Consider the following 104,814-nt stretch of genomic DNA (forward strand, 5'->3'; position numbering starts at 1 on the left):
CAACACCCCCCGGACCATTGATGGCAGGGCAAGAAAGCCATGCCCACTCAAGCGACCAGACCTCCGACCACCGGAGGTTCAATAACGGTAACGGGTAAAGGCCAAACTTAATGTAGGGATGCCCAGACCGTGCCCAGCCGAACGCACGAAGGCCGTCCCCGGTTTCCCGGAAACGGCCTCTGACATGCTAATTACCTTGTGGAGCTAAGGGGAATCGAACCCCTGACCTTCTCGATGCGAACGAGACGCGCTACCAACTGCGCTATAGCCCCTCACCGCCCTCGCGGGCAGTGGGTCCACCCTTGCGGGCTGGAATGCGACCCTCTCGGGCAGCGTGGAACACCTTACCAGTACGCCCCGCCCACCAACCAAACCGGCAGGGCCGCCGGTCACCGAATGCCCGCCGCCGCGGCCGCCGCCTGCGGAACCTTGCCAGACCAGCAATATTTCTTGCAGGTCTCGCACGCCCGCCCGCAGACTGCACTCATGAGCGAAACCCGAGAGAGCAAGGACCGCGGTCGGCGCGACACCGACGACGCGGCCCAGCCGCCCGAAGACCCGACACACCAGAACGCCGCACACGGAGATCCATGGGACACGGTCATCATCGGCGGAGGTGCCGCCGGCCTGTCCGCGGCACTCATGCTGGGGCGCGCCCGCCGCCGCGTGCTCGTGGTGGACGCCGGCGAGCCCCGCAACCGCTTCGCCGCCCACATGCACGGCGTGCTCGGCGACGACGGCACCGACCCGGCCGAACTCCTCCGCCGTGGACGCTCGGAGGTGGCCGCGTACGACGTGACGATCCGTCCGGGCATGGTGACCGGCGTGGACGACAACGACCCCGACGACGACGAGGCCGGCCTCACCGTCCGGTTCGCGGACGCAGCGCCCGCATCCGCGCGTGCACTGATCCTCGCGACCGGGATGACCGACGGCCTGCCGGACATCCCCGGTATCCGGGAATTCTGGGGCACCAGCGTGCTGCACTGCCCCTACTGCCACGGCTGGGAGGTCCGCGGCCGCAGGCTGGCGGTTCTCGGCACGTCCGAGATGTCGCTGCACCAGGCCCAGCTGGTGCGCCAATGGAGTGACGACCTGATCTTTTTCACCGCGGCCGTGGGCGAGCTCGACCCGGACGTCGTGGCGCGGCTGCGCTCGCGTGGGGTGGAGCTCGTGGACACGCCCGTCGCTGCGGTCCTGTCCCGCGACGACGAACTGAGCGGCGTGCGTCTGGCCGACGGCAGCGAGGTGGAACTCGACGCGATCTTCGTGGCCTCGCAAGCCCTCCCCCACGACGACGTCGTGGCCCACTTCGAGCTGGAGCGGGCCACCAACCCGATCGGATCGTTCCTCGCCACGGATATGACGGGCAAGACGAGCCATCCTCGTATCTGGGCCGTTGGCAATGTGGCCAACCCCGGAGCGACCGTTCCGGTGGCGATGGCGGCGGGCGCGATGGCCGGCGGGATGGTCAACATGGCCCTCGTCACCGAAGAGTTCGACCGGGCGGTCCGGGCGGTGTCGGGCCTCGCCCCCGCCACGCCAGTTCACGCCACGCCCTCTCCCGCCGAGCACTGAGAGAGCCGCTATGCCGGGGGCGAGGTCCGCTGGCCGGGAGGTGTCAACGCCAGCACCGCCGCCGTGGTCAGCACACTCGAGGCCGGCGACGTCCTCGAGCTGGGATGCGGGGAGGGCGGCGACGCCGTCTGGCTCGCCGAGCAGGGGTGGCGGGTCACGGCCGTGGACATCTCTCCCACCGCCACCGCCCGCGGCGCCGAGGCCGCGGCCGCACGCGGGGTGTCGGCGAACATCGACTGGGTCGCGCACGACCTGTCCACGTGGGAAACAGAGCAGAGTTTCGACCTGGTGACGGCCAGCTTCCTCCACTCGGAGGTGGAGCTGCAGCGCATCGAGATTCTGCGCCGGTCCGCCGGGTATCTCCGGCCCGGTGGGCTCCTCCTGCTGGTGACGCACGTCTTCGAAAGCGAACACGACATCCCGCCGTGGGGGCGCGAGGCCTCGCGGGAGCGGGCTGACGCCGTCGGCCACGGGCACGGGCGCGGGCACGGGCACGGGCACGCTGTCCACACGATGCCCACGCCGGCCGAGGAACTCGAGGATCTCGCCCTGGACCCGGCGCTCTGGGACGTCGTCACCCAGGAGATCCGCCCGAGGGAGGTCATTTCTCCCGACGGCACTCAGGCGGCCACGATCAAGGACGGCGTGCTCCTGCTGCGGCGTCGCACCTGACGTCCGCGACCGAGACGACGACGCCGCGGCCCTCATTCGGGCCGCGGCGTCGAAGCTCGCAAAGGGGGGAGGGGCCGGGGTCAGCCCACCGCGCGGCGCAGCGGCTCGCGGTGCGTCGACCGGCGGTCGTGATGGTCCGGGCCGCTGTCGAGGTCGCGATCGTAGGTGTCCAGCACGTCGAACGCGGGGTCCTCGTCGTCGATCTCCAGGACCACGGCGCCCGGGCGGCGCAGCCGCGGCGGGACAACCGACAGCTCGTCGTCCTCACGCGACTCCACGCCCAGCCGCGCGCGGCGCATCCGCTCGACACGGCGGCGGCGCAGGCTCTCCTCGAGCCGGACCTGGCGGCGCAGGTACGTCAGGTAGGCGGCCAGCAGCAGCACCGCGCCGCCGGCGAACCACCACACGGCCGGGACGGTGAGCAGCGCCGCGATCACGGCGGCCACCGCCAACCCGACGAGCAACAGGGCTGTGCGCTGGCGCGCGTGCGCCCGCTGCTCGGCGGCCTGACGATCCGCCATCGGGTCGTAGGCCCCGCGCCCACGACGCCGCTCGGCGAAGTCCAGATCGGCATCGGTGAGCTCCACCTCGGGCTCGGCATGACGACGACGACCGCGATGCAGGTGGACGGCCTCGGCATCGATGCCCGCCGCGTCCTCGGCGTGATCCACGCGCCCCGCGGCCGAACGGGCGGCGGGGCGCTCGAGCAGCTCACCGTCGACGACCTCGGGCCGCACCGAGTCGGCGGCGGGCCGGTCCGCGACCGCGCGGGCGCCCCCGGCCCGGACGTCCGTGGTGCGGATGTCGGCGGACCGGACCTCGGCAGCGGTCCCAGCAGCCACGGCTGATGCGGTCCGCTCGTCGACGGAGGCGACGGCCTCTGCCGCCTCGTCGTCGTCGGACACGACGACCGCCGGGATCTCGGAGGTGATCTCCTCGGACAACTCGCCGCCACCCGTGGCGGCGTTGCGGCGTTCCTCCATCGCACGGCGGACGGCCTCGCCGCGCCGGCCCGCCGCCTCCCGGCGCAGGGTCTGCTCGAGCGTGTGCTCCCAGGTCTCGGTGTCGAGCAGTTCGGCGTCGGTGGCTCCGGCTCCGGTCGGCAGACCGAACCGCGACTCCTCGGGTTCGGCCTGCACCGGGTCCGCGGCGGCGGGCCCGCGACTGGGCACGAGTCGGCCCGAGCCGCCGGAGTACAGCGTTCGTGTCTGGGCCAGCGCGTCACCGGTGCGGCGGATGGGATTGCGCGACCGGATGAGCATCGGCGCGAGAACGAACAGCCAGACCACCACCAGCAGGATGATCAGCAGTGAGCTCGACATCGATCAGGCCTCCTCGAGCGTCTACCCCGACTCGGGACGTCGTGGTGAGGTCCCAACCGTAACGGCGGCCGAGCCCGGCTTTGTGGCGGCGCGCCGCAGGTCACGATGCTCAGGACATACTCAGACGCGCTGTGCGAATCCGGCGTCCACGAGCGCGGCCACGGCTCCCCTGCCGTGTTCCTCCCGGGTGCGCGCCACCAGCAGATGGTCCCGCCAGGCGCCGTCCACGTGGAGGTAGCGCCGTAGCACCCCCTCCTGCCGTAGACCGCAACGCTCGAGCACCACGCGGCTGGCCGCGTTCTCCGGGCGGACGGTGGCGTCGACGCGGTGCAGGGCGCCCGGCCCGAGCGCGTGATCCAGGCCCAGGGCCAGTGCCGCGGTGGCCACGCCCGTACCGACGAAGGGCCGGCCCACCCAGTAGCCGACCCAGCCCGAGTGCAGCGCGCCGCGCACGATCCCGCCCACGGTGAGCTGGCCGCAGAACGTGCCGTCCAGCTCGATGGCCGCGGGGATCGTGGCCCCCGCGCGGGCGTAGCGGCGCAGCTGCGAGTGGATTCCGGGCCAGGCGCGTGGGGTGTTGTTCTGACTCCAAGGGCCCTCGACCGTGGGTTCCCACGGTTCCAGGTACGCCCGCTCGCCCAGCCGCAGCGCCGACCATTCGCGCGCGTCCCTGCGGCGCACCGGACGCAGGGTCACGACCCCGCCGCGGACACGGAGCGGGCCGGCCTCGATCGGCCAGCCCGGATGGTGGGCGGTCTCGCCCGCCAACGCGCTCCACACGGTCGCGCCGCTCAGCCGCGCTGGGCGAGGAACATCACGTCGACCTCGTCGCCGGCCCGCACCGCGTCGACCTCGGGATCGATCACGACGAGGCAGTTCGCCTCGGCGAGCGAGGCCAGGAGGTGCGTGGAGGCGCCCTGCGCACCGCCGAGTGCCCGGACCAGGTACTCGCCGGTGTCGGTGTCGCGCATGAGCTGCCCGCGCAGGTAGCCGCGACGACCCTCGACCGAGGAGATGGGGGCGACGGTCCGGGCGCGGACCGTGCGGCGCATGGGCTGGCGTTTGCCGAGCGCGATGCGGATCAGCGGGCGCACCATGATCTCGAACACCACCAGCGCGCTGACCGGGTTCGACGGGAGCAGGAAGGTGGGCACCTCGTCGCGTCCGAGCCGGCCGAACCCCTGCACGGAACCCGGGTGCATCGCCACGCGGTTGACCTCGATCTCACCGAGCTCGGCCATCACCTGCCGGATGCGGGTGGTGGCCTCACCGCCCGCGGCGCCGGAGACCACCACGAGTTCGGAGCGCACGAGCTGCCCCTCGAGCACCTCGCGCAGGCGTCCGGGCTCGGTGCTGGCGATGCCCACCCGGTGCACGTCGGCGCCGGCGTCGCGGCCGGCGGCGGTGAGCGCGTAGGAGTTGACGTCGTAGACCTGCCCGGTGCCGGGGCGGGCGTCCACGTCGAGGAGCTCGTCGCCCACCGAGATGACGGACATCCGCGGCTTGGGGTGCACGAGCACCTTGGCCCGGCCGACGGACGCGAGCAGGCCCACCTGGGCGGGCCCGATGATGCTCCCGGCGCGCACCGCCACATCGCCCGGCTGCACGTCGTCGCCGATCCGCCTCACGTAGTCGCCGGTGCGGACGCCGCGGGTCGGGGTGATGTGCCGTCCCGACGCCTCGGCCCAGCCCACGGGCAGGACCGCGTCCGCGAGTGTCGGCAGGGGCGCTCCGGTGTCGACGCGGACCACCTGGCCCGGCTGCAGTCGCGTGGGCTGCCGGGAGCCGGCGGTGATCTGCCCGACCACCGGCAGCGTGGCGGGGCCGGACTGCTCGCCCTCGCCGCGGCCGTCTCCGGAGCCGCCGACCCGGACGTCGACGCTGCGCACCGCGTAGCCGTCGATGGCCGCCTGATCGAACGACGGGAGTGGTCGTTCAGCCACGACCTCCTCGGCACACAGCAGACCCTGTGCCTCGGAGATCGACACCCGAACCGGGCGCGGGGCGACCGCGGCCGCCGTCACCAGAGCCAGCTGTTCCTCGACAGAGCGCACCAGTGCCCCCTTCCCGTACCTGTTCCGGCCGAATCAGCCCGCGCCCGCGGGGCGGTGCTCGCCACCGCGCCGCGGAGCCGGGCCCCCGGGTCTCTGTGGGAGAGGGTAGCGGCCATATGCCCGACTTCCGCGGCGGCGCCGCCGAATCCGGGCGTGTTCGCAGCGCACGGGCGGGGTCTCGGCTACGCCCACCAGACCACGCCCGTTCCCCCCGGCGGCCGGTGCCGGCCTCAGGGGGCCGTTGTCGGCGCCGGGGCGGGTCGGTGTCAGGAACCGAGCCGGCCGGCGAGCCACTCGCGCAGGTCGTCCGCGTACGCCGGATTGCCCAGGGCGAAGTCCACGCACGCCTTGATGTAGCCACCGGGGTTGCCCAGGTCATGGCGGGCGCCGTCGTGCACCACCACGTGCACGGGGTGACCCTCGTCGATGAGCATGTCGATCGCATCGGTGAGCTGCAGCTCGCCACCGGCGCCGGGGGTGATCCGCCGCAGCGCGTCGAAGATCACCCGGTCCAGGACGTACCGTCCCGCCGCGGCGAGGTTCGACGGCGCGTCCTCGGCAGCCGGCTTCTCGACCATGCCGAGCACCTTCTTCACGGCCGGATCGTCGGTGTCCTCGACCTCGAACACGCCGTAGGAGGACACGTTCTCCGGATCCACCTCGAACGCGCACAGCACGCTGCCGCCACGCGCGGCCCGCACGTCCGACATCTGGCCGAGGATCCCGAACGGCAGAACCAGGTCGTCGGGCAGCAGCACGGCGATGGCCTGCTCGTCGGCGCCCAGCTCGGACTCGACCTGCGCGACCGCGTGCCCCAACCCGAGCGGTTCCTCCTGGCGCACGTCCACGACCTCGATCAGGCCGGGCGCGCGCCGCACCTTGTGCAGCAGCACGTCCTTGCCGCGGTCCTCGAGGGTGCCCTCGAGGACCGGGTCATCGGCGAAGTGCGCCATCACGCCGACCTTACGCTCGGAGGTGACGATCGCCAGGCGACCCGCGCCGGCCTCGGTGGCCTCCTCGGCGATGAGCTCGATACCGGGCGTGTCGACGACCGGCAGCAGCTCCTTGGGCACCGTCTTTGTGGCGGGCAGGAACCGGGTCCCGAGGCCTGCGGCGGGCACGACGGCGGTCCGGAACTGCGAGTCGGACGAAGCGGTGGACGTCATGGGCATCACTGTAGACGCAGGACCTGACTCCCCCACGCCACGCCTCGCCCCGAACCCGGCGCCTCTCCTATGAGACGGCGCCCCTCCGTCGCCAGGCAGACTGGGGCCATGGACAAGTCCGAACTGAGGCGGGTGGTGCGTGCCCGGCGCGCCGCGGTGCCGCCGTCGGTGCGCGCCGAGCGCGATGGCGCGATCCTGGTCGGACTGGGAGAGATCGTCTCCGCCGGGATGGTGGTCTGTGCCTATGTTCCCGACGACGACGAGGCCGGCGGCTCCGGACTCCTCTCACGTCTCGTCGACTCCGGCGCGCGTGTTCTTCTCCCCGTCTCCCCGGCGGTCGGCCCGTTGGGATGGGCGGAGTACGCCGGCCCCGCGGACCTGGCGCCGGGCCGTTTCGGCATCCCCGTCCCGTCGGCGCCACCGGAAGGTCCGGAGACGATCGCCGGGGCCGATCTCGTGCTGGTGCCGGCCGTGGCCGTGGACCGCCGGGGCAACCGACTCGGCCGGGGCGGCGGCTACTACGACCGTTCCCTTCAGTTCGCGGGGCCACGCACCCGCCTGCTGGCGCTACTGGATACCGAGAACGTGGTCGAGCGCGTCCCGGTCGAGGCCCACGACCGCGCGGTGGACGGCGTGATCACGGAGGAGGGGCTTCTCGACTTCGAAACCTGGCACTCAGCGGAGTAGAGTGCCAGGCGTTGTCCCTGCTCCCCGGGAGGCCCCATGCCCACCTATTCGTACCGCTGCCGCGACTGTGACGTCGCGTTCGACATCCAGCAGTCCTTCGACGAGGACTCGCTGACGGACTGTCCGCAGTGCGGGGGCGGCCTGCGCAAGCTGTTCAACACGGTGGGCGTCGTGTTCAAGGGCTCCGGCTTCTACCGCACCGACAGCCGCGCCGGCGCGGGCTCGTCCGGCGGCACCGGCTCGTCGGGCAACTCCTCCGGAGGCTCCTCGTCAGGTTCCTCCAGCGGTGGCTCTTCCAGCAGCGGGTCCTCGAGCAGCAGCCCGTCGAGCAGCTCGTCGGCTTCCAGCTCCTCCGGCTCGAGCTCGTCCGGCAGCTCGGGCACCACGTAGGCAGCACGTAGCCGCCGCCTCGGCGTCGTCGTCGCACCGAACGCCACCGCCTGCCGCAACCGGTTCTCCACAGGCCGCTCCCCCTCCACAGGCGCCGGCTCCCACGCCGTTTTCCTCGATTGGTCGGGGCCGACCGCCGGTACCGTCGGCCCCACACCGCCGCCCTAGGCGCCGACCGACGGGGGATCCACATGCGCGGGACCATCGCCACCGCGACCGCACCGGGTCGTTGGCGGCGCCGACGCGCCGCTCGAATCGCCCTCGCGGGTGCGCTCGTGCTGGCCGCGCCGTTCGCCGGCGGGGCCGACGACGCCGAGGACGCCACCGCCGGGGACCTCACCCCCGCTCACGGCGGCCTTCCCGGAAGCTCGGGAACCCTCTCGGACTTCTCCCCGCACCGCCGGTCGGCAGACGGCGAGGCCCTGCGGGTCGTTCCCATCCCGCTCGCCGACCCCGCGGTGGCCGACGTCCTCAGCCCCGGGGACCTCGTCGACCTCGTGGCCGTCGCCGCTGCGGGCGCAGAGGCAGCGAACACCGGCACCGCGCGCGCTGACGCCGCAGGCGCGAATGCGGAAGCGACCCCGGACCACGACGTGGCGACCAGGGGCGCGCCGGTTGTCGTGGCCCGGGCGGCCCGCGTCCGCGACGCTCCGCCCGCGCGCACGGGAGGCCGGTCGATCCTCGTCGAGGTCCCCGAATCCGCCGCGCCGGAGCTGGCCGCGACCGCCGCCGGGACGCCGCTCGCGGTGATCGTCCATGGATGAAAACTACTGTTGACAGTGCTTCGGATCCGGTCGGAGGTGTTGGTACTATCCGTCCGCACCACACACGAACGCACGGCCATTCACATGATGGACCGGGCACTGACAGGTAGGAGTGCGCGATGCTCAAGGGCTTCAAGGAATTCATCATGCAGGGCAACGTGATCGACCTCGCGGTCGCCGTTGTCATCGGTTCGGCGTTCGCCACCATCGTCGACGCCTTCACCACGGCGATCATCAATCCGCTCATCGCACTTCTCGGCGGCAACAAGGAGATCGGATTCGCGGTCCAGCTACTGCCGGACAATCCCGAGACCATCATGGACTTCGGGATGCTCGTGACCGCGATCATCAACTTCCTGCTGATCGCCGCGATCATCTACTTCGTCCTGGTGGCACCGATGAACTCGATGAAGGAGGCCGCCGCCAAGCGCAAGGGCGTCGAGGCCCCCGCGAGCGACAACGACCTCCTGGTCGAGATCCGCGACCTGCTCGCCGGCCGTCCCCTGACGCACCCCTCCGACCCGCAGAGCCCCTCCAGCAACCTGTGACCCGCAGCCTGCCAGCTCACCGGAACCGGGCGCGGGCGGGAGATCCGCACAGCAGAGAACCCCTGCTCCTCACCTGAAGGAGCAGGGGTTCTCTGCGTGGCCGACCGGGGACCGCGGTTCAACCGTGATGGGGTGGGCGCTGCTCGCGCCACCAGTCGTCGTCCAGGTGACCGTCCCGCCCGCGCCGCTCGTCGGAGGTGGTCACGGGCAGGGTCTCGCCGAACACGGCGTCGAGCCGGGCCTTGTCCGGGCGGGGTCTATCCGACCCGGCTGTGTCCGGCCGGGCCGTGCTCCGGTCGGTCACAACTCGTCGAGGTCCGACAGCTGCGCCACGACGTAGGAGACCAGCGGGCACAGGGTGGCCATGCCATCGCGGATCGCGGCCCGGCTCGGTGCCAGGTTGGCCACGACCGTGCTGCCGGAGACCCCCACGTAGCCGCGGGACACGATCGAGTCGACCGCACCGGCGGTCAGCCCGGACGAACGGACGGCCTCGGCGATACCCGGCAACCGCTGGTCGAGGATCTCCTCCGTCACCTCGGGCGTGATGTCGCGGGGCCCCACGCCCGTGCCGCCGATGGTGACCACGAAGTCGAAGCCACCGACGACCGCCGTCTCCAGCGCCTTACGCACCTCGGTCTCCTCGGCGGCGACCCCCACCACGCCGCCCACGAGGAAGCCCTCTTCCTCGAGCAGTTCGGTGACCAGCGGGCCGATGGTGTCCCCGTGTTCACCGGAGCGGTCGGTCACGAGCACCACCATGGCGCGGCCCGCGATGCGCGGCTCCACGGGCTCGGCCGCCTCCGGATCGAACTCCACCTCGGTGGGCAGCCTGCGGCCTCCGGGCAGTGCCCGCGGATCGAATCTGGTGCTCATCTCGCCTCTCCCAGTACAACGTCGACGGTGGTCGGCTGCTCGCCCTCACGTGCAGCATAGGTGACACTGATCGTCTCCCCGGGGGCGTGGGAGCGGATTGCCGCCACCAGTGCGTCGCCGTTCTCGATGATGCGCTCCCCGACGCGGCTGATGATCGCCCCGTCACGGATATCCGCCTCCGCCGCCGGCCCGCCGGCCTCGACCCCCCGGACGAGGGCGCCGTCACTCCCGGGCGCGTCACTGACCGAGACCCCGAGCATCGCCCGCGTGGCGAAACCCTGCTTGATCAGCTGATCGGCGATACGGCGGGCCTGATCCACGGGGATCGCGAACCCGAGGCCGATCGACCCGGAGTTCCCGGAGCCCAGGGAGGCGATAGCCGAGTTGATGCCCACCAGCTCACCGTTCATGTTGACCAGGGCGCCACCCGAATTGCCGGGGTTGACGGCGGCGTCGGTCTGGATGGCGTTGATCACCGTGCTCTGGTCGGACTGCGCGCCGCCGGCCCGCACCGGGCGATCCAGCGCGGAGACGATACCGGTGGTCACGGTCCCTGACAGCCCCAGTGGCGAACCGACCGCCGCGACCGCCTGGCCTTCCTTGAGGTTCGCCGACGTACCCAGGGAGACCGGCGTGAGCGCCTTGGACGTGTCCGCCTTGATGACGGCGATGTCGGTCGCCGGGTCGGTACCGATGATCCGGGCGGGCGCCTTGGATCCGTCATCGAAACGGACCTGGATTTCGCCGCCTGCAGCCGCCATACCGACCACGTGGTTGTTTGTGATGATCAAGCCGTCCTGGGTGAGGATCACGCCCGATCCTTCGCCACTCCCGGTCTGGCCGCGCACGGCGATCGAGACGACGCTCGGCAGGACCTTGTCCGCCACCGCCTCGGCGGTGCCGTCCGGCGCCTGACTCTCCGGCTGCGACATGCTGATCGGCGAGGAGAGCCCCCCACCGGAGCCTCCGGCGACACTCGCTCCGACCCAGCCACCCAGACCGCCCGAGACCAGCATCGCCGCGATGATCCCCGCGACGAGCAGTCCCCGGCCGGACTTCTTCTCCCGCGGAGCACCCGGCTCCGACGGGTCCATGGGCTGCGGCCCGGTAGCGGGAGGGAACACCGAGGTCGGCTGGGGGCCGCCGGGACCACCGGGAAAGGGCTGGGGACCGTCGGGACCGCCGGCAGTCGGCTGCGCGCCCCCACCGGTCCAGCTTCCGCCACCCGCGCCCTGCGCCTGTCCCTGTGACGGGCCGGCATACGGGTTCTGCGGGCCGTGAGGACCCTGTCCCCCATGCGGATACTGTCCCGCAGGTTGCCGACCGTGACCGCCCGCTCCCGTACCTGTTCCCGACGCCCATTCGTCGCCGGACCCGGATGTACCCGGGACTCGACCGTTCTCGTTCTCCATACCCGCCATCGTCCCCCACGGTGCTGTGTGTCCGCTGAAACGAGCCTGGAATCGCGCCACCAGTCGGTTCAGACGGAAGACTCCTCGCTACCCGGAAGAGTCACGCGTACTTCCGCGCCTCCCCCCTCGGCTTCGCCGACCTCGACGGTGCCCCCGTGCCGCGTAACGACCTGATGCACGATGGCCAGCCCGAGCCCGGACCCCGGCATGGCCCGCGCCTCGCGCGAGCGATGGAAACGCTCGAACACCAGCTGTCGGTCCGACTCGGGAATCCCCGGCCCCTGATCCGCGACGGTCAGCTCCATCACCGCCTCGGAGATCGGGCGCATGCGCACTGTGACGGTCCCGCCGCCGGGGCTCCACTTCGCGGCGTTGTCGCAGATGTTGAGCACGGCCCGCTCGATGCCGGCGGAGTCACCGAACGAGTACCAGGGAACGAGCTCGACCCGGAAGTCGACGTCGTGTCGCCGACGCCGGACGCGCTCGAGCGCACGCTCGACGGCCTCGGACACCGCGACCGGCTCCAGCTCGACCTCCCCGGAGTCCTCGCGAGCCAGCTCGACCAGATCGCCGACCAGCTGGCTCAGCTCGGAGATCTGCCCCACCACGTCGACCGCGAGTTCCCGACGATCGTCGTCCGGGATCGACGGCGCGCCCGGACGGCTTGCCGCGATGAGAAGCTCCACGTTGGTCCGCAAGCTGGTCAGAGGGGTCTTGAGTTCATGGCCGGCATCCGCGACGAGTCTCGCCTGCCGCTCCCGACTCTCACTGAGCGCGATCAGCATCTGGTTGAACCTGGTGGTCAGCCGTGCGATCTCGTCGTCCCCGGTGACCGGGATGGGCCGTAGGTCGTCGGTGCGCGCGATCCGCTCGACCGCTCTGGTGAGTTTGGCCACCGGCGCCAGGCCGGTCCGCCCCACCGCGGTGCCCGCGACCGCGGCCAAGGCTATCCCCGCCGCCCCGACCAGGGTGAGTACGATCGCGAGCCTGTTCAGCGTCGCCCGGGTGGGGCCGAGGTCCTGGGCCAAGATCAGGGTGGAGCCGTCGCGAACGCCGACGGCATAGATCTGTTTGCCCCCGGAGGCGCGCAGGCTCGACTCCGCCTCGCCCCGAACCACCCCGATCTCGGGTGCGCCGATCTGGAACGGCTCGCCGGTCGCGGTGCGACCGCCCGACGGGGCGATGATCTGCGCGTCGAGGTTGGGGTTGAATGCCCGGAGCGCGATGAGCGTACTTCTGGACTGCAGCGCGAACTCCGAGGCGAGCTGGCTGTTGACCAGCTGGTCCGCCTGCTGTTGGAGCCGCTCGTTGACGCCCTTGTACAGGGACCCGGACACGACGAAGTAGGCCGCGACGGCCATGAGAGCCACAGCGACCCCCACCGAGCTCGCCGCCAGCAGGGTGACCCGCTGGTGCAACGAGATCGGTGTGGAGTTCCTCCCGACCGTGCCGGCTGCCACCGCTACGGCGTCTCGCGCAGCACGTATCCGACACCACGGACGGTGTGGATGAGCCTGACCTCTCCCTCTCCCTCGGTCTTGCGCCTGAGATAACCGATGTAGACCTCGAGCGCGTTGCCGGAGGTCGGGAAGTCGTAGCCCCACACCTCTTCGAGGATGTGGCTGCGTGTCAGCACCCGTCGCGGGTGGTGCAGAAGCAGCTCGAGCAGCGAGAACTCGGTGCGGGTGAGCTGGATCCGTCGTTCGCCTCGCGTGACCTCCCGGGTCGCGAGATCCATGCGCAGATCCTCGAACTCCAACACCTCGTCGGCGTCCTCGGACTCGGGCCCCCGGCGGCGCAGCAGTGCCCGCAGACGCGCCAGCAGCTCCTCCAACGCGAACGGCTTGGGCAGGTAGTCGTCGGCGCCGGCGTCGAGCCCTGCCACCCGCTCGGACACCGCATCACGGGCGGTGAGCATCAACACCGGCAGGTCGTCGCCCCGGCTACGGAGGATCCGGCACACCTCGAGGCCGTCCCGACGGGGCATCATCACATCGAGGATCACGGCATCGGGACGGTCCTCGTCCACCATCTCGATGGCCTCGATCCCGTCACCGGCCAGGTCGACCTCGTATCCGTTGAACGTCAGCGAGCGTCGAAGCGATTCGCGCACCGCCTGGTCGTCGTCTACCACGAGGATCTTCATGACGCTCAGTCTCGCGCACGCGCCTGAACCCCTGCTGAGGAATCACAGAGTGACGCTGAAGACGGCCCCTCAGACGCCGACGAACCCGGTGGCTCCCTGAGGATCCACCGGGTTCGTGACGGGCGTGTGCGTGCGGCGCGCCGGGCACCGCCGTACTCGGCTGATCGGAATCAGCCGGAGGCGGTTCAGCGGTCGAGGTCGACCAGGCCGAGCTTCGCGGCCTTCACCAGACGACGGGGAAGGACGACGGCGCGGCCGTCGACCTTGGTCTCCTGGAGGGCGACGTTGTCAGCCTTCCACTGCGAACGACGGGAATGGGTGTTGGCGCGCGAGAGGCGGCGCTTGGGAACTGCCATGATGTGTGTCCTCGGGTTAAAAGGTGGATCGGGGCGCTGGCGCCCCGCGGCTCACTTTGCGCGGCGGGTGCGGTTGCCGTAGCGGCGCTGGAACTTCTCGACGCGGCCGGCGGTGTCCATGACACGCTGCGCGCCGGTCCAGAACGGGTGCGACTCGCTGGTCACGTCCACGACGATCAGCGGGTAGGACTGGCCGTCCTCCCACTCGACCGTGCGGTCGCTGGTGGCGGTGGAACGGGTGAGGAACTTGGTGCCCGTGCCCGAGTCCTGGAAGACCACCGGGTGGTAGTCGGGGTGGATATCGTTCTTCATAACTGGATCCCTCTAGCTCGGTAGAAGACTGTGGGTCTGGCGCTCGCCCCACGAGTGGGGCGCGCTGTGGCCAGTGGCCGAACCGGGGAGTCCGGTCTCAGCACACGCATCGGTAGATCGTACCCGTATGATGGCCGAGCACCCAATTCAAGCACGGACGCCCGCCGCCCGGCGCGGCGTGAGCGGCGGCGATACCACCACTGACGTGCCGATTACCGTTTCGGGCCACCGGCTGCGTAAACTAGACCATCGCTGTTGTCTGCACGTTTGCAATCGCCTCTCAAGGTGTTCGCGACGTGGCGATCCGCTCTTGCTCCGGCCCCGGCCGGAGGACGAGCGTTCCTCCGCCGCGCGCCACCGAGGACGGGGCGGAAGGAGAACCACGCCATGTCGGCGCATTGCCAGGTAACGGGACGGAAGCCGGGTTTCGGCAAGTCCGTCTCGCACTCACACCGCAGGACCAACCGTCGCTGGAACCCGAATGTCCAGCGTCGTAGCTACTTCCTGCCCTCCGAGGGTCGTCGCGTCACGCTGACGGTCTCGACGAAGGGCATCAAGACCATCGACCGCGACGGCATCGAGGCCGTGGTGGCCCGTATCCGTGCCCGTGGGGAGAAGATCTGAGATGGCCCGTAACGACATTCGTCCCATCATCAAGCTGAAGTCCACGGCCGGTACCGGGTTCACGTACGTGACCCGCAAGAACCGTCGTAACAACCCGGACCGCATCGTCCTCAAGAAGTTCGACCCGGTCGTCCGTAAGCACGTCGAATTCCGAGAGGAGCGCTGACCCGTGGCCAAGAAGTCCAAGATCGCGCGCAACGAGCAGCGCAAGGCTAAGGTCGCCCGGTTCGCCGAGCGCCGCGCCGAGCTCAAGGCAATCATCAAGAACCCCGAGAGCTCGGACGAGGCACGTATGGATGCCCAGACCGCGCTCAACAAGATGCCGCGTGACGCCTCGCCCGTGCGGGTGCGTAACCGCGACGTCGCCGATGGCCGCCCGCGCGGCTACCTCCGGAAGTTCGGCCTTTCCCGCGTTCGCATGCGCGAGATGGCCCACCGTGGCGAGCTGCCCGGTGTCACGAAGTCGAGTTGGTGAGTAGGTAATCATGGCTAAGGCACGTAGCACCCCGTCCAAGAAGGCCCGGGCCCAGGAGGGCCGCCGGCCCAAGAAGAACCCCTTGAAGGTCGCCGGCATCGAGACCGTCGACTACAAGGACGTCAACACCCTCCGCACGTTCATCTCCGATCGTGGCAAGATCCGTTCGCGCCGCGTCACCGGCCTGACCCCGCAGCAGCAGCGTCAGGTCGCCGTGGCGGTCAAGAACGCCCGCGAGATGGCTCTGCTGCCCTTCACCAGCCGCTGAGTCGCCGCTAGGCGCGGTCTCAGACAGCGCCCGCTCGTCCTGCGCGTGCCCACCGGGCCGCCGACTTAAGGCAACAGCAACCCGATCGGGGCTGTGCCTCCTGAACAAGGAGCGCACGGCCCCGATCGGCGTTACCGCTGGTCTCCCCCGCGCCCCCTCCCGCCGCCTGATCCGAGGAGCTCCCCACCGTGGCAGGTGTCCTGAACGGCTTCGCCGTGATCGTCGCACTCGTCGCCCTGGGCTGGTTCCTCGCCCGGACCGATGTCCTCGGCAGCGACGCCCGGCTGGTCCTCAACCGGCTGGTGTTCTTCGTCGCCACCCCGGCACTGCTGTTCGACGCGCTCGCCCGCACCACGCTCGACCAGGTCTTCACCGGCGTGTTCGTGGTGTCCGCGGTCTCCGCGATCATCATCGCGGTCCTCTACATGGCCATCGCCCGGATGTGGCTCCGACGACCCGCGTCCGACCTGGTGATCGGCGCGTTGTCCGCCGGGTACGTGAACTCGGCCAACCTCGGCATCCCCATCGCCCTGTATGTCCTGGGCGACCTCGGCTTCGTCATGCCACTGCTGTTGTTCCAGGTGGTCGTCCTCCAGCCGATCGCCATCGCGGTTCTCGAGCGCGCCCAGGCGCGGGATGCCGACCGGACGGACGGCACCCACGGGAACGGGGGCGCCCTCAGCGGTGCCCTGGGCGCACTCGTGCAGGCCATCCGCACCCCGATCGTCCTGGCGGCGCTCGCGGGGGTCGTGATGGCTGCCGTGCCGTGGACCCCGCCGGAGACACTGCTGGAGCCGGTGAAACTCATCGGCCAGATCTCCGTCCCCGGCGCGCTGTTGGTGTTCGGCATGTCGCTCTACGGCGTGAAGGTCCTCGAAGCCGGGGCGTCACCACGCCGCGAGATCTGGCTCGCGAGCGTTCTCAAGCTCATCGCGCACCCGCTCCTCGCCTACGCCCTCGGCGCCGGGCTGCTCGGGATGCAGGGCCACGAGCTGCTCACCGTGGTGGTGGCGGCCGCGCTGCCCACCGCACAGAACGTGCTCGTCGTGGCCACGCGCTACGGACACGGGATACTCCTCGCACGGGATTCGGCGGTCATCACCACGCTCGGTGCGTTGCCGGTCCTGCTGCTGGTCTCCGCGCTCCTCGCCTGAGGCCGGGCCCGGCCCGGTCCGGCCCGGTCCGGTCCGCGGTCAGAGTGCCCCGGCTCCGGCCACCACACCCGTGAACACGATCGCGTTGTTCACCCCGTGCAGCACGATCCCGGGCACGATCGACCGGTACCACTCGGCCATAGCGCACAACGCGATCCCCACCACCAGCAGGTACGGCAGCGCGGGCGGCACGAAGTGCACCGCCGCGAACACGCCTCCCGCGAGCGTGATGCCCACCGCGGCCCGGTACCTCGCCCGCAGGGCCGGCAGCACGATGCCTCGGAACACGATCTCCTCGACGACAGGTACGAGAACGGCCACGGTGACCAGGCCCAGCACGACGTAGGCCGGGCCGCCGGAGACGAGGTCGCCGAGCGCCTCCGAGACCGCGTCGTCCCCCGTCTCCCCGGCGGGGGCGAGCGGGAGTAGGACGAACATCGAGGCCACCATGCCCGTGCCCATCACCGCCGGGATCTGCCACAGCAGATGTAGAGGCGACCTATCCGGACGTCGCAGGCCGAGGTCCGCCCATCTCAGCCACCGTCGGCGCAGCAGGTGGGTCCGGACGGCGGCGAGCGCGGCCACCGCGGTGCCGGCCAACACGGCCAGGGCCAGCGGGGCGGCGGGTGGTCGTCCACTTCCCCACTCCCGCACCGCGAGCATCCCGAGAATGACGACGACGACGGCGCCGACGATGTAGACCAGCACCCAGCCGAGAGCAGCCACCGCGACCCGCCCCCGGATCGGTGTCGTCCAGAGTCCCGGGGCGCCGTGTGGTGCGCCGGTGGCCGGAAGCGGCTGTCGAGGCCCGGGGAGGTTGTTCACGGCCTCCAGTCTGCCCGGGCAGCCGGCCCCGGCCCGGAAGGGGTGCGGCCCGGAAAGGGAGCGACCCGGAATGGGTGCGGTTCGCCGATTCGCGGGCAGCACCACGCCGGCGCCCCGGCCGGCACGAGGGTGCCGACCGGGGTGCCGGTTCCGGGCCCGGCCGCCGCCGGGGTCGGTGTCACTTCAGGTGGTCGGCCACCTCGAAGGGTGCGTCCGTGGCGGCCGTGATCTGCTCGAGGGTGACGCCGTCGACCAGCTCGATCAGGGTCAGGCCGCCGGAGTCGCGGTCGAACACGCCGAGCTCGGTGATGATGCGGTTCACGCATCCCAGCCCGGTCAGCGGCAGGGTGATCTCGGAGACGATCTTGGACGAGCCGTCCTTGGCGACCTGGTCCATGACCACCACGATCCGACGAGCACCCACGACGAGGTCCATCGCCCCGCCCATGCCCTTGACCATGGCCCCGGGCACCATCCAGTTGGCGATATCGCCGGCGGGGTTGACCTGCATCGCGCCGAGGATCGCCACATCGATCTTGCCGGAGCGGATCATCCCGAAGCTGGTCGCCGAGTCGAAGATCGACGAGCCGGGCAACGTCGTCACCGTCTCCTTACCCGCATTGATCAGGTCCGGATTCACATCATCTGGGTGCGGGTACGGTCCGATGCCCAACAGGCCGTTCTCCGACTGCAGCGTCACCTCCACCCCGTCGGGGACGTAGTTGGGCACCAGGGTCGGCAGGCCGATCCCCAGGTTGACGTACTGCCCGTCGGACAACTCCAGGGCCGCGCGGGCGGCCATGGCCTGACGGTCGCGGCGGGCGGGCGTGGCGGTGTTGCTCATCAGCGCTGTCCTTCCGAGGGCGGGTTGGTGGTGGTCTTCTCGATCCACTTGGTCCCGGCGACCTGCTCGGCCGTCAGTTCCACCAGGCGGTGAACGAAGATGCCGGGCAGGTGGATGTCGTCCGGCGCGAGCTGGCCCACCTCGACGATCTTCTCCGCCTCCACGATGCACACGCGGCCGGCCATCGCGGCCAGCGGCGAGAAGTTCCGCGCGGTGAGGTTGAACCGCAGATTGCCGCTGCGGTCGGCCACCGCGGCCCGGATGATGGAGTAGTCCGCCTCGATGGCCTGCTCGAGTACGTAGGTCTCCCCGCGGATCTCACGGGTCTCCTTGGGCGGGGACTCCAAAGCCACGCCACCGTCGGAGTCGTACCTCCACGGCATCCCGCCGTCGGCGACGAAGGTGCCCACGCCGGTGCGGGTGAAAAACGCCCCGATCCCGGAACCGCCGGCGCGCATCCGCTCGGCCAACGTGCCCTGCGGGGTCAGTTCGACCTCCAACTCACCGGACAGGTACTGGCGGGCGAACTCCTTGTTCTCCCCCACATACGAGGCCACGATGCGGCGCAGCTTGCCGGTCTCGAGAAGGATCCCCAGGCCCTTGCCGTCGACACCGGCGTTGTTGGAGAACACCTCGAAGTCCCCCACCTCACGCGCGGCGAGCGCCTCGATGACGACCTGGGGGATCCCCACCAGTCCGAACCCACCCGCGGCGATCGACGCCCCGGCCGGGATATCCGCGACGGCCTCCGCCGCGGTCATGATCTTGCTGGACATACACTCACTCCTTGCTCAGGGGCGTCAAGAACGGGTGCGGGCCTGTCAGGCCAGCCCGAGGATCTCGATCGCGGTCTCACGCATGTCGACCTTGCGGACCTTGCCGGTGACCGTCATGGGGAACTCATCCACGACGTGGACGAACTTCGGGATCTTGTGGCGGGCGAGCTTGCCGGTGGCGAACTCACGGACCTCGTCTGCGGTCAGATCGTCCCGTCCCGGCTTGAGCCGGACCCACGCCATGAGCTCCTCGCCGTACTTGGGGTCGGGAACGCCGATCACCTGGGCGTCGAGGATGGCCGGGTGGGTGTAGAGGAACTCCTCCACCTCGCGCGGGTAGATGTTCTCGCCGCCGCGGATGACCATGTCCTTGATCCGGCCGGTGATCCTGACGTACCCGTCGTCGTCCATCTCCCCGATGTCGCCGGTGCGCATCCATCCGGCCTCGTCGATCGCCTCGGCGGTCTTGTCCGGTTGGTCCCAGTAGCCCAGCATGACGCTGTAGCCCTTGGTGCAGAACTCGCCGGCCTCGCCGCGCGGGAGGGTCTCGCCGGTGCCCGGATCGATGATCTTGATCTCCAGGTGCGGGCCGACCCGACCCACGGTGGAGACGCGGCGGTCGAGCGAGTCGTCGGACCGGGTCTGCGTCGAGACCGGCGAGGTCTCGGTCATGCCGTAGCAGATCGACACCTCCTCCATGTGCATCTTCTCGATCACCTGACGCATGGTCGACTCGGGGCACGGCGAGCCCGCCATGATCCCGGTCCGCAGCGTCGACAGGTCGTAGGAGTCGAAGTCCTCCAACGCGAGCTCGGCGATGAACATCGTCGGCACCCCGTAGAGGCTGGTGCACTTCTCCTCCACCACCGCGCGCAGCGACGCGACCGGGTCGAATGCCGGGCCGGGGATCACCATGGCGGAGCCGTGCGTGGTGCACGCCAGGTTGCCCATCACCATGCCGAAGCAGTGGTAGAAGGGCACCGGGATGCACACCCGGTCGACCTCCGAGTAGTTGACCAGCTCGCCCACGAAGAACCCGTTGTTGAGGATGTTCGAGTGCGAGAGCGTCGCGCCCTTGGGAAAGCCCGTGGTGCCCGAGGTGTACTGGATGTTGATCGGGTCCGACGACGACAACCCCGCCCGGATCTCCGCCAGCTCCTCGGTGTGGGTCGGCCCGGACATCATCGACTCCCACTCCTCGTCACCGAAGAGGACGACGAACTCCAGGTCCGGGCAGTTCGGCTGCACCTGGGCCAGCATGCCCGTGTAATCAGAGTCCTTGAACTGGGGCGCCGCGACGACGGCCTTGAGCCCCGCCTGCTTCAGCACGAACTCCAGTTCGTGGACCCGGTAGGACGGGTTGATGTTGACCAGCACGGCGCCGATCTCCGCGGTGGCGTACTGGATCATCACCCACTCCCAACGGTTGGGCGACCAGATACCCACGCGGTCGCCCGCCCGGATCCCCAGCCGGTGCAGGCCGGACGCCAGCCGGCGCACATCGGCGAGGAACTCGGCATAGGTCCACCGGCGTCCGGCCTGCACGTCGACCAGGGCGTCCCGATCCCCGAACCGCTCGACCGTGGCCGCGAGATTGTCGGGGATCGTCTGCGTGAGCAGAGGGATGTCTGTCTCCCCGCGCGTGTGGGACACCGCGGGATCGAGTGGTGTGGAATCGAGACTTGAGGTGGTCATCTCGGTGCTCCTCGGGGGCGGGGCCGGATCAGGCCCGGGGGGTTGTCACTTCGGTGGCGGCGGCCGCGCGACGCATCGTCGACTCGGCCTGGCGGAAGACCGGACCGTCGACCATGCGACCGTCCAGCTGGAACACGCCCTGGTTGTGTTCCGCAGCGGCGAGGACCTTGCGGGCCCAGGCCACCTCGTCGTCGTCGGGCGCATAGGCCTCACGCACCACCGCCACCTGGGACGGATGGATGCACGCCGTGCCCACATATCCCTGGGCGACGGCGTCGAGCGCCTCGGCGCGCTGACCTTCGACGTCGGCGATGTCGAGATGGACCGAGTCCACCGCCCACCGCCCGAACGCGGCCGCGGCGAGCGCGACCCGGGTGCGGGCGTGGCGTGGGACGTCACGGTACTCCCCCGCCACCCGCGGCCCGCCCTCCTCGGCGGCGGAGAACCGGCTGGTCGACCCGCCCATCGCGGCGAGCAGATCCTCGGCTCCCCACATCAACCCGGCGCAGCCCGGCGCGGAGGCGATCTCCTCCGCGCGGACCACGCCGAGCGGGGTCTCCACCAGCGCCAACACCGCGGCGCCGGTCGCCGAGTACAGGTCGGTGACCTGCGCGGCGGACTCGGCCTTCGCGAGCATCACGCACCGGTAGCCGGTGGCGGTGAAGGCCTCCAGGTCCTCGGCGTGGTCGGAGGTGTCGACCGGATTGACGCGCACGATCGTGCGGTCGGGATCCAGGTCCGAGGACCGCAGCGCATCACGCGCGGCGGCCCGCTTCGCCGGCGCGACGGCGTCCTCGAGGTCGACGATCACCACGTCCGCCCGCTCGGCGGCCTTGGCGTACCGCTCCGGGCGGTCCGCCGGGCAGAACAACAGCGCCGGGCCGGGCGGGATCCATGCGGGTGCGCCGCTCATGCCGATCCCTCTCCGGTGGGGCGCTTGCGGACCAGCGTCTTGCGGACCGCCTTGGCGACGATGTCGCCGTGCTGGTTGCGACCGATGTGCTCGAGGGTGACGATGCCCTCACCCGGCCGCGACTTCGACTCGCGCTTGTCGGTGCAGATGGTCTCCGCGTACAGCGTGTCGCCGTGTAGAACCGGCTTGGGGAAGTTGACCTCGGAGAACCCGAGATTCGCCACGATCGTGCCCTGCGTGAGCTGCGCGACCGACAGGCCGACCAGCGTGGACAGGGTGTGCATCGAGTTCATGAGACGCTCGCCGCCGAAGCCCGGCTGCTCGGCCGACCACGCCGCGTCCAGGTGCAGGGCCTGCGTGTTCATGGTGAGCGTGGTGAACAGGACGTTGTCCGCCTCGGTCATCGTCCGGCCGGGGCGGTGGAGGTACGCGGTGCCGACCTCGTACTCCTCGAACCACAGGCCGCGCTGGACGACCTCCTTGCGCTGCTGCGCACTGTTGTCCGACATGACTACAGCCCCAGTCCGCGCGCGATGAGCATGAGCTGCACCTCGGTCGTGCCCTCGCCGATCTCGAGGATCTTCGAGTCGCGGTAGTGGCGGGCGACCGGGTACTCGTTCATGAAGCCGTAGCCGCCGTGGACCTGCGTGGCGTCGCGGGCGTTGTCCATCGCGGCCTCGGAGGCGACCATCTTGGCGATCGCGGCCTCCTTCTTGAACGGCTTGCCGGCCAACATGAGTCGCGCGGCCTCGTAGTAGGCGCAACGCGCCGTGTGGGCGCGGGCCTCCATACGAGCGATCTTGAACGCGATCGACTGGAACGAGCCGATCTTCTGGCCCATGGATTCGCGCTCGCGCGCGTACTTGACCGACTCGTCCACGCAGCCCTGCGCGGCACCCGTGGCCACGGCGGCGATGGCGATCCGGCCCTCGTCGAGGATCGACAGGAAGTTCGCGTAGCCGCGCCCCTCCTCGCCCAGCAGGTTCTCTACCGGCACCCGCGCGTCGGCGAAGGTCAGCGGGTGGGTGTCGGACGAGTTCCAGCCGACCTTGTCGTACGCCGGCTCGGCCGTGAAACCGGGGGTGTCGGACGGGACGATGATCGTCGAGATGGCCTTCTTGCCGTTCTCGCGCGTCCCCGTGACGGCGGTGACGGTGACCAGCGAGGTGATGTCGGTGCCCGAGTTGGTGATGAACTGCTTGTTGCCGTTGATCACCCACTGGTCGCCCTCACGCTTGGCGGTGGTCTTGGTGGCACCGGCATCCGAACCCGCGCCGGGCTCGGTGAGGCCGAAGCCCGCGAGCTTCGTGCCCGCGGCCAGGTCCGGTAGCCACTTCTGCTTCTGCTCTTCGTTTCCGAAGTGGAAGATCGGCATCGCACCCAGGCCGACGCCGGCCTCGAGGGTCATCGCGGTGGACTGGTCGACACGACCGAGCTCCTCGAGTGCCAGCGAGAGGGCGAAGTAGTCGCCGCCCATGCCGCCGTACTCCTCCGGGAAGGGCAGGCCGAACAGGCCCATCTGACCCATCTGGGCCACGACCTCGTAGGGGAAGGTGTGATCGCGGTCGTGTTCCGCCGAGGCCGGGGCGACCACCTTGTCGGCGAAGTCGGCGACCGTCGACTTGAGATCTGCGTAGTGCTCTTCCAACTCAGGCATCGGATTCTCCTTCGGATTCCTCGGTGGAGGGGTGGGGCTCGACGGTCGCGAGCAGATGATCGGCGGGCACCTGCTCGCCTTGGCGGACGTGGACGCGGGCCACGCCGTCGATCGGCGCGGTGAGCGAGTGCTCCATCTTCATGGCCTCGACGGCCAGGATGTTCTGGCCGGCGGTGACCTCGGCCCCGTCCTCCACGAAGCAGGCGATCACCGAACCCGGCATGGGGCTGAGGATCTGACCGTCGGCGGCGCCGGCGTCGTGGATCCGGGAGTCGATGAGCGGCAGCAGGCGCAGGTCCCAGGTCCCGCCGTCGCCCGCCACCCAGTACGTGTCGGGGCTCTTGGGATCCGTGGACCGCACGATCGTCCAGCGCTGCTGGGTGCTGTCGACGGTGAGCCGGAGCGAGGCCCCGTCCCGGGCGACCCGCGCCCGGTGGCGCGACGAGACCGTCGGCTCCTCGGCGGAGCCGATCGTCGCGTCGGTGATGGTGACCTCGGCGTCGTCGGGCGTCCCCTTGAGTCCCACCGTGACCGGATCGGTCCCGGGCCCGGTGTCCAGCCGCGTCCACACCTCGGCGCGGCCTCCGACCCGCCAGCCGTTGGGCACGTCCCACGGCCCACGGCGGTCGGCGGGCACCCTGGCCCAGCGCTCCTCGGTGCGGTGCATGGCCACGGCCACCAGCGCGCCCTCCGGCGCGGGGGCGGCGGCGTAGTCGTCGACACTACGGTCGAGCAGCCCGGTGTCCAGGTCACCGGCCACGACCTCGGGGCGGGAGAGCAGGAAGCGGCAGAAGTCGACGTTGGTGCGCAGGCCCAGCACGTGGGTGCCGGCCAACGCCGCGTCGAGTCGTGCCAGCGCCTCGGCGCGGTCGGCGCCGTGGGCGATGACCTTGCCGAGCATGGGGTCGTAGTCACTGCCGACGACTGTTCCCACCCGCAGACCGGAGTCCACGCGGATCCCGCTGCCCGACGGCTCCTCGAGACCGAGCACCGTGCCGCCGGTGGGCAGGAAGCCCTTGGCCGGGTCCTCGGCGTAGACGCGGGCCTCGATCGCGTGGCCCGTGAGGGTGATGTCCTCCTGGCGCAGCGTCAGCTCCTCGCCCGCGGCGATGCGGACCTGCCAGTCGACCAGGTCTACGCCGGTGACCATCTCGGTGACCGGGTGCTCCACCTGCAGGCGGGTGTTCATCTCCATGAAGAAGAACTCGTCCGGGGAGTGTGCGGAGACAATGAACTCGACCGTCCCGGCGCCGACGTACCCGACCGAGCGGGCCGCGTCGCAGGCCGCCTGACCGATGCGCTGGCGGGTGGCCTCGTCGAGCAGCGCGCTGGGCGCCTCCTCGATGACCTTCTGGTGGCGCCGCTGGAGCGAGCACTCGCGCTCTCCCAGGTGGACGATGTTGCCGTGGGTGTCGGCCAGGACCTGCACCTCGATGTGGCGGGGGGTGTCCACGAACCGCTCGAGGAAAAGCGTGTCGTCGCCGAACGCGTTAGCCGACTCGCGCCGCGCCGAGTCCAGGGCCGCCGGCAGGTCAGCCGGATCCTCGACGCGCCGCATGCCCTTACCGCCGCCGCCGGCGGACGGCTTGACGAGAACGGGGTAGCCGACCTCGGCCGCGCCGGCGACCAGCTCGTCGTCGGTCAGTCCCGGCCGGGAGATGCCGGGCACGGTGGGCACGTCGCGAGCGGTCACCGCGGCCTTGGCGGTGATCTTGTCACCCATCGTCTCGATCGCCGAGGCCGGCGGGCCGACGAAGATCAGACCCGCCTCCTCCAGCGCGCGGGCGAACTTCGCGTTCTCCGACAGGAAGCCGTACCCCGGGTGGACGGCCTGCGCGCCGGTCTCGCGGCACGCGGCGATGACCTTGTCGATGTCGAGGTAGGACTGCGACGCCTGCGCCGGGCCCAGCCGGACTGCGGCGTCTGCCATGCGCACGTGCAGCGCGTCGGCGTCGGCATCGGAGTAGACGGCGACCGAGCGGATACCCGCGGCGCGGAGTGAACGGATCACGCGGCACGCGATCTCACCGCGGTTGGCCACCAGGACGGTGTCGAGCTTCTGAGGCAGTTTTTCTGACATTGGTCTGCTCACATCCTGAAGACGCCGTTGTTGACCGGCTCGAGGGGGGCGTTGGCGGCCGCGGCGAGCGCCAGGCCGAGGACGGTGCGGGTGTCGGCGGGGTCGATGATCCCGTCGTCCCAGAGGCGGGCCGTGGAGTAGTACGCGGTGGACTGCTCCTCGAACTGCTCCCGGATCGGGGCGGTGAACTCCGACTGTTGCTCGTCGGTCCACTCCCCTCCCGACTTGGTGACCTGCGCCGCGCGCACCGAGGCCAGGGTGTCGGCCGCCTGCGGACCACCCATCACGGCGATCTTCGCGTTGGGCCACATCCACAGGAAGCGCGGCGAGTAGGCGCGGCCGCACATCGAGTAGTTGCCGGCGCCGAACGAGCCGCCCACGACGATCGTGAACTTGGGCACCCGGGCGCACGCCACGGCGGTGACCATCTTGGCGCCATTCTTGGCGATCCCGCCCGCCTCGTATTGGCGGCCCACCATGAAGCCGGTGATGTTCTGCAGGAAGACCAGCGGGATCCTGCGGCGATCGCACAGTTCGATGAAGTGCGCCCCCTTGAGGGCGGACTCGGAGAAGATCACGCCGTTGTTGCCGATGATCCCGACCGGGTGACCGTGGATCCGCGCGAACGCGGTGACCATCGAGCTGCCGTAGTTCTCCTTGAACTCGGTGTACTCGCCGCCGTCCACGATCGTTCCGATGATGTCGCGCACGTCGTACGGGGTGCGCGAGTCGGTCGGGACGAGGTCGTACAGGTCCGTCTGCGGGCGGGCCGGCTCACGCGGCTCGAGGACGTCCCAGTCCGGGGCGGGCGAGGGCGGGCAGGTCGCGACGATCTCCCGGACTTTCATGAGCGCGTCGTAGTCGTCGTCGGCCAGGTGGTCCACCACACCGGAGGTCTTGGCGTGGAGGTCGCCGCCACCCAGCTCCTCGGCGGTGACCTCCTCGCCCGTCGCGGCCTTGACCAGCGGCGGACCGGCCAGGAAGATCGTGCCCTGATTGCGCACGATCACGGCCTCGTCGCTCATCGCCGGCACGTACGCGCCACCGGCGGTGCACGAGCCCATGACCGCGGCGATCTGCGGGATGCCCTTGGCGGACATCGTGGCCTGGTTGTAGAAGATGCGGCCGAAATGGTCGCGGTCAGGGAAGACCTCGTCCTGCTGGAGCAGCATCGCGCCGCCCGAGTCGACGAGGTAGATGCACGGCAGGTTGTTGGCCAGTGCCACCTCCTGGCCGCGCAGGTGCTTCTTCACCGTCATGGGGTAATAGGTGCCGCCGGAGACCGTCGCGTCGTTGGCGATGATCAGGCACTCGCGGCCGGAGACCCGGCCGATGCCGGCCACGACACCCGCGGCGGGGGCTTTGCCGCCGTACATCTCCTCCGCGGCGAGCGGCGAGAGCTCGAGGAACGGGCTGCCGGGGTCGAGTAGGACGTCGACACGTTGGCGGGCGAGGAGCTTGCCCCGCTCGAGGTGTCGGGTCCGGGCCTTCTCGCCGCCGCCGAGCGCGGCGCGGTCGAGGCGGGCACGCAGGTCGGAGAGGAGCTCCTCGTGCGCCTGGCGATTGGTGGTCGCGGAAGTCATCTGCGCCGCTCCCTTTCAGTTAAGTCGGATTAACTGAAATCGACGATAGTGCCGCGCCTCACAAATGTCCAGAGCGGATTCGCACACACCGCCCGCCCCGGCCGCGATGACTCCTCGACGAACGCAAGCGGAACCGGGGGCAGCCGCGCCCCGACGATGCCGTTCCCGCAGGCCAGAAGCTTAGGCTTGTCTCATATAGCACAGCCTTACTTTGGTTGCAAGTCGGACCGATCCGGTGTTGACTCTGGTCCACACATCCGACGCGACGCGAGGAGCGATCGTCATGGCCACTCTCACCGGAATCAGCACCTGCACCGTGACCGCGTGCTCGTTCAACAGCGAGCAGAACTGCAACGCGGGCGCCATCACGGTCGCCGGCGCGCCCGATCACGCCGAATGCGGCACCTTCATCTCACTGGACGTCCGCGGTGGCCTCCCCACCGCCGCCGCCCACGTGGGCGCCTGCCAGCGGGTCGAGTGCGCACACAACAAGGACCTGCTCTGCTCCGCCGAGTCGGTCACCATCGGCTCCGGCGCCGACACGGCCGACTGCCTCACCTACACCCCGGCCTGACCGGCGCCGCGCGTCCGGCCTCCCAGCCCCTCAACCCACGAAACCGGCTCCCGACCTCGCGAGGTCGGGAGCCGGTCGTGCGTGTGCGGTCGGACGCCGACGACGACGAGCGCCGCGTCAGCTGGCGCGAGCGACGTACTGACCCATCTCCCGGACCACGTCCCCCGCATTCTCCGCACGGGCCAGGAACGGGAGGTGGATGACGTCGGCGTCAACGCCCAGTGCGGTGATCAGGTGGAGCCCTTCGGCGTCCACCCCGAGCACGTAGGGCGGACTGTCCGGATCGCCGGCGCCGGCGAGGGCGGCCAGCTCGCCGCCGAAACGAGCCCGGATCTCGTCCGCCAGGCCCGCCGATTCGACCGCGAGCGGATCGGACGGCACCGCGTCGAGCAGCCGTGCGTCGACCGTGCCCGCGTGGCCGAGGCGCTTCACGTCCACGTCACCGAGCTGGATCTCGATCTCGACCACCCAGCCCTCGCCCTGTCGCGCCGCCCGGGCGACGCCGAAGGCGTAGAGGCTGGCGACGTGGACCCTGGCCTCGACGATCGGGGCGTACTCGTCGATCATCACCACGACCTCGACGGACTCACCCGGCGCGACCATCAGGCCCGACCAGGGCGCCGGCGTCCCGATCACGACGATCGCGCCTTCGCCGATCCAGCGATGCCCCGCCGAGACCATGACGTCCGAGCGGTTCTTGCTCCCGCGCACGGCGACCGTGGCGACGCCGGTGCCGTCCAGGAGTCGGCGCGCGCCCGCGGTGATCGGGCTCGACGTGATCGGGTGCACTGTCATGAATCGTCCTCCACAGCCGGGTCACACCTCACCGTCGATGACGGCGCCACGGAAGCGCTTTAGGTGACCCTCGCCTTACTTAGGTACCCCTAAACTGCCTGATCGACCCTGAGGATGTCAATAGTGAGTTCCCGCACGGCGCAAGAGCACCCCTAAGGTGGGGTCGTGATCGACGCCACTGCCAGCACTTCCGGCAACGACACCCGTCGGGTGCATGCCTTCCACGACGATGCCCTCGGCTACGACGACGCGACCGCCGTGGCCGAGCGGATCCGCACCGGCGAACTCCATCCGGTCGAGGCGATGCAGGCGGCCATCGCCCGAATCGACTCCGTCGAGCCCGCCCTCGGCACGCTGGCGTTCAGCGACACCGGCCGGGCCCTCCAGCGGGCCCGGGCTTTCGGCGAGCACGTGCGTGGCCCAGAGGGGATCCCCCGGCTCGCCGGCGTGCCGAGCGCGTTCAAGGACAACGTCGCTGCCGCCGGGATGCCCACCACCATGGGCTCCGACGCGGTGCGTGCGACCCCGGCAGACTCGGACGGCCCGGTCGTGCGCGAATTGAGTGCGACCGGGGTGATCCCGGTCGGGATGACCACCACCCCGCCGTTCGGCTGGACGGCGGCGACCGAACGCCAGGGTGGACGCGTCACCCGCAATCCGTGGGATGTCCGTCGCACGCCCGGAGGCTCATCGGGAGGCTCGGCCGCGCTCGTGGCCGCGGGCGCGCTGCCGATCGCGCACGCCAACGACGGCGGCGGTTCCGTGCGGATTCCCGCGGGGGCGACCGGGCTGGTCGGATTCAAGCCCAGCCAGGGCCGCCACTCCCACGAGCCCTACTCCAAGAACATGCCCATCCCGATCGTGTCGCAGTCGGTCGTGACGAGATCCGTGCGCGACACGGTGAACTTCTGGGCCGCGTTCGAGGCCCGGCGGCCGGCGACGAAGGTCGCACCGATGGGGCAGATCGCGCCCGCTCCCGACCGGCGGCTGCGGATAGGGATGGTCGAGCAGAGCCCCGCGGGCGGCCCCACCGACGCCGCCACCCTCACCGTGCTGCGCCTGGCCGCCCAGCGCCTCGAGGAGCTCGGACATCGCGTGGACCTGATCGAGGCGCCCGTCCCGTCGACGTTCGAGGACGACTTCAAGGCCTACTGGGGCCTGCTCGCCCTGGCCACGTCCAAACAGGGTGCCTCACTCTTCGGCGAAGGCTTTGACCCCGCCGAGCTCGACGCCTTCACCGTGGGTCTCGCGGCCCAGGCGCTCAGGCGTCTGCACCGGGTCCCAGGTGTGCTGCTGCGCCTGAACCGGATGCGGCGGCGCCACGACGCGATGTTCGGCGACCGCGACCTGATCCTCAATCCGGTGGTCAACCACGAGACGCCGGAAGTCGGCTACCTGGACGCCGACCAGGATTTCGACCAGCACATGGAGCGGGTCGCGAACTGGGTCACGTTCACTCCGGCCCAGAACGTGGCGGGCTCACCGGCCATCTCCCTACCTGCCGGGGCCGCGCCGGACGGGATGCCGATCGGCGTGCAGCTCAGCGCCCGTATCGGTCACGATCGCACCCTCCTCGAGATCGCCTCCGAGTACGAGGCCGCCTTCCCGTTCGCCCGGATCTGGGAGTAGCGCTCAGCCCTCGAGCAGCTGGGTCACGCGGGGCCCGACCCGCTGGCGCAGGATCACCTCGGTGCGGGTCCGCAGCACGCCGGGCGTCGAGATGATCGCGCTGAAGACCTCTTCGAGGTGCGCGTGGTCGCGCGCGACCACGCGGCAGACGATGTCGAACTCGCCGGCCACACTCATCACCTCGAGCACCTCACGCACCCGCGCCAGGCCATCGCACGTCTCCTGCAGCTTGGCCTGCGCCATCTGGATGTGGACGAGCGCGCCGAGCGGGTAGCCGAGCGCGGAGGCGTCGAGGGCCGGCGCCCAGGAGGCGAGCACGCCGCGCGACTCGAGCTTGTCGAGCCGAGCCTGTGCGGTGCCGCGGGCCACGCCGAGGCGACGCGAGAACTCGCGTACGCCGACGCGGGGGTCCGCCATGACGATCGACAGCAGCCGCCGGTCCGTGTCGTCCAGGTTGGGTGAGAAGTCCATGTGTCCAGAGTAGAGGACGAACTAGTGGACATGGTGTTCAATCTCGTTCCCGTGCCGGCGCGCTCGATGTACAGACTGCCCGGCCGTCCGCTGGCCACGTGACGGGGTTCACAGGACGGCCTAGCCTGGAGATCCTGATCACAAGTTTCCCAAGGCTAGGTGTGAATCATGACCTCCCTTCTCGGCTCCCCCAACGGCACGCACGACGACCTGCCGCGGACCGGCCAGGCGGACGCCGGCTCCTTCTCCCTCTCGGACCGCTACACCCGCGAGAGCGGCACCGTCTACCTCACCGGGATCCAGGCCCTGGTCCGCACCGTCCGTGACCGCGCGCGCCTGGACCGTAGACAGAACCTGCTCACCGCGAGTCTGGTGAGCGGCTACGAGGGCTCGCCGCTGGCGGGCTACGACCTCGAGCTGGCCAAGCGCGGCGCGTTCCTCGACCCGTACGACGTCGTGCACCGCCCCGCCCTCAACGAGGAGGCCGGCGCGACCGCGGTGATGGGCTCGCAGATCGCCCGTCGCACCGGCACCCTGCGCTCGACCGCCCACACCGGCGGTGCTCCCCTGGATGGCGTCGTGGGCTACTGGTACGGCAAATCCCCCGGCCTCGACCGCGCCTCGGATGCCATCCGACACGCCAACCTCATCGGCACCGATCCGCACGGCGGCGCCGTCGCCCTGGTCGGCGACGACCCCGGGGCCAAGTCCTCGACCGTCCCGTGCGCCTCCGAACTGGCATTGGCCGACCTCTACCTGCCCACGTTGTACCCCGCCGACTCGCAGGACGTCCTGGACTTCGGCGTCCACGCCGCAATCCTGTCCAGGGTCTCCGGCCTGTGGTCCGCCATGAAGATCTCCTCGCACGTCGCGGACGCCTCGTCCACCGCCCTCGTGGACCAGGACCGGATCCTGCCCGTCTACGGTGACCTCGGCGTGAGCCCGCACGTCCCGTCCGGCCAGCTGCTCGGGTCGAGTCTGATGGAACTGGAGCAGAACCAGCTCACCATCCGGATCCCTCGCGCCCTCGAGTACGCACGACTCAACAAGCTCAACCGCATAGTGCAGCGCACCGCCGACGACCGGATCGGCATCGTCGCCTCCGGCAAGAGCTACCTCGACGTCCGGGAGTCCCTCCGTCGGCTCGGCCTCGACGATTCGGAACTCGCGCGCCGCGGCATCCGGATCCTCAAGCTGGGCATGGTCTACCCGATCGAGCGCACCGTGCTCGACGAGTTCATGACCGGTCTCGACGAGGTGATCGTGGTCGAGGAGAAGCGGGACTTCATCGAGACCATGATCCGCGAGATCCACTTCCGCCGCCCCGACGTCGCCAACGTCGTGGGCAAGTCCCACGAAGACGGCTCCACCCTGTTCAGCCGATTCGGCGAACTCGACGTGGACGCCGTGACCCGGGGCCTGGCACAGCGGCTCGGCAAGGTCCACGGCATCGAGTCCGCACAGGCGTGGCTCGACGGCCCGGGCCGCGGCCGCTCGCGCATCACGCTGCCACTGGCCACCACCCGGTCCCCGTACTTCTGCTCGGGCTGCCCACACAACAGCTCCACCAAGGTCGCCGACGGCACCCTGGTCGGCGGCGGCATCGGCTGCCACGCGATGGTGCTGACGATGGACGAGTCGCAGGTCGGCAAGGTCACGGGCGTCACCCAGATGGGCGGCGAGGGCATCCAGTGGACGGGCATGTCACCGTTCCTCGAAGAGCGCCACATGGTGCAGAACGTCGGCGACGGCACGTTCATGCACTCCGGATCTCTCGCTCTGCGCGCCGCTGTGGCCGCGGGCGACAACATCACCTACAAGTTGCTCTACAACGGCACGGTCGCCATGACCGGCGGCCAGGACCCGGTCGGCGAGATGTCGCTCCCGGAGATCCTTCGCCTGCTCCAGGCCGAGAAGGTCGCCAAAATCGTCGTGACGACGGACAACGTCAAGGCCACCAGGGCACAGGGCGTCCCGCGAGGCGTCGACGTGCGCGACCGGGTGGACACCCTCGAAATCCAGCAGGAGCTCGCGGCCGTCCCCGGCGTCACGGTGCTGGTCCACGACCAGTACTGCGCCGCCGAGAAGCGTCGCCACCGCAAGCGCGGTGACTATCCCACCCCCGCCGAAAAGGTCGTGATCAACGAGCGAATCTGTGAGGGCTGCGGCGACTGCGGCAAGAAATCCAACTGCCTGTCCGTCCACCCGGTCCAGACCGAGTTCGGCCGCAAGACCCAGATCGACCAGTCCACCTGCAACTTCGACTTCTCGTGTCTGCAGGGCGACTGCCCCGCATTCGTCACCGTCGTGCCGGGAGACAGGACCGAGCGGGTCGCCACGGCCCCCGCGCTCGGTGCCGGCGACATTCCCGAGCCGGCCCGATCCGAGGTGGATCCCGACCGTGGCTTCTCACTCCGCCTCACCGGGATCGGCGGGACCGGCATCGTCACGGTCTCCGCGGTCCTGGCCACCGCCGCCGTGCTCGACGGCAACTCGGCACGCACTCTCGACATGACCGGGCTCGCCCAGAAGGGCGGTGCCGTGGTCTCCGACGTCCGCGTGAGCCGCACCCCGCTGGAGCAGCCACCCAAGATCGGCGCGGGCGACTGCGACCTCTACCTCTGTTGTGACGGCATCGTCGGTGCGGACAACGCCCACCTCAAGGTCGCGAACCCGGATCGCACCACCGCGGTCGTCTCCACCACGCAGATCCCGACCGGGAAGATGGTCATCGACACCGCCGTACACTTCCCCACTGATTCGGACATCCAGGCCGTGATCGACCGCGCCTCTCGCCGTGGCCTCTACCTCGACCCGGGCGACACGACGGAGAAGCTGTTCGGTTCCACGCAGACGTCCAACATGCTCATGGTGGGCGCCGCGTATCAGAGTGGCGCGCTGCCCGTCTCCGCGGAGGCCATCGAGCAGGCCATCGAGCTCAACGGGGTGGCCGTGGAGCAGAACCTGCAGGCGTTCCGCCGTGGCCGTCAGACCGTCGCGGATCCCGCCGCGGTGTCCGCGCTCGTCGCCGAGCTGCACCAGCCGGTGTCGACGGCGACCGTCGACCGGCATGTGGCCTCGCCCGCCTGCGAGCGTCTGCTCGCAGGACTCGGGGCCGATGCCTCCGACGAGCTGCGCGCTGCAGTGGCGCTGCGGGTCGACGAGCTCATCGCCTTCCAGGACGAGGCCTACGCGGCCGACTATGTGCGACGCGTGGAGCAGATCCGCGCGGCCGAGGCCTTGAAGGATGAGCGCACTGCAGGTGGCCCGGGCGCCGCCGGTGACACGGCGGGTGAACAGCTCACGCTCACGGTGGCCAAGCACCTCCACAAGCTCATGGCATACAAGGACGAGTACGAGGTCGCCCGCCTCGCCGTGGACCCGGAGTTCGCTCAGCAGATCGCCGAGGACTGGGGCGAAGGCGCGGTGGCCAGGCTCAAGCTGCATCCGCCGACACTGCGCGCGATGGGCATGAAGAAGAAGATCTCGATCGGCCCCAAGGCCATGCCGGCCATGAAGGCGCTCGCGAAGATGAAGCGTCTGCGGGGCACGCCACTCGATGTGTTCGGCTACGCCGGTGTCCGCCGGGTCGAACGCGAGCTGCTGGCCGAGTACCGCGGCCTCGTCGACGAGCTCACCGCCGAGCTGCGTCGCGTGGGCCCGGTCGGCAAGGACGCCACGTGGACCGCGACCGCGGTCGCGCTCGCCGAGCTGCCGGACATGGTCCGCGGCTACGAGCACGTCAAGCTGGACAACGTGACCCGATACCGGGAGGAGCTCGCCGCCCTACGCCCGCAGCTCGACGCCTGACGCCCCTCACGCAGCCCGCGATCCGAGAACCCCTCGGCCCGCGGGCTGCGTCGTCCGCCCAGGGGGATTCAGCTCCAGGTGCGATCCGCCCGTCAGTTCCTGGGCAGGACAGCGGCCACGAGCACGGTCGCGACCGCCGTGAGCCCGAGGACCATCCCGACCGTCCCGGCCCACCCACCAGCCGCGAGGAACGTCCCGCCCAGGAACCCGAAGACCGACGATCCGCCGTAGTAGCCCAGGTTGTAGAGCGACGTGGACTGCGCCCGCCCGGCGACCGCCGAGGACCCCGCCCAGCCCGCGGCCACGGCGTGGGACGCGAAGAACCCGGCCGTCAGCACGACGACCCCCGGCACTATCACCCAGAGACTCGGCACGAGGGTCAGTGCCACCCCGCCCGCCATCAGCAGGTTTCCGCCGATGAGCACCGGTTTGCGTCCCAGCCTGGAGGCGAGTACTCCGGCGCGTGGGGACGACACCGTCCCGGCGAGGTAGGCGAGGAAGATCAGGCCGGTGAGCCAGAGGGGCAGCGCGTACGGCGGCGCGGACAGGTGGAACCCCAGGTAGTTGTACATGGCGACGAACCCGCCCATGGTGAGCATCGCCTGCAGGTAGATCACGATCAGCGCCGGCGAGCGCAGGTTGCCGACGAGCCGACCGACCGCCTCGCGGACGGTGGCGCGTCGCGGGGTGAAGTTGCGCGCGGGTGGGGCCGTGACGAGGAAGACCGCGACCGCGGCCACGGCGATCGCCAGCACCGCGAGCATGCCGATCTGCCAGCCAAGCCACTCCCCGAGCGGCGCCGCGACGATCCGGCCGGTCAACCCCCCGATGGTCGTCCCGGCGACGTACGTGCCCGCGGCCACCGCCGAGACGCCGGGCCGGATCTCCTCGCTGAGGTACGCCACCGCGAGAGCGGGAACACCGCCGAGCATCGCGCCCTCGAAGAACCTCATGACCAGGATCAGGGGGAAGCTCGGCATGACCAGTGCGAGCACCGCGAACACACAGGCCAGAGTGATCGCGACGAGCATCGCCGGACGCCGGCCCACCGCGTCGCCGACGTATGACCACGGGATGACCCCGACGGCCAGTCCCAGTGTCGCGGCCGAGATCATGAGCGATGCGGCGTCCGCGCTCACCCCCTCGTCGGTGGCGATGAGCGGCAACAGTCCCTGCGGCGAGTACAACTGGGCGAACGTCGCGATACCGATGCACAGCAGCGCTAGCTGCATCTGCCGGAACGCCGGGCTCCCCGGGGCGATCCCGGATCCGAGGTCACTGGCACTATCCACCGTCCCACTGTACGACCGGCCGCGTCATGGCCGGCCCCGGGAGTCAGGCGGGGGTGGACCCACCGGCCGTGTGTGCGACCAGGCCCTCGAGGGTCTCGGCCGCATCGATCACCGCGATCGGCACATCACGCGGGCAGGTCAACCACCCGCACGTGCCGGCGCCGGACCCCAGGCGTCAGGCCCGCAGGGCCGCCGACGCCATCGCCGTCAGGACGCGGCGCAGCTCGGCCTCGGCCATGGCCGGCAGCCGCGGACTGGAGTTGAGCAGACCGAACACCGCGTGGACGTGAGCGCGCGCGGCGACCACCGGCAGGTCGGGCCGCAGCCGCACCAGGGCTTCCACCCACATCTCGGCGTACTCACGCTGCAGTCGGCGCACCTCGTGCCGAGGGCCGGCCGGCAGCGAGGCCAGGTCCCGGAACTGCACGCTGATGAGATCGGGTTCGGTGGCCACGAAGTCCACGTGGACCGCGAGCAGTGCGTCGAGCACCTCGGCGGGCTCCCCGCCTCGCTCGACCGCCGCCCGACCCCCGTCGCGCAGACGGACGGAGATGTCCAGCAGCATCTCGGCGAGCACGTCCTCCTTGGAGGAGAAGTACCGGTACATGCCCGGGCCGGAGATGCCCACCTCGGCGCCGATGTCGTCCAGCCGAACGCCGTGGAACCCACGACGGGCCATGAGCCGGGCAGCGGCAACGAGGATCTCCGCCCGCCGCCGCACCTTGGCCTGGGCGCGCGGGGTCAACGGAGCAGTGCCGCCCCGCTGATCCCGCGCGCCGGTGTCGGTCATATCAGTGGAAGAAGTGCCGGGCGCCGGTGAAGTACATCGTGATGCCGGCCTTCTCGGCGGCCTCGATCACCTCGGCGTCACGCACCGAGCCACCGGGCTGGACCACGGCGCGCACGCCGGCCTCGGCGAGCACCTCGAGCCCGTCGGCGAACGGGAAGAACGCGTCCGAGGCGGCCACCGAACCGGAGACCCGCTCCCCCGCGCGCTGCACGGCCAGGCGTGCCGAGTCGACGCGGTTGACCTGCCCCATGCCTACGCCGACGGTCGCGCCGGACTGGGCGAGGAGGATGGCGTTGGACTTGACGGCCCGGCAGGCGCGCCACGCGAACAGCAGGTCGCGCAGGGTCTGCTCGTCGGCGTCCCCGCCGCAGGCCTTGGTCCAGCCGGACACCACGTCGCCCGGGGCGTCCAGGGAGTCGCGCTGCTGCACGAGCACGCCGCCGGAGATCTGCTTGCGCTCGACGTCGCCCTCGACCGGGGCCTGCGCCTCGAGGATGCGGATGTTCTTCTTGCGCTGCAGGATCTCCACGGCACCATCCGCGTAGGACGGCGCGATGATCACCTCGGTGAAGATCTCGGCCACCTGCTCGGCCATCTCCACACTGACCTCGCGATTCGCGGCGATCACGCCACCGAACGCGCTGACGGGGTCGCACTCGTGGGCGGCGCGGTGCGCGGCGGCGACGTCCGGGTCGATGGCGATTCCGCACGGGTTGGCGTGCTTGATGATCGCCACGCACGGCTCGGCGTGGTCGAAGGCCGAGCGCCACGCGGCATCGCCGTCGACGTAGTTGTTGTAGCTCATCTCCTTGCCGTGCAGCTGACGGGCCTGCGCGAGGCCCGGTGCGGCGGCGGCGTCGGTGTAGAGGGCGGCACTCTGGTGCGGGTTCTCGCCGTAGCGCAGCGTGGCGGCCAGATCGAGGCTCTGCCCCTGCCAGACCGGGTAGCCGGGATCGGCGTCGGCCCCGGCGTCGGAGGTCTGCTCGGTCATCCAGGTGGCCACCGCGACGTCGTAGGCGCCGGTGTGGCGGAACGCGGCCGCGGCGAGGCTACGACGCTGGGTGAGGCTGAAACCACCGGCGGCGACGGCCTCGAGGGCCTCGCCGTAGCCGGCCGGGTCGACGAGGACGGCCACCGACGGGTGGTTCTTGGCCGCCGCGCGCACCATCGAGGGCCCGCCGATGTCGATCTGCTCGACGCAGGCGTCGTAGTCCGCCCCGGAGGCGACCGTGTCGGTGAAGGGATAGAGGTTGACGACGACGAGCTCGAACGGCTTCACGTCCAAGTCCGCGATCTGCTCGAGATGCTCGGGCTTTCTCGTGTCCGCCAGGATGCCGGCATGGACCCGCGGGTGCAGGGTCTTGACCCGGCCTTCGAGGCACTCCGGGAACCCGGTCAGCGAGTCGACCGGGGTCACGTCGATGCCGGCCTCCGAGATCCGCTGGGCGGTGGACCCGGTGGAGACGATCTCGACGCCCGCGTCCGCCAGACCGCGGGCGAGCTCGGTGAGCCCGGTCTTGTCGTAGACGCTGATGAGGGCGCGGCGTACGGGCCTGCGGGAGTTGTCCGGCTGGGAGGTCACGATATGTACACCTTTCGACCTTCGATATGGAGGCGACCGCGGGCGGCGGCCGTGAGGACGTCGACGAGCATCTCGCGCTCGCGGACCTTGATGCGTTCGTGGAGGGTGGCTTCGGTGTCGTCCGGGCGGACGTCGACGGCGCGCTGGTCGATCACAGGACCGGTGTCCACGCCGGCGTCGACCAGGTGAGCGGTGCATCCGGTGACGGACACGCCGTATGCGAGCGCGTCCCGCACCGCGTGGGCTCCGGGAAACGACGGCAGCAGCGCCGGATGGGTGTTGATCACCCGGCCGGGGAACTCGTCGAGGAACGCCTGTCCGAGGATGCGCATGAAGCCGGCAGAGACCACCCAGTCGGGCGCGAAGTCGCGCACGGCGTCCGCCAGTGCGCGATTCCAGGCGGCGCGGTCCTCATGGTCGCCAGGTCTGACGACCGCGGTCGCGAGCCCGGCGGTGGCGGCACGGGTCACCGCCTCGCAGTCGCGGTCGGAGACCAGCGCGGTCACCCGGTAGGGGCAGCTCGGGTCCGCGGCGGAGTCGATCACGCTCTGTGCGAGGGTCCCCGCGCCGGACGCCAACAGCACGACCTCCCCAGGTGGGACGGACTCGCCACTGTCCACGTTCTCCAGCTCCTGCCCGTCGATCACCCCGCCCGGGAGATCGCCCGGGCCACCCGTCGGAGTCTAGTCGCCCGCCCTAGGGCCATCGTCAGGGAGATCGGCAGATCCTGCATCGGGGGCGTCGACAGTCCGCTCGTCGGCGGTGTCGGCGCTGCCCGCTGTCCCCGCGTCCTCCCTGCCCGCCTCGTCCGACGGGTCCGCATCGGCGTCCAGGGCGTCCACGGGGTCACCGGGGTCGTTGCCGGTGAGGCCACCGTCGGAGACGGCGTCGTCGTCACTCACGGGGTCGTCGTCGCCCACGGGGTCGTCGTCACCCACGGGGTCGTCGTCACCCATGGCGGCGTCATCGCCTGGGCCATCGTCGTCGTTCGGGACATCGTCGCGCGCGACGTCGTCGTCCCCCGAGGCATAGTCCTCAGCGCCAGCGTCGGCGTCGGCGTCGGCGTCGGCGTCGGCGTCGACGGCATGGTCGGCCGCCTCGTCGTCGGCCGCCTCGTCGTCGGCTGCCGCGTCGTCGGCTACGGGGTCCTCGTCCACAGGACCGCCGGCGGTTGCGCCTTCCAGATCATCAGCGAGATCGTCACCGAACTCGTCCGTGGTGACGCCGCCCGCCGCGCCCACCCGGCGTCGCCGACGTGCCAACTCGCTCTCCGCACGCTCGCGGCGCCGTGTCAGACCGGCCAGAGACAACGCGATGGTCGTCGACCCGATGATCCCGAACAGCAGCAGCGTCATGCCGGCCGCGATCAGGGAACCCGTGCCCACCGAGCCCAACACGCCGAGTTCCCCGCCCGCCACGACCGGAGTCAGCGCGGTCACCACCGCGGCGATCGCCGCCGCCAGCCACGTCGCCTTGACCGCATCGGCCGTCGTCCGGAACCAGTGCGCCACCGACCGCGCCAGCAGCGCGGCCGTGAGGACCGTCACCAGCAGCAGCCCCTGCACGATCCAGTGCGGATTCGTGGTGGGCAGCGCCACCGCCAAGGGCACCTCCGGCATCGGTCCCCGGGACACCGCGAACACGCTGTACGAGGCCTCCCCCAGATGCGCCTCACCGCCGACCAGCAGCGCGGCTCCGGCCATCACGACGTTCGGCAGGTACGCGGCCGAGATCCCCGTGAGCGCTGCCGTACCGGCCAGCCCCTTGCCGATCCCCATGCTCGCCTCAACCGGCTCCCACGCGAAGAGGATGCCGACCAGCACTAGGAACGCCGAGATCGCCCACAGCGCCGCCACGAACGCTGCTCCCAGGTGGACACCCCCGCGCACCCACAGGGGCAGTTCCTCACGCAGATCACGCCGGAAGAACAGCCACACCCCGAGGCCGGAACCGAGGATGCCCACCACCGCGGTCCACGTCAGCGCCAGCGGCAGCGACAACTCCCGCACAGCGAAGTCGGACGCCGCCGACCCCACCAGCAACGAGGCCAGTCCGGTCAGAAGCAGGCCCGCCACCGTCGCACCGACGACCGCCGCACCGGCCTCCCGTGCGCCCGGCTGTTCGACATCCGCCAACACCGCCCGCGTCTGCCGCGCCAACACCACCGCATAGATCAATGGCGGCAGCAGCGGCAGGAAACCCAACTCCACGGCGTCGATCGTCAGCGGCACCCGATTGACCACCAGCCACTCCACGGCGACCACCGCGAACAGCGAATCGAACCCCGTGGCGCTGAACAGCAGCACCCCCAACGTGAGCACCACCAGGATGAGGACGGTGACGACCACGGGCAGTGCCGCGGCCGCAGCAGTCCACAGCAGCGACCCGGCCCCTGCCGGGGACCGTCGCACTGCGGGGCGGATGACACGTTGAGGACTCACGCCGTCAACCGTAGATACCCGCCTGCGACAGGACGCCCCCGGCACGCCGCGACCCCCGCCATCCTCTCGGATGACGGGGGTCGTGGTGAGCGCGGAACGCCCTACAACTGCAGGTAATCCACCACCGCGTGTGACCTATCCGATCACAGCGAGTCGAGGAGCTCCTTGGCGAGAGCAGCGGTCTCGGACGGCGTCTTGCCGACCTTCACGCCCGCGGCCTCGAGGGCCTCCTTCTTGGCCTGCGCGGTGCCCGAGGAGCCGGAGACGATGGCGCCGGCGTGGCCCATGGTCTTGCCCTCGGGGGCCGTGAAGCCGGCGACGTAGCCGACGACCGGCTTGGTCACGTTGGCCTTGATGTACTCGGCGGCACGCTCCTCGGCGTCGCCACCGATCTCGCCGATCATCACGATGACCTTGGTCTCCGGGTCGTTCTCGAAGGCCTCGATGCAGTCGATGTGCGTGGTGCCGATGATCGGGTCGCCGCCGATACCGATGGCGGTCGAGAAGCCGTAGTCGGACAGCTCGTACATCATCTGGTAGGTCAGGGTGCCCGACTTCGACACGAGGCCGACCGGACCCTTACCGGTGATGTTGGCCGGGGTGATGCCGACCAGCGACTCGCCCGGCGTGATGATGCCCGGGCAGTTGGGGCCGAGGATCCGGGTCTTGGAGCCCTTGGACACGTTGTAGTTGTGTGCCTCTGCGGTGTCCAGAACCGGGGCGCCCTCGGTGATGACCACGGCGAGCGGGATCTCCGCGTCCACGGCCTCGATCATGGCGTCCTTGGTGAACGGCGGCGGCACGAAGAGGATCGTGACGTCGGCACCGGTGGCCTCCATGGCCTCCTTGACGGTGCCGAACACCGGGAGCTCGACGTCGTTACCGGAGGCGTCCTTGTGGGACACGGTGGTGCCGGCCTTGCGGGCGTTGACGCCGCCGACGACCTGGGTGCCGGCCGCGAGCATTCGGGCGGTGTGCTTGGAGCCCTCGCCGCCGGTGATGCCCTGGACGATGACCTTGCTGTCCTTGTTGAGGAAGATCGACATATCTTCTGGTTCCTTCTCTTCCTACTTGGAGGCGAGCTCGGCGGCCTTGTCGGCGCCGGAGTCCATGTTGTCGGCCAGGGTCACGAGCGGGTGGTTCGCCTCCGCGAGGATCTTGCGACCCTCCTCGACGTTATTGCCGTCGAGACGCACGACGAGCGGCTTGTTGGCGTCGTCGCCCAGGATCTCCAGGGCCTTGACGATGCCGTTCGCGACCGCGTCACAGGCTGTGATGCCGCCGAAGACGTTCACGAACACGCTCTTGACCTGCTCGTCACCGAGGATGACGTCGAGACCGTTGGCCATGACCTCGGCCGAGGCGCCGCCACCGATGTCGAGGAAGTTGGCGGGCTTGACGCCCCCGTGGTTCTCACCGGCGTAGGCGACGACGTCCAGGGTCGACATGACCAGACCGGCACCGTTACCGATGATGCCGACCTCACCGTCGAGCTTGACGTAGTTGAGGTCGTTCTCGGCGGCCTTCTGCTCGAGCGGATCAGTGGTGCCCGCATCGGCGAAGTCGGCGAAGTTCTCCTTGTGACGGAACTCGGCGTTCGCGTCCAGGGTGACCTTGCCGTCGAGCGCGAGGATCTCGTCGCCCGGCGTGCGCACAAGTGGGTTGACCTCGACCAGCGACGCGTCCTCCTTGACGAAGACCTCGTACAGCTTGGCGATGGTCACCGCCGCGGCGTCCAGCACCTCCTCGGGGAGGTGGCCGGCCTTGGCGATCTCGCGGGCCTTGGCCACATCGACGCCGACCGTGGGGTCGATGTTGATCTTCGCGAGACGGTCCGGGGACTCCTCGGCGACCTGCTCGATCTCGACGCCGCCCTCGACCGAGCACATGGCCAGGTAGTTGCGGTTGGCGCGATCGACGAGGAAGGAGATGTAGTACTCCTCCGCGATGTCGCTGGCCTCGGCGACGAGGAGCTTCTTGACGATGTGGCCCTTGATGTCCAGGCCCAGGATGTCCTCGGCCCGGGCGCGGGCCTCCTTGGCATCCTCTGCCAGCTTCACGCCGCCGGCCTTGCCACGGCCACCGACCTTTACCTGTGCCTTGACGACGACAGGCTTGCCGATCTCGGCCGCAACCTTCTCGGCCTCCTCCGCGGTGTCTGCGACGCGCCCCGGGGTGGTGGGCACGTCATGCTTCGCGAAAAGAGCCTTTGCCTGGTATTCAAAGAGATCCATCAGCTCACCATCTTGACGTGTAGATTCGCCCGGCGCTGTTTTAAAGCCGAGTCATCCCTCATCCTAAGCGCCTGGTGTGTCGCCCGTCGCACCCCGGGGGTGACAGAGTGCGGTGGATCACAGGACCGGGTGCGCCATCGGCACCCACCGCCGGCCCTCCTTGCCCATAGACCCATCCGGACCCCAAGGGCACCGTGAGTCACACCTATGTGACCCACCCCTCATCCCCGGGTGCCGGACCACCTTGCGGCACCGTTGCCTATCCGTTACCTTGGACGACGTCTTAATCACGAAACGGTTACGGCGCGAGAACAGTCACGGCACGGCCTGAAGGGAATCAACAACGGTGAACGAGTCGCAACACGGAAAGCAAGCGACTCCTGTCGTCATTCCACCCGCAGGGGCCCACCGTCCCGGCCGCCACCGTGTGCCCGCTCCCCCGACCGCACTGCGCGGTCGGGCCGCCGTCCTCGCCGTCGCCGCAGGTGCCGCGGTCTCGGCCGCCTCCGCCGGCTCGGCGATGACCACCACCAACACGCACGCCACCGAGGCCGGGGACATCGCCCTCCTGGCCAACGGAGAGCAGGCGCCTGCGACGTCGAGCTCCTCTGCTCCGTCCTCCGCCGCAACGCCGACCCCGTCGGCCCCCGCGCCCGTGGTCGTCCCCGCCTCCGCGTCCACCGGCGGCACCGACAACATCCAGTCGGCCATGCTCTTCGCGGGCACCGAGAACAATGCCCAGCGCGAGATCGAAGAGGAAAAGGCCCGGCGCCCGAAGATAGTCATCCCGGCGATCGGCTCCTTCACCTCCCCGTTCGCGATGCGCTGGGGCAGCTTCCACTCGGGTATCGACATCGCCAACGCGGTCGGCACCCCGATCGTCGCCGCCACCGACGGCACCGTGATCGACTCCGGCCCCGCGCAGGGCTTCGGCAACTGGATCCGGATCATGTCCGACGACGGTGTCATGACCACCTACGGGCACATGGAGACCCTCGACGTCAGCAAGGGTGAACGCGTCGTTGCCGGCCAGAAGATCGCCGGCATGGGCTCCCTGGGATTCTCCACCGGCTCGCACCTGCACTTCGAGGTCGAGGTCGACGGCCAGAAGATCGATCCGGTGCTCTGGCTCGCCCAGCACGGTCTCGAACTCGCCGGTGCCGGCAGCTCCGAGATGTCGCTCGGTTCACTGGGCGGCAACTGAGCAGGCCACCCGCACGAACTCGCACACAGCGCGGGGCCGACCTTCCTGGTCGGCCCCGCGTTTATTTAGAGCTTCTGCATCGGAACGCCACCGATGAGCATCAGCCGGACCTTGCCGGACGCCCCGAAGTCGATCGTCGCCGTGGCCCGCGGGCCGCTCCCGTCGCACGAGAGGACCTTGCCGAGCCCGTACTTGTCGTGCGTCACCCGGTCACCCGGCGCGAGTTCGAGAGCAGGAGCCGAGGCGCGGGCCCGAGGAATACCGGATGCCCGGTCAGCGGACCGGCCGCTCCGCCCCCCGCCGGAGCCGTAGCTACCCGAGCCGTAGCCACCCGAGCCGTAGCCACCGGAACCAGCACCGCTGCCGAAGCGACGCCGCGACGCCGGCGAGTCGTCATCCCCGAAGCCGCTACCGCCGGCGGGCTCCTCGCGTTGCCACTCGATCGCCTCGGAGGGGATCTCCTCGAGGAAGCGCGACCCCGGATTGGTCATGGGCTGCCCCCACGACGAGCGCATCATGGCGCGGGACAGGTACAGCTTCTTGCGTGCGCGGGTGATCCCCACGTAGGCCAGCCGCCGCTCCTCCGACAGCTCCGCCGGGTCGCCGAGCGCCCGCATGTGCGGGAACAGCCCGTCCTCCATGCCGATGAGGAACACCACCGGGAACTCGAGCCCCTTGGCCGTATGGAGGGTCATCAGCGTGACCTGGCCCTGCTCGTCGTCAGGGATCTCGTCGGCATCGGCCACCAACGACACCCGCTCGAGGAACGCCGCCAACGAACCGGGCGGGGCGAGCCCCTCGTCCAGCTCGGCGCCGACATCCGTGCCGGCGTCGGGACCGAAACCCTGCTCCCGCGCCGACAACTGCAACGCGGCCTCGGACGAGAACTCGCGGCCCACGCCCACCAGCTCGTTGAGGTTGTCCAGACGCGCGGCGTCCTGCGGGTCGTTGGAGGCCTCCAGCTCCGACCGGTAGCCGGTCTTCGCGAGGACCGTCTCGACGAGCTCTCCCACGTCCGGGACCGAGCCCTCTCCGCCTGCGTGGGCCTCACCATCCAGTCGGCCACGCAGCTCGTCGATCAGCGCGACGAAGCCGGCGATCGCCTTGACCGACCGCGTGGGCAGTAGCGACACCCTGCCCTCGGCCGCATCGCGGAGCGCCTCACCGAAGCCGATCCCCCGCTGCTCGGCGTGGACCACCACACAGGCCTCTGCACGGTCGCCGATCCCGCGGCGCGGGGTGTTGAGGATTCGCCGCAGCGCCACCGCATCGTCGGGGTTCGAGATCACCTTGAGGTAGGCGACGATGTCGCGCACCTCCTTGCGCTCGTAGAACCGGGTGCCGCCCACGACCTTGTACGGCAGCCCCAGCCGTACGAACACGTCCTCGATGACGCGCGAGGAGTTGTTGGTCCGGTAGAAAACGGCCATGTCGGAGTACGAGGCGACGCCCGAATCCACCATCCGGTCGATCTCCCCGGCGATGAACCGGGCCTCGTCGTGCTCGTTGTCCGCGACGTAGCCCACCAGCAGATCGCCCGTGCCCTCATCGGTCCACAGGTTCTTCTCGCGGCGGCCCGGGTTTCGCGAGATCACCGCGTTGGCGGCCGACAGGATGGTCTGTGTGGACCGGTAGTTCTGCTCCAGCAGGATCGACCGCGCATCCGGATAGTCGTGCTCGAAATCGTCGATGTTCCGGATGGTCGCCCCGCGGAACGCGTAGATCGACTGGTCCGCATCACCCACGACACAGAGCTCCGCCGGGGGGACACCCACCTCGTCCGCCTCATCCCCCGCCACTCCACCCACGAGGGTGCGCACCAGGACGTACTGCGCGTGGTTGGTGTCCTGGTACTCGTCCACCATGACGTGCCGGAACCGCCGCCGGTAGTACGCGGCCACCTCCGGGTGCGCGCGGAGCAGGGCGACGGTCTCACCGATCAGGTCGTCGAAATCGAACGCGTTGGCCGCCTGCAGTCGCGCCTGGTACTCGGTATAGACCGCCGCGACGGTCTGGCCTGTGCGGTCCGAATCCTCGAGCGCCCGGTCCATGGCCTCGGACGGATCACGCAGCTCGTTCTTGTGGCCCGAGATGACCGACGCCAACATCCGCGGCGTGAACTTCTTGACCTCGAGCTGCTGCTCCTTGGCGATCATCCCCAGCAGGCGGCGCGAATCATCCGAGTCGTAGATCGTGAAGTTGGAGTTGCGCGTACCAAGCAGCGCCGACTGGGCGCGCAGGATCCGCACACAGATCGAGTGGAACGTCGCCACCCACATGCGTTCCGCATGCGGACCGACCAGCGCGGAGACCCGCTCCCGCATCTCGGCTGCGGCCTTGTTGGTGAACGTGATCGCGAGGATCTGGCCGGGGTGCGCACCGCCCTCCGCGAGGAGATACGCGATGCGCCGGGTGAGCACACTGGTCTTGCCCGATCCGGCACCGGCCACGATCAGCAGCGGACCGCCGCGGTGGGTCACCGCGGCGGCCTGTGGCGGATTGAGGCCGGCCAGGAGGGTCGAGGTGTGCGGGGCGGGAGCAGGTGCGGTGTCGGTCATCGTGGGTCCAATCTACCCACCGGGTCCGACACCCGGCCCGCCCGACGGATCAGGCCCGGCTCAGCCGGCGATCACCGCTGACCGGCCCCCATGAACTCCTCCACCTGCGACGCCGTCGCGGTGAGCTTCGGGTCGTTGTCGAGGTAGTAGCGGGTCTCCCGCACGATGAGCCCCGACAGCACCAACAGTCCGATGAGGTTCGGGATCGCCATGAGGCCGTTCATCACGTCGGCGAAGTTCCACACCACCTCGAGCTCGGTGACCGCACCGATGAACACCACGCAGGTGAATACCAGGCGGTACGGGACCACGCCCCGCGCACCGACCAACCGTTCCATGCACCGCTCGCCGTAGTACGACCAGCCGAGGATGGTGGAGAAGGCGAAGAACGCGATGGACACCGCCACCAGCTTGTCGCCCTCCGGCATCGCCAGGGCGAAGGCGTCGGCGGTCATGGTGCCGGCGCGATCCCCGCCCTCACGCCACGTTCCCGAGGTGACCAGCACGAGGCCGGTGAAGGTGACGACGATGATCGTGTCGATGAACGTCTGCGTCATCGACACCAGTCCCTGCCTGGTGGGGTGGGAGGTCTTGGCCGCGGCGGCCGCGATCGCCGCCGAGCCCATGCCGGACTCGTTGGAGAAGATGCCGCGGGCCACACCCATCTGGATGGCGTACAGGATCGCCGAGCCGGCGAAGCCGCCGACGGCGGAGGTACCGGTGAAGGCGTCGGAGAAGATCTGCCCGAAGGCGCCGGGGATCTGTTCGGCGTTGACGACCAGCACGATCAGGCCGCCGACGATGTACAGCACGATCATCAGCGGCACGAACCCGGCGGTGACCCGGCCGATCGACTTGATTCCGCCGAGCAGAACCGCACCGGTGAGGACGAACAGGATGATGCCGGTAGTCACGTGCGGGACCCCGAACGAGTTCTCCATCTGGGTGGCCACGGCGTTGCCCTGCGTCATGTTGCCGATGCCGAAACTGGCCAGCACCGCGAACACGGCGAACACGATCGACATGACGAGCCCGATCCGGCCGCCGGTCCGTCCGAAGACTTCCTTGAATCCACGGTGCAGGTAGTACTGCGGGCCGCCGGACTGCTCGCCGCGCGCATCGGTGACGCGGTAGCGCACGCCGAGGAACGCCTCGGAATACTTGGAGGCCATGCCCAGCAGGGCGGTCACCCACATCCAGAACAGCGCGCCCGGCCCGCCGAGCGCGATGGCCGTGGCCACGCCCACGATGTTGCCCACGCCCACCGTCGCGGCGAGCGCGGTGGTGAGCGCCTGGTACTGGGAGATGTCGCCGGCGCCGCCGTCGTCCTTGCGTTTGATCAGGCCCAGCCGAAGCGCGGGTCCGAGCTCGCGGAACTGCAGCATCCGCAACCGGATCGTGAGGAACAGGCCCGTGCCGAGCAACAGCGGGATGAGGACGAAGGGGCCCCAGATCACCGATCCGATGTCGGCGAGGAGCGTACTGAAATTTTCCACGGGGGAACAGTAGACGCCCGCGCACCGGTTCCGGGGCGCAGTGGGATAATTCCTCCCATGAGCACCGACCCCGCCGGGACCGACGATCCCCTGTCCGAGGCCGAGATCCAGGAGCTACGCCTGGAGATCGATCGCCTGGACGCCCTGATCCTCGACTCGATCCAGCGTCGCAGTGAAATCTCCAGGCGCATCGGCCGCACCCGGATGCAGTCGGGCGGCACCAAGCTCGTCCACACGCGCGAACTCAAGGTCTACCAGCGCTTCTCCGCTCTCGGCCAGGAGGGCCAGACCCTCGCGGGGATGCTGCTGCGGCTGGGCCGCGGCCGGCTCGGCCAGTAGCCGGCACCGGCCCGCGGAACGGCCCGGCCCGCGATCAGGCCGGACCGCGCCGCCCGGACGTCGAGGCGAACCCGAGCCACGTGTGGTGGTTGCCCGCCCAGCACCAGCCGACTTTGGGCGCGCCCTTGTTCTCCCGCCCGTCGCGCCCGGTCCCGCCGCTGATCCACAGCGCGGGGGTCCGTGAGTCGAGGCCTCCGGCGGCCTTGCGCTTGCGGGAGCCGATGCACATGAAGCACGCGCCGGGCTCGAGTGTCTCGGGTTGCTGGAGCAGCCAGCTGACGCCCTCGGAGATGGTCAACGGCGTGCGGCCGCGCGCGGTCAGTTCGGGATGCGCGTCGGCGGGGGTCCACCCGAGCATGTCGTCGCCGCGGGTCACGTCGTCGACGAGGTAGAGCGGGGCGTCGGGCAGGGTGATGTCGTCCGTGGGGGTAAAGTCCGCCAGGTCCGACATGTCGACGACGACGAAGCCCGCCTTCCCCTCACGGCGCATGAGTTCGGCGAGCCGGGCGGTCGGAACGAGCGACGGATGGACGGCCAGCACCGTCCGCGCCGCCCGGACGTCCTGATCGGACCGGTCATGGGAGTCGAGCAGTCCCGCAGCGTGGGCCCGCAGTTGATCGTCGGAGAGCCCGGCCAGCGTCGGGACGCCCAACTCGATGAGTCTCTCGGTCTGGCCGGTGATCGTGAGAGGGGACGGGGAAACGGCGGGATGAACTATAGGGGGCACGTCTGTGGAACGAGCGGTACGAGGGTGGCATTCCCGACTAGCCTCAGACGTATGATGGACATCAGCACGACCGATCAATGGACAGCTGTAGAGGAACTCGTCGCCCCCATCGGAGAGGTGTCACTGCGGGAGCTGTTCGCCGAGGACCCGGAGCGTGGCCGTCGGCTGTCGATCACTGCCGGTGACCTGCACATCGACCTGTCCAAGAACCTGGTCACCGACGAGATCCTCACCGCCCTGACGGAGTTGGCCGACATCGCACGGTTGCCGGCGCAACGAGCCGCGATGTTCCGGGGTGACCACATCAACACGACCGAGGACAGGGCGGTCCTGCATACCGCGCTCCGGCTCCCGGCCGGGGCCGACCTCGTCGTCGACGGCCAGGACGTGGTCTCGGACGTCCACGCGGTCCTCGACCGCATGGCCGCCTTCGCCGGACGCGTGCGCTCCGGAGACTGGCGCGGCCACACCGGCCAGCGCATCGACACGGTCATCAACATCGGCATCGGCGGGTCCGACCTGGGCCCGGTGATGGTCGACAAGGCGCTGCGGCACCTCCAGACCGACGGCATCCGCGCCCACTACGTCTCGAACGTCGACCCGGCCGACCTGTCGGCGACCCTCGCCGTAGTGGACCCCGCCACCACCATGGTCGTGGTGGCCTCCAAGACCTTCACCACCCAGGAGACCATGGCCAACGCGCACGCCGCGCGGCGGCACTTCGTCGAGGCGCTGGGGTCGGAGGACGCGATCGCCTCGCACTTCGTCGCCGTCTCGACCGCCGCCGACGAGGTCGCGGCGTTCGGGATCGACGCGGGCCACATGTTCGAGTTCTGGGACTGGGTCGGCGGACGATACTCGGTGTCGTCGGCAATCGGGCTGTCGGTGATGCTCACGGCGGGGGCGCCGGCGTTCATCGAGCTCCTCGAGGGTTTCCACACCATGGACCTGCACTTCGCCACCGAGGCGCCCGAGCACAACGCGCCGGTCCTCATGGCGCTGCTCGGTATCTGGTACACGTGCTTCCTCGGCGCGCAGTCTAAGGCCGTCATCCCCTACGTGCAGGACCTGGCGCGGTTCCCGGCGTACCTCCAGCAGCTCACCATGGAGTCGCTGGGCAAGTCCGTCCGCCTCGACGGCTCGGACGTGTCGTACCCGACCGGCGAGGTCTACTGGGGCGAGGCGGGCACCAACGGGCAGCACGCCTTCTTCCAGCTGCTGCACCAGGGGACCCAGCTCGTGCCCGTGGACTTCATCGGGGTCGCGATTCCGGGCGAGGATCTGGACGCCTATCCGTCCGGCAGGTCGGGACCGGTCTCGATGCATGACCTGCTGATGGCCAACATGTTCGCGCAGGCGCGAGTCCTGGCCTTCGGCAAGACCGAGGAAGAGGCTCTCGCCGACGGCGTCGATCCCGCTCTGGCACCGCACAAGGTCATGCCCGGCAACCGGCCGAGTACCACGATCCTCGCGCCGTCGCTGTCCCCCGGCGTCGTGGGTCAGCTCATCGCCCTGTACGAGCACGTGGTGTTCTCGCAGGCGGCGATCCTGGGCATCAACGCGTTCGACCAGTGGGGCGTCGAGCTCGGCAAGGAGCAGGCCGGAACGCTGCTGACCTCGTTGACCGCCGAATCACACCCGGACCCGGCCTTCGACTCGTCCACGGACTCCCTGGTGGAGATCTACCGCGAGGCGCGCGGGCGACGCTGAGGCCGGCGGCCCTCCTCTGCGACGCCCGGCGCCGGGGGTTACCGCGCGACCGGGCGTCCGGTGGCCACCGGCGTCGTACCCGGCTCGAGGCGGATGACGATCTGCTTGGAGGTCGGGGTGTTGCATACGTCGGCGACGGCCTCGCGGTGGATGAGTTCGTTGCCCTCCGGGAAATACAGGGCTGCACAGCCGCGCGCCGAGGGATATCCCACCACCCGGTAGCCACGGAGAACCTTGTCCGGCAGCCCCGGCCACTCACTGAAGATGTCGACCGTCTGGCCGTCGCTCAAACCCAGGTCTGCCAGGTCATCGGGATTCACGAAGACCACGAAGCGGCCGTTGGAAATGCCGCGGTACCTGTCATTGAGGCTGTAGATGGTGGTGTTGTGCTGATCGTGGGCACGCATGGTCTGCAGGATCAGCCGTCCCTCGGGCACACGCAGGTGCTCGGCTCGATGAACGGTCAGCTGCGCCTTACCGGAGCGGGTCGGGAACGTACGGCTGTCCCGCGGCCCGTGGGCGAGAACGAAGCTGATCTCCTCCTCCATCCGGCCGTTGAAGTTCTCGAAGCCGGGGATCACCCGCGCGATCGAATCCCGGATCGTGTCGTAGTGCCGCTCGAAGCCCCGCCAATCGATGTCTCTCCCCCGCCCCTCCAGGACGCGCTCCGCCAGGCGGCAGATCACCGAGACGTCGGATAGGAGCCCGGGGGCGACCGGATCGAGTTCACCGCGACTCGCATTGATGCGGCACACCGTGTCCTCGGCGGTGACGTACTGCAGCAGCCCGTGCTGGACGTCCTTCTCCGTGCGACCGAGAACCGGGAGGATCAGCGCCTCGCGTCCGGTGACGATGTGGGAGCGGTTGAGCTTCGTCGCGACCTGGATGGTCAGATCAGCCCGGGCGATCCCCTCTTCGGCCCGCTTAGAGTCCGAGATCGCGGCGACGATGTTGCCGGCCATCGACATCATGACCTTGACCTCGCCGCGTTCGACGGCGTTCATGCTCGAGACGGTGTCGTGTCCGTGCGCGCGGGGCGGCTCGAAGTCGAACTCGGCAGCGAGGGAATCCAGGAACGAATCCGGCATCTGTTCCCAGATGCCCATCGTCCTGTCGCCCTGCACATTGCTGTGACCGCGGATCGGCGAGGCCCCGGCACCGGGCTTTCCGATGTTGCCGCGCAGCATCAGCAGATTCATGACCTCTGCGATGGTGGCGACACCCGTCTTGTGCTGCGTGATCCCCAGGCACCAGGTGATGATGGTGCCGTTCGACCTGATGTAGCGGTCGGCCAACGAGGCGATCTGCTCCTCCGTCAGCCCGGTGGCATCGAGGGCCTCCCGGTCGTCGGTGGCGAGGATGTGCTCGCGGTACGCCTCGAACCCCTCGCAGTAGGTGTCGAGGAAGTCGTGGTCGAGCACCGTGCCGGGCGCGGCCTCCTCGGCGAGGAGGACCCGCTTGGCCACGGCCTGGATCAGGTGCATGTCGCCGCCGCTACGGATCTGGAGGAACTCGTCGGCGAGCGTGGTGCCGTGCCCCACCAGACCATTCGGCCGCTGCGGATTCTTGTAGCGCAGGAGCGAGGCCTCCGGCAGCGGATTGACCGCGACCATCTCCCCACCGTTGATCTTGGTCTCCTCGAGCGCGTTGAGCATCCGAGGATGGTTGGTCCCGGGATTCTGGCCCATGACGATCACCAGGTCGGCCTTGCCGAAGTCGTCATACGAGATGGTCGACTTGCCCACACCGATGGCGGGCGTCATGCCGGCGCCCGTGGCCTCGTGGCACATGTTCGAGCAGTCCGGCAGGTTGTTGGTACCGAAGGCCCGCGCGAACAACTGGTAGAGGAAGGCCGGCTCGTTCATGATGCGGCCGCTCGTATAGAAGACGGCCTCGTCCGGAGACTCCAGGTCGCGGAGGTGACGCGCGGCGATGTCGAACGCCTCGTCCCACCCCACGGGGACGTAGTTGTCCGAGTCCGCGGCCTTGTACATCGGCTCGACAATGCGCCCCTGCTGACCCAGCCAGTACTCGGACTTGTCGCGCATGCTGGTCAGAGAATGCCCGGACCAGAACTCCCGCGGGATGGTCAGGGGCGTGGACTCCCACACGATGGACTTGATGCCGTTCTCGCAGAACTCGAGCGGCTTGCTGTGGTCCGGGTTGGCCCACGCACAGCTCGGACAGTCGAAACCCCGCTTGTGGTTGATGGTCAGGGAGACCTTGGCGGTCCGTCCGGTGCCCATCTCCTCCTCGGACGGGATCATCGCGTGCTCGATCGCGGGCAGCCCGACCGCCCAGGTGGCGCGCTTGCCGACCTTGAGGTTAGCGTCGGTGAAATCGTCACTCGGGGCTGAAGGATGCATCGGTCTGCCTCACTGCTGAACTCGAAGGGTTGAATCGACGAATCATGAGAACCATCTCATATTCTCGTATCACTGTTTTCGGAAAGCCGAAACGGGGGGCCGGGACGTCCCCGGTGATGGGTGAGGTCGCGCGGCGACCCTGATCCGCGCATCTGGTGCCACGCCCTCCGGCTGGCGATGCGTCACCACGACGACCGTCCGGTCCGGGGCCACCAGGCCCGATCCGCGATCGAGGAGACGACGCTGCAGGTCGGCGGCATCGGCATCGTCAAGATGCTCGGCGGGCTCGTCGAGGAGCAGGATCCGCGCCGGGGAGACCAAAGCCCTCGCCAGCAGGATCCTGCGGCGCTGCCCTCCGGAGACGGTGTGCGCGCCGGCCGCCAGGGTCGTGTGGACGCCATCGGGCAGCCCGCTCACCCATCGCCCCAGCCCGACCGCCTCCAGCGCGGCGCGGGCCTCGGCCTCGTCGACGTCTCCGCGGGCGACCCGCAGGTTCTCGAGAATCGACGTGTCGAACAGGTGGGCGTCCTCGGCGAAGAAGCTGACAGTCCGGCGCACCGCGTCCGGCGCGTACCGGTCGAGCGCCCGCCCGTCGAGGGTGACGGTGCCCGCGCGGGGCGGGAGAAGCCCCGCCAGGGTCATCAGCAGCGTCGTCTTCCCGCTGCCGCTGCCACCGACGATCACGACCCGGGCGCCGGGCGCCAGGTCCGCGTCGATCGGCTCGGTGACCGGCCGTCCCGGCCATCCGCCCTGCAGTCCGACCGCGCGGAGCACGCCCGGCCCGTCGATCTCCGCGCCGCCGTGGGCTACGGGTTCGTCGGCGCGGTCGAGCAGGTCGTTCACCCGGCGCGCCGAGAGCTGCGCGCGCAGCAGTGCCAGGGCGGCGGCCGGGAGCGGCGCGGTGGCCTCGAACGCCGACAACGGCAGCAGCACGAGCACGCCGAGCATGGTGGGGCTCATCGTCCCGGGACCGGAGCCGAAGACGGTCAACCCGATCAACAACGCACCCAGCAGGCTGGCCCCCATGGCCAGAGGGGCTGCCGCGTCCGCCCAGGCGGCCGGAACCGCGGCGCGGTCCGTTGCGCGGAGAGCCGTGAGGTTCGCCTCCCCCGCGCGGGATATCGGCGCACCGAGCTGGCCCGCGACCCGCAGCTCGGCGGCGTGGTCGACCGCGGTGACCGCGTTCTCGGTGAACCGGGCCCGCGCGTCATCACCGTCGGATTCGGCGTCGGTGGCGGCGCGGGCGCCGAGCCACGGAGCGACGACCCCGGCGATAACCAGCGCGATCGCGAGAACCAGCCCGGCGGCCGGCGCGATCACCCCCACGGTGATGACGGCCGCGACCGAGAGCAGGGCAGCGACCGACATGGGGATCAACGCGCGTACCACCACGTCGCCCAGGGCATCGACGTCGGCGCCGGTGCGGGTGAGCAGGTCACCGCGTGTGAGGCCGGCGGTGGCGGCGGGATCCCCCGCGGCGAGGCGGCGGTACACCTGTGTGCGCGCCGCCGTGGTTCCGCGCAGCGCGGTGTCGTGGGTGGCGAGCCGCTCCAGGTACCGGAAGAGGCCGCGGGAGATGCCGAGCGCACGCACGGCGACGACCGCCACGGTGAGATCGAGGACCGGCGGCATCTGCCACGCACGAATGATCAGCCAGGCGGACAGCCCCGCCAGCAGCAGGGCACTCCCGAGCGTCGCGGTGCCGGTCGCGATCGAGATCAGCACCCTACGCCGGTCGAGTTCGAGTAGGGCCATGGCCCGTCGCAGGTCTGTCATCCCACGCCATCCCCCGCGACCACCGTGTTCGCGTCGGACCGGACCCGGACGATCTCGTCCGCGATCGCGAGCAGGCTCGGCCGGTGCGCCACCACGATCACGGTGCGGCCGGACCGCGCCAGCTCCACCAGGCTGTCGAGCACGCGAGCCTCCGACGTCGCGTCGAGGTGTGCGGTGGGCTCGTCCAGCAACAGCACCGGACGGTCCGAGGCGAGGGTACGTGTGAGGGCCAGCCGCTGGCGCTGGCCGAGCGACAGGCCGGTGCCGTCCACGCCGACGACGGTGTCCCACCCGTGCGGACACTCCGCGAGGACCTCGTCGAAGCCGGTCGCCGCGCAGACGTCGTCGAGTCCCAGATCGCCCGGGGCGACGCCGGCCAGCCCGAGGTTCTCCGCCAGGGTCCCGGGGAGCAGGACCGGGCGCTGAGGGAGCCAAGCGACCTGCCGCCACCAGCCGTCCCCCGCGACCACCGGCTCTCCGTCGATGGTGATCGAGCCCTCGTCAGGTTCGGCGAGCCCGAGCATCGCCAGCATCGTCGTCGTCTTACCAGCCCCGTTCTCACCGGTCAGGGCGGTGATCGCTCCGGGCCGACACCGCGCATCGAGGCGGTACGGCGCCCACCCGTCGCGCCCGGCCACCCCCAGCCCCTCGACCGTGACCTCGGGGGCGGTGATCCCGCGTCCGCCCGCCAGCGCCGCCGTCTCCGCCGTCTCCGCCGTCGCGGTTGCCTCTGTCGCAGCCACCCGAGACCTGTGGGCAGCCGACGCCGGGCCCCGGGCCGGGGTGTCGAGAACGCCGAAGGCCCGCCGGGCCGCGGCGAGCCCGTCCTCGGCCGCGTGGAACCGGGTGCCGACGTCGCGCAGCGGCCGGTACGCCTCCGGCGCGAGGACGAGCGCGATGATGCCGGCCTCCAGCGGCATCAACCCGTACACGAGCCGCATGCCGATCCCCACCGCCACCAGGGCCACGGACAGCGTCGCCAGGAACTCGAGCACCGTGCCCGACAGGAACGCCACCCGCAACGCCGACATGGTGGTGCGGCGGTGCGCCTCCCCGAGCTTGCGGATCCGACCCGACGGCCCCTTTTCCCTCCCCAGGGCGCGCAGTGTGGGCAGTCCGGCCAGGAGGTCGAGCAGCTGCGACGACAAGGTGGTCGTGGCCGCGAGTGTGCGTTCGGCCTTCCCCTTCGTCAGGTACCCGATCAGGATCATGAAGAGCGGGATCAGCGGCAGTGTCACCACGACGATGAGTGCCGACGCCACGTCGTGCAGGAAGATGACGACGATGACGACCGGTGTGAGGACCACCGCCGACAGCAGCGCGGGAACGTAGCCGGTGAGGTACTCGCGGAGTCCGTCGAGCCCCCGTGTGAGGACGACGACGATCTCCGTACGCCGTGGGTACAGCTGCTGAGGCGGAAAGCCCGTCGCCGCGTCCAGCACCTCCGACTCGAGGTCCGCGACGACCCGTGTCGCGGTCCGGTGGGCGTACCGCGAATGGAGCCAGCTCGCCGCCACCCGCACGGCGATCGCCGTGCCCAGCACCGTCAGCTCGGGGCCCCAGTCCTGCACGGACCGCGCGTCGGTGGTGATCGCGCCCGCGAGGATGCGGCCGATGGCCAGGGCGACGACCACCACCATCACCACGTCGAGCACCGCGGTGGCCACGGTCCACACCAGGTAGCCGCGGGCCGCCCGGGAATAGCGCCACAGGCGGGGGTCGATGGGCGCGTGACGGCCGTCGTTGCGGTCGGCGGACACCGTGGTGCCGGGCGCGTCGGCGGGGGCGGCGACAGTGCTCGTTGTCATACCGACACGGGCTCGGGATGGCTCTCCACGGAGATACGTTTACGGAACACCCAGTACGTCCAGCCCTGGTAGATCACCACCAGCGGGGTGAGGAACGCGGCCGCCCAGGTCATGATCGTGAGCGTGTAGTGGCCGGACGAGGCGTTCTCGATCGTCAGCGACCACGCGGGATCGAGCGTCGAGGGCATCACGTCGGGGAACAGCGAGCCGAACAGCAGCACGACGGTCGCGGCGATCGCCACGGTGCTGAACAGGAACGCCCACCCCTCGCGGGCCACGAAGGTCGCGGCCACCACGATGACCAGTGCCACCGCCGCCACCGCCAGGACGATCCACGTCCACCCGGCTCCGTACGCGAGCTGGGTCCACAGTCCGAATGCGCCGGCCACCACGAGCGCCGGGATCGACAGCCGTCGCGCCAGTGCGACCGCATCCGTCCGGAGCTGCCCGTCGGTCTTGAGCGCGAGGAACACCGCGCCGTGCAGAGCGAAGACGATCGCGGTGGTCGCGCCGCCGAGCAGGGCGTAGGGGTTGAGCAGGTTGAAGAACCCGCCGACATACTGCTTGTCGGCGTCGATCGGCACGCCGCGCACGATGTTGGCGAACGCCACACCCCACAGCACCGCGGGCACCCACGAACCGAAGATGATCCCGATGTCACAGCGCCGGCGCCACGTCGGGTCGTCGACCTTGCCCCGCCACTCGATCGCGCAGACCCGCACGATCAGGGCCAGCAGGATGAGCAACAGCGGCATGTAGAACCCGGAGAACAGGGTGGCGTACCAGTCCGGGAAGGCGGCGAAGAGCGCGCCGCCGGCGGTAATGAGCCAGACCTCGTTGCCGTCCCAGACCGGCCCGATGGTCTTCATCACCGCGCTGCGGCGCTCCGGCCCGTGCTTCCCGCGGCCCAGGACCGGCAGATGCATACCCACACCGAAATCGAAACCCTCGAGGACGAAGTAGCCGGTGAACAACACCGCGACGAGGATGAACCAGACTTCCTGAAGTCCCATGACTTATCCCCTAGTAGGCGAAGTTGAGCGAGTCGGGCTGTTCGTCATCGGAGCCATCGAGCCCCGGGACCTGTGAGTCCCCTGGTAATGGTCCGGCCATCGCGTGTTTACGCATCAACCAGAACCACACCACGGCCAGGACCGCGTACAGCAGGGTGAAGCTGACCAGCGAGGTGACGACCGTCGCAGCCGAATGGTTGGACACACCCTGGTCCACCGTCAGGCGGATCATGTCGACACCGGTCGGGTTCGGGTGCACCACCCAGGGTTGGCGGCCCATCTCAGTGAAGATCCAGCCCGCGCTGTTGGCCAGGAACGGGGTGGGGATCGCGATGAGCGCCAGCCAGCCGAACCACTTCTGGTCGGGGACCCGGCCCCGCCTCGTGAGCCACAGCCCCGCCAGGGCGAGAGCCGCGGAGCCGGCGGCGAACCCGATCATGGCGCGGAACGACCAGTAGGTGACGAACAGGTTCGGCTTGTAGTTTCCGGGACCGAACTGCTCCTCGTACTGCTCCTGCAGGTTCTCGACGCCCTGCAGGGTCACGCCCTCGAACTTGCCCTCGGCGAGAAAGGGCAGGACGAACGGGACTTCGATGAGATGGATGACGCTCTCGCAGTTGTTGTGAGTTCCGATCGTCAGGATGGAGAAGTCCGGATCCGTCTCGGTCTGGCACAGCGATTCGGCCGAGGCCATCTTCATGGGCTGCTGGTGGAACATGAGCTTGCCCTGGGCGTCGCCGGTGTAGGCGACGGCCAGACCAGCGATCACCATGGCGAGCAGGCCGAGGCGGGTCGCCGGGCGGAACACTCTCCGGGCCTGGTCCTCGAGGGCGGCCGCCTCGTCCAGCGCCGCGTCATCTCCCGGCGCCGAATCGTCGTCCGACACAGCGTGGCTCCCCGACCCCGCCCCGGCCCGGGACGCGGTAGGCGCCGAGGCCCGCAGCGCCGCGGCGCGGCGCATACTGCGCACCATCCACCAGCCGGCAATCCCGGTGACGAAGGTCGCGGCGGTGAGGAACCCACCGGTGATCACGTGGGGGAAGCCCCACAGGAGGGTGGGGTTGGTGAACAGCGCCCCGATGTCTTCCAGGCGCGCTCGCCCGGATTCGGCGTCATAGACGGCGCCGACGGGGTGCTGCATGAACGAGTTCGCCGCGATGATGAAGAAGCCGGAGACGTTCACCGCGATCGCGACCAGCCAGATGCAGGCGAGGTGCAGGAGCTTCGGCAGCCTGGTCCAGCCGAAGATCCACAGTCCGAGGAAGGTGGATTCGAGGAAGAACGCGACCAGCCCCTCGAGCGCCAGGGGCGCGCCGAAGACGTCCCCGACGAACCTGGAGTACTCGCTCCAGTTCATGCCGAACTGGAATTCCTGTACGAGGCCGGTGGCCACGCCGATCGCGAAGTTGATGAGGAACAGTTTGCCGAAGAACCGGGTCAGCTGCAGCCAGTGTTCCTTCCCGGTCGCCACCCACATCGTCTGCATGATCGCCACCAGTGGCGCGAGGCCGAGGGTGAGCGGAACGAAGATGAAGTGGTAAACGGTGGTGATCCCGAACTGCCATCGGGCCAGATCAAGAGCTTCCATGATTCCCCTGTCCAGTAGCCATCACGCTCAGCTGTGCATTAAGGATCACTTCTACTCGAACCGGGATGCCGATAGCATCGATTCGGGAAAAGGGGGCTGACCACCGCGGCGGTGCCACCCCCGCGGTCAGACGAAGCGGCGGCTGATCTTCTCAGGAAGTGCTGTCAGCAACGGCCCGAGCGCCCTCCAGGGTTTCGCCGGCACGAGCGCGCGGACGGGTTCGGCGTCGATGGTCTTGACCAGAGCGTCCACCCCCTCGTCGAACTCGGTCATGAGTGCGGTCTTGACCGAACGGTTGATGTCGGTACGGATGTACCCGGGCAGGATGTCGGACACCGTGATGTCGCTTCCGGCGCTGTCGAGCTCGGCGTACAGCCCCTGCGCGAGCGACGACACGAAGGCCTTGGACGCCCCGTAGGTGTTCTGCGCCTTGGGCATCCCCCGGAGCGCGCTCACCGACGAGATGAACACCAGGTGCCCCTCGCCGCGCTTCCGCAACAGCGCCGTGGCCGCCTCGGCCTGGTTGAGCGTGCCGACCGCGTTGACCATGGCGGTCTCGCGGTTCGCATGGGCCTTGCCCGTCCCGATGGACGCCCCTTTGCCCAGGCCGGCGTTGAGGACGAACCGGTCGATGCCACCCAACTCGTCGTCGAGCTCACCGAAGACCCGCTCGACGGCGTCGCCGTCGACCACGTCCAGCTCCCGCACCGCCACGCGGATCGCCGGATTCGCCGCGACGAGCTCGTCGCGCAGCTCCTCCAGGCGGTCCAGGCGCCGAGCGCACAGGGCGAGGTTCTTGCCCCGGGCGGCCCACCGGCGGGCCATGCCCTCGCCGAGTCCGGAACTGGCTCCGGTGATCAGTATGGTGTTGCGATCGGTCACGTGTTCTCCTCCGTCGGGTCCGCGCCCAGTGTGGCACGGCGGGGCTGGCACGACGGGCAGCTGTAAGCGATGCGATCCAGCGAGTCGGAGGGCTCGGCGGGATCCGCGCGACCTCCCAGTCGGTACGTCTCCACGAGCGTCCCGCACCGCCTGCACGGCCGGCCGTCGCGCCCGTACACCCACAGCTCGCGGCCGCGCCTGGTGTCGCCGGTGGTGACCCGGACCACGCGATCGGCGTTGGCGACGAGCATCCGCCGCGCGAGGGTGACGACGGCGGGCAGATCCGGCACCGCCCCGACGGGGTCGCGTGGATCGATGCCGCGGAGGAAGCACAACTCGGCGCGATAGATCGTGCCGATGCCGGCGAGATTGTGCTGGTCGAGTAGCGCCTCGCCGACGGTCCGCGTGGGCCGCTCCTCCAGCCGCCGCACGACCTCGGCGGTGCTCGCGCGCGGATCCCAGTCGTCGCCCAGGAGATCGGGGCCGAGGTGCGCGACGGCGTCGTCCGCCTCGTCGGGGGTCAACGCGCGGAGCAACCCGAGCTCGGTGCCGACCACCTCCACGTCCCCGGCGCGCAGGACGAGCCGGGCGGTGTGTGCGGGGAACCGCCACCGCTCGCCTGCGCGGAGCACGAGCACGCGCCCTTCCATCTTGAGGTGGATGTGGAGGGTCACGGGGTCGCGGCCAGACCGGTCGGGGCCGACGACGACGAAGAGGTGCTTACCCCGGGACCGGACCCCCTGCACGGTGCGGCCGACCAGATCCATCGCCGCGAATCGCGGCACCCGGAGCTCGGCCCGATCCAGGGTGCGGCCGGCCAGCACCCGGTGGGCCCGTGCGGCCGCCCGGTGGACAGTGTCGCCTTCAGGCACCGCTCACCAACCCGGCCGACCGCAGGCCACGGCGCCCCGGGCCTCGACCTGAACCGTCACATGCGCGAGACCGTGCCTGTCACGAAGAATCTCCTGAGCCGACTCGAGCATCCCGGCATGGTCAGTGCCCACGTCCGCGACGAGGTGCACGGTGGCGACGTCCATGCCGGAGGTCAGGGTCCACAGGTGGAGGTCGTGGACCTCGACGACGCCGTCGAGGTGACGGAGGTCGGCATCCACCGCCGCGGGGTTCACGCCGTCCGGGGCGTGTTGCGCCAGCACCGCCAGGACCTGCCGACCGAGTGCCACCGCCCGGACGACGATGAACACGGCGATCGCGACCGCCACGACCAGATCCCAGACCGGCGACCCGGTGATCCGGATGAGGATCGCCGCGGCGATCACCCCGACGGACCCCGCCGCATCCGCCAGCACCTCGAGGTAGGCGCCGCGCACGGCCAGGCTCTCGGACTGGCCGCTGCGCAGGAGGAAGAGCGAGATGAGATTGACGACCAGCCCCAGCACGCCGACGAGCAGCATGGTGCCCGTCGCGACGGTGGCTTCCGAGCCGATCCTTCCGACGGCCTCGACCAGCACGTACACGCCCATCCCCAGCATGATGAGCACCGCCAGCCCGGACGCGAAGATCTCGACACGGTAATGGCCGAAGGTGCGCCGACCCGTCGAGTCGGGGCGCGCCGCGATGACCGTGGCCACGAGTGCGGCACCCAACGCCACCACGTCGGCACCCATGTGTCCGGCGTCGGAGAGCAGGGCCAACGACCCGGAAACCAGACCCGCGACCAACTCGACCACGAAGAACGTGGCGGTCAGGAGGAACGCCAGTCCCAAACGCGCCCGGTGGCGGGCCCCGGCATGTCCGGTTCCGTGTGCATGTCCTGCGCCCATGTCGGCCACCTCCTCAGTCCTGGAAACCGTGGGACATATGCATCAATGCGCATACTCTAACGCATGTGGCGGGCGACCCGCCATGGCGGAGGTCACCGCCGGATGCGCAGCCCCTTGGGGGTGATGCCGAATCCGGCCGACTGGAAGGCCGCCGCATAGGGCGAGACGTGCACCGTGTCACCGCCGAGGGTCGTGATGGTCAGCTGGCCCACGGCCCCCGAACCGACCGAGGCGGCCAGCGCTGTAGCCGCGAGGGGGACCGCGTCGTCGCGGTCGTCGAACACGAGTACCGTTCGACCGCCGCGCTCGACGAACAACACGCACAGTCCGTCGACCAGCACCACGAGCGCGCCCGCCTTCCGGCCCGGCCTGTGACGGGCGGCGGTGGCGGCCCCGGGGTCGGCCCCGGCGGTCGCGCTCACCACGGCGGGCCACGGCAGCGCGGCGCCGTAGGGATTCGCGGGGTCCGTCGCGGCCAGCACCCGGACGGCCGGGGCGTCGGTTCCCGAGGGCCAGGTGGTGTCATCGGCGGTGTCGTCGAGTGTGCGCAGTCGGTCGACGGTGTTGCCGGCGGCGAACTGGGCGGCGCCGAGCCCCTCGACGAAGTACCCGCGCCGGCACCGGCCGGCGTCCTCCATCTGCGCGAGCACCTTGTAGACGGCCGCGAACCCGCCCGGGATCTCCTCCGCTTCGACCGCGCCACGGGTCACCACGCCGTGCCGTGCCAGAAGTGTCTCGGCCCACGCGTGGGCCCGCAGGGTGGCGTCGGTGACCGGCTCGGGGACGAGTGACCATCGCCCGGCCAGCGCGGGCGGGGTGCGCATGCCCGCGGACATCCCTCCGGACAGCTGTGCCATCGAGGTCCGGCCCAGCCGCGCCCGACGTGGCCGGGCCGCCGATCGTGACGCACGGTGCGCGGTGCCCGTCCCCGACGGTCCACCGCCGGCCAGCACCGCACGCAGCGGCGCGAGGGTGTCGTTGGTGACCACGCCGTCCCACACCAGGTCCCACAGTGCATCGCGGACGGCACCCTCGGTCACGGCGACGTCTGTCGCCGCGCCATCGATCGCCGGCCCCTCGGTCACCGCAGCCCCGCTCTCCTCGTTCGGAGCACCGGCGGACGGTGCCGCCGGGTTCTTGACCGCGGCGACGACATCCCGGAAGAAGAGCGCCCCGCCCTGCAGTGCATCGACGACCGCCAGGTGTACCGCCCCTTCCGGCTGCGGCCGGTCCAGGGGCAGAGTGACGCCGGCGGTGTCCGTCGGATGCAGTGAGACCCAGCCGTCGCGGGTGCCCGCCCGACCGCGCCCGCACCAGATGATCTCGCCTCCGGCCAGGAGCTCGTCGAGCATCGCCGGAGAATAGTCGCGCACCCGGCGGGCCAGGATCAACGGCTCCAGCGCTGACGCGGGAACGGCCACGCCCTCGAGCTGTTCGATCACCGCGAGTACGCCGTCGACCCCCGACTCGCTGCCCGAGTCGACGTCCGCACCTGCGTCGACTCCGCCGCCCGCGCCCATCCCCTGCCAGCCAGGCAGGAACCGGCCCAGCGTCGAGTGGGAGACCGGCTCGATCTGACTCCGCAGCGCCGCCAGGGAGCGGCGGCGAACGTGGCGGAGTACCTCGGTGTCACACCACTCGGGCCCCGATGCACCCGGCCGGAACTCGCCGGCGAGCAGATCGCCGGAGGCCGTCAGGCGATCGAGCACCCCGCGGGCCACGGCCACGCCCAGGCCGAAACGCCCGGCCACCGCATCGGCCGTGAACGGGCCGTGGGTGCGCGCATAGCGGCGCACGAGTTCGCCGAGCGGATCCTCGACGTCACCGAGGAATGCCGAGAGGACCCCGGGCGGCGGGGGTACACCGAGGCCGTCGCGGAGGCGGGCCACGTCCTCCACCCCCGCCCACCACGTGCGCCCCGCATGCTCGACGGTCACAGCGCGCCCGGCGGAGGCCAGCGTGTCGATCCAGCCGGGCACGGCGCCCGCGTCCGTCGACCGCGCGGCGATCTCGTCGACAGTGAGAGGGCCGAGCAACCTCAGCAGATCCGCCACCGCCTCGGCGTCCCGCGCGGCCCGCTCGGGCTCGAGATGCTGCAATCTGCGTTCGACCGCGTCCAGGACCTCCTCGTCGAGCAGTTCCCGCAACTCGACGCGACCGAGCAGCTGGCCGAGCAGTGTGGGATCGATACTCAGCGCAGCGGCCCGCTTCTCGGCCAGCGGCGAGTCACCCTCGTAGACGAACGCCCCGACGTAGTCGAAGAGAAGGGACTGCGCGAACGGCGACGCCGACGGGGTGTCCACCTCGACGATCCGGACGGTCCGAGACGCGATCTCACCGAGCAGCTGCTCCAGCGCCGGCACATCGTAGACGTCCTGCAGGCACTCCCGGACCGCCTCGAGGATCATCGGGAAATCCGGGAACCGGCGGGCCACGTCGAGCAGCTGCGCCGACTTCTGACGCTGCTGCCACAGCGGCGCCCGCCGCCCCGGGTCCAGCCTCGGGAACAGCAGCGCGCGGGCCGAGCATTCGCGGAACCGCGAGGCGAACAGCGCCGATCCCCCGACATGCCGCGTCACGAGATCGACCGCCTCCTCGGCGTCAATCGCGAACGTCTCCGCTCCGGGGCGGGCGCCCACCTCGTCGTCGTCACCCATGTCCGGGACCCGCAGGATGATGCCGTCGTCGGACACCACCGGTACGGCGTCGAACCCGTGCGCAGCGGACAGGCGCGCGCGTACCGCCTCCGCCCACGGCCAGTGCACCCGAGCGCCGAACGGCGAGTGCAGCACCACGCGCCAGTCCCCCACCTCGTCGCGGAAGCGCTCGACCACCAGGGTCGTGTCACTCGGGACGTGCCCGGTGGACTCCCGCTGCTCGGCGAGGTAGCGGCGCAGGTTGGTGGCGGCGTTGACGTCCAGCCCCGCGGCGGACAGTCGATCGGTGACCGCGGAGTCGTCACCACCGGCGACCTCCCGCAGGAACCCACCCAACGCGCGCCCGAGCTCGGCGGGGCGCCCCTGGTCGTCCCCGAGCCAGAACGGCAGCCGGCCGGTCCCGCCCGGCGCCGGCGAGACCAGCACGCGGTCGTGGGTGATCTCCTCGACCCGCCAGCTGGAGGCGCCGAGCGCGAACACATCTCCCACCCGCGACTCGTAGACCATCTCCTCGTCGAGCTCGCCGACGCGGGCGGCCTTCTCCCCCACCATGAACACGCCGAACAGACCGCGATCCGGGATGGTCCCGCCGGAGGTGACCGCCAGGCGCTGGGCGCCGGGCCGCCCGGTGAGCGTCCCCGCGTCGCGGTCCCAGACCAACCGCGGCCGCAGCTCGGCGAAGTCCGCGGACGGGTACTTGCCGGCCAGCATGTCCAGGGTCGCCTCGAACGCCGACCGCGGCAGGCCCGCGAACGGTGCGGTCCGGCGCACGGCGGAGAACCACTCCTCGACGTCTATCGACTCGAGGGCGCACGCGGCCACGGTCTGCTGCGCCAGCACGTCCAGCGGATTGGCGATGACCGACAGTTCCTCGATGGCGCCGGCCAGCATCCGCTCGACCGTCACCGCGCTGTGGACCAGGTCCGCGCGGTGCTTGGGGAACACGGCGGCGCGGGAGACCTCACCCACCTGGTGGCCCGCGCGCCCGATGCGCTGCAGCCCCGACGCCACCGACGGCGGCGACTCGACCTGCACCACCAGGTCCACCGCGCCCATGTCGATACCCAGTTCCAGCGAGGACGTGGCCACCACCGCGCGGAGCCGTCCCGACTTGAGGGCGTCCTCGATCATCGCGCGGCGCTCCTTGGACACCGACCCGTGGTGCGCCATGGCCAGTTCCGGCGGCGCACCGCGCGTGACCTCGGACGGCACCATGATCTGCGCCGGCGGCCGCGCGGGCGGTTCCGGCAGCGACCCCGGGTCCGTGTCCTCGGCGTGGATCTCGTTGAGCCGCGCCGTGAGCCGCTCCGCCAGGCGCCGGGAGTTGACGAACACGATCGTCGAACGGTGCGCGGTGACCAGATCCACCACCTGCCGCTCGACATGCGGCCAGATCGACCCCTGACCCGCGGTGCCGGGTGGGGCGGCGACCTCCGGCGCGGCCGCGGACAGGTCCGTCATGTCCTCGACCGGCACTCGCACGGTGAGCTCGAAGCGCTTGTCCGACCTCGGCGCGACAACGGTCACCGGCCGCTCTCCGGCGAGGAAGCGCGCGACCTCCTCGTGTGGGCGCACCGTGGCGGACAGCCCCACCCGCTGCGCGGGCGTCTCCAGCAGCTCGTCGAGCCGCTCCAGGCTCAGCGCGAGATGGGCGCCGCGCTTGGTCCCGGCCACCGCGTGGATCTCGTCGATGATCACCGTGTCGACCCCTGTCAGGGTCTCGCGGGCGGCCGAGGTGAGCAGCAGGAACAGTGATTCCGGCGTGGTGACCAGCACGTGCGGCGGCCGGGTGCGCTGGCGGCGACGCTCCTCGGGCGGGGTGTCCCCGGTCCGGATCCCGACGGTGATCCCGGCGGTCTCGACGCCCTGTGCGGCGGCCTCGCGGGCGATCCCCGCGAGCGGGGCGCGGAGGTTGCGCTCCACGTCCACCGCGAGGGCCTTCAGCGGCGAGATGTACAGGACGCGCGTGCCGGGCGGGCGCTCGTCCCCCGCCGCGCCCGCACCGAGCAACAACCGGTCCAGCGCGGCGAGGAACGCCGAGAGGGTCTTCCCGGAACCGGTGGGCGCGACGACGAGCGTGTGCGAACCACCGCCGAGCGCGGACCACGCCCCCTCCTGCGCGGGGGTGGGCGCGCCGAACACGCCCCGGAACCACGAGGCGGTGGCCGGGTGGAACCGGTCCAGTACGTCGGACATGAACTCATGATGGCGTACGACTACGACACGGACCTGTCGGCCGCCCGGCTCCGTAGAGTGTGGGCATGCGCGATCTGGACGACAACGACCTCGCCTACTACCTCGCCACCGGTATCGGGGACATCGTCCGGGGAACCCGCGCCGGCGGCCTGTTGCACGGTCGGTCGCTCGCGCGGGTCGCCAACGAGGTCGCCCAGTGCTGGACCGACGAGGTGCTGTCCGTGCACCGACCGGACGACGGCACGCTCTCCGAGGGCGTATCCGATGATCGGTCCCGCCTCGACAAGTCCCGCGTGTGGATCATCGACGTGGTCGACGGGACCAAGGAGTTCTCCACCGGCCGCGCCGACTGGTCGGTGCACGTCGCGCTGGTCGTGGACGGCCGACCGACCCTCGGTTCCGTGGGCCTGCCCGACGGCCGCCGTGTGTTCCGCTCCGACGTGGTCGACCACGTCGAGGGCCCCCGGTCCGGAACCATGGTGATCAGCCGGAACAACCCGCCGGCGGGTGTCACCGCGGTCGCCGACTCCCTGGGTCTGACGGTGCGGCCGATGGGGTCGGCCGGCGCTAAGATGTTGTCCGTCCTCCTGGGCGACGCGGACGTCTACCTGCATGCCGGGGGTCAGAACGAGTGGGATCAGGCGGCGCCGGTCGCCGTCGCCCTCGCCTCGGGGCTGCACGCATCCCGCGTCGACGGCACCCCGATCCGGTTCAACAAACCCGACACCTACTCGCCCGACATCCTCGTGTGCCGCCCGGACATGACCGAGCAGGTTCTCGCGGCCGCCGCCTCGATGCAGCCCTGAACCGCCGCCCCGAGCAGGTCGCGACAGTGCAGGTCGTGGCCGGATCAGTAGACTGCCCCTCATGACCGTCCCCACCCCGTACGAGGATCTGCTGCGCCTGGTCCTGGAACAGGGAACCCCCAAGTCCGACCGCACGGGCACGGGTACCCGCAGCCTGTTCGGGCACCAGCTGCGCTACGACCTCACGCAGGGCTTCCCCCTCATCACCACCAAGCGCGTCCACTTCAAGTCGGTCGCGTATGAACTCCTGTGGTTCCTGCGTGGTGACTCCAACGTCGGCTTTCTGCGGGACAACGGCGTGAGCATCTGGGACGAGTGGGCGGACGCCGAGGGCGACCTCGGCCCGGTCTACGGCGTGCAGTGGCGCTCCTGGCCCACCCCGGACGGGAAACACATCGACCAGATCGCCTCGGCCGTCGACCTCCTGCGCACGGACCCGGACTCGCGGCGCAACATCGTGTCGGCGTGGAACGTCAGCGAGCTCGAGAACATGGCGTTGCCGCCGTGCCACCTGCTGTTCCAGTTCTATGTGGCCGACGGCAGGTTGAGCTGCCAGCTCTACCAGCGCAGCGCCGACCTGTTCCTCGGCGTGCCGTTCAACATCGCGTCCTACTCACTGCTGACCCACATGGTCGCGCAGCAGGTGGGTCTCGAGGTCGGCGAGTTCATCTGGACCGGCGGCGACTGTCACATCTATGACAATCACGTCGAGCAGGTCCGCACGCAGCTCTCGCGCGACCCGCTGCCCTACCCGCAGCTCGTCCTGCGCAAGGCGGACTCGATCTTCGACTACCGATTCGAGGACTTCGAAGTGGTGGGCTACGAGCACCATCCGGGCATCAAGGCCCCGGTCGCGGTCTGACCGCGGCCGCAGCGGGGAGCGACGCGACATGACGGTGCGGATGGTGTGGGCGCAGGCCCGCGGCGGGGTGATCGGCGACGGCCGCGATATGCCGTGGCACATCCCCGAGGACCTGGCCTTCTTCAAGCAGGCCACGCTTGGTCGGCCGGTGGTGATGGGTCGCGCCACGTGGGATTCGCTGCCGGAACGCTTCCGTCCACTGCCCGGCCGCCGGAACATCGTGTGCACGCGGGACCGCGCGTGGTCGGCCGAGGGGGCCGAGCGGGCGGGGTCTGTGTCCGAGGCGCTGGAGATGGCCGGTCCCGACGCCGCCGTGATGGGCGGCGGCCAGGTCTACGCCGCCGCGCTCGGTTCGGCCGACGAGTGCCTGGTCACCGAGATCGATGCCGACGCCCCCGGCTCCGTGCTCGCGCCCGACCTGGCCGGCGCGCAGGGCCACAGCGCGTGGGAGCAGGTCGAGGTGGGCGAGTGGATCACCGATCCGCGTAACCGCGTCGACGGGTACGACGACGACAACGCCGAGAACCCGATCCGGCATCGCCATACGGTGTGGCGCCGCCGGCGGTCCTGACCCGGCCGTGCGCTAGAACCACTTCCACGCCTTGGGGATCTTCTCGCCCGCGGCGAGGATCTTGATCTTCACCCCTGCCATGAAGCCGTTGATCTCGAAATCGAGATGCGGCCCGCCGTGGATCTCGTATTTGCCCTCGTCGATCTTGAGCTCCGACCAGGTGCGGTTACCGGTGATCGAGACCGACACCCCCGGCGGGAGCAGGATCTTCGCGTTGGCACCCCACAGATCCAGTTGGACGTGGGTGCGCGGCCGATCCACGACCGCCTCGCGGGCGTCGAGGTAGATCTCCCCCATCCATGAGGTGAGCCGGTAGTCGTCAGGCAGGAGCCACCGCCCCTCACGCTTGAGGGTGTCGAACACCGAGGTCTTCTTCTTGCTCTCGTCGACGGTGATCGCCGAACCCGGCCGCGTCGCCGGGGGCTGTGCGGACGCGGTGCGCGCCGGAGGCTGCAGGCCGTCGGGGTAACCCGGCTCGGCGGGCAGGCCGCTGAGCGCGACGTCGAGTTCCGCGGGACAGGTCGCGGCCCAGATCTTGGCCGCGCGGTCCGAGAATTCCGAGAGCGAGAGTTCCCCGCGTCCCACCATCGCCTCGAGGCGGCGCTGCGCCACCGTCCGCGGATCATGAAAGGAGTCGTCGTGCGCGCGTGAGGTCATGCCCCGACAATAGTGGTGCGATCCGATACCGCGCGCGCGGACACAGGTCAGCCGGTCGGCCGGACCGTCAGGCGAGGGAGAGGAAGAGTTTCTCCAGCTCGTCGAGGGTGACGCCGTTCTCGTCCGGCTCGCCCTCACGGATGACGCACTCCTGGATGTTCTCGCTGATGATCTTGAATCCAGCACGGTCGAGCGCCTTGGACACCGCGGCGAGCTGGGTGACGATGTCCTTGCAGGACTTCTCCTGTTCCACCATGTCGATCACGGCGTTGAGCTGGCCGCGTGCACGCCGCAGTCTGTTGAGTACCTGCTGTCGGGGATCGAGCGTCGCCATCAATGCACCTCTTCAGAAATTCCGGGCGGCACGGGATCGCCGCCGGTCTCGGGTCGGAGCCGGCGGAGACGCGAGACCCCCGTGGGCCCACCGGCAGGACCAGTGTACCCACGGGGGTATATCTGCGCGACCAGCGCGAGAGGTATCGCCCGGCCCGGACGGGCCGCTCGCCAGGTCAGTCGTCGTGGACGATGATGCCGCGGACCATCCCGTCGCCGCCGGCCTCCATCATCTCGTAGCCCTCGTTGACCTGGTCGAGGGTGAAGCGGTGGGTGACGAGCTCGTCCAGCTTGATCTGCTTCTCGTCCCAGAGCCTCAGGAGGTTGGGGATGTCGTAGAACGCGTTGGCGGAGCCGAACAGCGAGCCCTTGATGACCTTCTCGTACTGGGAGACGAACAGGCCGGTCAGGTTGATGGACTGGTTGTCGAGTCCGCCCATCGACGTGAGGACCACGACGCCACGCTTGCCCACCATGTCGACGGCGTCGGAGGTGACCTTGGCATCGGCGACGCCGATCGTGATGATGGCCTTCTCCGCCATGAGGCCCCACGTCAGGCCGGGAAGCTCGGCCTTGGCCTCGTCCGCGTCGGTGTAGAAGTGAGTGGCCCCGAACTCCATCGCCTTGGCCCGCTTCGACTCGTCGGTGTCGATGGCGATGATGAAGCGCGCTCCGGCGTGCTTGGCGCCCTGCACGGCATTGATACCGATGCCGCCGATCCCGAACACGACGACCGTGTCGCCGGCCTTGACCTCGGCCGAGTAGACGGACGAACCCCAGCCCGTGGTGACGCCGCAGCCGACCAGGGCGGCCACCTCGAAGGGGATCCAGTCCTGGATCTTGACCACCGAGTTCATGTTGGCCACGGTGTACTGCGAGAACGTGCCGAGGGTACACATGGCACCGGCGGTCTCACCGTTGTCGAGTGCGAACGGGTAGCGACCGTCGGCCATCACGCCGAAGGTGCCGTTGAGGCCGCCGTCGCACAGGTTGGACATGCCGCGCGCGCAGGCGGGGCACTTGCCACAGGCGGGGATGAAAGACCCCACGACATGGTCGCCGGGCTGGACGTGGGTGACACCCTCGCCCACGGCCTCGACCACGCCGGCGCCCTCATGGCCCACGACGATCGGGAGCCGGCCGGGCAGGTCACCGGTACGCATGTGCAGGTCGGAGTGGCACAGGCCGGCGACCTTCCACTTGACGAGCACCTCGCCGTAGTGGGGGCCGTCGAGTTCGGCCTCGACGATCTCGAACGGCTTGCCCAGCTCGCGGGCGATGACAGCCTTGGTCTTCATGCGGCTCCCTTTCGGACCTGCCGGATATCCCCCCGGCACTGAAACGTGTTCTCGTCACGATAACCCCTAATCGGCACGGGGTGTCATGCTTCCTAGAACACGTTCCAGCGCTCGGGAGGACCGCCGCGGTCAGACCTCGGCGAGCCCCTCGCGAGTGGTCGGCGGCCGGATCAGGGCTGCGCGTCGCCCTGCTGGGCCTGGGCCTCTTCGACGGCCGTGCGGACCTCGTCCATATCCAGACCCTTGATCTGGGCGACGAGATCGTCGAGCGCCTGCTCCGGGATGGCGCCGGAGTGGCGGAACACGGCGATGCCCTCACGGAACGCCATGAGCGTGGGGATCGACTGGATCTGCAGCATCGCGCCGAGCTGCTGCTCGGCGTCGGTGTCGACCTTGGCGAAGGTGATCTCGGGGTTCTTGCCCGACACCTTCTCGTACACCGGCCCGAACGCCTTGCACGGGCCGCACCACTCTGCCCAGAAGTCCACCAGGACGATGTCGTTCTCGGTGACGGTCTGCTCGAACTCGGCGGTCGTGATGTCGACGGTGGTCATGGGAATGCCTCCTTGCGGGACGGGGCGACTCTCGTCCCGTCATGCCGTGGCCGCCAGCCTACGGACAGGCCGCGTCCGCGACGACCTTCCGGCGCTGACAGTCCCAACACCGCCCGTTCGGGGTTATTCCCCGGGCGTACCCACGATCTCGGTGAGGAACCACTCGAGCTGGTCGAGGAACACCGCGTTGTCGTCTCCGGCCACCATGTGGCCCGCCTCGGGGACCTCCATCGTGTAGGCGTGCGGGAGCAACTCGAGCAGGTGCCGGACCGTGTCGTCGCTGACGATGTCGGAGGCGGAGCCGCGGATGAGAAGGGTCGGCTGCTGGATCTTCGGCACGAGGGTCTCGAAGAAGGCGTTGCCGATCTCGGCGTTGTCCGCGGAGGCGTTGCCGGCAAACCGCGGGTCCCAGTGCCAGTGCCACCGCCCGTCCTCGCGGAGCCGGAGGTTCTTGCGCAGGCCGTCGGTGTTGGACGGGCGCTTGCGGTGCGGTTGGTACGCGGCGATCGCATCGGCCGCCTCGTCGAGGCTGGCGAAGCCGTCGAAGCCGGAGCGCATGAACTCCCCGATCCGCTGGACGCCGGCCGCCTCGATCCTCGGGGTGACGTCGACGAGCACCAGGGCCCTCGCGACGTCGGCGCCGGAACCGAGCGACAGCATGGCCGTCATCCCACCGAGCGAGGCCCCGACGATGACCGGTCGCCGTGCGACGAACCGATCGGCGATGATCGCGTCGAGGTCCTCGGCCATGCGGTGGATGTCGTAGTCGCCCTCGGGGTCCCAGTCACTGTCGCCGTGACCGCGCGCGTCCATCGCGGTGACCCGGTATCCCTCCCCGACCAGCCGCCGGGCCGCCCGGGACCAGGCGTGGCGGGTCTGCGCGCCGCCGTGGAGCATGAGGATGTCGTCGACCGCGGCGCCGTCGGGCCCGGCCGGCTCCCAGACCTCGCCGACCAGCGTCACCCCGGCGTCTCGCGCGACGGTGAATCGCCGTGGTTCGACCGCCGTGTCGGTACCTGTCATGCGCACGCCTCCCGGTCCGCTGCCCACCCCGTCGATGGAACGTGTTCCACTGAAGAGTTCTACCACGGCCGCTCGGCTGTCAGCCCGGCGGCGAGGACCTCGGCAACCGCCAGGACCGTGTAGTACGGCCCGCATCGCGGGAGGGTCGGCAGCACCGACGCGTCGGCGACGTAGAGCCCGTCGACGCCCAGAACGCGACCGGTGTGATCGACGACCTCACCGATCCGGGCCGACCCGGAGAGGTGCTGGGACGTCGACGGCACCTGCTCCGCCTCCCCCAGCCCGAGCCGGTCCGAGACGATCGCGGCCGCGGCGGACAGCGCAGCGATGTCCCGCGGATCATCCGGTAGCCACACCGTGCCGTCCGCATCGATCCGGCCGTATCCGAGGGGGTTCATGAGAGCGACCCCCACGCGCAGGGGCATCGGATCGACTCCCGGGATGACATCGTTCAGCGGGACGGCGTACGGCCGCACCTCGATCTCGGGCGCGGCGGACCCGGTCGGCCCGGGAGTCCCCTCGAGTCCGAGGCGGATGACGTGGGAGAGCAGTGGCACGAGGGCGGCGTCGCCGGGTGCAACGCTTCTGTAGGCGGTGACCCCGTGAGAAGAGAACCGGCCCGCCGCGATCCCGGCCGGCAGATCCAGCAGGACCTCCGGATGCTCCTGGACGCGCTCTCCCACCGGGTGCCCCGTCGACTCCCCCAGCCCCGAGTTCCGGAGGAGGGCGGCTGAACCGATCGTCCCGGCGCACAGGATCACCAGGTCGGTGGTGACCACCTCGCCGGCGGCGTTGTCGTCGTCGCCTCCCCCGGCGCTGCCGCTCGCAGCGGCGAGGACGACGCCGTCGCACCTCCCGCCCACCGCGCCGCCGGCCCAGCTCAGCCGCGCCACGCGCGCCCCGGCCCGCACGCTCACCCCCGCGCCGGGCGGATCCCAGGCGTCGAACGCCGTCACGCGCCGTTCACCCCGACGCGCCTGGGCGACGGCCGACACCCGCCCCGGGAACGCGGCGGCGACCCGGGCGGCGACCGGGTCCATCGGCGCCAGCGTCGGGCGGAGTCGCTCGGCAGCGCGCGCCAGTCCGACCGCATACCGTCGCGGCCAGTCCGGCCCCCACGCCACGAGGTCGGACGGGCGCGCCGCGACACAGTATCCGCCGTTCACGGCGCCGGACCCGCCGAGGGTTCGGCCACGCGGGAGGTCGAGAACCGTGTCCCCGAGCCGGGCGCGATGCCGGGTGACCACGGGCGAGTCCGGCCCCACGTCGAGCAGCCCCGCGCGCGGCGAGGCGACGTGGTCGCCGGCCTCGAGCAGGACCACGTCCGCACCGGCCTCGACCAGCCGGCGTGCCATCACGCACCCGGCCGGGCCGGCCCCCACCACCACGACGTCGGCTCTCACCGCCTGAACTCCGGACGGAGGGCGCCGAGCGAGCGGGCGTCCCACGCCGAACGCCACACGCCGACCCCGTAGGCGATGTCGTCGAGGCGGCGCAGCACCACGTGGCCGAGGGGCTCGTCGACCGGCAGCGAACCCGGCTCGCGCGCCGACCACCAGTGCCACAGTCCGTCCACCACCGCGGCCGCCAGGAGCCGGCGACGCAGGCCCTTCGCTACGCGGGAGCCGGACGGGGCTGCGGCGAGGAGCACCGCGGCCGTGACCGGCCAGTACGGGCGTAGAAGAGCCTCGGGCAACTGCCGGACCGAGGCGGCTGACCCGCGCGCGATGAGCCGGGCGGCGGCGCGACCGTCACCGGTGAGGCCGCGTGTGCGCCACCAGGCCCGGCCCGCCGCGCCGGCCGCGAGCACCAGTCCCGCCGGCGTCGCGCTCCACACCCCGAGAGCCAGGGTGAGCGACCACGACGAGGCCACCGCGGGTGCCACCGCGGGGCCGTGTCGGTCCTCGAGCAGCGCCGCGCCGCGGCCGTAATAGGCGCGCCGGGCCAGCAGTGGGGCGAGCGTCGTGCGGTGGCGGTGGGCGACGCGGGCCGCCGGCTCGTACCGCACGCGCCCACCCGCGGCGCTGGTGCGCCAACACAGATCCACGTCCTCGGCCACGTGCAGCCGCTCGTCGAACGGCCCCTGACCTCCCCCGCCCGGTGGCGGCGGGAGCCTGTCGGGGCGCACCGCGAGCGCCGCACTGGGCACGTACGGCACCCGCGTGCGCGGCCGGACCCGCGCCGGGTCGGTGCCCATGTCCAGCGCCGACCGCGCGGTCTCGTAACCACGCACCCAGAACCGGCCGGGTTCGGCCGCGATAATGCGCGGAGCGACCGCGGCGACCAGCGGGTCGTCGAGGTGCGCGAGCAGGATGTCGAGCCAACCGGGCCGGGGCAGGACGTCGGCGTCGAGATAGACCACGACCCGCGCGCCGGCCTCCACCGCGGCGGCCGTCCCGGCGTTGCGGGCGGCGGCGGGCCCCCGCGAGCAGTCGTGGCGCAGGACCACCGGCGCGGGTCCGGGCGGGCACGCCGGTGCGGTCAGTGGGACGGCGGAGCCGTCGTCGACGACGACGAGACGCATCCCCCGGGCCAGTTCCGGACCGAGAGCTTCCGCGAGGGCGGCGACCCCGGCGGCGTCGTCGCGGACCGGCACCACCACAGTCACGTCGTCCAGGGCGCGGGCCGTGGCGGTGCGGCCGGACTGAGCAGCGCCGCGCTCAGCAGCGCCGCACTGTACAGCGCCGTTCACAGCCGAGCCGTCGACCAGAGGGTGGGCCATCCCCCGATCCGTCAGGGCCCTGGCCAGCGCGGCTCCGGCCGGGGTGCCGGTATCGATCACCCGCCGGCGATCCAGGAGCGCGGCGGCCGTCGGCGAGGGCGTGACCAGGGTGACCGGGTCCCCGCCCAGGATCCGAACGGCCTGCCCACGGCGCAGGACGCTGGTCCGACGGTCGAGCCAGACCGGGGCGGGGCCGGGGTACGCGGGGCTCGCGGACCCGGCGGGCCGGGTCATCGCAGCATCCCATCCGCATGTCCGGGCTGCCAGGCGTCGAGTCTGCGGCGGGCGTCGGCCACGAGTAGGCCCCACAGGCGACGCCCCTCTACGTCCGTTGCCCCGGTGGGATCGCCGAGGACCCCGTTGCTGCTCACCGCGGCCACCCCGCCGTCGCGCATCGCCGGGAGGATCTGTGGCAGCGGATCGGTGCAGCCGGGCTCGGCGAGCTCGCCACGGACGAGGCCCGGGTGGAGATGCAGCATGAGTGAGGTCTCCGCGTGGCCGGCGTGGGTGTCCGCGGGATCCTCGGAGGTGCGGCAGGACAGCCAGGCCGCGTCGCGCCCCTCGTATCGCAGGCGGGTGACCGCCCGGCGCAGTGCCTCGACGTTTCCGCCGTGACCGTTGACCACGAGCAGCCGATCCGCCCAGGTGGACACCGACCGACCGAGCTCCAGCACCGCCTCGGCGAGCGCGTCGGTCCCGAGTGACACGGTCCCCGGAAAGGACTGGTGCTCCCCGCTCGCCCCGTAGGCGAGGGCGGGGAGCACCATGACCTCGACGTCGGTACCGACACCGAATCCGGCGCCGGCATCCGCGCCACGGCCCGCGGACTCTCCGAGCACCCGGGCGGCCGCGGTCGCCAGCAGGGTGTCGGTCTCGGGCGGCAGATGTGGTCCGTGCTGCTCAGTGGCGCCGACAGGGAGGACGGCGAGCACCTGTCGGCCGGCCGACGCGGCGGCACCGGACGCACCCGTCATGTCGGCTCAGACCTTGATCGCGCCCATGTCGACGGTGAAGGTCGAGGCGGTGATGGTGCGCGAGGCGTCCGAGGCGAGGAACATGACCGAGTCCGAGATGTCGTCGGTCGTCGCCATTCCCATGCCGAGGATCGGCGTGAAATGCGGCAGGAACTGGGGCTGATCATTGAACACCGCGTGCGCGTCCGGGTCGTCGGCCCCCATCGGGGTGAGCACGCCGTACGGGTGGATCGTGTTGACCCTGATGTTGTGCTCCCCGAGCTCCTTGGCGGCGGTCTGCGCCAGTCCCACCACGCCGTGCTTGGAGGCCGAGTAGGGCGACTGCACCGGCATCGCCTTGAGGCCGGCGACCGAGCTGACCAGGACGATCGACCCGCCATTACCGGCCTCGAGCATGTGCGGGATCGACGCCTTGAGGGTCTTCCAGTACCCCGTCAGGTTGATGTCGATCGTGTCGTTCCACTGCTGCTCGTCGATCTCCCAGACCTTGCCCCAGTTGCAGATTCCGGCGTTGGCGATCACGACGTCCAGGCGGCCGCCGAAGCGCTCGACGCCCCGGGTGACGAGATCCTGCTGGAACGCCAGGTCACGGACGTCGCCGATCTCCGTGAAGATCTCGCCACCCTCCGCCTCGACCCGCTCGATGGTCGTGGCGAGGTCGTCCTTGTTCGCCGTGGGGTACTTGACGTACTCCGACGGTACGTCGCACAGGTCCATGCCGATGATCTTGGCGCCCTCGCGGGCGAAGCGGATGGCGTGCTTGCGGCCCTGGCCGCGAGCGACACCGGTGATGTAGACGACCTTGCCGTCGAAGTCTCCCATTGAGGGGTTGTCCTTTTCTCTACAGTTGTTGCGAACAGGGGTGGCGGAATGCCGCCATCAGGCGCCGAGGCGCCGCACGAAGTCGTCCGGAATGTGGTAGTCGTCGCGATTCAGCTCCGAGATGGACGACTTGCTCAGCCCGATGAGGCTGGAGTCCAGGCCCGACCGCATGATGTCGAGCACGTTCTCGACACCCGCCTGGCCGTTGGCACCCAGGCCCCAGAGGTAGGCGCGGCCGATCATCACCGCGCGAGCACCGAGGGCGAGAGCCTTTGCCACATCGGAGCCGCGGCGGATGCCGCCGTCGAGCAGGACCTCAACATGGTCGCCGACCTCGTCGACGATCGGCGCGAGGCAGCGGATCGACGCCGGGGTGGCGTCGAGATTGTTGCCGCCGTGGTTCGAGACCGAGATCGCCTTCACGCCGGCGTCGACAGCGCGCTTGGCATCGTCGATGCGGGTGATGCCCTTGAGCATGACCGGGCCGTCGTAGTTGTCCACGACCCAGGCGATGTCGTCCCACGTCGCGGGCGGGGTGCCCATCCACTCGCCGTAGGCGCCGAAGAAGGTCGGCCCCATCTCGCCCTGGTTGACCAGGTTCGGGGTGGTCAGGTCCGGGAACCGCTTGTTGGTGATCACGTCGCGCGCCCACTCCATGGCCCACCGCGGGCTCACGGCGATCTCGGGCGCCATGGTGAGCATGGCCTTGGCGTCGAGCTTCTCGGGGATCGCCGGGCTGCCCCAGTCACGGCCCATCGAGAACGACCAGTCGGTGGTGAGGATGACGCCCGCGGCGCCTGCCGCCTTCGCACGCTCGAGGCGCTCGAGGACCCTCTCCTTGCCGCCGAGCCAGTACACCTGGAAGAAGGTCTGCGGGTTCGCCGCGATGACCTCCTCGATGGGCTTGGAGGCGAACGAGCTCAGGCCCATCGCGGTGCCGCGGGCGGCCGCGGCACGGGCGACGTCGACCTCTCCGTCGGGGGTCACGGCCTGGACACCGGTCGGCGAGATCATCACCGGCAGGCTGATCGGCTGCCCCATGACGGTGGTCGCCAAGTCCCGGTCCTGCTTCGCGCCGATCACGTGCGGTTTGGGCTCCAGCTCGCTGAACGCATCCATGTTGTCGCGCAGCGTCACTCCGGCCTCACTGCCGCCGACGAGCGCCATGTACACGCTCTTGGGGAGCTTCTTCTTGGCGCGCTGCTGGGCCACGGCCACGGATTCGAACCAGGGGTTCTGCCGCCAGGGGTTGGCCTCGGCGATCTTGGACAGGCGGGACACGGGCGTGCCTCCTTCTCTGGGGTTGTCGAAAGTTCAGGGGGCCGGCACGCCCCGGGTCGCCCCACCGCCGCCGGGCGAGGCCCGGGGCGGCGGGGCGGCGGGGCGCGTCAGTACCGGTGCGGCCTAGATCGGGGACTCGTCACACAGGCTGGTGGGCCTGCGCGGCGGCGTGGTGACCAGGGTCAACGGGATCGGGCCCGTGGGCTGCTTCCGTGCCGCGAGACCCATCGGCCGGGTGTGGTCCTGGGACGGCGCGGGGATGTTGCGCTCGGCGGCGAGTAGTCCCTCGCCGTAGCCCTGGACGCACTCCGGGTCGGGCCCGTCCATGGGCAGTCCGGTGAAGAACTTGGCGGCCATGCAGCCGCCGCGGCAGCTGTCGTAGAAGTCGCAGGCCGAGCAGGCCCCGGCGGACTGTGGCTCGCGCAGCTCCCGGAACAGCTCGGAGGTCTGCCACACGGTCTCGAAGCCGCCGTCCGACACCACGTTGCCGGCGAGGAACTGCTCATGGATGGCGAACGGGCACGCGTACACGTCACCGATCGGGTCAATGAGGCAGACCACGCGGCCGGCGCCGCACAGGTTGAGGCCGGGCAGCGAGCCCTGGCCGTCGCCGAACGCCGACAGGTGGAAGAAGCTGTCGCCGGTGAGGACGTTCTCGCCGTGGGCGACGAGCCAGTCGTACAGCTCGCGTTGCTGTTCCGGAAGCGGGTGCAGGTCGTCCCACACGTCGGCGCCACGGCCGGACGGACGCAACCGGGTGATCCGCAGGGTCGCGTCGTACTTGTCGGCCAGCGCCTTGAACTCGTCGAGCTGGGAGACGTTCTCGCGGGTCACCACGACCGAGATCTTGGAGTCGCGGAAGCCCGCGTCCTTGAGGTTCTGCAGTGCGCGGCAGGCCATGTCGAACGAGCCCGGCCCACGGACGGCGTCGTTGACCTCGGCGGTCGCACCGTCGATCGAGATCTGCACGTCGACGTAGTCGCTCGCGGCCAGGCGGCGGGCCACCTCCTCGTCGATGCGCACACCGTTGGTGGAGAACTTGACGCCCACCTGGTGGCTGGTCGCGTAGTCGACGAGCTCCCAGAAGTCGGGGCGGACGGTCGGCTCACCGCCACCGATATTGACGTAGAAGACCTGCATTTTCTGCAGCTCGTCGATGATCGCCTTGCACTGCTCCGTGCTCAGTTCGCGCGGGTCGCGGCGACCGGACGAGCTGAGGCAGTGCACGCAGGCGAGGTTGCAGGCGTAGGTGAGTTCCCAGGTGAGGCAGATGGGGGCGTCGAGTCCACGCTCGAACTGGTCGACCAGGCGGCCGACGGGAGCTGGACTTGCGGGACGGTCGAGCATGCTGGTCATGAGGTCTCCTCGATCATGCGCGAGGCGGCGAGCTGGCCGAGCGCGTGCAGATACAGCCGCGCGGTACCCGGATCATCGATCTGCACCCCGGCGGCAGCGCAGGCCGCGCGCGCGGAGGGGTGATCGGCAAGGGTGCGGACCACCTCGACGATGGTCGGCGACTTGAGAAAGCTGAGCTTGCGGGTGTGGAAGTGGTAGAGCAATGCCCCGAACGGCTCGGGCCGAAGCGCCACCCCGGGGTGCAGGCGCCAGCCGGCGTCGAGATCGAACGCCGCCGGGGCGGCTTCCTGTTCGGCGCCGGCCGGCGCTGCTGCGGAGGTCATCTCAGTAGACCCCGCACATGCCGTCGATGGAGACCTCCTCGATGAGGGCCTCCTCCAGCACGACCTCGGTGTTCTGCGTGTTCTCCATTGCGTGTCCTCTCGTCTGCGCATGGGGATGTCTCACCACGAACTGGTGAGATCTGCATCATATTGGCACTTGGTGCCACTTGCAACGGTTTCTGATTTAAACTCCTCCCATGGAGCCGCAGGAGAGGGTCGAGGGGCGCACCCCGGGCCGCCGCCCGTCGACCACGCGCGCCTCGATCGTCGAGGTCGCGCTCGCGCTCTTCGCCCGCTGCGGGTACGAGTCCACGAGCGTCGACCAGATCGCAGAGGCCGCGCACATCTCGCGACGGACACTGTTCCGCTACTTCCCGGGCAAGGCGGCGATCGCCTGGGGCGAGTTCGGTGAGCAGATCCACCTGATGCTCGACTACCTCGACGCGGTGCCCGAGTCCACTCCCCTGCGCGACGCGCTCGCTGACGCCCTCGTCGCGTTCAACACGTTCCCCGACTCGCAGACCGAGGTGCACCGCGTCCGCATGCGTCTCCTGCTCACCGTCGACGAGCTCCGGGCGCATTCGACGCTTGTCTACGCGGACTGGCGGCGGGCGGTCGCAGGCTTCGTGGCCGACCGCCGCGGCGAGTCGGTCGACGACCTGATCCCTGCCGCCACCGCCCACGCCGCTCTGGGGATCGCCCTGTCGGCGTATCGACTGTGGATCGACGAACCGGGCGCGGACCAGGACCACCTGCACGATCTGCTGCGCGCGGGCACCCAGATCCTGGGCTGACGCGGCCCGGTCCGAACTCACGCCCGCGTCGGCACCTCGCCGGGCATGTCGACCACTGGCCGGGCCGACGCGCAAGTCAGGACGGGGCTTCGGTCTAGGCACAGAACTTACTGGCGGGTAACCTCGTCGTCGTGACCAACAGCTCCCCCACCTCCGCCGTCAGCGCCGCCGCGAGCACCGCCACCTACAGGCTGTGGCAGCAGGCCAACCGTCTCCCCTTCGGCTCCCGCCTGTTCACGGCCGCGGTGAGCCTCAAGGCGCCCTACTTCCGCACCGCCCTACCGCACGTCACCGAGATGCGCCCCGGGCGCTGCGTCGTACGCGGGCCGGGCTGGTGGGGCAACCGCAACCACATCGGCACCTTCCACGTGATCGCGGCGTGCAACCTCGCCGAGTTCGCCATGGGCATGCTCGCCGAGGCCACCGTGCCCACCACGCACCGCTGGATCCCCGTGGGCATGAACGTGCGCTACCCCGCCAAGTCGACAGGCGGCATGACAGTGACCGCCGAGTGGGAGCAGATCCCCGACTTCGGGTCGATCACCTCCGGCGAGGACATCGAGGTGCCGCTGACGTTCGTCGACGATGCCGGCGTGGAGCCCGTGGTCGGCAGCATCACGATCCGCGTATCCCCCACGAAGAAGCGCTGATCGGCGCAGCCTCACCACCGCCGGCCGGTGTCCGCATAGCGGGCGCCGGCCGTTGTCGTCGTCGGCACAGTCGTCGGCGCAGTCGTGGGCGCAGTCGTGGGCGCAGCCATCGCCGGCGCAGTCGTCCGCGCGGTAGCCGTGGCCGGCCCGGCCGTCGCCTCGACATTTACTTTCCGTTGCGGAAACGGAAATGAACCCCTACTGTTTCCATCATGGAAAGAGACAACGGTCCCCGCCCCGACTATGACCCCCGCGACGCCCTGGCCGACGTGGCAGCGACCCGCAGCTCCGTCGCCGACCGGCTGATCACCCCGTGGTGGTACCACCCGGCACTCGGCACGATCCTCGCCGCGCTCGTGCTGGTGGGGGCGCTCGACCTGCACAATGCCGTCCGGATCCCCGTCGCCGTGGCGTGCGCCGCGGCGATCGGCCTGCTGGTCTCCGCCTACCAACGCGTGACGGGGCTGTGGGTGGACATCCGGAACCTCGGCCCCGTCTCCTTGCGCTGGTGGTTCGCTTACCTGGTGATGGTCGTCGCGGTGGTCGGGATCTCGCTGGTGCCGTCCTTCACCGACCGCGGCCTGCCCGGGTGGACGACCGCGCTGCTCGTCGTGGTGATCCTCGTCGGGACAATCGTGCTGGGCCGCGGGATGGACGCGGCGATGCGCGCCGAGATCCGCTCCGGCGCGGCCACCGCCCCCGAGGCGCGCCGGTGAGGGACCGCCGGCCGACACCGCGATTCGACGAGACCATTCACGCCCCGCACCGACTGCGGATCTGCGCGTTGCTCGCGCCCGTGGAATCGATGGAGTTCGGGACGGTGCGTGACGAGCTGGGCGTGGCCGACTCGGTGCTGTCCAAGCAGTTCAAGGCCCTGACCGACGCCGGGTTCGCCACCACGTCCAAGGCCAGGGGCGACACCGGGCGTCAGCGGACGTGGCTGTCGTTGACCCGAGACGGCCGGCGCGCTTTCGCCGGTCATCTCGAGGCGCTGCGTGAACTGGCCGCGGCCGCGGAGGGCCTGCCTGACGGCGAGTAGTCGCCCGCCGCAGCGGGGACCCGCGCGGAACTCGGCCGTGGCAGAAATCAGCGGTGGCGGCGAGATCAGTCGCGAGTGCGGGCGTCGAAGGCCTTGATGGCGATCGGGGCGATGATCACCGTGAGGCCGACGATCCAGATCAGGGACGCCGCGAGCGGGTACTGCAGCGGGAGCGCCGCGTCCGGCCCGACGGCCGGGGCGTTACCCCACAGCTGGCGCATCGCCTGCACCACCGACGACAGCGGGTTCCACTCCGCGAACGCGCGGAGCCACGTCGGCATCGACTCCGGCGGCGCGAACGTGTTGGCCAGGAACGTGATGGGGAACGTCGTGGTGAACATGACGCCGTTGACCGCCTCGATCGTCTTGAGCCGCGAGCCCACCACGATGCCGATCCAGATCATCACGAAGCCGAAGCCCACCAGCACGAGGTAGCCCAGCAACGCGTCGATAATCCCCGTGTGGATCCGCCACCCCACGAGCAGGCCGGTCAACGACATGACCACCACGCCGATCGACGAGTGGATGAGGCTGGAGGCACTGCGCGCGATGAGGATCGAGGAACGCTGGATCGGCAACGTGCGGAAGCGGTCGATGATCCCCTTGTTCAGGTCGTTGCACAGGCCCGAGGCCACGATGAACGACGAGAACGCCATGGTCTGCGCCATGATCCCGGGCAGCAACCACTCGCGGTAGTCGCCGCTCGAGACCGCGATCGCACCGCCGAAAACTAACGCGAACAGCAGCACGAACATCACCGGCTGGATGGTGACGTCCGCCAGGTTCTCCGGCTGCCGACGGATATGGAAGAGGTTGCGGCGCACCAGCGCCGATACCTGGCGCCCGAACGAGGGCCCGTCCGGCCGGGCCGGGACGCTGAACGCCCTGGAGGCGGACGCGTCCGCGGTGGGGTCTACTACGGTGCTCATGCCCGCTGCTCCTGTTCGGTGGTCTCGTCCCGGCCGTCTCCGACGTTCGACGCGTCAGCCTCGGGCTCCTCGGCCCTGCGGCCGGTCAGGGAGAGGAAGACGTCGTCGAGGCTCGGGCGCTGCAGTCCGATGTCGTCGAGTTCAATGCCGGCCTCGGAGAACGCGGAGGCGATGCCCGCCAGTGCCGACACCCCCTCCGACGGCGCGGTGATCCGGCGCGAGTCATGGTCGACGTGATACTCCTCGATTCGTCCGGCGAGCACCCGTGCCGCGCCGTCCACGTCCTCGGGCCGGGACACGGTGATCACCAGGCTCGCGGCACCTGACCGGTCCTTGAGCTGCAGTGGCGTCCCCTCCGCGATGACCTTGCCGTGGTCGATCACGATCACGTTGTCCGCCAACTGGTCGGCCTCGTCGAGGTACTGCGTGGTGAGCAGCAGCGTCGTGCCGTCCCGCACGAGACCCCGGAGGACGTCCCACAGCTCGTTGCGCGACCGCGGATCGAGACCGGTGGTCGGCTCGTCGAGGAACAGCACCGGCGGCGCCGCCACGAGGCTGGCCGCGAGGTCGAGCCGGCGGCGCATCCCGCCGGAGTAGCTCTTGGCCACCCTGGTGGCGGCGTCCGTGAGTGAGAACTTGTCGAGCAGCTCGTCCGCGCGGGCCTTGACCGACTTCTTCGGCAGTCCGTACAGGTCCCCGATGAGACGGAGATTCTCTCGCCCGGTCAACAACTCGTCGACGGTCGCGGCCTGCGCCGTGAGCCCCATGGCCTTGCGGACCTCGGCGGGCCGGCGGAGGACGTCGTACCCGGCCACGCGGGCGGTTCCGGACGTGGGCGGGCTCAGCGTGGTCATCATGCGGATGGTCGTGGTCTTGCCGGACCCGTTCGGGCCGAGCAGACCCAGCACCGATCCGGTGGGGACGGAGAAGGAGATGCCGTCGACCGCGGTGAAATCGCCGAATCTCTTCACGAGGTTCTCGGCTTCGATAGCGGGCGCTGACGGGGTCGCGCTGGCGGCGGGCGCTGGGGTGGTCACCAGAAAAGAGTGGACCCCGACCGTCGCGCAGTCAATAACTCCCCAGGTTGATGAGGACACGTTCTGTCACCAGCCTGACGCCGCGGGGCACGCCGCCACCGACGCGCCGGTGCGCCTCGCGAAGAACGACCCGGTGCCTGCCAGGACGGCTCTAGGCTCGGGTACATGCCCCGCATCACCATGACCTCCGTCCACGTCGACGACCAGGGACGCGCACTGCGCTTTTACACGGACGTGCTCGGGTTCGCCGTCAAGTACGACATCCCGGCCGGCGAGTACCGCTGGCTGACCGTCGTGGACCCCGGCGCACCGGACGGCACGCAGCTACTCCTCGAGCCCGACCAGCATCCCGCGGCGAGCGCCTACACCTCCGCGCTCCACGCCGACGGCATCCCCGCCGCGCAGTTCGAGGTCGACGACATCGAGCGGGTGCACACCGAGCTGAAGGAGCGCGGCGCCCGGATCGTGCAGCCACCGACCGAGACGGGGCCGGTGTGGACGATGATCGTCGACGACACCTGCGGCAATCTCATCCAGTTGGCTACCGCTCCCGACATGTAGGAACCTGTTCCCGTTTGTGGTGGTGGAGCACGCTCCGCGTATCGTGAAGTGTCCACCGAGCGACACCACTCGAGCAAAGGATGACCGGTACCGATGAGCCCCATGTCGACCATCCCGCCGACGATCGCCCGTTCCTGGCTGCTCCTGCCGGCCGACAAGTCCGAACGCTTCGACGCCGCCGTACAGTCCGAGATGGACGTCGTGGTCCTGGACGTGGAGGACGGCTGCCGCCAGTCGGAGAAGGAGCGCGCCCGTCGCGAGGTCCGCCAGTGGCTCGAGGCCGGCAACCACGCCTGGATCCGGATCAACGACGTCCGCTCCCCCGAGTGGGAGAAGGACCTCATGGCGCTGGGCCACTGCCCCGGGCTGGACGGCGTGATGCTGGCCAAGACCGAGAACCCCGAGCACGTCGCTCTCACGGCCGCCCGGCTGGCGCCGGACACCCCGATCGTGGCCCTGGTCGAATCGGCGGACGGTCTTGCCCAGGCTGCGGAGATCGCGGCGTCCGAGCAGGTCGTCCGGCTGGCGTTCGGGGTGGGCGACTTCCGCCGCGACACCGGCATCGGCTCGTCGCAGATCGCGCTGGCCTACACCCGTTCGCAGTTCGTGGTGGCCAGCCGGATCGCACGCGTGGCCCCGCCGATCGACGGTCCGACCATCTCCAATGACACGCGGGTTCTCATGGACGCCGCCGAGCACGCCGTCGAGATGGGCATGACCGGCAAGTTGTGCCTGCGGGTGGACCAGGCCCCCTACATCAACGAGGTGCTGGCGCCGTCGGCCGCCGATGTCTCGTGGGCCGAGTCCGTGATCGACGAGCTGGGCCCCGGCGGCGAGCGCTGCCGCGACGGCTCGGACCTGCCGCGGCTGGCCCGGGCGCAGAAGATCTCGCGCCTGGCCCAGGCGTTCGCCGGCAGCCGCTGAGTCCCTCATCCGCCGACCCGATCACCCGCCGCCCAGGGCGGTCGCGCCCGTGCATCGACGGATCGGTCGCGATTCGTAATATCGTCGTCGTGATCGGAGAGATCCCGTCGCGATCCGGCAGGTAGCCTCTCGGCCGATGCCTGCCAGATCGCGACCGATCCCGATCCGGCGGACGCTCCGCCGTCAGCGAGGGCTCTCGCCGGTGACCAGCGGCAGTTCCGGGTTCCCGGCCCATGCGGTCATCGAGCCGTCGTAGATCGCGACATCATCGCGGCCCGCGAGCGCGAGCGCGTGGGCCACGCCCGTCGCCGCGATGCCGCCACCGCAGTAGGTGACGACGCGCATGTCTGTGTCGAGCAGTCCGGCGCTCTCGAACTCCGCCCGCAGCTCCTCGACCGGCCGCAGGGCGCCGGATGCCGGATCACGCAGGGTGAACACGGGAAGATTGATGCTGCCGGGGATGTGCCCCCGGCGCGCGTAGGTGTCGACCTCGCCGCGGTAGGTGGCCTCGTCGAGGACGTTGACCAGGACGGTCCCTTCGTCGTCGAGGTTCGCGGCGACCTCGTCGGTCGACCGGATCAACCCGGGTCGTCGCGTCCCGGTGAAGGTGCGCGGCGTCGGCTCGGGGACCACGTCGGTGACCTCGAAGCCCGCGGCCTTCCACGCCGGGAGCCCGCCGTCCAGGACGGTCACCTGATCGAAGCCCTCGTAGCGCAGGTGCCACCAGAAACGGGTGGCCCAGAAGCCGTCGTGCTGGTCGTAGACGACGACCGTGGCACCGTCGCCGATCCCGAGGGCACCGGCCGCCGCGGCGAACCGCTCGTGGTCGGGTGCTGTCCAGGGCTCGGCGGCAGCGGGATCCGCGAAGTCGCCCAACAGGTCGGCGAAGAGCGCGCCGGGGATGTGCTCGGCGCGGTAGGTCTGCGCGCCGGACTCGGGGACGTAGGGGCCGTCGGTGGGGACGGGGAGATGGTTGGTGGCGTCGACGACGACGAGGTTCTCGTCGTTCAGATGGTCATGCAGCCACCGGGGGCTCACACTGAGCGGAGTCATCGGATGTCCTTTCTCGAGGGGATGACCCCACCATAGACAGATCTGTCTGTTGTCGGCATCCGTGCAGGCCCTCTCAGGGGCGGCGCGTGGGCCCGTGGCGTCCGCTCGATGTCGGCAGCACAACGAGGACGAGGCCCCTCACGCCGACACACTGGGCACCGGCGTGAGGGGCCCCTCGCAGGGCGTGCGCCGGCTCAGCCCCAGCCCCGCGCGGCGAGACGGTCGGCGTCCGCCATCCCCTGGTTGCCCTGATTCGCCGCCTGCGAGATCTCGGCGAGCATCGCCTGCAGCGCGGCCGCCGCCTGGTCCCAGTCCTTCTGGTGCATCTGATAGGCCACCGCGGCGTCGCCCTCCCACTCGGCGACGAGCGGAGCGAGGTACTGCTTGAGGTCGTCCAGGGTGCCACGCAGCTGGACGGAGGCCTGCGATACCTGCCCCACCAGCGCGTCGATCGAGCCGTGGTTGTAGGTGATCTGTCCTGAGGTCATGTCGGTTCTCCCCGTTCGAAGGTGTGGGTGGATCAGAACTTCAGCGGGCCGTCGGCGCCGGCCCTGGAGATCAGCTGAGCGGACTCCTGGTCCGCGGCGTCGAATGACGAGCTGTTGACCCGCATCGTCTCCGAGATGCCCTCGAGGGCCCGGTTGAGCTTGGCGCTCTGCTGCTGCCACTCGGACATAATCTGGGTGAACCGGGCCTGGGCAGCGCCTCGCCAGACACCGCCGCCCAGCTGGGACACGGAATCCCGGACGTTGCCGAGCAGCCGGTTGATCTCCATGTTGACCTCATCGACCCTCTTGGCCGCGGTGTCCATGGTCCCGATATGCGTATTGAAACCGGTCATGTCTGCCTCCCCTGTAGTCGTGCGGATGCCTCTTGGGTCCGTCACAGTGTTCGACGCACCCGTGTGCCCGGTCGGTTCCACCTATTCGAAGAAACCTGGCCCGGTCTGGTCACCAGGCCGCGTAGAGCCGCGAGGCCGCGTCCGCCGGGGCGATCGGGGGCACCACGAACGACAGCAGCCTCGCCCGGTCACAGGCGTCGACGACCCGCTCGGCGAGCCGGCCGCGGGCCAACACCTCGGTGGACCCGGTCCCGGCCTCGCGACGCCTCCGCCGCACCTCGGCGATCGCGTCGAGGATCCGCCGCACCTCGTCGTCGACGAGGCCGTCCCGGGCGGGGTCCCGGCGATGAACCACCGCCCGGTCGACGAGGGTGAGCCCGGCGCGGGTGCGCTCGACCAGTCCCACCGTCGTGCGGGTCCGGCAGGTCTCCACACAGACGGCCCAGCGGGAGGACGACGACGACAAGGCCTCCGCCGTGGCCAGCGCCGACCTGACCACGCGCGCCTCGACTCCCAGATCGCGGACAGCGGCCGTGAGCCGGCTCGTCCGGCTGACCCCCCAGTCACTGGGCGCCAGGAGCACGACGTCCTCCCCCGCGTCGCCCGACCACCGCAACGCCCGGGCGACGGGGGCGGCCAGCAGCTCCGCCACGGGGACGGACAGGCCGGCCACGTCGACCCGACTCCGGTGCACTGTCCGGGCCGGGTCGGCGAGACAGCGATCCGGGAACCGCGCGGCCGCCGCCTCCGACCTCTCCGAGCATTCGAGGCGATCACCGCCCGGTGGCAACGAGGAACCGTCCATCGCGGCCAGGACGGACACCGGTGCGACGACCGGGTCCAACACCACCGACGCCGCAGCCGAGGCGACCGCCAGTCCGGAGCAGGAGAGGTCCACCGCGAGCACCGCACCGTCGCTCCGGCCCGCCCCGGCCACCGGGCCGGTCGCGGTGGCCGCCGCGGTTCCCGGCGCCGAGCCGGTCATGCGGTCGGCCCCGGCTTCGCCAGTGCGGTCTGCACGAGGCGCGCACCGCCGTCGCGGGTGACGAACCTTCCGCGTCCGGCGGGTAGCGGGCCCGGGCGGACGCCGCCCAGCAGCGGTCCCTCCTCACGGCTGCCCGACATGATGAGCCCGGCGCCGCCGAGGTCTCGGATCCTGCTGACGAACGGGTCGTACATCGCGCGCGAGGCACCCGCGCTCCGACGCGCGAGCACCACCGATAGTCCGATGTCCCGTGCGTGCGGAAGGAATCGGGCCAGCGGTTGCAACGGGTTGCCGGCACCGGTGATCACCAGATCGAGATCGTCGACGAGCAGGGTGATGCGCGGGCCGCTCCACCAGGACCTCGACCGCAGCTCATCCGGCGTCACATCCGGACCCGGCATGCGCTCGTCGAGGATGCGCTCGAGATGCTCGACCATCGGCACGAACGCGCCCTCGGTCGCGGCGTAGCCCGCCAGGTATGTGTCGTCGAACTCCCCCAGCATGGAACGCCGGTAGTCCGCCACGATGAGCTTGGCGTGGGCGGGATCGTTCCCGGCGACGAGCCCCCGGGCCAGCGACCGGAGCACAGAGGTCTTGCCGCATTCGGAATCGCCGAACACCAGCATCAGCGGATCGGCTTCGAGGTCGGCGTAGGCCACCGTGAGGTCGGACTCGTCGAGCCCGAGCGGCAGTCGGGTGCGGCCACCGTCCGGCCCGGGGCGGGCCAGGCTCGCCACCTGCTCGTAGGGCAGGACCTCGGGAAGCATGCGCACCGGCGCCGCGCCCACGTCCCCGACCCGCGCGCGCCATCGCGCCGCCAGGTGCCGCGCGGCGTCAGCGGTGGCGTCGGCGATGCCGCCGGGGTCGACGCGGCCGTCCAGTCTGGGCTGGTAGACCAGCATGTGCTCGCGGTCGCGGGTCAACCCCCGGCCCGGTGCCACCGGCACGCCCATCGCCGCCCGCCGGTCGATCATCGAATCGGTGGGGTCACCCAGCCGCAACTCGACCCGGGTACCGAGGGCGTCGCGCAGTGCCGGCCGCAGATCGGCCCAGCGTGCGGCGGACAGGACGACGTGGATCCCGTACGACAGTCCGTCCGCGGCCAGGCCGAGCACCACCTGCTCGAGGTCCTCGTACTCGGTGCGCAGCGCCTGCCACCCGTCGACGACGAGCAGGACGTCCGGGAACTCCGCGACCGGCCGTCCGGCCCGATCGACCGTGCGACGACGAGCCTGCTCGACCGAGGTGATGCCCGACTCGCGGAACGCGGTCTCCCGGCGGCGCCGCTCGGCGTCGACCTCGGCGACCGTGCGACGGATCCGTTCCTCGTCACCTCGCTGGGCCACGCCGCCGACGTGCGGCAGCGAGGCGACCGACCGGAGAAGCCCGCCGCCCAGGTCCACGATGTAGACAGATAGGCGGTCGGGCTCGGACGTGGCCGCGGCGGACAGCACGAGGGTGCACAGGGTCGTCGACTTCCCGGCGCGCGTCCCGCCCACCACGGCCACGTTGCCGTCCGCACCCGACAGGTCCACCGACCAGGTGGCGCGACGTTGCTCGAACGGCAGATCCACCACGGCGAGCGGGAACCGCAGCGCCGCCGGCCCGCCCCCCGGGCCCGCCTGTCCGGCGCCCGTGGGCTCGGCGGCCACCGCCGCGTCGAGTGGCGCACCCTCGGCCAGCGGGGGCAGCCACACCTCGTGGGCCGGTCGGCCATGCCCGGTGAGCCTTCCGACCAGCACGTCGAGCAGGCTCGCCGAGTCGTCGTCTGTCGGCGTGGGCGGGGCGAGGGCGGCGTCGTCGACCGGTGGCAGTGCCGGCGCCGGCACCGGCATGTACCACGAGGTGAAGGGCCGCACGGTCGCCCGGGCGGCCGGGGTCGCGACGGACGAACCGTCCAGTCGCCGGTCCTGCCGGTACGGTCCGGAGACGTAGGCGGCGTCGAACCGTACGGGGTCGCCGGCGTCCACCTTGAGGTAGCCGGCACCCGGGGTCGCGGGCAGGTGATAGGCGTCGGTCACCCCCAGCACGGTGCGTGACTCGGTGGCCGAGAACGTCTTGAGGGCGATGCGATACGAGAGGTGACTGTCGAGCCCGCGCAACCGCCCCTCCTCGAGCCGCTGCGAGGCCAGCAGCAGGTGGATGTGCAGGCTTCGACCCAGTCGGCCGATCGTCAGGAAGAGTTCGGCGAACTCCGGCTTCGAGGAGAGCAACTCGGTGAACTCGTCCACGACGATCACCAGGGCGGGCAGCGGGTCGAGCGAGGCCCCCCTGGCGCGGGCGGCCTCGTACTCGCCGACGTTCGCGTAGTTCCCCGCCGCGCGCAGCATCTCCTGGCGCCGGGTGAGCTCGCCCTCGAGGGCGTCGCGCATCCGGTCGACCATCGTGATCTCGGCCTGCAGATTGGTGATCACCGCGGCCACGTGGGCCAGCGGCTCCAGTCCCAGGAACGTGGCGCCGCCCTTGAAGTCCACCAGGACGAGGTTGAGCGCGTCCGGGTCGTGCGTCGCCACCAGCCCCAGGACGAGCGTGCGCAGGAACTCGGATTTCCCGGATCCGGTGGCACCGATACACAGCCCGTGCGGCCCCATGCCACCGTGCGCGGCCTCCTTGAGGTCGAGTTCGACCGGCGCCCCGTCGGGGCTGACCCCCACCGGGACGCGCAGGCGGTCGCGCTCACCGCGACGTCGCCAGGCGACCGCCGGGTCGACCTGTGTGGCCACCCCGATCCCGAGCAGGTCCGGCAGGCCGGGTGCGCGCCGGGTGGTGGTGGAGCCGTCGGCATGGGTGACCGTGTCCGCGGGGCGGTAGCGGGACAGCGCCATGGCGAGCCGTTCCGCCTCCGGAGGGCTCATCGCGTCGACCCGGGCGATGTCCTCGTCGCCGCTGTCGGTGCGGATGCGGGCGACGCCGTCGTCGTCAACCCGCAGACACAGGCCGCGGCGCAGGGCGAGGTCGCGCAGCTGCCCCGCGCGGCTGCCGGAGACCTCGATGACGGTGACGCCGTCGAGTCCGTCCTCTGCGAGGATCCGCTCGGCGCCGGTCACCCCGACGCCGTCGACGACGAGCACGAGGTGTGCCCGTCCCGGTACCTGCGCCGCACTCGGCGAGAACGTCGGACGCTCGGCGATCTCGGAGCCGAGCATGGACTCCACCCCGGCCAACGAGAACTCGGTGAGACGGACCCGCCCGCCGCCGTCGGTGTAGACCGGATGCTCATGGTGGGGAAGCCATTTGAGCCATTCCCACGCCCGCCGGGCCTCCCCCTCGCTCGCGGCCACCGCGACCCGCACCCTGCCCGGGCCGTGGGACAGGACCAACCCCGCGAGCATCGCGCGGACCGCCGAACGCACGGTGGCCACCTCTCCGTCCAGCGACAGTGCCGCGAACGCCCGCAACTCGAGTGCCACCGGCAGGTCATCGACCACCGAGTGCACCCGGACGAAGCGCCGCATGCTCACCACGGAGACCGGCTCCAGGTCGTCGACCGGACCGGTGTCGGGCACCCTGAGCGGGGTGGCGAGCGACTGCCGCCCGGGGCCGACGCGGAGCGTGAGGTCGTCGGGGTCGTCGTCGTTCCTCTCCCACATGCGGGCGGTTCCGACCATCGCCGGCAGCTCGACCGGATCCGGGTGGCGCCACAGGGCGGCCGCCCGCTGCGCCGCGGCCGTCCCGCGCACCGTGTCCCGGGTCTGGCCCAGGTAGCGCAGATAGTCCTTGCGCAGCTCGTCGGTCTCGACGGTCTTGCCGCCGCCGCCGAGGCTGCCGGCGAGCATGCCCACCGCCGAGACCGCCATCATCACCGGGAACAGCAGGAACATGGGATTACGCATCATCCCGGTGCGCATCATCACCACGACCATGCCCACCACGGCTACCACCAGGACGATGGGCAACACTATCTGAATGAGCGGGCGCGGGGTGGGGCGCGGCAGGTCCGGCGGCGCCTGCAGCGCCACCTCCCCCTGCGGCACCGGCGGCGCGGCGACTTTCCCGGCACGCGTGAACACCACGTCCCCCATGACCCGACCCCCTCGCGAGCTGCAGACCGGCGGGCGCCACGAGTTGACGCCCCCACGAACGACCCCGGACGCCGACAATGATCCGCGTATCGAACGGCGATGTTAGGGCAGTACACGTCCTGACGGGTCACCTACCGGCGAGGTCGGGCACGGCTGACCAGGGTGGGTGCACGGAGTGGGAGGTCCGGCAGTGACACGACAGAGCGAGGTCCGTGAGGTCGCCGCGGGCGTCGAACCGCTGGATCAGCGGCGTGTGTCGATCGTGTGCCGGTCCACGCGCGTCGACGTGAGTCTGCCGGCCCACCTCGAGCTCGTCTCGGTGATCCCGGAGGTCGTGGACCTGGTCCGCGACCACGTCCGTGTCGCCGCGGGGCCGGGCTCCGGCGTGGACGCCGACGCGCGGATGGGTGGCGGCACCGGTGGGTCCTGGCAACTCTCCCGCCTGGCCGGGGGTCCGCTGGCCGTGTCCGAGACGCTTGCGCAACAGCGCGTGCACGACGGCGAGATCCTCGTGCTGGACCACCGCCCGGTGCCCACGCCGGCGCCGTTGTTCGACGACGTGCTGCAGGGACTGACCGAGCCCGACGTCGCGCGGTCCCCGGTCTGGGACCGCCGGGATGCGGTGTTGACCGCCACCGCGACGGCGGGGGTCGCCGCCGTGGCCGCCGCTCTCGCCCTCGGGATCCAGTGGTCGGCGCGCGGTGGGCTGCTCACGTCACTGATCTCGCTGGTGCTGGCATTGCTCGGCCTGGCCGCGGTGATCGCCCTGCGCCGTACCCCCGCGCCGGGCGCCGCGCACGCGGTCGCGGGGTCGGTCGTCGTGGGGTTCACGGTCCTCGCCGCCGGGACCACGGGGCCCCCGCCCGCCGGGCCCGGCACAATCCTGGGCGCGTGTACCGCCGGCGCGGTCGTGGCGACTGTTCTGCGCTGCACCGTGTTCCGTCCGACAACCGGGACATACGGGATGGCGGCCGGTTACCTCGCCGCGGCGATCGCACTGGGCGTCGGCGCGGTCGGGGCGCTGGTCGTCGCGGTGGCCGGTATCCCGGCCGGCTCCGTCGGGGCCGGGGCGGTGCTCGTCGGCCTCCTGCTGCTCACCGCCGCTCCGCGACTCGCCGTGTCCGCCGCACGCATCCCGATCCCGCCCGTGCCGGCACCCGGCGAGGAGGTCGCGAACGGCGACCTCGAGGAGATCGACCACGACCTCCACGCCCGGATGGCCGATGCCCGCCGGCCACAGGGGCAGCTCCCGACACCCGAGGCGCTGCGGCACCGGTTCCTCACCTCCCGCTCCTGGCTGACCGGACTGCTGCTCGCGGCCGTGACCGTGTGCACGTCCGGCGCGCTGACCGCCCTGTCCGGGGACGCGGCGAGCCGCTGGGCGGCGCCGCTCGCCCTGGTGCTCATCGTGGTCCTCGTCCTGCGCGGTCTCGGCTATTCCGACCGCGTCCACACCACGGTGCTGCTCGCGGCGGCGTTGGTGCTCGCCGCGGGGGTCCTGGTGGGCGCCGCGCTGTCCTTGGCGTCGCCGGTCGGGGTGGTGGTACCCGCCGCAGTCGCCGTCGCGGTCGCCGTCGTGGTTGCGGCCTCGGTCCTGCCCCACGTCGACCCCTCCCCTGCCACCCTTCGTGCGGTGGGGGTCGTCGAGGCGATCTCGATCTGCCTCGTGGTGCCGCTGGCGGTGGGCGCGATGGACGTCTACTCACTCGTGCGCCAACGATGAGACGCGCCCTGGCACCCGCCGCCGGGTTCTCCGCCGGCGCCCGGGTCGCGCTGGCGATTTTCGTCGTGCAGCTCGGCACACCCGCGTTCGCGTCGGCGGTGGAGCCGCCGACCGTCGACGGCCCGGTGCCCCGGGCGACCGGCCTCGCGTCGGGGCCGGTTCGCCAGGACGGGCCGTGTCGCACCACCGCGGCGGTGCTCTCTCCGTCGTCGCCGCCGGCCGCGGCCACCGCCGCCGAGCTACGCGACGCGTGGATCCACGGGCGTGGCGAGGGACAGGTCGTCGCCGTGATCGACACCGGCGTCAACCCGGGCCCGCGCCTGCCCAGGGTGCGCGGGGCCGGGGACGTGGTGCCCGGCCGGAACGGGACCGAGGACTGCGACGCCCACGGGACCCTGGTCGCGGGTGTCCTCGCCGCCGCCGAGGACGAGACGGGGCATTCGGGCATCGCGCCGGGCGTCGAGATCGTCTCGATCCGCCAGTCCAGCAGCGTCCTGCGCGCCGATTCGCGGGCGGCCGGACGGGCGGGCGACCCCGGCAGTGGCGACGGGGTCGGCATGGACGGGGCGCCCGTCGGCACCGGTGGCGGGGTGGGGACCCTGACGACGCTCGCGACGTCGATCCGGTTGGCGGTGGACGCGGGGGCCGACGTCATCAACATCTCCGAGGTCGCCTGTGTGCCCGCCGACACGGTGCTCGCGGACGACCCCCTCGGCGGCGCCATCCGCTACGCGGCGGTGGACCACGACGTGGTGGTGGTCGCGGCGGCCGGCAACGTCGGCGACACCTGTGGCGACCAGAACCCGGCCGGACCCGACGCGTCCGTCCCGGGCGACGAGGGCTGGTCCGGCGTCCGGACCATCGCCTCCCCCGCCTGGTACGACGACCACGTCCTGACGGTCGGCGGCGTGGACCCGGCCGGGCGTCCCACCGACTTCTCGCTGCGCGGACCGTGGGTCGACGTCGCCGCCCCGGCCGTGGACCTACGGTCAGTGGGCGCCGACGGCGCCGGGGTCTCCGACCTGGTCGTGGGCGGCGACGGTTCACGGGCGCCCATCAGCGGGACCAGCTTCGCCGCCCCCTTCGTCGCGGGCACCGCCGCACTGGTCCGGCAGGCCCACCCCGGGCTGACGGCCCGTCAGGTGATCGAGAGGATCGAGAACACCACCATCGCCGCGGCCGGCGGCCACGACCACGCCATCGGCCACGGTGTGGTGGATCCGGTGGCGGCCGTGACCGGAGTCCGCAGGCCCGGAACCAGACGCCCCGCCCCGGCGAGCACCACCCTGGCGGCGCCGTCCCCCGAGCCGAGCCCACCCGGAACCGGGAGCGGGGCCCTCGTGGCCGCGGGGGCGTTGGCACTGGGGGCGGCGGCGCTCGTGGTCGTGGTCCTGCTCCGACCCCGGGACGACTCGCGCTGACCCGTCGACCGCGGCGTCAGCCGGTCGGCTGCTCGTCTCCGGCCAGGGTCAGGTCCGAGCCGTCGCGGCTGACGAGCGCGGTGGCGCGGTCCAGCCGCGGCCCGGCCGGCAGCCGGTCGAGGATGCCGCCGTCCGTCGGCACGGCGACGCCGCCGAGTCCGAGAACCGCGGCGGTCTCGTCGTCCGGCACGTCGAATCGCACCCCCGTGTCGGCGACGATCGTCGTGACCGCGCCGCGCGTCGTGGTGCCACGCCCCGCCGCGGCCACCATCAGGCCGCCACCGGGGACGCCCACGGCGTCCACCGCGGGCCCCGCGCCGTCCGCACCCGCCACCGGACGTGCCTCGGTCGGACCCGGGGCGGGGGCGCCCGCGATGATCGCCATCCGCCGCACCGACGCGTCCCCGTCGGCGGCCTCGCGCACACACAGCACCGGGGAATCGGCCGCCGCCAACACCGAGGCCCGGGTGCGGGGAAACGCCTCGACGTCCAGCGCCACCGAGCGCGGCACCCCCATCCGATCCGGGGCGATGTCCACCACCGCGCCGACCGTGGAGGTCGACCGGATCACGTCGGCGAGCACCGGCCCCACCTCCTGGACCCCGTCGGCCAGGGCGACGTGGGCCCGCGGCCCGCTCGCGGTGTCCACGGTGAAGACCTGCCCGATGCGCAACCCGGCCAACCCGTAGTCGACCGGCTCGCCGATCATGTCGATCTCCGGCCGGGCGACCCGGTCGAGTTCCGGTAGCGGGTCGAGCAGAGCCGCCGTCACAGGGCGGGGGTCCACGCCGCCCAGCCCCAGGATCGACAGCAGGTCGGAGTCCTCGAGATCGATACGCGCCCGCGCCCCGTCGCGCAGCAGCCACCCCTCGCCACCGGTCTCGACCAGCACGATCTCGTCGGCATCCGTCTCCCGTCCCGGACCGGCCCCCTCCCGCGCGACGACGCTCGTGCCCACCACGCGCGGGCGGCCCCGGTCGGCGTCGGCGACCTCGTCACACACCGACCACGACACGGCCGCGGCCGCGTCAGCATCACGGTGACCGGGCAGCGCCGAGGGCGCCCCCGGAATACCCAGCAGTCCGCCGCGGGCGGTGCCCTCGATGTCCGAGTCGCGCACGGTCTCGGGTTCGGCCGGCTCGCCCACGACGAGCCGCGCCGAGGCCAGGTTGTGGACCGGGTGGACGCGGTCACCGGCACGGACATACATCTGACCGGAGTCGCGCCCCACCATGATCGCGGTGCGGTCGACGTCCGGCGCCGGGTCGAGCAGCGCCAGTACAGCCGCCCCGGCCACGCCCACGACCGCCGCGACCACCCCGACCATCAGGCCTGTCGCCTGGCGCTTGAGGGGGTCGTGCAGCATCCGGACGTCACGCGAGACCACCGCGTGGCGGGCTCGCCGGGCGAGGAAGCGATGCCCGTCCACCTGCGCCTTGGTCGTGGGTCTGAGCGGCACGCCCCGCCTTTCGTTCGCCCGATGTTGACGCCCCTTGACCGGGGTCACCGGGGGTAGGCTACGCGACGATCCGGTCCTGATGGCCGGTCATCCCGGGCCGTCCGGCGCGACGACCGGCGGATGTCGGTGCGCGAGGAGGACGAGCTCATGTCGGCGGTCCCCACGCTGCTCGGACTGGCCGCGACGGTGGCGGCCACGGTGCTGCTCACGGTCCTCAGCCCGGCGTCGCTGCAGCCGTGGGTGCAACTGCTGGTCGCGTGTGGGATCGCCGCGGTCGTCGCCGCGCGACGTCGCGGACGCCCGCTGCTCGCGCGCGATCCGGCGCCGCGGAAGGTGCCGGTCGACGTGGTGGATCTGCGCGCACCGGACCGCTCCGTCGTGGGCTGTGTCGAAGGCGACAGCGTGGTCACGACCGCCGTCGAGATCTCCGCCGGCGCCTACGTCCCGACCGTGGTGGGGCGCGATGCCCCGGGCGATCACCGCGGCGGCCGCCTGCCGCTCGCCGCGATCGCGCGGCAGCTCGACCAGGGTGGGATCGTGATGGAGGGGATCGACGTCGTGGTGCGCGGCCGGCGTGCCGCACGAGGCGACGACGGCGAGGTGTACGCGCAGCTCGTCGGGCCGTTGGCCCTGATCTCGCACCGGAGCGTCCACCTGCTGCTCCGCTTCGACCTGGCGCCGCTCGCCCTTCGCGGCTCCGCGGGGGCGGAGGCGCCGTTGGACCATGTCGTGGCGGTGGCGACCGAGCGGGTGCGCCGTGCTCTGGTCCACCACGGGATGCCGTGCCGGGTGCTCGACGCCACCGAACTCGCCGAGCTCTACGTGGAGGCCGAGGCGAGCCCGGGCGACGGGCGGGGGCTGGTCCTGCGCCCGGCCGCGGATCCGCGGGTGGTGAGTGACCGACTCGCCGCGGTCCGTGCCGCCGAGATCACCGAGGTCGTACGCCTTCGCCGGGTCCCGGGTCGCACCGATGTGGTGGACACGGTGACCACCGTCGGCCTCACCGGGATCTCCGACGGCGCCGTGGACGAGGTCACGTCCGGATGCCACCGTCTCTCGAACCCCGCCGTGCTCCCGGTGCCGGGCGAGCCGATGCCCGGGACCGTCTCGGGCTGTCTCGACCGGCGCCGCATCGACAGGCTCGACGAGGCAGCCCTGCCCGCCCATGGCGCCGGACAGATCCTCGGCGCCACTCGGGACGGCGGCGCTGCCGCTGTCCAGCTGGCCGGGCCGCACCTGCGGTCGGTGCTCCTCACGGCCAGGCCCCCGGTCTGTCGCCAGGTCGCGTTTCGCGCGGTGGCGGCCGGCTATCGGATCGCGGTGGTGACCGATGTCCCCGACCGGTGGCGGCCCCTGCTGCGGATCGGCGACGAGGCCCGGTACCGGATCGTCCACCCGGACGCCTCGGACGCGGGAGCTCCCGTCGACGCGGTGATGTGGGACGTCGACGGCCCGCTCAGCGAGGCCAGGATCGACGCCCTGGCCGGCCCGGGAGGACCCGACGTCACCCCGCCGACGGTCATCCGCGTGGACGCCGACTGGGAGCTTCGCGGCGGGCGCGGCCTCAGGTCCGCCGCGCCCCCGGATCTGGTGCTGGACGGCCGGATCGACGGCTGGATCTCGGTCGAGCCCCGCGCGGACGAGTCCGGCATGGGCGAGTCGGTGCGCGTCTCCGTGGTCGTGGGCCCCGGCGAGGAGGCGTTCGTGGGGCCGGCAGCCCTCACACCCGCAGGTGCTGCACCTTCCGCCAGCCCGGGTCATCCGTGATGGTGACGGTCACCTCGCCCTGATCCCAGCCGCACGCCGCGGCGCGAAGTTGCTCGTGTGCCGGGGTGGTGGAGTCCACATAGAAGTGCAGCAGCCGCGCGCCGTCGCAACTCTCCGCGCCCACGCACTCCCCGGTGCCCTCGAGCCGCTCCACCAGGTGATCCTCGAGATCCCGCAGGCCGGGCAGCGAGAGCGAGCCGGGCAGCCCCCCGTCCTCAACATCCGTATAGGGAACGTTCACGGCCACGTGACGGTCGAAATGCGGGGCGGACAGGGACACGAGCGGTACCCGCACCACCGCCACGAGCGGACCGCTGCACGTGTCGCCGTGGAGGATCTGCCAGGCCGGGTCACCCAGCTCGTCGGTGTTGTCCACCGACAGCTCGCTGAGGATCCGGGGTAGCTCACCCAACGCCACCGCGTCGTCGCCCGGCGCGATCGCATTGGCGCGGATCACGCCCACCCAGGTCTCCACCTGCTCCTCGCCGCAGACCGCGTCCAACAGCAGGTACGCGGCGATGCTCGCGTCCGCCCCCACCAGACCCGCGAAGCCCGGGTGGTGCACGGTGATATCCGCCCGCGCCAGCCCCAGATCCACAACCACCTCCGCCTCATCGAATCCCAGGCGGCGATCGCGGAAGTACATCGCGCAGCCGCGGACCGGTTCACGGAGGTCGGCGTAGCTCCACGTCGCGTCCGCGGCCGGGGCCGAGGCGAGCCACCTGCGGGCCGCGCCCCGCAGCTCCGGGACCCCCGCGGCGGTGACGGTCAGCCGGTGCGGCTCCCCTTCGGCGGCAGGGATGAACTCCCACGACAACCCGGGGTCGATGGCCTCGACCAGCGAGGTGATCTCGGGGACCACACGGCGCCCGTCCCCCGAGTCCAGGGCCGCGGTCGCGCGCCCGCGACCGCCCTCGGCCCACCACCGCCAGAACGCGGTGACCGCCCGGTCGGACCGCAGGCGGGCGGTCTCGATGCGTACTCCGGAGAAGTCCAGCGACCGCGAGAGCTGCCGGGGTCGCGCCGCACCGATCGCCATCTGTTCTCCTTCCGCAGGTGCCAGGGGCCCGTGGGCCCAACCTGTCCCCAGTATCCGGATAACCGGCCACCTGTGCCTGCAGCGCCACACCCGGGCGGGTCGGCGGCAGGTCGGAGGCGGTGCCGACACCACGGGGCGTCGGCGCAGGGACGCTCGCACGAGACGGGAAGTGCGGACCGGGCGGGCGCCGCGGACGGGCGAACCGCACGGACCGCGGCTCCTACCCGCAGCAGGAACCGCCGGCCGGTCCCGGCGTCCCCGGAGCCTGCCGCACCTCGCGGGTGACGAGGTTGCGGGCGGCGAGCTCGTCGTCGTCGGGATAGTCGACCCGCACCAACGCCAGCCCGCGCGCGGGCGCCACCGGCACCGCCGACGACCGCTGCGTCTCCGACAACAGACCGGTGATCCAGTCGAGGCTGCGCCGCCCCTCCCCCACGGCCATCACGCCGCCCACCAGACTGCGCACCATCGACCAGCAGAACGCGTCGGCACTCACACTCGCCGTCCACACCTCGGCGGCCCCGGGCGCATCCGGGCCCCGCGGGTCCGGCTCCACGCGCCAGTCGAACCGCTGCAGCTCGCGCACCGTCGTGGCACCCTCACGGCGTCGACAGAACGCCGCGAAATCGTGCAGGCCCAGCAGCCGCTCGGAGGCCTTCCGCACCAGGTCGAGATCCGCCTGCCGCTGCCAGGCCGCGGTGTCGCGGGCCCGCGTCGGCTCGGCGCCCCACGGCGCGGTGGTGAGCCGGTACTCGTAATGGCGGCGCAGGGCCGAGAAGCGGGCGTCGAACTCGGCGGGGGCCCAGCGGGCGCCCATCACCGCGACGTCGTCCGGCAGCAGCCGCGCCAACCGCCGCACCAGCAGCTCGGGGCGCCCCTCGAGGGAGCGCTGGTCGAGCCAGACGGGGTCCACGTCGAGGTGGCAGACCTGGGCGTGCGCGTGGACGCCGGCGTCGGTCCGGCCGGCGACGGTCACCGTCACAGGCTCCCGCAGGACCTTCGCGAGTTCGGTTTCGAGGGTCCCGCACACGGTGCGCAGGCCGGGCTGGCGGGCCCACCCGGAGAAATCGGTGCCGTCGTAGGCGACGTCGAGGCGGATCCGGCGGGTGCTCACGGACTACAGACGCTAGACCACGCCCGCGCGCTGACGCCACACGCCCGGCCCGGTCCGCGCCGCCTGCGGCAGGATGGACAGATGTCGTCGTCCTCGCCCTGCCCTGACCGTGCGTCGCGCCACCCGGCACCGCGCGCGGCCCCACGGACGACGCCCCGCGCCGCGCTTCTCGCCGCGGGAGCGGCGGCCGCCCTGGCACTGGGAGCCTGCACCGCTGACGACGACAACGCCACCGCCGACCCCACGCCCACCGGCAGCGCCACGGCAGTCGAGGACGGCACCGGCGAAGGGGCGCGGTCCGGCTCCGGATCCGCCCCCGGCTCCGGTCCCGACACCGCGCCCGCGTACTCCCGGTACGTCGCGCTGGGCGACTCCTTCGCCGCGTTCGGCCCCGTCGACGCGCCCACCACCGGGCCGTCGCGGTGCTACCGCTCGACCCGCAACTACCCGGCGCTGGTCGCCGAGCGCCTCGGCGGCGGCCCCTCAGGCGATGTCTCCAGCGCACGCACCGGCGGGCCCGGCGCCGTCGAGTTCGTCGACGCGACGTGCGGCGGAGCCCGGACCCGCGACATGATCGGCGCGCAGCGACCGGACATCCCGGCCCAGTTCGCGGCGCTGACGGCCGACACGGACCTGGTCACGCTCTCGATCGGCGGCAACGACATCGGCTTCGGTGACATCGCCGGGTGCGTGACGAGCACCCGCGCCGACACCGGCGCCCCGTGCCGCGATCGGCTGGAGACGCTCGTCACGGACGCGCTCGGCGCCCTTCCCGACGCGCTCGACGCGGTGTACGCACGCATCGGTGAGCTCGCTCCCGAAGCGCGGGTCGTCACCACCGGCTACATGCCACTCGTACCGGCACACGGCGGCTGCGGGTTCGTGTCCGCCATGGCCCCCGGCGACGTGACGTGGACCCGCCAGGTGACCGAGCGGATCAACCTCCTCGTCGCGGACGCCGCCGAGCGGGCCGGCGCGGAACCGGTCATGCCCGTCGACGCCGCGGATCGTCACGCGTGCGCCCCGGCCGGCGAGCGGTACACGGACTTCACCGGCGCCGGGACGGGCTCGCACCCGATGCACCCGACCGCCGAGGGGCAGGCCGCCATGGCGGACGCGGTGACCGCGGTGCTGTGACCGCCAGATGCCGAGTAGACCTGGGGACGTGACCAGCCCGGAAAGACGACGAGGGCCCCGTCTCCGCGGGAAGCGGAGACGGGGCCTACGTCTGTGATCGTGGGGCGATCAGGCCTTGTCGGCGTCGTCGGCGTGGGTCGTGTCCTCGGACACGGCCTCCGCGGTCTCGACGGCGGTCTCGACCTCGGCCTCGTCAGCTGCCTCGACCTGGTCGGCGACCGGGCTGTTGGCCTCCGCCTCGGCGGTCACGACGTCGGCGGACTCCTCGGCCGGCTTCTCCGCGGCCTTCTTCGAGGCCGAGGCGCGGGTGGCGCGCGAGGCCTCGGAGGAGGCGAGCTCCTCGGTCACGAGCGCGATCATCGCCATGGGCGCGTTGTCGCCCTTGCGGTTCTCGAGCTTGATGATCCGGGTGTAGCCACCGTCACGGTTCTCGACCCGGGGGCCGATCTCGGCGAACAGCTTGTGCAGCACGTCCTTGTCGCGGATGACCTTGGCCGCCTCGCGGCGGTCGGCCAGCGTGCCACGACGAGCCTTGGTGATCAGCTTCTCCGCGTAGGGACGCAGCAGCTTCGCCTTGGTCTCGGTGGTGCGGATGGCATCATGCTCGAACAGCTGGGTGGCCAGATTCGAGAGGATGAGCCGCTGGTGGGCGGCGGATCCGCCGAGGCGGGCGCCCTTCTTGGGCTTGGGCATCAGATTCTCCTAGGAATTTGTGTGCCGAGCGCTCGTCAGAGCTGCTCGGTCTCGGCGTAATCCTCGCCGCCCTCGTCGGTCCAGGTCCCGGTCTCGGCGTCGTAGCCGGCAACCGAGGCGGGATCGAATCCGGGAGGCGCGTCCTTGAGCGAGAGGCCGAGCTCGACGAGCTTGACCTTGACCTCGTCGATCGACTTCTGACCGAAGTTGCGGATGTCGAGCAGATCCGACTCGCTGCGCGCGACGAGCTCGCCCACGGTGTGGACGCCCTCACGCTTGAGGCAGTTGTAGGACCGCACCGACAGATCCAGGTCGTCGATGGGCATGCCGTAGGCGGCGATGTGATCGGCCTCTGCCGGGCTGGGCCCGATCTCGATGCCTTCCGCCTCCTCGTTGAGCTCACGGGCCAGCCCGAACAGCTCCACGAGGGTCTTACCGGCGGACGCCAGGGCGTCACGAGCGGTCATCGAGTTCTTGGTCTCGACGTCCAGGACCAGACGGTCGAAGTCCGTGCGCTGGTGCACACGGGTCGCCTCGACCTTGTAGGTCACCTTCAGGACCGGCGAGTAGATCGAGTCGACCGGAATACGGCCGATCTCGTGACCCGCGTCCTTGTTCAGCCCGGCGGGGACGTAACCACGACCCCGCTCGACGACGAGCTCGATCTCCAGACGCCCCTTCTCGTTGAGAGTGGCGATGTGCAGGTCCGGGTTGTGCACCTCGACGCCGGCGGGGGGAACGATGTCACCAGCGGTGACGACGCCCGGTCCCTGCTTCTTGAGGTACATCGTGACCGGCTCGTCCTCGACGGACGAGACGACCAGGCCCTTGAGGTTCAGGATGATGTCGGTGACATCCTCCTTCACGCCCGGCACGGTGGTGAACTCGTGCAGGACACCCTCGATGCGGATACTGGTGACGGCCGCGCCCGGGATGGACGACAGCAGCGTACGACGCAGCGAGTTGCCGATGGTGTAGCCGAAGCCCGGCTCGAGAGGCTCGAGCACAAAGCGCGACCGGTTCTCGGAGATGACCTCTTCGGTCAGGGTGGGCCGCTGGGAGATGAGCATGTGCTACCTCTTTCGATTCTCGGCGCCCGCTATTTGACGCCGTGGGAACCCACCGTCGCCGGGCGGGCTGCGTTACGC

At 70.7% G+C, this 104,814-nt stretch carries 95 protein-coding genes, 1 tRNA gene and 2 pseudogenes; 30 read left to right on the forward strand and 68 right to left on the reverse strand.

Annotation, left to right across the window (positions count from 1 at the left end; genetic code table 11):
• Nucleotides 1–199: 199 nt before the first annotated feature.
• Nucleotides 200–272, reverse strand: a tRNA-Ala gene (locus ACWIFB_RS12010).
• 214 nt (nt 273–486) lie between these two features.
• Here ACWIFB_RS12010 and ACWIFB_RS12015 point away from each other — a divergent pair.
• A complete protein-coding gene (locus ACWIFB_RS12015) occupies nt 487–1,578 on the forward strand; it encodes an NAD(P)/FAD-dependent oxidoreductase (protein ID WP_454058357.1) in 1,092 nt (363 codons plus the stop codon).
• 57 nt (nt 1,579–1,635) lie between these two features.
• Nucleotides 1,636–2,250, forward strand: a pseudogene (locus ACWIFB_RS12020) (class I SAM-dependent methyltransferase); the annotation flags it as partial.
• Between the two features lie 80 nt (nt 2,251–2,330).
• On the opposite strand, the gene sepX reads toward ACWIFB_RS12020, so the two are convergent.
• The 4 genes from sepX to ACWIFB_RS12040 all read right to left on the reverse strand — a co-directional run bounded on the left by sepX (nt 2,331) and on the right by ACWIFB_RS12040 (nt 6,792).
• Entirely contained in the window at nt 2,331–3,572 is a 1,242-nt protein-coding gene (sepX, locus tag ACWIFB_RS12025) for a divisome protein SepX/GlpR (RefSeq protein WP_454058358.1), read from the reverse strand.
• Between the two features lie 120 nt (nt 3,573–3,692).
• Nucleotides 3,693–4,340 carry a GNAT family N-acetyltransferase gene (locus tag ACWIFB_RS12030; protein ID WP_454058359.1) on the reverse strand — a complete coding sequence of 216 codons (648 nt, stop codon included), beginning with the start codon at nt 4,338–4,340 and terminating at the stop codon, nt 3,693–3,695.
• A 23-nt stretch (nt 4,341–4,363) separates the two neighbouring features.
• A complete protein-coding gene (gene glp, locus ACWIFB_RS12035) occupies nt 4,364–5,626 on the reverse strand; it encodes a molybdotransferase-like divisome protein Glp (protein WP_230930069.1) in 1,263 nt (420 codons plus the stop codon).
• Nucleotides 5,627–5,892: 266 nt separating this feature from the next.
• Nucleotides 5,893–6,792, reverse strand: coding sequence for a UTP--glucose-1-phosphate uridylyltransferase (locus ACWIFB_RS12040; protein WP_454058360.1), 900 nt, complete (start codon nt 6,790–6,792; stop codon nt 5,893–5,895).
• Between the two features lie 108 nt (nt 6,793–6,900).
• Here ACWIFB_RS12040 and ACWIFB_RS12045 point away from each other — a divergent pair, with 108 nt between their 5' ends.
• Nucleotides 6,901–7,479 carry a 5-formyltetrahydrofolate cyclo-ligase gene (locus ACWIFB_RS12045; protein WP_452098693.1) on the forward strand — a complete coding sequence of 193 codons (579 nt, stop codon included), beginning with the start codon at nt 6,901–6,903 and terminating at the stop codon, nt 7,477–7,479.
• 36 nt (nt 7,480–7,515) lie between these two features.
• Nucleotides 7,516–7,656 (forward strand): annotated as a pseudogene (locus ACWIFB_RS12050) (FmdB family zinc ribbon protein); the annotation flags it as partial.
• Nucleotides 7,657–7,670: 14 nt separating this feature from the next.
• On the opposite strand, the gene ACWIFB_RS12055 reads toward ACWIFB_RS12050, so the two are convergent.
• On the reverse strand, nt 7,671–7,940 hold the full coding sequence (locus tag ACWIFB_RS12055) for a hypothetical protein (protein ID WP_452098743.1): 270 nt from the start codon (nt 7,938–7,940) through the stop codon (nt 7,671–7,673).
• A 120-nt stretch (nt 7,941–8,060) separates the two neighbouring features.
• Between ACWIFB_RS12055 and ACWIFB_RS12060 the strand changes: the two genes are divergently transcribed.
• Together ACWIFB_RS12060 and mscL are read left to right on the forward strand one after the other, a co-directional pair.
• Nucleotides 8,061–8,633, forward strand: coding sequence for a hypothetical protein (locus tag ACWIFB_RS12060; protein ID WP_454058361.1), 573 nt, complete (start codon nt 8,061–8,063; stop codon nt 8,631–8,633).
• A 119-nt stretch (nt 8,634–8,752) separates the two neighbouring features.
• Nucleotides 8,753–9,181, forward strand: a complete 429-nt coding sequence (gene mscL / locus ACWIFB_RS12065; RefSeq protein ID WP_452098691.1) for a large conductance mechanosensitive channel protein MscL — start codon at nt 8,753–8,755, stop codon at nt 9,179–9,181.
• A 118-nt stretch (nt 9,182–9,299) separates the two neighbouring features.
• On the opposite strand, the gene ACWIFB_RS12070 is transcribed toward mscL, so the two are convergent.
• The 7 genes from ACWIFB_RS12070 to ACWIFB_RS12100 all read right to left on the reverse strand — a co-directional run bounded on the left by ACWIFB_RS12070 (nt 9,300) and on the right by ACWIFB_RS12100 (nt 14,283).
• The gene (locus ACWIFB_RS12070; protein ID WP_452098690.1) at nt 9,300–9,485 is read right to left on the reverse strand and encodes a hypothetical protein; all 186 of its coding nucleotides are present in this window, start codon (nt 9,483–9,485) and stop codon (nt 9,300–9,302) included.
• A complete protein-coding gene (locus ACWIFB_RS12075; RefSeq protein ID WP_452098688.1) occupies nt 9,482–10,057 on the reverse strand; it encodes a MogA/MoaB family molybdenum cofactor biosynthesis protein in 576 nt (191 codons plus the stop codon). The genes ACWIFB_RS12070 and ACWIFB_RS12075 overlap by 4 nt, the downstream gene beginning before the upstream one ends.
• Nucleotides 10,054–11,151 carry a S1C family serine protease gene (locus tag ACWIFB_RS12080; RefSeq protein WP_454058362.1) on the reverse strand — a complete coding sequence of 366 codons (1,098 nt, stop codon included), beginning with the start codon at nt 11,149–11,151 and terminating at the stop codon, nt 10,054–10,056. Before ACWIFB_RS12080 ends, ACWIFB_RS12075 begins: the two co-directional genes overlap by 4 nt.
• 386 nt (nt 11,152–11,537) lie before the next feature.
• The gene (locus ACWIFB_RS12085; protein ID WP_452098686.1) at nt 11,538–12,929 is read right to left on the reverse strand and encodes an ATP-binding protein; all 1,392 of its coding nucleotides are present in this window, start codon (nt 12,927–12,929) and stop codon (nt 11,538–11,540) included.
• Between the two features lie 2 nt (nt 12,930–12,931).
• Entirely contained in the window at nt 12,932–13,615 is a 684-nt protein-coding gene (locus ACWIFB_RS12090) for a response regulator transcription factor (protein ID WP_230930078.1), read from the reverse strand.
• 185 nt (nt 13,616–13,800) lie between these two features.
• The gene (gene rpmF / locus ACWIFB_RS12095) at nt 13,801–13,971 is read right to left on the reverse strand and encodes a 50S ribosomal protein L32 (protein WP_230930079.1); all 171 of its coding nucleotides are present in this window, start codon (nt 13,969–13,971) and stop codon (nt 13,801–13,803) included.
• A 51-nt stretch (nt 13,972–14,022) separates the two neighbouring features.
• Nucleotides 14,023–14,283 (reverse strand): type B 50S ribosomal protein L31, encoded by a 261-nt coding sequence (locus tag ACWIFB_RS12100; protein ID WP_230930080.1) that lies wholly within the window; start codon nt 14,281–14,283, stop codon nt 14,023–14,025.
• A 387-nt stretch (nt 14,284–14,670) separates the two neighbouring features.
• Here ACWIFB_RS12100 and rpmB point away from each other — a divergent pair, with 387 nt between their 5' ends.
• The 5 genes from rpmB to ACWIFB_RS12125 all read left to right on the forward strand — a co-directional run bounded on the left by rpmB (nt 14,671) and on the right by ACWIFB_RS12125 (nt 16,804).
• A complete protein-coding gene (gene rpmB / locus ACWIFB_RS12105) occupies nt 14,671–14,907 on the forward strand; it encodes a 50S ribosomal protein L28 (RefSeq protein WP_230930081.1) in 237 nt (78 codons plus the stop codon).
• Between the two features lies 1 nt (nt 14,908).
• The gene (gene rpmG, locus ACWIFB_RS12110) at nt 14,909–15,073 is read left to right on the forward strand and encodes a 50S ribosomal protein L33 (protein WP_010542298.1); all 165 of its coding nucleotides are present in this window, start codon (nt 14,909–14,911) and stop codon (nt 15,071–15,073) included.
• A gap of 3 nt (nt 15,074–15,076) precedes the next feature.
• Nucleotides 15,077–15,382: a 30S ribosomal protein S14 gene (rpsN, locus tag ACWIFB_RS12115; RefSeq protein ID WP_182633241.1), complete on the forward strand. Its 306-nt coding sequence runs from the start codon at nt 15,077–15,079 to the stop codon at nt 15,380–15,382.
• Between the two features lie 10 nt (nt 15,383–15,392).
• The gene (gene rpsR / locus ACWIFB_RS12120; protein ID WP_230930083.1) at nt 15,393–15,650 is read left to right on the forward strand and encodes a 30S ribosomal protein S18; all 258 of its coding nucleotides are present in this window, start codon (nt 15,393–15,395) and stop codon (nt 15,648–15,650) included.
• Nucleotides 15,651–15,838: 188 nt separating this feature from the next.
• Nucleotides 15,839–16,804, forward strand: a complete 966-nt coding sequence (locus ACWIFB_RS12125) for an AEC family transporter (RefSeq protein WP_452098685.1) — start codon at nt 15,839–15,841, stop codon at nt 16,802–16,804.
• Between the two features lie 39 nt (nt 16,805–16,843).
• Here the strand turns inward: ACWIFB_RS12125 and ACWIFB_RS12130 are convergent, their stop codons facing one another.
• The 9 genes from ACWIFB_RS12130 to ACWIFB_RS12170 all read right to left on the reverse strand — a co-directional run bounded on the left by ACWIFB_RS12130 (nt 16,844) and on the right by ACWIFB_RS12170 (nt 27,177).
• A complete protein-coding gene (locus tag ACWIFB_RS12130) occupies nt 16,844–17,629 on the reverse strand; it encodes a CPBP family intramembrane glutamic endopeptidase (RefSeq protein ID WP_452098684.1) in 786 nt (261 codons plus the stop codon).
• Between the two features lie 178 nt (nt 17,630–17,807).
• Nucleotides 17,808–18,473 carry a 3-oxoacid CoA-transferase subunit B gene (locus tag ACWIFB_RS12135; protein ID WP_344988171.1) on the reverse strand — a complete coding sequence of 222 codons (666 nt, stop codon included), beginning with the start codon at nt 18,471–18,473 and terminating at the stop codon, nt 17,808–17,810.
• A complete protein-coding gene (locus ACWIFB_RS12140) occupies nt 18,473–19,249 on the reverse strand; it encodes a CoA transferase subunit A (protein ID WP_454058363.1) in 777 nt (258 codons plus the stop codon). Before ACWIFB_RS12140 ends, ACWIFB_RS12135 begins: the two co-directional genes overlap by 1 nt.
• Nucleotides 19,250–19,294: 45 nt before the next feature.
• Entirely contained in the window at nt 19,295–20,944 is a 1,650-nt protein-coding gene (locus ACWIFB_RS12145; RefSeq protein ID WP_454058364.1) for an AMP-binding protein, read from the reverse strand.
• A 28-nt stretch (nt 20,945–20,972) separates the two neighbouring features.
• Nucleotides 20,973–21,857, reverse strand: a complete 885-nt coding sequence (locus tag ACWIFB_RS12150) for an HpcH/HpaI aldolase/citrate lyase family protein (RefSeq protein WP_454058365.1) — start codon at nt 21,855–21,857, stop codon at nt 20,973–20,975.
• Nucleotides 21,854–22,366, reverse strand: coding sequence for a MaoC family dehydratase (locus ACWIFB_RS12155; RefSeq protein ID WP_344988179.1), 513 nt, complete (start codon nt 22,364–22,366; stop codon nt 21,854–21,856). Before ACWIFB_RS12155 ends, ACWIFB_RS12150 begins: the two co-directional genes overlap by 4 nt.
• A 2-nt stretch (nt 22,367–22,368) precedes the next feature.
• The gene (locus tag ACWIFB_RS12160; protein ID WP_454058366.1) at nt 22,369–23,514 is read right to left on the reverse strand and encodes an acyl-CoA dehydrogenase family protein; all 1,146 of its coding nucleotides are present in this window, start codon (nt 23,512–23,514) and stop codon (nt 22,369–22,371) included.
• Nucleotides 23,507–25,594 carry an acetyl/propionyl/methylcrotonyl-CoA carboxylase subunit alpha gene (locus ACWIFB_RS12165; RefSeq protein ID WP_454058367.1) on the reverse strand — a complete coding sequence of 696 codons (2,088 nt, stop codon included), beginning with the start codon at nt 25,592–25,594 and terminating at the stop codon, nt 23,507–23,509. The genes ACWIFB_RS12160 and ACWIFB_RS12165 overlap by 8 nt, the downstream gene beginning before the upstream one ends.
• An 8-nt stretch (nt 25,595–25,602) precedes the next feature.
• A complete protein-coding gene (locus ACWIFB_RS12170; RefSeq protein ID WP_452098678.1) occupies nt 25,603–27,177 on the reverse strand; it encodes a carboxyl transferase domain-containing protein in 1,575 nt (524 codons plus the stop codon).
• A gap of 283 nt (nt 27,178–27,460) precedes the next feature.
• On the opposite strand from ACWIFB_RS12170, the gene ACWIFB_RS12175 reads away from it, so the two are divergent.
• On the forward strand, nt 27,461–27,751 hold the full coding sequence (locus tag ACWIFB_RS12175; protein ID WP_230931414.1) for a DUF1540 domain-containing protein: 291 nt from the start codon (nt 27,461–27,463) through the stop codon (nt 27,749–27,751).
• 117 nt (nt 27,752–27,868) lie between these two features.
• Here the strand turns inward: ACWIFB_RS12175 and ACWIFB_RS12180 are convergent, their stop codons facing one another.
• Nucleotides 27,869–28,546, reverse strand: coding sequence for a hypothetical protein (locus ACWIFB_RS12180; protein WP_452098677.1), 678 nt, complete (start codon nt 28,544–28,546; stop codon nt 27,869–27,871).
• Between the two features lie 165 nt (nt 28,547–28,711).
• On the opposite strand from ACWIFB_RS12180, the gene ACWIFB_RS12185 reads away from it, so the two are divergent.
• Nucleotides 28,712–30,175, forward strand: a complete 1,464-nt coding sequence (locus ACWIFB_RS12185; protein ID WP_454058368.1) for an amidase — start codon at nt 28,712–28,714, stop codon at nt 30,173–30,175.
• Nucleotides 30,176–30,178: 3 nt separating this feature from the next.
• Here the strand turns inward: ACWIFB_RS12185 and ACWIFB_RS12190 are convergent, their stop codons facing one another.
• Nucleotides 30,179–30,646 (reverse strand): Lrp/AsnC family transcriptional regulator, encoded by a 468-nt coding sequence (locus ACWIFB_RS12190; protein ID WP_452098675.1) that lies wholly within the window; start codon nt 30,644–30,646, stop codon nt 30,179–30,181.
• A gap of 168 nt (nt 30,647–30,814) precedes the next feature.
• Between ACWIFB_RS12190 and ACWIFB_RS12195 the strand changes: the two genes are divergently transcribed.
• Entirely contained in the window at nt 30,815–34,456 is a 3,642-nt protein-coding gene (locus ACWIFB_RS12195) for an indolepyruvate ferredoxin oxidoreductase family protein (RefSeq protein WP_454058369.1), read from the forward strand.
• A 92-nt stretch (nt 34,457–34,548) separates the two neighbouring features.
• On the opposite strand, the gene ACWIFB_RS12200 is transcribed toward ACWIFB_RS12195, so the two are convergent.
• The 7 genes from ACWIFB_RS12200 to sucC form a co-directional block, all read right to left on the reverse strand.
• Nucleotides 34,549–35,748 carry an MFS transporter gene (locus ACWIFB_RS12200; protein WP_454058370.1) on the reverse strand — a complete coding sequence of 400 codons (1,200 nt, stop codon included), beginning with the start codon at nt 35,746–35,748 and terminating at the stop codon, nt 34,549–34,551.
• Between the two features lie 175 nt (nt 35,749–35,923).
• Nucleotides 35,924–36,538 (reverse strand): TetR/AcrR family transcriptional regulator, encoded by a 615-nt coding sequence (locus ACWIFB_RS12205; RefSeq protein ID WP_452098666.1) that lies wholly within the window; start codon nt 36,536–36,538, stop codon nt 35,924–35,926.
• Nucleotide 36,539: 1 nt separating this feature from the next.
• On the reverse strand, nt 36,540–38,120 hold the full coding sequence (purH, locus tag ACWIFB_RS12210; protein WP_454058371.1) for a bifunctional phosphoribosylaminoimidazolecarboxamide formyltransferase/IMP cyclohydrolase: 1,581 nt from the start codon (nt 38,118–38,120) through the stop codon (nt 36,540–36,542).
• Entirely contained in the window at nt 38,117–38,767 is a 651-nt protein-coding gene (gene purN, locus ACWIFB_RS12215) for a phosphoribosylglycinamide formyltransferase (RefSeq protein ID WP_452098663.1), read from the reverse strand. Before purN ends, purH begins: the two co-directional genes overlap by 4 nt.
• Nucleotides 38,768–38,803: 36 nt before the next feature.
• Nucleotides 38,804–40,561, reverse strand: coding sequence for a cell division protein PerM (locus ACWIFB_RS12220; protein WP_454058372.1), 1,758 nt, complete (start codon nt 40,559–40,561; stop codon nt 38,804–38,806).
• A 143-nt stretch (nt 40,562–40,704) separates the two neighbouring features.
• On the reverse strand, nt 40,705–41,607 hold the full coding sequence (sucD, locus tag ACWIFB_RS12225) for a succinate--CoA ligase subunit alpha (protein WP_454058373.1): 903 nt from the start codon (nt 41,605–41,607) through the stop codon (nt 40,705–40,707).
• 21 nt (nt 41,608–41,628) lie between these two features.
• Nucleotides 41,629–42,795, reverse strand: coding sequence for an ADP-forming succinate--CoA ligase subunit beta (gene sucC / locus ACWIFB_RS12230; RefSeq protein ID WP_452098660.1), 1,167 nt, complete (start codon nt 42,793–42,795; stop codon nt 41,629–41,631).
• Between the two features lie 427 nt (nt 42,796–43,222).
• Between sucC and ACWIFB_RS12235 the strand changes: the two genes are divergently transcribed.
• On the forward strand, nt 43,223–43,999 hold the full coding sequence (locus tag ACWIFB_RS12235; RefSeq protein WP_454058374.1) for a M23 family metallopeptidase: 777 nt from the start codon (nt 43,223–43,225) through the stop codon (nt 43,997–43,999).
• 65 nt (nt 44,000–44,064) lie between these two features.
• Here the strand turns inward: ACWIFB_RS12235 and ACWIFB_RS12240 are convergent, their stop codons facing one another.
• Together ACWIFB_RS12240 and ACWIFB_RS12245 are read right to left on the reverse strand one after the other, a co-directional pair.
• On the reverse strand, nt 44,065–46,557 hold the full coding sequence (locus ACWIFB_RS12240; protein ID WP_454058375.1) for a UvrD-helicase domain-containing protein: 2,493 nt from the start codon (nt 46,555–46,557) through the stop codon (nt 44,065–44,067).
• Between the two features lie 71 nt (nt 46,558–46,628).
• A complete protein-coding gene (locus ACWIFB_RS12245) occupies nt 46,629–48,053 on the reverse strand; it encodes an alanine/glycine:cation symporter family protein (RefSeq protein ID WP_452098656.1) in 1,425 nt (474 codons plus the stop codon).
• Nucleotides 48,054–48,110: 57 nt separating this feature from the next.
• Between ACWIFB_RS12245 and ACWIFB_RS12250 the strand changes: the two genes are divergently transcribed.
• Nucleotides 48,111–48,392 (forward strand): chorismate mutase, encoded by a 282-nt coding sequence (locus ACWIFB_RS12250; RefSeq protein WP_230931434.1) that lies wholly within the window; start codon nt 48,111–48,113, stop codon nt 48,390–48,392.
• Nucleotides 48,393–48,426: 34 nt separating this feature from the next.
• On the opposite strand, the gene ACWIFB_RS12255 is transcribed toward ACWIFB_RS12250, so the two are convergent.
• Nucleotides 48,427–49,044 (reverse strand): DUF5701 family protein, encoded by a 618-nt coding sequence (locus tag ACWIFB_RS12255; protein WP_452098655.1) that lies wholly within the window; start codon nt 49,042–49,044, stop codon nt 48,427–48,429.
• 126 nt (nt 49,045–49,170) lie between these two features.
• Here ACWIFB_RS12255 and pgi point away from each other — a divergent pair, with 126 nt between their 5' ends.
• Entirely contained in the window at nt 49,171–50,829 is a 1,659-nt protein-coding gene (gene pgi / locus ACWIFB_RS12260; RefSeq protein ID WP_452098654.1) for a glucose-6-phosphate isomerase, read from the forward strand.
• A gap of 38 nt (nt 50,830–50,867) precedes the next feature.
• Here pgi and ACWIFB_RS12265 read toward each other — a convergent pair whose 3' ends face one another.
• From ACWIFB_RS12265 to ACWIFB_RS12305, 9 genes are all read right to left on the reverse strand, one after another.
• A complete protein-coding gene (locus tag ACWIFB_RS12265; RefSeq protein ID WP_454058376.1) occupies nt 50,868–53,195 on the reverse strand; it encodes an FdhF/YdeP family oxidoreductase in 2,328 nt (775 codons plus the stop codon).
• 69 nt (nt 53,196–53,264) lie between these two features.
• Nucleotides 53,265–54,971, reverse strand: a complete 1,707-nt coding sequence (cydC, locus tag ACWIFB_RS12270) for a thiol reductant ABC exporter subunit CydC (protein ID WP_454058377.1) — start codon at nt 54,969–54,971, stop codon at nt 53,265–53,267.
• The gene (gene cydD, locus ACWIFB_RS12275) at nt 54,968–56,779 is read right to left on the reverse strand and encodes a thiol reductant ABC exporter subunit CydD (RefSeq protein ID WP_454058378.1); all 1,812 of its coding nucleotides are present in this window, start codon (nt 56,777–56,779) and stop codon (nt 54,968–54,970) included. The genes cydC and cydD overlap by 4 nt, the downstream gene beginning before the upstream one ends.
• Nucleotides 56,776–57,792, reverse strand: coding sequence for a cytochrome d ubiquinol oxidase subunit II (gene cydB, locus ACWIFB_RS12280; RefSeq protein ID WP_454058379.1), 1,017 nt, complete (start codon nt 57,790–57,792; stop codon nt 56,776–56,778). Before cydB ends, cydD begins: the two co-directional genes overlap by 4 nt.
• Before the next feature lie 10 nt (nt 57,793–57,802).
• Nucleotides 57,803–59,380: a cytochrome ubiquinol oxidase subunit I gene (locus ACWIFB_RS12285; protein WP_454058380.1), complete on the reverse strand. Its 1,578-nt coding sequence runs from the start codon at nt 59,378–59,380 to the stop codon at nt 57,803–57,805.
• A gap of 126 nt (nt 59,381–59,506) precedes the next feature.
• Nucleotides 59,507–60,262, reverse strand: a complete 756-nt coding sequence (locus tag ACWIFB_RS12290) for an SDR family oxidoreductase (protein ID WP_454058381.1) — start codon at nt 60,260–60,262, stop codon at nt 59,507–59,509.
• A complete protein-coding gene (locus ACWIFB_RS12295; protein ID WP_454058382.1) occupies nt 60,259–61,134 on the reverse strand; it encodes a DNA-formamidopyrimidine glycosylase family protein in 876 nt (291 codons plus the stop codon). The genes ACWIFB_RS12290 and ACWIFB_RS12295 overlap by 4 nt, the downstream gene beginning before the upstream one ends.
• Before the next feature lie 3 nt (nt 61,135–61,137).
• Nucleotides 61,138–62,043, reverse strand: a complete 906-nt coding sequence (locus ACWIFB_RS12300) for a cation diffusion facilitator family transporter (protein ID WP_454058383.1) — start codon at nt 62,041–62,043, stop codon at nt 61,138–61,140.
• A 92-nt stretch (nt 62,044–62,135) separates the two neighbouring features.
• Nucleotides 62,136–66,896: an ATP-dependent helicase gene (locus tag ACWIFB_RS12305; protein ID WP_454058384.1), complete on the reverse strand. Its 4,761-nt coding sequence runs from the start codon at nt 66,894–66,896 to the stop codon at nt 62,136–62,138.
• A 65-nt stretch (nt 66,897–66,961) separates the two neighbouring features.
• Here ACWIFB_RS12305 and ACWIFB_RS12310 point away from each other — a divergent pair, with 65 nt between their 5' ends.
• The 3 genes from ACWIFB_RS12310 to ACWIFB_RS12320 all read left to right on the forward strand — a co-directional run bounded on the left by ACWIFB_RS12310 (nt 66,962) and on the right by ACWIFB_RS12320 (nt 69,135).
• Nucleotides 66,962–67,702 carry a 3'(2'),5'-bisphosphate nucleotidase CysQ gene (locus ACWIFB_RS12310; RefSeq protein WP_454058385.1) on the forward strand — a complete coding sequence of 247 codons (741 nt, stop codon included), beginning with the start codon at nt 66,962–66,964 and terminating at the stop codon, nt 67,700–67,702.
• A gap of 61 nt (nt 67,703–67,763) precedes the next feature.
• Nucleotides 67,764–68,564, forward strand: coding sequence for a thymidylate synthase (locus tag ACWIFB_RS12315; protein WP_452098642.1), 801 nt, complete (start codon nt 67,764–67,766; stop codon nt 68,562–68,564).
• A 28-nt stretch (nt 68,565–68,592) separates the two neighbouring features.
• Nucleotides 68,593–69,135 (forward strand): dihydrofolate reductase, encoded by a 543-nt coding sequence (locus ACWIFB_RS12320; RefSeq protein WP_452098641.1) that lies wholly within the window; start codon nt 68,593–68,595, stop codon nt 69,133–69,135.
• Between the two features lie 12 nt (nt 69,136–69,147).
• Here ACWIFB_RS12320 and ACWIFB_RS12325 read toward each other — a convergent pair whose 3' ends face one another.
• The 13 genes from ACWIFB_RS12325 to mftA form a co-directional block, all read right to left on the reverse strand.
• Nucleotides 69,148–69,792, reverse strand: a complete 645-nt coding sequence (locus tag ACWIFB_RS12325; RefSeq protein WP_452098640.1) for a DUF1707 SHOCT-like domain-containing protein — start codon at nt 69,790–69,792, stop codon at nt 69,148–69,150.
• 67 nt (nt 69,793–69,859) lie between these two features.
• Nucleotides 69,860–70,126, reverse strand: coding sequence for a metal-sensitive transcriptional regulator (locus ACWIFB_RS12330; RefSeq protein ID WP_230931445.1), 267 nt, complete (start codon nt 70,124–70,126; stop codon nt 69,860–69,862).
• A 175-nt stretch (nt 70,127–70,301) separates the two neighbouring features.
• Nucleotides 70,302–71,423: an NDMA-dependent alcohol dehydrogenase gene (locus tag ACWIFB_RS12335; RefSeq protein ID WP_230931446.1), complete on the reverse strand. Its 1,122-nt coding sequence runs from the start codon at nt 71,421–71,423 to the stop codon at nt 70,302–70,304.
• Nucleotides 71,424–71,593: 170 nt separating this feature from the next.
• Complete coding sequence (trxA, locus tag ACWIFB_RS12340) at nt 71,594–71,977, reverse strand: thioredoxin (RefSeq protein ID WP_230931447.1); 384 nt, start codon at nt 71,975–71,977, stop codon at nt 71,594–71,596.
• 123 nt (nt 71,978–72,100) lie between these two features.
• Nucleotides 72,101–73,000, reverse strand: a complete 900-nt coding sequence (locus tag ACWIFB_RS12345; RefSeq protein ID WP_454058386.1) for an alpha/beta fold hydrolase — start codon at nt 72,998–73,000, stop codon at nt 72,101–72,103.
• A 59-nt stretch (nt 73,001–73,059) separates the two neighbouring features.
• Nucleotides 73,060–74,403 carry a mycofactocin system GMC family oxidoreductase MftG gene (gene mftG, locus ACWIFB_RS12350; RefSeq protein WP_454058387.1) on the reverse strand — a complete coding sequence of 448 codons (1,344 nt, stop codon included), beginning with the start codon at nt 74,401–74,403 and terminating at the stop codon, nt 73,060–73,062.
• Nucleotides 74,400–75,956: a mycofactocin biosynthesis glycosyltransferase MftF gene (mftF, locus tag ACWIFB_RS12355; protein WP_454058388.1), complete on the reverse strand. Its 1,557-nt coding sequence runs from the start codon at nt 75,954–75,956 to the stop codon at nt 74,400–74,402. Before mftF ends, mftG begins: the two co-directional genes overlap by 4 nt.
• Complete coding sequence (gene mftE / locus ACWIFB_RS12360; RefSeq protein WP_454058389.1) at nt 75,953–76,696, reverse strand: mycofactocin biosynthesis peptidyl-dipeptidase MftE; 744 nt, start codon at nt 76,694–76,696, stop codon at nt 75,953–75,955. Before mftE ends, mftF begins: the two co-directional genes overlap by 4 nt.
• A gap of 6 nt (nt 76,697–76,702) precedes the next feature.
• Nucleotides 76,703–77,518 carry a mycofactocin-coupled SDR family oxidoreductase gene (locus ACWIFB_RS12365; RefSeq protein ID WP_230928187.1) on the reverse strand — a complete coding sequence of 272 codons (816 nt, stop codon included), beginning with the start codon at nt 77,516–77,518 and terminating at the stop codon, nt 76,703–76,705.
• Between the two features lie 57 nt (nt 77,519–77,575).
• Nucleotides 77,576–78,799, reverse strand: a complete 1,224-nt coding sequence (gene mftD / locus ACWIFB_RS12370) for a pre-mycofactocin synthase MftD (RefSeq protein WP_454058390.1) — start codon at nt 78,797–78,799, stop codon at nt 77,576–77,578.
• Between the two features lie 123 nt (nt 78,800–78,922).
• Nucleotides 78,923–80,155 carry a mycofactocin radical SAM maturase gene (gene mftC / locus ACWIFB_RS12375; RefSeq protein WP_452098633.1) on the reverse strand — a complete coding sequence of 411 codons (1,233 nt, stop codon included), beginning with the start codon at nt 80,153–80,155 and terminating at the stop codon, nt 78,923–78,925.
• Nucleotides 80,152–80,478 carry a mycofactocin biosynthesis chaperone MftB gene (mftB, locus tag ACWIFB_RS12380; RefSeq protein ID WP_452098632.1) on the reverse strand — a complete coding sequence of 109 codons (327 nt, stop codon included), beginning with the start codon at nt 80,476–80,478 and terminating at the stop codon, nt 80,152–80,154. The genes mftC and mftB overlap by 4 nt, the downstream gene beginning before the upstream one ends.
• Before the next feature lies 1 nt (nt 80,479).
• A complete protein-coding gene (gene mftA, locus ACWIFB_RS12385) occupies nt 80,480–80,566 on the reverse strand; it encodes a mycofactocin precursor MftA (protein WP_067716580.1) in 87 nt (28 codons plus the stop codon).
• A 109-nt stretch (nt 80,567–80,675) separates the two neighbouring features.
• Between mftA and ACWIFB_RS12390 the strand changes: the two genes are divergently transcribed.
• The 4 genes from ACWIFB_RS12390 to ACWIFB_RS12405 all read left to right on the forward strand — a co-directional run bounded on the left by ACWIFB_RS12390 (nt 80,676) and on the right by ACWIFB_RS12405 (nt 82,961).
• Nucleotides 80,676–81,272: an acyl-CoA-like ligand-binding transcription factor gene (locus ACWIFB_RS12390; protein ID WP_452098631.1), complete on the forward strand. Its 597-nt coding sequence runs from the start codon at nt 80,676–80,678 to the stop codon at nt 81,270–81,272.
• A 131-nt stretch (nt 81,273–81,403) separates the two neighbouring features.
• Nucleotides 81,404–81,922, forward strand: a complete 519-nt coding sequence (locus ACWIFB_RS12395) for a hotdog fold domain-containing protein (RefSeq protein WP_452098630.1) — start codon at nt 81,404–81,406, stop codon at nt 81,920–81,922.
• A gap of 212 nt (nt 81,923–82,134) precedes the next feature.
• Nucleotides 82,135–82,638 (forward strand): hypothetical protein, encoded by a 504-nt coding sequence (locus tag ACWIFB_RS12400; RefSeq protein ID WP_454058391.1) that lies wholly within the window; start codon nt 82,135–82,137, stop codon nt 82,636–82,638.
• A complete protein-coding gene (locus tag ACWIFB_RS12405) occupies nt 82,635–82,961 on the forward strand; it encodes a transcriptional regulator (protein WP_452098627.1) in 327 nt (108 codons plus the stop codon). Before ACWIFB_RS12400 ends, ACWIFB_RS12405 begins: the two co-directional genes overlap by 4 nt.
• Nucleotides 82,962–83,026: 65 nt before the next feature.
• Here the strand turns inward: ACWIFB_RS12405 and ACWIFB_RS12410 are convergent, their stop codons facing one another.
• Together ACWIFB_RS12410 and ACWIFB_RS12415 are read right to left on the reverse strand one after the other, a co-directional pair.
• Nucleotides 83,027–83,890 carry an ABC transporter permease gene (locus ACWIFB_RS12410; protein ID WP_454058392.1) on the reverse strand — a complete coding sequence of 288 codons (864 nt, stop codon included), beginning with the start codon at nt 83,888–83,890 and terminating at the stop codon, nt 83,027–83,029.
• Nucleotides 83,887–84,927, reverse strand: coding sequence for an ATP-binding cassette domain-containing protein (locus ACWIFB_RS12415; protein ID WP_452098625.1), 1,041 nt, complete (start codon nt 84,925–84,927; stop codon nt 83,887–83,889). The genes ACWIFB_RS12410 and ACWIFB_RS12415 overlap by 4 nt, the downstream gene beginning before the upstream one ends.
• 165 nt (nt 84,928–85,092) lie before the next feature.
• Here ACWIFB_RS12415 and ACWIFB_RS12420 point away from each other — a divergent pair, with 165 nt between their 5' ends.
• Nucleotides 85,093–85,488 (forward strand): VOC family protein, encoded by a 396-nt coding sequence (locus tag ACWIFB_RS12420; protein WP_454058393.1) that lies wholly within the window; start codon nt 85,093–85,095, stop codon nt 85,486–85,488.
• A gap of 102 nt (nt 85,489–85,590) precedes the next feature.
• Complete coding sequence (locus tag ACWIFB_RS12425) at nt 85,591–86,412, forward strand: HpcH/HpaI aldolase/citrate lyase family protein (RefSeq protein WP_230928648.1); 822 nt, start codon at nt 85,591–85,593, stop codon at nt 86,410–86,412.
• Between the two features lie 183 nt (nt 86,413–86,595).
• Here the strand turns inward: ACWIFB_RS12425 and ACWIFB_RS12430 are convergent, their stop codons facing one another.
• From ACWIFB_RS12430 to eccCa, 5 genes are all read right to left on the reverse strand, one after another.
• Nucleotides 86,596–87,465 (reverse strand): sulfurtransferase, encoded by an 870-nt coding sequence (locus tag ACWIFB_RS12430; RefSeq protein WP_454058394.1) that lies wholly within the window; start codon nt 87,463–87,465, stop codon nt 86,596–86,598.
• Between the two features lie 194 nt (nt 87,466–87,659).
• Nucleotides 87,660–87,953 carry a WXG100 family type VII secretion target gene (locus ACWIFB_RS12435; protein WP_295651525.1) on the reverse strand — a complete coding sequence of 98 codons (294 nt, stop codon included), beginning with the start codon at nt 87,951–87,953 and terminating at the stop codon, nt 87,660–87,662.
• A 32-nt stretch (nt 87,954–87,985) separates the two neighbouring features.
• On the reverse strand, nt 87,986–88,306 hold the full coding sequence (locus ACWIFB_RS12440; protein WP_452098622.1) for a WXG100 family type VII secretion target: 321 nt from the start codon (nt 88,304–88,306) through the stop codon (nt 87,986–87,988).
• 109 nt (nt 88,307–88,415) lie between these two features.
• The gene (locus ACWIFB_RS12445) at nt 88,416–89,291 is read right to left on the reverse strand and encodes a hypothetical protein (protein WP_452098621.1); all 876 of its coding nucleotides are present in this window, start codon (nt 89,289–89,291) and stop codon (nt 88,416–88,418) included.
• Nucleotides 89,288–93,313 (reverse strand): type VII secretion protein EccCa, encoded by a 4,026-nt coding sequence (gene eccCa, locus ACWIFB_RS12450; RefSeq protein WP_454058395.1) that lies wholly within the window; start codon nt 93,311–93,313, stop codon nt 89,288–89,290. Before eccCa ends, ACWIFB_RS12445 begins: the two co-directional genes overlap by 4 nt.
• A 190-nt stretch (nt 93,314–93,503) precedes the next feature.
• Between eccCa and eccD the strand changes: the two genes are divergently transcribed.
• Nucleotides 93,504–95,036, forward strand: a complete 1,533-nt coding sequence (gene eccD, locus ACWIFB_RS12455; protein ID WP_454058396.1) for a type VII secretion integral membrane protein EccD — start codon at nt 93,504–93,506, stop codon at nt 95,034–95,036.
• A complete protein-coding gene (gene mycP, locus ACWIFB_RS12460; protein ID WP_454058397.1) occupies nt 95,033–96,457 on the forward strand; it encodes a type VII secretion-associated serine protease mycosin in 1,425 nt (474 codons plus the stop codon). The genes eccD and mycP overlap by 4 nt, the downstream gene beginning before the upstream one ends.
• Before the next feature lie 16 nt (nt 96,458–96,473).
• On the opposite strand, the gene eccB is transcribed toward mycP, so the two are convergent.
• Nucleotides 96,474–97,916, reverse strand: coding sequence for a type VII secretion protein EccB (gene eccB / locus ACWIFB_RS12465; RefSeq protein ID WP_454058398.1), 1,443 nt, complete (start codon nt 97,914–97,916; stop codon nt 96,474–96,476).
• Between the two features lie 120 nt (nt 97,917–98,036).
• Here eccB and ACWIFB_RS12470 point away from each other — a divergent pair, with 120 nt between their 5' ends.
• Complete coding sequence (locus ACWIFB_RS12470; RefSeq protein WP_454058399.1) at nt 98,037–99,683, forward strand: type VII secretion protein EccE; 1,647 nt, start codon at nt 98,037–98,039, stop codon at nt 99,681–99,683.
• On the opposite strand, the gene ACWIFB_RS12475 is transcribed toward ACWIFB_RS12470, so the two are convergent.
• Both ACWIFB_RS12475 and truA read right to left on the reverse strand, forming a co-directional pair.
• Nucleotides 99,637–100,722: a DUF695 domain-containing protein gene (locus ACWIFB_RS12475; RefSeq protein ID WP_452098615.1), complete on the reverse strand. Its 1,086-nt coding sequence runs from the start codon at nt 100,720–100,722 to the stop codon at nt 99,637–99,639. The genes ACWIFB_RS12470 and ACWIFB_RS12475 overlap by 47 nt on opposite strands.
• A gap of 220 nt (nt 100,723–100,942) precedes the next feature.
• Nucleotides 100,943–101,836, reverse strand: coding sequence for a tRNA pseudouridine(38-40) synthase TruA (gene truA / locus ACWIFB_RS12480; protein ID WP_454058400.1), 894 nt, complete (start codon nt 101,834–101,836; stop codon nt 100,943–100,945).
• An 81-nt stretch (nt 101,837–101,917) separates the two neighbouring features.
• Between truA and ACWIFB_RS12485 the strand changes: the two genes are divergently transcribed.
• On the forward strand, nt 101,918–102,973 hold the full coding sequence (locus tag ACWIFB_RS12485; RefSeq protein ID WP_454058401.1) for an SGNH/GDSL hydrolase family protein: 1,056 nt from the start codon (nt 101,918–101,920) through the stop codon (nt 102,971–102,973).
• 108 nt (nt 102,974–103,081) lie between these two features.
• Here the strand turns inward: ACWIFB_RS12485 and rplQ are convergent, their stop codons facing one another.
• Nucleotides 103,082–103,666: a 50S ribosomal protein L17 gene (gene rplQ / locus ACWIFB_RS12490; protein ID WP_454058402.1), complete on the reverse strand. Its 585-nt coding sequence runs from the start codon at nt 103,664–103,666 to the stop codon at nt 103,082–103,084.
• 35 nt (nt 103,667–103,701) lie between these two features.
• Entirely contained in the window at nt 103,702–104,736 is a 1,035-nt protein-coding gene (locus ACWIFB_RS12495; protein WP_230928211.1) for a DNA-directed RNA polymerase subunit alpha, read from the reverse strand.
• Between the last annotated feature and the right edge of the window lie 78 nt (nt 104,737–104,814).

The sequence above is a fragment of the Dietzia sp. NPDC055340 genome (assembly GCF_053645335.1).

What these genes read in the sequence shown, in the direction of transcription:
- ACWIFB_RS12015 (WP_454058357.1), top strand. Translation starts at nt 487, where the DNA reads ATGAGCGAAACCCGAGAGAGCAAGGACCGCGGTCGGCGCGACACCGAC.
- sepX (WP_454058358.1), bottom strand. Translation starts at nt 3,572, where the DNA reads ATGTCGAGCTCACTGCTGATCATCCTGCTGGTGGTGGTCTGGCTGTTC.
- ACWIFB_RS12040 (WP_454058360.1), bottom strand. Translation starts at nt 6,792, where the DNA reads ATGACGTCCACCGCTTCGTCCGACTCGCAGTTCCGGACCGCCGTCGTG.
- ACWIFB_RS12045 (WP_452098693.1), top strand. Translation starts at nt 6,901, where the DNA reads ATGGACAAGTCCGAACTGAGGCGGGTGGTGCGTGCCCGGCGCGCCGCG.
- ACWIFB_RS12060 (WP_454058361.1), top strand. Translation starts at nt 8,061, where the DNA reads ATGCGCGGGACCATCGCCACCGCGACCGCACCGGGTCGTTGGCGGCGC.
- mscL (WP_452098691.1), top strand. Translation starts at nt 8,753, where the DNA reads ATGCTCAAGGGCTTCAAGGAATTCATCATGCAGGGCAACGTGATCGAC.
- ACWIFB_RS12075 (WP_452098688.1), bottom strand. Translation starts at nt 10,057, where the DNA reads ATGAGCACCAGATTCGATCCGCGGGCACTGCCCGGAGGCCGCAGGCTG.
- ACWIFB_RS12080 (WP_454058362.1), bottom strand. Translation starts at nt 11,151, where the DNA reads ATGGACCCGTCGGAGCCGGGTGCTCCGCGGGAGAAGAAGTCCGGCCGG.
- ACWIFB_RS12090 (WP_230930078.1), bottom strand. Translation starts at nt 13,615, where the DNA reads ATGAAGATCCTCGTGGTAGACGACGACCAGGCGGTGCGCGAATCGCTT.
- rpmF (WP_230930079.1), bottom strand. Translation starts at nt 13,971, where the DNA reads ATGGCAGTTCCCAAGCGCCGCCTCTCGCGCGCCAACACCCATTCCCGT.
- ACWIFB_RS12100 (WP_230930080.1), bottom strand. Translation starts at nt 14,283, where the DNA reads ATGAAGAACGATATCCACCCCGACTACCACCCGGTGGTCTTCCAGGAC.
- rpmB (WP_230930081.1), top strand. Translation starts at nt 14,671, where the DNA reads ATGTCGGCGCATTGCCAGGTAACGGGACGGAAGCCGGGTTTCGGCAAG.
- rpmG (WP_010542298.1), top strand. Translation starts at nt 14,909, where the DNA reads ATGGCCCGTAACGACATTCGTCCCATCATCAAGCTGAAGTCCACGGCC.
- rpsR (WP_230930083.1), top strand. Translation starts at nt 15,393, where the DNA reads ATGGCTAAGGCACGTAGCACCCCGTCCAAGAAGGCCCGGGCCCAGGAG.
- ACWIFB_RS12135 (WP_344988171.1), bottom strand. Translation starts at nt 18,473, where the DNA reads ATGAGCAACACCGCCACGCCCGCCCGCCGCGACCGTCAGGCCATGGCC.
- ACWIFB_RS12140 (WP_454058363.1), bottom strand. Translation starts at nt 19,249, where the DNA reads ATGTCCAGCAAGATCATGACCGCGGCGGAGGCCGTCGCGGATATCCCG.
- ACWIFB_RS12145 (WP_454058364.1), bottom strand. Translation starts at nt 20,944, where the DNA reads ATGACCACCTCAAGTCTCGATTCCACACCACTCGATCCCGCGGTGTCC.
- ACWIFB_RS12150 (WP_454058365.1), bottom strand. Translation starts at nt 21,857, where the DNA reads ATGAGCGGCGCACCCGCATGGATCCCGCCCGGCCCGGCGCTGTTGTTC.
- ACWIFB_RS12155 (WP_344988179.1), bottom strand. Translation starts at nt 22,366, where the DNA reads ATGTCGGACAACAGTGCGCAGCAGCGCAAGGAGGTCGTCCAGCGCGGC.
- ACWIFB_RS12160 (WP_454058366.1), bottom strand. Translation starts at nt 23,514, where the DNA reads ATGCCTGAGTTGGAAGAGCACTACGCAGATCTCAAGTCGACGGTCGCC.
- ACWIFB_RS12165 (WP_454058367.1), bottom strand. Translation starts at nt 25,594, where the DNA reads ATGTCAGAAAAACTGCCTCAGAAGCTCGACACCGTCCTGGTGGCCAAC.
- ACWIFB_RS12170 (WP_452098678.1), bottom strand. Translation starts at nt 27,177, where the DNA reads ATGACTTCCGCGACCACCAATCGCCAGGCGCACGAGGAGCTCCTCTCC.
- ACWIFB_RS12175 (WP_230931414.1), top strand. Translation starts at nt 27,461, where the DNA reads ATGGCCACTCTCACCGGAATCAGCACCTGCACCGTGACCGCGTGCTCG.
- ACWIFB_RS12180 (WP_452098677.1), bottom strand. Translation starts at nt 28,546, where the DNA reads ATGACAGTGCACCCGATCACGTCGAGCCCGATCACCGCGGGCGCGCGC.
- ACWIFB_RS12190 (WP_452098675.1), bottom strand. Translation starts at nt 30,646, where the DNA reads ATGGACTTCTCACCCAACCTGGACGACACGGACCGGCGGCTGCTGTCG.
- ACWIFB_RS12195 (WP_454058369.1), top strand. Translation starts at nt 30,815, where the DNA reads ATGACCTCCCTTCTCGGCTCCCCCAACGGCACGCACGACGACCTGCCG.
- ACWIFB_RS12205 (WP_452098666.1), bottom strand. Translation starts at nt 36,538, where the DNA reads ATGACCGACACCGGCGCGCGGGATCAGCGGGGCGGCACTGCTCCGTTG.
- sucD (WP_454058373.1), bottom strand. Translation starts at nt 41,607, where the DNA reads ATGTCGATCTTCCTCAACAAGGACAGCAAGGTCATCGTCCAGGGCATC.
- sucC (WP_452098660.1), bottom strand. Translation starts at nt 42,795, where the DNA reads ATGGATCTCTTTGAATACCAGGCAAAGGCTCTTTTCGCGAAGCATGAC.
- ACWIFB_RS12240 (WP_454058375.1), bottom strand. Translation starts at nt 46,557, where the DNA reads ATGACCGACACCGCACCTGCTCCCGCCCCGCACACCTCGACCCTCCTG.
- ACWIFB_RS12250 (WP_230931434.1), top strand. Translation starts at nt 48,111, where the DNA reads ATGAGCACCGACCCCGCCGGGACCGACGATCCCCTGTCCGAGGCCGAG.
- pgi (WP_452098654.1), top strand. Translation starts at nt 49,171, where the DNA reads ATGATGGACATCAGCACGACCGATCAATGGACAGCTGTAGAGGAACTC.
- ACWIFB_RS12265 (WP_454058376.1), bottom strand. Translation starts at nt 53,195, where the DNA reads ATGCATCCTTCAGCCCCGAGTGACGATTTCACCGACGCTAACCTCAAG.
- cydC (WP_454058377.1), bottom strand. Translation starts at nt 54,971, where the DNA reads ATGACAGACCTGCGACGGGCCATGGCCCTACTCGAACTCGACCGGCGT.
- cydD (WP_454058378.1), bottom strand. Translation starts at nt 56,779, where the DNA reads ATGACAACGAGCACTGTCGCCGCCCCCGCCGACGCGCCCGGCACCACG.
- cydB (WP_454058379.1), bottom strand. Translation starts at nt 57,792, where the DNA reads ATGGGACTTCAGGAAGTCTGGTTCATCCTCGTCGCGGTGTTGTTCACC.
- ACWIFB_RS12285 (WP_454058380.1), bottom strand. Translation starts at nt 59,380, where the DNA reads ATGGAAGCTCTTGATCTGGCCCGATGGCAGTTCGGGATCACCACCGTT.
- ACWIFB_RS12300 (WP_454058383.1), bottom strand. Translation starts at nt 62,043, where the DNA reads ATGGGCGCAGGACATGCACACGGAACCGGACATGCCGGGGCCCGCCAC.
- ACWIFB_RS12305 (WP_454058384.1), bottom strand. Translation starts at nt 66,896, where the DNA reads ATGTCCGACGTACTGGACCGGTTCCACCCGGCCACCGCCTCGTGGTTC.
- ACWIFB_RS12310 (WP_454058385.1), top strand. Translation starts at nt 66,962, where the DNA reads ATGCGCGATCTGGACGACAACGACCTCGCCTACTACCTCGCCACCGGT.
- ACWIFB_RS12315 (WP_452098642.1), top strand. Translation starts at nt 67,764, where the DNA reads ATGACCGTCCCCACCCCGTACGAGGATCTGCTGCGCCTGGTCCTGGAA.
- ACWIFB_RS12320 (WP_452098641.1), top strand. Translation starts at nt 68,593, where the DNA reads ATGACGGTGCGGATGGTGTGGGCGCAGGCCCGCGGCGGGGTGATCGGC.
- ACWIFB_RS12325 (WP_452098640.1), bottom strand. Translation starts at nt 69,792, where the DNA reads ATGACCTCACGCGCGCACGACGACTCCTTTCATGATCCGCGGACGGTG.
- ACWIFB_RS12330 (WP_230931445.1), bottom strand. Translation starts at nt 70,126, where the DNA reads ATGGCGACGCTCGATCCCCGACAGCAGGTACTCAACAGACTGCGGCGT.
- ACWIFB_RS12335 (WP_230931446.1), bottom strand. Translation starts at nt 71,423, where the DNA reads ATGAAGACCAAGGCTGTCATCGCCCGCGAGCTGGGCAAGCCGTTCGAG.
- trxA (WP_230931447.1), bottom strand. Translation starts at nt 71,977, where the DNA reads ATGACCACCGTCGACATCACGACCGCCGAGTTCGAGCAGACCGTCACC.
- ACWIFB_RS12345 (WP_454058386.1), bottom strand. Translation starts at nt 73,000, where the DNA reads ATGACAGGTACCGACACGGCGGTCGAACCACGGCGATTCACCGTCGCG.
- mftF (WP_454058388.1), bottom strand. Translation starts at nt 75,956, where the DNA reads ATGACCCGGCCCGCCGGGTCCGCGAGCCCCGCGTACCCCGGCCCCGCC.
- mftE (WP_454058389.1), bottom strand. Translation starts at nt 76,696, where the DNA reads ATGACGGGTGCGTCCGGTGCCGCCGCGTCGGCCGGCCGACAGGTGCTC.
- ACWIFB_RS12365 (WP_230928187.1), bottom strand. Translation starts at nt 77,518, where the DNA reads ATGGGAGACTTCGACGGCAAGGTCGTCTACATCACCGGTGTCGCTCGC.
- mftC (WP_452098633.1), bottom strand. Translation starts at nt 80,155, where the DNA reads ATGACCAGCATGCTCGACCGTCCCGCAAGTCCAGCTCCCGTCGGCCGC.
- mftB (WP_452098632.1), bottom strand. Translation starts at nt 80,478, where the DNA reads ATGACCTCCGCAGCAGCGCCGGCCGGCGCCGAACAGGAAGCCGCCCCG.
- mftA (WP_067716580.1), bottom strand. Translation starts at nt 80,566, where the DNA reads ATGGAGAACACGCAGAACACCGAGGTCGTGCTGGAGGAGGCCCTCATC.
- ACWIFB_RS12390 (WP_452098631.1), top strand. Translation starts at nt 80,676, where the DNA reads ATGGAGCCGCAGGAGAGGGTCGAGGGGCGCACCCCGGGCCGCCGCCCG.
- ACWIFB_RS12400 (WP_454058391.1), top strand. Translation starts at nt 82,135, where the DNA reads ATGGAAAGAGACAACGGTCCCCGCCCCGACTATGACCCCCGCGACGCC.
- ACWIFB_RS12410 (WP_454058392.1), bottom strand. Translation starts at nt 83,890, where the DNA reads ATGAGCACCGTAGTAGACCCCACCGCGGACGCGTCCGCCTCCAGGGCG.
- ACWIFB_RS12420 (WP_454058393.1), top strand. Translation starts at nt 85,093, where the DNA reads ATGCCCCGCATCACCATGACCTCCGTCCACGTCGACGACCAGGGACGC.
- ACWIFB_RS12425 (WP_230928648.1), top strand. Translation starts at nt 85,591, where the DNA reads ATGTCGACCATCCCGCCGACGATCGCCCGTTCCTGGCTGCTCCTGCCG.
- ACWIFB_RS12430 (WP_454058394.1), bottom strand. Translation starts at nt 87,465, where the DNA reads ATGACTCCGCTCAGTGTGAGCCCCCGGTGGCTGCATGACCATCTGAAC.
- ACWIFB_RS12435 (WP_295651525.1), bottom strand. Translation starts at nt 87,953, where the DNA reads ATGACCTCAGGACAGATCACCTACAACCACGGCTCGATCGACGCGCTG.
- ACWIFB_RS12440 (WP_452098622.1), bottom strand. Translation starts at nt 88,306, where the DNA reads ATGACCGGTTTCAATACGCATATCGGGACCATGGACACCGCGGCCAAG.
- ACWIFB_RS12445 (WP_452098621.1), bottom strand. Translation starts at nt 89,291, where the DNA reads ATGACCGGCTCGGCGCCGGGAACCGCGGCGGCCACCGCGACCGGCCCG.
- eccCa (WP_454058395.1), bottom strand. Translation starts at nt 93,313, where the DNA reads ATGGGGGACGTGGTGTTCACGCGTGCCGGGAAAGTCGCCGCGCCGCCG.
- mycP (WP_454058397.1), top strand. Translation starts at nt 95,033, where the DNA reads ATGAGACGCGCCCTGGCACCCGCCGCCGGGTTCTCCGCCGGCGCCCGG.
- ACWIFB_RS12470 (WP_454058399.1), top strand. Translation starts at nt 98,037, where the DNA reads ATGTCGGTGCGCGAGGAGGACGAGCTCATGTCGGCGGTCCCCACGCTG.
- ACWIFB_RS12475 (WP_452098615.1), bottom strand. Translation starts at nt 100,722, where the DNA reads ATGGCGATCGGTGCGGCGCGACCCCGGCAGCTCTCGCGGTCGCTGGAC.
- ACWIFB_RS12485 (WP_454058401.1), top strand. Translation starts at nt 101,918, where the DNA reads ATGTCGTCGTCCTCGCCCTGCCCTGACCGTGCGTCGCGCCACCCGGCA.
- rplQ (WP_454058402.1), bottom strand. Translation starts at nt 103,666, where the DNA reads ATGCCCAAGCCCAAGAAGGGCGCCCGCCTCGGCGGATCCGCCGCCCAC.
- ACWIFB_RS12495 (WP_230928211.1), bottom strand. Translation starts at nt 104,736, where the DNA reads ATGCTCATCTCCCAGCGGCCCACCCTGACCGAAGAGGTCATCTCCGAG.